The following is a 95455-nucleotide window of genomic DNA, read 5'->3' as shown; positions in this document are numbered from 1 at the left end:
TCTGAACACGAAACCTTCCCGATGGAGTCGGGATGCTCTATCCAATTGAGCTACAAGACCTTTTTTACTATTTTTTAGTTTTGAACTCTGAACATGAAACCTTCCCGATGGAGTCGGGATGCTCTATCCAATTGAGCTACAAGACCTTTTTTACTAATTTTAGTTTTGAACTCTGAACACGAAACCTTCCCGATGGAGTCGGGATGCTCTATCCAATTGAGCTACAAGACCTTTTTTACTATTTTTTAGTTTTGAACTCTGAACATGAAACCTTCCCGATGGAGTCGGGATGCTCTATTCAGTTGAGCTATAAGATCAATTCATAAAATAAACTGATCAAAATTAGTCGGGGTGGCAGGATTCGAACCTACGACCTCCACATCCCAAATGTGGCGCGATACCGGGCTACGCTACACCCCGAACTTTATACTAAACTTACAACATATCAACTCCTTGTAAATTGATACTATTTTGTGATCCCGCTGGGATTCGAACCCAGGACCCATACATTAAAAGTGTATTGCTCTACCAGCTGAGCTACGGAATCATTCTATTTAATTTTATTCAATTTTCAATTTAAGAACACTTGGCTTTGCTCTTCGTGCAAATTGAAACAAGTTTGGACAGCACCGTTATTTGATGCCGTAAAACTAGTACCTTTAATTTTATATTTCAAATTTATTCTCTCACTTTTGAAAGACTTTTTACAGTTTTTGATTTGTTTTTTGTTAAATCATTGCCGTAATTGGACTGCAAATTTAAGCGGACTATTTTAAAATGCAAAACTCAAAGGCAAACTTTCTTACAAAATTTTCAATAATTTTAGCGGTATTCATACAAAGCTTTAATTGTCAGGCCAATACATTTGACCTCCAAAGAGCAGATTCTTTGTTTAACACCAATAATTATCAAGAAGCAATGGTTTATTATGAAAACATGCTCGAAAATGATCAAGTTTTCTCTCCTGCCATGCTCTTAAAAATGGCTTTTATTTCCGAAGGAAAAGGGGATTTCTCAAAGGCAAGTTTTTATCTTGCTAAGTACTACGACATTAACCCAAACCCAAGGGTAATCACAAAAATCAAAACACTTACAGAACAACCTAACCTTGTAGGATACGAGATTTCTGATGGAGATAGGTTCTTTAAATTTCTTTCAGACCTACAACAAGAAATTACTGGAATCTTTGCTGCGCTACTTTTGATATCAATAATTACTCTTCTCTTTTTTAAGGAAAAAGCAAACAAACCAAAATATTACATCCCGACGTTAATGCTTATCTTTTTTGCATTTATTGCAAATAACTTCTTAAAAGAGCCCTCTACGGGGATTGTTACCGGTAGCCCTACTATTATCATGAACAAACCCACAGCAGGCGGGAAATTGATTAAAAACGTAGATCCTGGACACAGAGTAATCATTAAATCCTCTAAGGATATTTGGTATGAAATAGAATGGGGCAACCAAAAAGCTTTTGTCAAAAAAGAAAGTATTACAAAACTATGATTTAGAAATCCAAAGCATCCAAAGTTTTGAAGTGCCCATTCATTTGAATTTTGGTTTTGGCCTTTTCAACTTCCCTAAGAATAGGTATTACTTTAGTCAGATGATTGATTAGAAACTGGATTCTTTGGATTTCTTTTCTCATCACTATCAATTGATATTCTTCTTCAAGTGTCAATCCTATTTTATGAGTAAATGTAAATGAATTAACCAAAAGAGCCTGAACTTTGACAGGCTCCCCAATTAACCTAAAAAACTCCTTCAAATAAAATAGAAATTCTGCATAAACACTTTTTGGTAGAACATTATCATTTTCAAAAATGATGACTTCTCCTCCAGCATACAATTTGTCTTTATACGGGTTTTCAAACTTAACCAATTCATAAACCCTTAAGACCCTTGTTTTGATATCTAACCTTCCATCTTCATACACCTTCGACACTTCTTCCAACACCACCTCTGAGCCAAATGGCATTAATTTGTCTGTATAGACAGAAATCCCAAATCTTCCATCACCATTCTGTACATCTTTAAGCAACTGTTTGTATCTAGGTTCAAAAATATGCAAGTTCAGCTGCTCATCAGGAAATGCTACAAGTTTCAGTGGAAATATCGGTAAAATCTCATTTATCATAGCTATTCAACTTCTTTACTTACAAATAGGTTATGTTATTGTTCCAATAGCCCCAGTCAAAACACACTCAATAAAGCGTTCTCAACTTTCATCTTCCACTAGTTCTTCCTGTAAACTCAATATTTGGAGAGGAGACATATACAACTCTCTAATTTTATTTTTGTAAGAATCTTCAAAATTCACATTGTTGAGAATATAATTTTTGACCATCAAAATCTGATGTCCCATTCCACAAGATATTGCATAGGTATCAGCCGCCAATTCAGCTTCTGTGAGCCTCTTATTAGAAAGCATATACCTCATACCGAAATGCATCATATTAGCAGTGCTTCTGTTCTTATAATCCATAATATGACCTAATTCATGCCCTATCCACCCAACAAGTGCATCATGTGGAACATCTTCTATCAATACTTCGCCTTCTTCAAAATCAAATGACCTGGTGATTTTGATCCTATACTCTCTTTTCTCCTTTCCTTTTATAAACATAGTCAGAATTCTAGGCTGTGCTTGCATCACTGATCCTGAAATTTTCTCCTTAAACTCAAAGTCAATTGCAACTCCAGCTAATTCAGGGAAATAAGCTAATGCTTCGATCACAGCATCTTTGATCTCCCATGGAATTCTTTTGTTATCCACTTCCAAGTATTCACTTTTGGATGAATTATCAATTATAGTATCAGTGTGACTTTCTTCAATTTCTGGTGTAATTAAAAACAAACTTAATATTATAGCAATCATGTAGGTAGGTGTTTTTGATTATACCTCATACTAACAAAAAAAATGCTAAGATCAAAAATTCAGAGCTTTAAAAAGAAAATCCCAAAAAGTTTTCAAAATCTTGAATTATAAAATTCAGGACTTTGAAAACTTTTTGGGATCAAAATCGGCAATGCCGATTTTTATTTGCTTGAAATGTAAGCTAACAAATCTACAACTTTGTTGGAGTAACCCCACTCATTGTCATACCATGCTACTACTTTCACAAACTTATCACTCAATTGAATCCCAGCTCCCTTATCAAAAATTGAAGTTCTGCTGTCACCATTGAAATCTGTAGAAACTACTTGATCTTCAGTGTAACCCAAGACACCTTTCATGGTCGTTTCAGACACTTCTTTCATTTTGGCACAGATCTCTTCGTAAGAAGCTCCGTTTTTCAATCTTACTGTCAAGTCAACAACAGAAACATTTGGAGTAGGAACTCTAAATGCCATACCTGTCAACTTACCGTTCAATTCTGGAATGACTTTACCTACAGCCTTAGCAGCTCCAGTCGATGAAGGAATGATATTCTGAGAAGCTCCTCTTCCACCTCTCCAGTCTTTTGCAGATGGCCCATCAACAGTTTTTTGGGTTGCAGTTGTAGCATGAACAGTTGTCATCAAACCTTCTTCAATTCCCCAATTGTCATTCAAAACTTTAGCTATTGGAGCTAGACAGTTTGTAGTACAAGAAGCATTTGACACAAAAACCATATCAGAAGTGTAAGAGCTTTCATTCACTCCCATTACAAACATTGGTGTATCATCTTTTGAAGGCGCTGACATAATCACTTTTTTTGCACCTGCATCAATATGTCCTTGCGCAGTCTCTTTGGTAAGAAAAATACCAGTTGACTCAACAACATAATCAGCACCTACAGATCCCCAATTAAGGTTTGCTGGGCTTTTTTCTGCCGTCACTCTGATTTCGTTGCCATTCACAACCAATTTACCGTCTTTTACTTCAACAGAACCTTCGAATTTACCGTGTGTAGAGTCATACTTTAGCATATATGCCATATATTCTACATCGATTAGATCATTGATCGCCACCACTTGAATATCATCTCTTGATTGCGCTGCTCTGAATACTAATCTACCGATTCTACCGAACCCGTTGATTCCAACTTTAATTTTGCTCATAATTTTTATGTATTTATTGTTTATAGGTTTGATATCAAATATTTGTATCAAAAATCAAAATAATCTCGCTGTCAACTTAACACAGCTTTGAATGCTTAAATTTACCAATAATATCTTGCCTTCCCAAATATTGAAAGCTTTCAAAAGCATGCATTTTACAAAAATTAATATACAATCGATTTCGAAAAATACATTTTTTACATTAGCACAATATATTTTTCTGGTTAAAACAAATAAAGTAGCTGTCAAGCTACTTTATTTGAACTGAAAACAGATATGAACTAAGCTATTTTTGACAAAATCTCATTAAATGTACTACTTGGTCTCATTACCTTGTCTACTTTTGATTCATCAAGTCTGTAATATCCACCAATATCCACTTTCACACCTTGTGCATCATTCAACTCAGAAACAATCTTTGACTCTTTTTCTTTCAACTCATTGGCAATAGAAATAAATTTGTTTTTTAGTTCTGAATCGGAGTCCTGAGCTGCCAAAGCTTCAGCCCAATACATCGCCAAGTAGAAATGGCTACCTCTATTGTCAAGTTCTTTTGCTTTTCTGGAAGGAGATTTATCTTCATCCAAAAACTTGCCTGTTGCCTGATCCAAAGTTTTTGCCAAAACCTTTGCCTTATCGTTTGAGAAGGTTTCTCCCAAATGTTCCAAGGACACTGCCAATGCCAAAAACTCACCTAGCGAATCCCATCGTAAATGATTTTCTTCTACCAATTGCTCAACGTGCTTAGGTGCCGAACCACCTGCTCCAGTTTCAAACAGCCCACCACCATTCATCAACGGCACTATGGATAGCATTTTGGCACTTGTTCCTAATTCGAGAATAGGGAATAAGTCTGTCAAATAATCACGTAAAACATTTCCAGTTACTGATATCGTGTCTTTACCAGCTTTGATTCTTTCTAGTGAAAACTTGGTTGCAGCTACAGGAGACATGATTTCTATTTCTAATCCTTCAGTATCATGATCTTTTAGATATGTATTGACTTTCTTGATCAATTCTCTATCGTGCGATCTATTTTCATCAAGCCAGAATATCGCTGGATCAGATGTAGCACGGGCTCTGTTTACTGCCAATTTCACCCAATCTTGAATTGGAGCATCCTTTGTCTGACACATTCTCCAAATGTCGCCTTTCTGTACATCATGAGAAATCAAGACATCTCCATTCGACACTACCCTTACGACACCTTTATCTTCTATTTCAAATGTTTTGTCATGAGACCCATATTCTTCGGCTTTTTGAGCCATTAGACCGACATTAGGCACTGAGCCCATTGTGGAAGGATCAAAAGCACCATTTTCTCTACAAAAGTCGATGGTTTCTTGATAAACACCAGCATAAGATCTATCTGGAATAACTGCCTTGGTGTCTTGAGCTTTCCCGTCTTTGTTCCACATTTGCCCAGAAGTCCTAATCATTGCAGGCATAGAAGCATCTATAATGACATCAGAAGGGACATGCAAATTGGTAATTCCTTTGTCAGAATTAACCATTGCCAAATCAGGACCATTTGCCAAGCAAGATTCAATATCAGCCTCAATAGCAGCTCTCTGGTCTTCAGGAAGTGTTTTGATCTTAGAAACCAAATCTCCAAAACCATTTCTTACATCTACTCCAAGAGATTTCAATATAGTATCATGTTTTTCGAAAACTGTTGCAAAGAACACTTTCACAGCATGTCCAAAAATAATCGGATCGGATACTTTCATCATCGTAGCCTTCATGTGCAAAGAGAAAAGTACTCCTTCTGCTTTTGCTGCTTCTTTTTGTTTTTTCAAGAAAGCATTCAGCTCAGACACACTTAATACTGCGGCATCAATAACTTCTCCAGCCTTCAAAGACAAGCCTGTTTTCAAAGCCTTCACATCTCCAGATTCGTTTACATACTCAATATCTACTTTTGTCTCATCTGGAATGGTCAGTGATTTTTCGCTGCCATAAAAATCCCCACTTTCCATACTTGCAACATGGGATTTTGAGGTTTTACTCCAAGCACCCATGCTGTGTGGATTTTTCTTTGCGTAATTTTTCACAGCCAAAGGCGCTCTCCTATCGGAATTCCCTTCTCTCAAAACAGGATTTACAGCACTCCCTTTTACTCTGTCATATTTCGTTTTGATCTCTTTTTCTTCATCGCTCTTTGGGTCATGAGGATAATCTGGCAAAGCATAACCTTTATCTTGCAATTCCTTAATTGCAGCAGTCAATTGTGGAATTGAAGCACTGATATTTGGTAATTTCACAATATTGGCCTCAGCTGTCTTTGCTACATCCCCGAGTTCCGAAAGTGCATCTCCAATTTTTTGATCTTCATTTAAAAATTCGGGAAACAAAGCAATTATTCTTCCAGACAATGATATGTCTCTTGTTTCTACTACCACACCTGCAGAATCAGTAAAGGCTTTTACAATTGGCAAAAGTGAGTACGTCGCCAAAGCTGGCGCTTCATCTGTAAGGGTGTAGAGAATTTTTGGTGTTTTAGTGGTCATTTTATTTTTATTAACTACAAATTAATTTGATATATGTGAAGCATAATGGTAAAAACTCAAGCATATTGCTTCTTTTTACCTTTCTATTAAAATTCGGGCTAAATTAATCAAAAAATCGCAGTTTCAAAGATTGATCAACCGAATGGAATCTAATTTGAGTCATGCTTATTTTTTTGATTTGATGATTTGAAAATTATCTGAATCTTTCCATGCTGGAAATTTTTGCCTATATAAATTCAGTTCATCGAAATTCAATTCAACAATTAATGTCTTCCCTTCTTCTTTGGAAATCACGATCTGATCTCCTTTGAAGTTGTACACCGCAGAGTGCCCAGAATAAAGTACACCATTTCCATCCTCGCCTATCCTGTTTACCCCTACCGAGTATGCTAAGTTTTCCACTGCCCTCGCCTGCAAAAGAATATCCCAAGCACTGACTCTCGGTTTTGGCCAACTAGCTATGTAGATCAAGACATCATATTCCATTTCCCCATCATCTGAAGTGTTCCTAGACCAAACTGGGAACCTTAGATCGTAGCATATCTGAGGCAAGATATTCCAACCTTTTATTTGGAAAATCTTTCTTTCATGCCCCATTGAGAAATGTTCGTCTTCATTGGCCATTCTGAATAGGTGTCGCTTATCATAATGCATCAGCTCCCCATCTGGGCAAGCCCAAAGCATTCTATTAAAAAAATCATCCCCTTCTCTGACAATCACACTTCCTGTGACTACCGCCCCTGTCTGAGCTGACATTTGCTTAAGCCACTTACAGGCTGTAAAATTCATGGGTTCACCGTATTCTTTGACTTTCATGGTAAAACCAGTCGAAAACATTTCTGGCAGAATTATCAGATCAACGTTCCCTTCTATTTCCCAAATCTTTTCTTCGAGCATACTAAAGTTGGCAGTCTTATCATGCCAATAAAGATCGGTCTGAATTAATGCGATTTTTAGATTTGGTTTATTTTCCATCATATTTTGGTATTGAGAATGCGGCAAATTGATTTCTTGAAATAATAAGTTTATTGAAAGATGAAAATTCAAAAAAAAAACCAACAGATTTTTAAATTCCGTTGGCTAAGATTTATCTCAATGGGTAAATCATTCTATAATCTGTAGAAATTTTCCCTTTACTTACTTCTATCAACTTGCTTTGAACCATTCTTTTTTTCAAACCTTTCAGGTAATCTATAAAAAGAATTCCTTCCAAATGATCATACTCATGTTGGATCACACGTGCAGTCATTCCTGAGAACTCCTCTTCTTTCAAGTTCCAATTTTCATCGTAATACTCAATGGTAAGTTTCTCAGGCCTGATAATTTCGGCTCTCACTTCCGGGATACTAAGACATCCTTCTTCAAAGCCGTAGTTATCGCCGTATTCATCCAAAATGATAGGATTGATAAACGCTCTCCTGATTCCTTTTTCTTCCTCGTCTTCGTCAAGCATCAAAGAACTATCTATCACAAATAATCTAATTCCTTGATTGATTTGAGGTGCCGCCAATCCCACTCCACTTGCGTGGTCCATGGTACTATACATATCTTTGATCAATGTGGAGATATCATCACCTTCATGAATTTCCTCTGCTTCTTTTTTTAATATTGGATTTCCGTAAGCTACTATCGGATAAATCATAATTGCTGTAAATAGGTTTGTAATATAATTGCGGCACTTATTTTATCAAGATTGCCTGCTTTTTCTTTTCTGTCCTTTTTTTTGCTTCCCATGGTGATCATGCTTTGCATGGCCATCTTTGATGTGAACCTTTCATCCACAAGTACAATTTTCTTGTCTGCAAATATCTTTCCCAAACGATCCCTTAGACTGATTACTCTTGGAGTCATTTCATTATCAGATCCATCTAGGGATTTCGGATATCCCAAAACGATTGTCTCTACTTCTTCTTTTTGGAAATAATTCGTCAGAAAATCTACCAGCTTTGAAGTTTCGATCGTTTCCAAGGGATTTGCGGTAATTTTGAGTATATCAGTAACTGCAATACCCGTTCTTTTGGTTCCCAGATCAATTGCTATAATCCTGGCCATCAATTACTGCTAATTTGTTTTTTCACCTTTCTAACCACTTCTCTTTCCAACTCTACTGCTTTTGGGAAAAGCAATTCGTCTTCTATCTTTGCATGTATTATTAGCTCTTTTTCGAAATTCTGAAGTTCGCTATACAAGATCTTCATACTAAGCGGAGCATTTTCTGGCAATTCATACCCTTTTGTCAATTTTCTGATCCCCACCATTTCATCATCATGATCTTCGTGCGCATGCGCCATCGATTTAATCGGGCTTTCTTCCAAAATCGTCAATGCATCATTTAACCTAAATTCTCCTGATTCAATTTCTTGCAACAATTGAATTCTTTTGAATACCCGACTTTCTTCTTCATGTATATGATGGATGAAATCTTCTACAAACAATGGAAACATAATCCTTAAGTCTGATAATATTCCAGCATATTCATCTTCCCGACTGATCCCTGTCACCATATTTGATAAAAATGGCAACTCTTGTCTTACAAAGAAATAATGTTTCTTTTTGAGATAAGCTACAAGTACTTCTATGGGATGAAAATACAACTCTTCGGATTTGGGTTCTTTTCTGTTTGCCCACACCTCCAATTCTTCGATGAGGTGATTTGGATTCACCTTGAATTTCTTGCATACTTCTTGCAAAGAATTCTCTTCATATTGATAAAAATTGATCCCAAAGTAATGCAAAACAGCTGCGAACACATAATTGTCAGAGACAAGTTCTTTAATTCGTGACTTTTGTATATCTTTTGGATTCAACATATAGACAAAAGTAAGGAATTTAAGAGAATTTGCCCTAATTCTTTATCTAAATTGAATTTATTGCGTTTATAAAAACGAATTGCATAAGAATTCAGTTATGTATTATATTTGATGAATTTCCAATAAAGTAAATAAAAAATAACCAGAGGATATCGTGAGCGAAATTAAAAACACAAAAGCGCAAGTACGTCTTCCAATAATTATCGCTCTAGCCATAGCAGCGGGAGTTTGGATTGGAGCTACTTTTGCAGAACCAAAAACAGATAGAAACGACCTGAAAGCTGCTCTTTACAAACTTCAAGAGATAGTGACATACATCAACAGGGATTATGTTGATAGCGTCAATACAAACGAATTGGTAGAGTTTGGCATTGAAAAAATGCTGGAAAAACTAGATCCACACTCAAGTTATATCCCTGCAAAAGATGCTGCTTTGGCTAAATCCCAGCTCGAAGGAAACTTTGATGGTATTGGTGTTGAATTTGGTATCATTAGAGATACGATCTATGTGGTAGCTCCATTGGAAGGAGGCCCGTCCGAAAAACTTGGCATCCAATCAGGTGACCAAATCATAAAAGTAGATGGGGAAACTGTAGCTGGGACTGGGATTACAAACAATGATGTCTTTAGTCTACTTAGGGGACCAAGTGGAAGTATTGTGGAGGTTGACATAAAAAGAAAATCACAAAAAGAGCTCATCCGATTTGATATAGTCAGGGACAAAATACCACAATACTCTATCAATGCATCTTACATGATAGATGATGAAGTGGGATACATTAAAGTGACTCGATTTGCTGCAACAACCTACGAAGAGTTCAAGAAATCAGTATCTGAACTTAAAGAACAAGGAATGACTAAGCTTGTATTAGATCTTCAAAGCAATCCTGGAGGTTATATGGGGGCTGCTATCAATATTGCTGATGAAATCTTAGGAAGCAATGCAGTAATCGTTTCCCAAGAAGGCAAAACAAACAAGTTCAACCAAAAAGCATATGCCGTCAAACAAGGTGATTTTGAAGAGGGATCTGTTATAGTATTGATTAACGAAGGTAGCGCTTCGGCTTCAGAGATTGTAGCAGGTGCAATTCAAGATAATGACAGAGGATTGATTGTAGGTAGAAGATCATTTGGAAAAGGCTTAGTACAAATGCCTATTCCACTATCTGATGGTGCAGAATTGAGACTCACTATCGCAAGATATTTCACTCCGTCGGGAAGGTCTATCCAAAAACCCTATGGTGACGACGAAGAGGAATATAGTTTGGACTGGATCAAAAGATTTGAACACGGTGAGTTTTTCTCCGCTGATAGTGTGAAATTCAATGACAGCCTTAGATATGAAACCAAATCAGGAAGAGCTGTTTATGGAGGAGGTGGAATAATGCCAGATTTCTTTGTACCGTTGGATACTACCATGTCTAGTTCTTACGTCAACAGACTGTTCAATTCGGATTCTGCAAGAGAGTTTGTCCTTGAATATTTAGACAAAAATAAGAAGAAGTTTGACGGAATGAGCTTTGAAGATTACTACAGCAAGTACCAAGTGTCCGACGAAATGCTCCAAGCACTGATAAAAGTTGGGGAAAGAAATAAGGTGAAATTTGAAGAAAAAGATTTTAACAAATCCAAAGCTTACCTTAAAACACTTATCAAAGCAAACATGGGTAGAAATATTTATGATGACAATGCCTACTATAAGGTAATCAATGATATCAATGAGATTTACCTGCAAGCGATAAAGTTATTTGATGAAGCAGATAAAATAGCTCTTTCTTCAAATACGAATGAGTAATTAACCGAAATATAAATCAAAAGGGAGGTCAAAAATATGGCTTCCCTTTTTTTATCATATTTTTCATAGATGGGCATTTATTTTTTCAGGATAATATTTCTTTGAATAATGGGAAATTTACAACCTATATATTCACAACATTTATACAAAAATAATCTTGTTGATAAATGATTTTTAAAAACTTTCCAAAAAACGAATTTCTAAGCAAATAAGATCAATCAAACACTCAAAAAAACTCCCATAATTCTACCTTTATTTTAATTCTGTTAAATTAGTAACTCTTAAACCCAAAACTAGATGAAATCAATTATTCTAACATTAACACTAAGTTTTATACTAATGAGTGAAAATATTCAAGCACAAGTAAAAATAACCCATATTGCTGTTTATGTAAGTGACTTGCAGCGAAGTGCAGATTTTTACAGAGATGTATTAAATTTCAAAGAAATCGACGAACCTTTTAAGGACGGCCTACATGCTTGGTTTGATATTGGAAACAATGTCCAACTTCATATTATTGAAGAAGTTTGGCAACCTATCACCATCAACAAAATAAACCATCTTTGCTTTAGCATACTTAATATGGATGATTTTATCAAAAACCTAGAAAAACACCAGGTGGAATTTGAAGATTGGCCAGGAGAAAAAGGAAAAATAAACATCCGCCCAGATGGAATCCAACAAATTTACCTTAGAGATCCAGATGGCTATTGGATTGAAATAAATGATGAGTACTAAAAATTATTACAGGCGATGACAATTGTAGTTGAATTTGCCAGTAAAACCATACTGACAATTGTAATTAGTTATTAGTGAATCAATTGACTCAAAACACATCATTTTGGTTGGCTGCTGATAAGAAAGGTAACATATACTATACTAATAAATAAAAAAAGTGAAAGGACTCAGTCTTTCACTTTTTTTATTTATTACTCCTTACTAAAGAATTGATTGCTCAAAGATTCAATTTCTTCCTTTATTGCTTTTCGTAAAGAGCAGAAGGCCAGACATCATTTCCAGCGTTCACATCTGTGATTATTTTATCAGGATCAATCTCGACTTTAACAACCTTTTTATCAGCTTTCAGTAAGTGCTGCCATGTATTTCCTTTGAACCAAACCTCAACAGGCAAAGATCTTCTTTCCTTTTGCCCATCCTCATATGTCACTTCAAAATTGACAGGCATTGGCATGTCTCCTTTGTTTGAAAAAACAACAATGTAATTGGCCCCATAAGGATAGACACCGTCCACAGACAAGTCAATGTTTGCATTGCTATAAAACCAACCTTTCCAGAACCAGTCTAGATTTTCCCCAGACACATTCTCTACGTGATTGAAGAAATCGGTAGGCTGAGGATGCTTGTATGCCCAAGTTTTGATGTAGGAGCGAAATGCTTTATCAAACCTTTCGTGACCCAAAATATACTCTCTAAGCATAATGAAACCCAATGCAGGCTTCATATATGCCACCATACCTAAGTTATTGCTTTGAGTTCTATCTGCATGTGTTGCTATTGGCTCTCTGTTATCATTGGTCAACCAACCCAAATATTTTCTGGTCTGAATAAGATCGTTGGTGTACTCTCCCTCATTAAAAGCCAAATAGCTGTAGTAATTGATAAAAGTATTGAAACCTTCATCCATCCATGCATGTCTTCTTTCATTGGTACCAACAATCATTGGGAACCAATTGTGACCAAATTCATGATCAGTAACACCCCATAACGACTCCCCTTTGGACTTATAACTACAAAAATTCAATCCTGGGTATTCCATGCCACCTATATCAGCTGCCACATTTACCGCCACTGGATATGGGTATTCATACCACATTTCAGAATAATGCTCTATAGATGCTTTGCTGTATTCAGTAGATCTACCCCATGCTTCTTCGCCATCACTTTCTTTGGGATATACAGACTGGGCTATTATCCTTTTCCCGCTCGGGAGATTTGCACCAACTGCATCCCAAATAAATGCTTTAGATGAAGCAAAAGCAACATCTCTAGTATTGTTCATTTTGAAATGCCAAGTAAGCTTACCATCTTGCCTTGGCCTGATATTACCATTATCTCCTACTTCATCCGGATTGATGATATATACTCTTTCATCACTTTCAGCAGCATTTTTCATTCTATTTTGCTGCTCCTTAGTCAGGACTTGACTTGGATTCTGAAGTTCTCCAGATCCCACAACAATGTGATCGAAAGGAACTGTTACTTTGTAATCAAAGTCACCATATCCCAAATAAAACTCCCCTGCCCCCAAATACGGGTCTGTGTTCCAACCTGTCACATCATCAAGTACTGCAACCCTTGGATACCATTGTGCCATAGCATAGATAGTTCCATCCTTCACATCCAATCGCCCCATTCTATCCATTCCTTTGACTGGTATTTTGTATTCGAAATCCATAGAAACAGTCGCTACACCTCCATTTGCAGGTATAGGTTCTGCAAAAACAACTTGCATTCTAGTATCTGATATCAAATACTCATTACTAACCGCTTTGTTTCTTCCTGATAGGCTAGCCTTCACATTTTCTATAGTATAACCACCATTGACATCACCACTGTATCGATTTCCTTGAACAGGTGTGGTCAATGTTCCTCTTGATTCTTCAGTAAATCTATTTTGCTCTAAAAAAAGCCAAATGAAATCTAAAGCTTCAGGGCTGTTGTTTGTGTATGTAATCGTCCAAGAGCCTTTTACTGAATGATTCTCTTCATCCAACTCAACGTTAATGACATAATCAGATTTATTTTGCCAATAATTTGGACCTGGCTTGCCCGTGGCAGACCTGTAAGCTGTCCCTTGTCTGTAACCAAACTCGGTAAAAGCAGCATCTTTATTGTCTTTTACTTGCTGAGCTTCAAGGTTTATACCCCCTGTCAAAACTAGAAATAAAAGAAACACCCTTTTTACGATATGTGTCATATTATGAAATATAATTTTTAAATGATTTGGCTAAAATACAGAAACAAAAGATAACAAAAAATCAAATTTTGAAAGTAGGGTTTGCAGGCTGGAAATTTCTTCTAAAATGCAAAACATTTGCATTTAGAATTATTTAGAGGGTAATTTGCGCCGAGATTTTAAATCTATTTTATGAAAAAAATATTACTTATTCCTGTTTTGATCCTTCATTCTTATAGTGTCAAAGCTATTCAAGACAGTACAACAGTAGATCTTGGAGAAGTTATAATTCAAGAAAATAGGATTGAAATACCTTTCAATAAGGTGTCAAGAAATATATCAATCGTAAGTAGAAAAGAAATAGAGACTACACCTGCCAGAAGTTTGCAAGAAGTCCTTTCTTTTACTCCTGGGGTAGATGTAAGACAGAGAGGTGTTTCTGGTGTTCAAGGCGATATTGGGATCAGAGGAGGAGGTTTTGAACAAACCTTGATGCTCATAAATGGAATAAAAATGACTGACCCACAGACGGGACATCATATCATGAATATCCCCATTCCGCTTCAAGCAATACAACGTGTGGAAATAATGAAGGGCCCAGCCTCCAGAATCTATGGACAAAATGCTTACGCTGGTGCGGTCAATGTAGTCACTATGCTACCTGAATCGAAAGGATTGAACATTCAGGCTTATGGAGGTGATTTTGGAATGAAGGGGTTTAGCGTAGTTTCCGCTTTGCCAGTCACTTTACCTTTTGGTACTTACAAACAATCACTGTCTGTTTCCCACGACGCCTCAAATGGTCACTGGTACAACTCTGATTATAAAGTAAGTAATGTTTTCTATGAAGGTGGGATGGATTTGAATGAGAAAAACGAGATCCGAACTATGGTCGGGTATACCGACAGGTCATTTGGCGCAAATGGATTCTACACCAATAGCTTTCCGGATCAATGGGAGAGTATCCAGACTTTTATTGCTTCTCTTAGCCATACTTATAGCCATGAAAACGTTTACTTACAGACTAGGGCATATTGGAGAAGAAATTCGGATGAGTTTAGGTTAAGGAGAAATGAACCTGAATTTTTTACCAATAACCATGTCTCAGATGTTTTTGCCTTGGAACTGAATGGAAGATATCAATCTAAGCTAGGCACAACAGGCTTTGGGCTCGAAGGTAGGCAAGAGAAAATAGAAAGCAATAATTTGGGAGATAGAGAGAGGGCATTTCTTGGAGTTTTTGCTGAGCATCGGATTGAGTTTTGGGAAAACTTTGATTTCAGAGCTGGAGTATATTCCAATTACTACAATGAATATGGTTGGAAGCATTTCCCTGGTGCCGAATTGGGGTATCAGATCAATAATAGCTCAAGACTTTATACAAATTACGGTGCAAGTTATAGAATCCCATCCTTCACAGAACTTTACTACCAAGATCCGAGTAATTTGTCAAATCCAGACTTGACACCAGAAGAAGCCCAAAGTTTTGAGTTTGGTTACAAATATGGAAACAAAGGCTTAAGGCTTGAAGTAGTCTATTTCAACAGACACACAAAAAATCTAATCGACTGGAATAGAGAACCAAGTGATATTGAACCCAATCCAAACCGCTGGATGCCAAGAAATATCTCTGAAGTGACTTTCCAAGGTATCGAAATAGGACTGCAGCAAGCGTTAAAACTAGGGAGTAAAAATTTTAATCTTTCTGAAATATCATTGAGTTACAATTACATCGATGCAGACTTGAAACAATTACCAGGTACAGAATCAAGAAACACCCTGAACGCAATGCGACATCAGGTTATTGCCGGCGTAAGATCTGAAATTTTTACAAATTTGGAATTGAACATCAAGGCTAGATATATTGAAAGAATGGCTTTGGATCCATATTTCTTAATGGATATTAGAATGGATTACAATAGATTGAAGACCTTCGGTTTTTTTGCTGAAGCTTCCAATGTCACGAATACTGATTATATAGAAGCTGGCTTTGTTCAAATGCCAAGAAGATGGTTTAGGGCAGGTATATCGATCAATTTGCAGTAATAAAATTTATCTACACGATCAATCTGGTCTTCTAAAACTTCAAGTTTTGGGAGACCATTTTTTTTCGAGTATTTTAAAAATTGTACACAAACGACAATACATTATTGTCTACCCTCCCACCCTGCGCTTTCAATAAAAAACCTTTTATTTTATAAAAAAAGCTACAATTTAGAATACTGACCATTCATAATTTGATGACATTCCCAGATTTCATTAATGACAAATTTTCAAATAACATCATTAACATAAAACCATCAACGCTTGATTAATAGATGGAGAACAGCAAACTTTTACTTAATTTAATCGAAATAACATGTTTTTTTCTTTCATACAATTATTCAAAAACCAGCGGTTTGTAGGCACTTAATTTAAGGGAAAATGTTCTCAAAAAACTGAATACTTTAGATAATGTAAATCCTTAGAAAAATAAATTGTAATTTTTCGAATTCAATATCAACCAATTACAAAATCCCTGTAAAAATTAAAGTTCAATTTTTTGCTCAAAATCAAAATTAAGCTACCTTTGCAAACCAATCAGGAAAGAATAGGCGACTACCTCAAAAGATTCCGATTACCATCGGAAGAGTCCGAAGTTCGACCGATTGAAGTCTTGAAATAAATAATATTGGGAGTTTAGCTCAGTTGGTTCAGAGCATTCCGATTACCATCGGAAGAGTCGAAAGTTCGACCCATTGAAGTCTTGAAATAAAAAATATTGGGAGTTTAGCTCAGTTGGTTCAGAGCATTCCGATTACCATCGGAAGAGTCAGAAGTTCGACCCATTGAAGTCTTGAAATAAAAAATATTGGGAGTTTAGCTCAGTTGGTTCAGAGCATTCCGATTACCATCGGAAGAGTCGAAAGTTCGACCGATTGAAGTCTTGAAATAAAAAATATTGGGAGTTTAGCTCAGTTGGTTCAGAGCATTCCGATTACCATCGGAAGAGTCGGAAGTTCCACCCATTGAAGTCTTGAAATAAAAAATATTGGGAGTTTAGCTCAGTTGGTTCAGAGCATCTGCCTTACAAGCAGAGGGTCGGGGGTTCGAATCCCTCAACTCCCACAAAAAATTAATAAAGATTAATTTAAAATTTTTCGATTAATTTCGGTAAAGTCGAATTAAAAGGTTTGAAGTCTTGAAATAAAAAATATTGGGAGTTTAGCTCAGTTGGTTCAGAGCATCTGCCTTACAAGCAGAGGGTCGGGGGTTCGAATCCCTCAACTCCCACTAACAATTGAAATATACACTTTAGACCTCTTTGCTCAATTGACTCAGAGCATTCCGAATAACATCGGAAGGGTCGGGGGTGCGAATCCCTCAACTCCCTCTAACAATTGAAATATACACTTTAGACCTATTTGCTCAATTGACTTAGAGCATTCCGATTACCATCGGAAGGGTCGGGGGTGCGAATCCCTCAACTGCTACTCCAAGCTTCAAAAAGAGTTTTTTTTTTATGGCATGTTACTTTTACATTTTGCAATCAAAATCCAAAGACAAATATTACATCGGACATACTTGTGATGATTTAAGCGAAAGGCTCCGAAGACACAATTCTAACCACAAAGGTTTTACTGGTAAAAATGCCGATTGGGAAATAGTTTATTTCGAAAAGTTCAATTCCAAAGAAGAAGCTTATGAACGTGAACGGAAAGTAAAATCTTGGAAAAGTAAAGTTAAAATAAAAGAGCTCTTAAATTCTTAGCTCAATTGACTTAGAGCATTCCGATTACCATCGGAAGGGTCGGGGGTTCGAATCCCTCAACTCCCACTAACAATTGAAATATACACTTTAGACCTCTTTGCTCAATTGACTCAGAGCATTCCGATTACCATCGGAAGAGTCGGGGGCTCGAATCCCTCAACTCCCACTAACAATTGAAATATACACTTTAGACCTCTTTGCTCAATTGACTCAGAGCATTCCGATTACCATCGGAAGAGTCGGGGGTTCGAATCCCTCAACTCCCACTAACAATTGAAATATATACTTTAGACCTCTTTGCTCAATTGACTCAGAGCATTCCGAATAACATCGGAAGGGTCGGGGGTGCGAATCCCTCAACTCCCTCTAACAATTGAAATATACACTTTAGACCTATTTGCTCAATTGACTTAGAGCATTCCGATTACCATCGGAAGGGTCGGGGGTTCGAATCCCTCAACTGCTACTCCAAGCTTCAAAAAGAGTTTTTTTTTTATGGCATGTTACTTTTACATTTTGCAATCAAAATCCAAAGACAAATATTACATCGGACATACTTGTGATGATTTAAGCGAAAGGCTCCGAAGACACAATTCTAACCACAAAGGTTTTACTGGTAAAAATGCCGATTGGGAAATAGTTTATTTCGAAAAGTTCAATTCCAAAGAAGAAGCTTATGAACGTGAACGGAAAGTAAAATCTTGGAAAAGTAAAGTTAAAATAAAAGAGCTCTTAAATTCTTAGCTCAATTGACTTAGAGCATTCCGATTACCATCGGAAGGGTCGGGGGTTCGAATCCCTCAACTCCCACTAACAATTGAAATATACACTTTAGACCTCTTTGCTCAATTGACTCAGTGCATTCCGATTAACATCGGAAGGGTCAAGGGTTCGAATCACTCAACTCCCACTAACAATTGAAATATACACTTTAGACCTCTTTGCTCAATTGACTCAGAGCATTCCGATTACCATCGGAAGAGTCGGGGGTTCGAATCCCTCAACTCCCACTAACAATTGAAATATATACTTTAGACCTCTTTGCTCAATTGACTCAGAGCATTCCGATTACCATCGGAAGAGTCGGGGGTTCGAATCCCTCAACTCCCACTAACAATTGAAATATACACTTTAGACCTCTTTGCTCAATTGACTCAGAGCATTCCAATTACCATCGGAAGGGTCGGGGGTTCGAATCCCTCAACTGCTACTCCAAGCTTCAAAAAGAGTTTTTTTTTATGGCATGTTACTTTTACATTTTGCAATCAAAATCCAAAGACAAATATTACATCGGACATACTTGTGATGATTTAAGCGAAAGGCTCCGAAGACATAATTCTAACCACAAAGGTTTTACTGGTAAAAATGCCGATTGGGAAATAGTTTATTACGAAAAGTTCAATTCCAAAGAAGAGGCTTACGAACGTGAACGGAAAGTAAAATCTTGGAAAAGTAAAGTTAAAATAAAAGAGCTCTTAAATTCTTTGCTCAATTGACTCAGAGCATTCCGATTACCATCGGAAGAGTCGGGGGTTCGAATCCCTCAACTCCCACTAACAATTGAAATATATACTTTAGACCTCTTTGCTCAATTGACTCAGAGCATTCCGATTACCATCGGAAGGGTCGGGGGTGCGAATCCCTCAACTCCCTCTAACAATTGAAATATACACTTTAGACCTATTTGCTCAATTGACTTAGAGCATTCCGATTAACATCGGAAGGGTAAAGGGTTCGAATCACTCAACTGCTACTCCAAGCTTCAAAAAGAGTTTTTTTTTATGGCATGTTACTTTTACATTTTGCAATCAAAATCCAAAGACAAATATTACATCGGACATACTTGTAATGATTTAAGCGAAAGGCTCCAAAGACACAATTCTAACCACAAAGGTTTTACTGGTAAAAATGCCGATTGGGAAATAGTTTATTACGAAAAGTTCAATTCCAAAGAAGAGGCTTACGAACGTGAACGGAAAGTAAAATCTTGGAAAAGTAAAGTTAAAATAAAAGAGCTCTTAAATTCTTAGCTCAATTGACTCAGAGCATTCCGATTAACATCGGAAGGGTCAAGGGTTCGAATCCCTCAACTGCTACTCTAAGCTTCAAAAAGAGTTTTTTTTATGGCATGTTACTTTTACATTTTGCAATCAAAATCCAAAGACAAATATTACATCGGACATACTTGTGATGATTTAAGCGAAAGGCTCCGAAGACACAATTCTAACCACAAAGGTTTTACTGGTAAAAATGCCAATTGGGAAATAGTTTATTACGAAAAGTTCAATTCCAAAGAAGAGGCTTACGAACGTGAACGGAAAGTGAAACAGTCAATAAATCGAACTCTCTCAAATGAATTTAGAATAAGGGTTGGATCTATTTCATTTCAACCTTGAGTCACATTTTTCTAACAAAACTGTGTTTAAGGATGAATTAATGAACTAAAACTCATAAAAAAAGCGCCTGACAAAATCAGACGCTTTTTCCCATAAACGAACTCTAAAATTTGTTAACTCCCGCACATTTCGCATTCATCAGGATTATCCAATGAACAGGCGATAGCATCTTGTTTTTGTTGAGCTACAGACGTATCAATTGATACTTGGTGGTTTGGTGCATCAGTTTTCAATGCAGCTTTATCAACAGTGAATTGGATAGCACTTGTTGCAGCTTGTGAACGCAAGTAATACATACCGGTTTTCAAACCTTTCTTCCAGGCGTAAAAATGCATTGATGTCAATTTTCCAAAATTAGGATCTTGCAAGAACACATTCATACTCTGAGATTGGCAAATATATGCCCCTCTTTCAGCAGCCATATCAATGATTGTCTTCTGCGAAATCTCCCAAACTGTTTTATAAAGATCCTTGATGTTTTGCGGAACACCCGGGATATTCTGAACAGAACCATTGGCAGCAATGAGTCTGTTTTTCATATTGTCATTCCACATTCCAAGATTTATCAAATCTCTCATCAAATGCTTGTTGACAACGATAAACTCTCCTGAAAGTGTTCTTCTTGTATAGATATTGGAAGTATATGGTTCAAAACACTCGTTGTTTCCAAGGATCTGGGAAGTAGAAGCTGTAGGCATAGGTGCAATCAAAAGTGAATTTCTCACACCATATTTTTTTACTTTTTCCTTCAATTCATCCCAAGCCCATCTTCCTGACTTTGGTGCTACACCCCAATGATCAAATTGGAATTGCCCTTTGGAAACTGGTGAACCTTCGTAAGTTTCATATGTCCCTTCAACTTTGGCTAACTCCATGGAAGTTTCCATTGCCGCAAAGTACATCGTCTCTGCAATGTCCTCATTGAGCCTTCTCGCTTCATCTGAATCAAAAGGCATTCTCAACAAGATAAATGCATCTGCTAAACCTTGAACTCCCAAACCAATCGGTCTATGTCTGAAATTAGACCTCTTAGCTTCCTCAACAGGGTAGTAATTCACATCAATTACTTTATTCAAGTTTCTTGTTGCTACTTTGGTGATTTCGTACAACTTTTGGTGATCAAAAGTCTTCACTCCATCTCTACCTTCTACTACGAATTTTGGTAAAGCGATAGAAGCCAGGTTACAAACAGCGACCTCATCAGGAGAAGTGTATTCTATGATCTCAGTACACAAGTTTGAAGACTTGATAGTACCTAGATTTTGTTGATTAGATTTTTTATTTGCAGAATCTTTATACAACATATAAGGGGTACCTGTCTCAATCTGAGATTCAAGAATTTCAAACCAAAGATCTTGGGCTTTGATAGTTTCTCTAGCTCGGCCTTCTCTTTCATACTTTTCGTATAATTTATCAAACTCCTCACTATGACAATCTGCCAATCCAGGAGCTTCATTAGGACAGAACAAAGACCAGGATTCGTTTTGCTCTACTCTTCTCATGAACAAATCAGGAATCCACATTGCATAGAACAAATCTCTTGCACGCATTTCCTCTTTTCCATGATTTCTTTTCAGTTCCAAGAAATCCTTCACATCTGCATGCCAAGGTTCCAAGTAAATTGCAAAACTGCCCTTACGTTTCCCTCCTCCTTGATCAACATATCTTGCAGTCATGTCAAAGTTTCTCAACATAGGAACAATCCCATTGGAAACTCCATTCGTTCCTTTGATATAAGATCCTTTAGCTCTTACATTGTGAATTGATAGACCTATACCACCTGCAGATTGCGAAATCTTTGCAGTCTGCTTTAGGGTATCATAAATACCATCAATGCTATCATCCTTCATCGTCAAGAGGAAGCAAGATGAGAGTTGCGGTTTTGGTGTACCTGCGTTGAAAAGTGTTGGAGTCGCATGTGTAAACCATTTTTGGGATAGCAGATTATAAGTTTCAATAGCTGCATCAATATCTTCTTTGTGGATACCAATAGAAACCCTCATCAACATATGCTGTGGCCTTTCTACTACTTTCCCATCTAATCTGATCAGGTAACTTCTTTCCAAAGTTTTGAAACCAAAATAGTCGTATGCGAAATCCCTTTCATAGTCGATAGCTGCATCAAGTTTTGCCGCATATTTTTTCACAATACCATAAACATCAGAAGCAATCAATGCTGCATTTTCCTCTGTTTTGGGATTGATATATGTGTACAGCCTTTTCATGGTATTTGAAAAAGACTGACTCGTCGTTTTGTGAAGGTTAGACACAGCAATTCTTGCTGCCAAGGTTGCGTATTCAGGGTGTCTCACAGTTAGAGATGCACAGATCTCCGCTGCCAGATTATCCAGTTCGGTGGTGGTCACGCCATCATAAAGACCATCAATGACCTTTTTGGCAACTTCAATTGGCTGGATGTATCTATTATCCAATCCGTAGCAAAGATTTTCTATCCTTGCAGTGATTTTATCGAATCGTACAGATTCTCTTCTTCCGTCTCTTTTTATTACTAACATAAGGTCGCTTTATATGGGTATCTGAAAAATATATATTAAAAATCCTCTCCAATAGAGAATTTTGGAGATTCATTAATTTCGTTTGATTTCATCACGCCAGCTTTTTGGTAATCCCCTACTCTCTTTTCAAAGAAGTTTGTTTTACCCTGAAGTGAAATCATATCCATGAAATCGAATGGATTGGTGCTGTTCCAGACTTTCGCACAACCCAATTCAAGTAATAATCTATCTGCTACAAACTCTATGTATTGACACATCAAGTCAGAGTTCATACCAATCAACCTTACAGGCAATGCGTCTGTAACAAACTCCTTTTCTATCTCAACAGCATCTTTGATAATCATCGTCACTGTTTCTTTAGGCAATTGGTTATTAACGTGCTCAGTATATAAGTGGCAAGCAAAATCACAATGAAGACCCTCATCTCTTGAGATCAATTCATTAGAAAATGTCAATCCAGGCATCAAGCCTCTTTTTTTCAACCAGAAAATAGAACAAAAAGAACCCGAAAAGAAAATTCCTTCAACTGCAGCAAATGCAATCAAACGTTCTTGGAAAGAACCATTGTCAATCCATCTCAAAGCCCATTCAGCTTTTTTCTTCACACAATCTATATGCTCAATAGCATTCAGAAGCTTATCTCTTTCCTGATTATCCTTGATATAGGTATCTATCAACAAACTGTAAGTTTCGGAATGAATATTTTCCATTGCTATCTGAAAACCATAAAAGAACTTTGCTTCAGTATATTGAACTTCTGAAACAAAATGCTCTGCAAGGTTTTCATTCACAATACCATCACTTGCTGCAAAAAATGCCAATACGTGCGAGATAAAATGCCTCTCTCCATCATTGAGATTTTTCCAATCATTCAAATCCTGACTTAAGTCTATCTCTTCCGCAGTCCAAAAACTAGCCTCTGCCTTTTTGTAATATTGCCAAATGTCATCATGTTGTATAGGAAATAAAACAAAACGATTTTTGTTTTCTTGGAGAATTGGTTCGTACTGTTGCATTATTATAAAGAGTTAAGTTTATGAAAGTCCTTAATACAAAGACTTTAATAGATTTTTTACTTCGAAGACTAGGGCTATTGAGGCAAATAGTGATCAGAGCCTCTCAACAAATATGACCAACTATTTTTAAAAATAAAACCCCAAGGATGTCTATTTACTTAGTTTTTTGACTTTTGGTCACTATATTATAATTATCTATTTATAAGCATTTTATATTATTTTATTTAAATCTTTAATTAAATTAAATAAGCTATAAACCCAACAATCAATATTTCTGAAAAAAAATGAAAAATTTTTTCTGACTGAAATTTGTTCATTTTTTGACCATTGGTCAATTATAAATTAGTGAATTAAATAAACATACAAAAGCATTAAAACACCTAATAAACAATCATTTACACAGGAACTAGGATTTTTGATCTATTTGAAATTTTTGATAAAACCATGGTGCAAAACAACTTACAAAAATCCTTATTTTTTTTTATGAATTCCTGAAAAATATAATGCGCATTATATTGGAATCTAATCTTGGAAATTTGTTTCTTTATGATTCGAAATAGGTGAAAAACAACCATAGCTTTCTTAGATCACATCAGTACCAATCCTAAAATATTGACGATATTTATAAAGTTATTTTTTTGTATCAAAGGGAGTTGCTATATTTGTACCTCAATTTGATAAAAAGTATCCAACGAAAATCTATGTACGCAATAGTTAACATCGCAGGAAAGCAGTTCAAAGTAACAAAAGATCAGTACGTTTATGCACCTAAGTTGCAAGGCGAAGCTGGCGCTTCCGTGGAATTTGACCAGGTACTGTTGGCGGAAGACAACGGTTCAGTGTCAATTGGTGCTCCATTATTATCCGGAGCAAAGGTATCAGGTAAAATCCTTGATCATGTGAAAGGTGACAAAGTAATTGTCTTCAAAAAGAAAAGAAGAAAAGGTTACAAAAAGAAAAACGGTCACAGACAAGATTTCACTAAAGTATTGATTGAAAGTATTGTATTATAAGATATCCTATTAGGAATCATAAACATTAAATATCATGGCTCACAAGAAAGGTGTCGGTAGTTCCAGAAACGGTAGAGAATCACATAGCAAAAGACTAGGTGTGAAAAAATTCGGCGGTGAAGCTGTTATCGCTGGTAACATCATCGTAAGACAAAGAGGTACAAAACATCATCCAGGAGAAAATGTAGGTTTGGGTAAAGACCATACACTTTTCGCTACTGCTGATGGAAAAGTTGAATTCAAAAAGAAATTCGACGGTAGATCTTATGTACATGTAGTACCTGCTACTGCTTAAGATTCTATTCTTCAACAAACTCAAATAGGACTTTCTAACGAAAGTCCTATTTTTTTTGCTCTATATATTGATATCACCACCAATGTAATACCGTTTTGATTTTTCAGGCAAGGAATACATCTTGTTTCAGATTAAATTCCAATTAAAGAGTTGGAGATTTCAAATCTTCAATTTTAAACAGATCATTTACACCCAAATCTTCAATGAAAATAAGCTTTTTTCCTCAAACCTTTTTTCATTGAGATTTTCTCATTTCAAAACCCTTTATGAAACAAAAAAACTACATTCTATCTGTAATTCTGATTCTAACCATCGGAAGCTTGCAGGCTCAAAAGAAGCCGTTACAACTTGAGGACTATGGGAAATGGTCCAGAATCACCTCAACTACAGCTTCACCAAATGGCAATTGGTTCGCCTATGGACTCCGGCCAAATGGTGGTGACGATACACTTCATATAAAAGCCGTTCAATCAGGAGAAATCAAAAAAATCCCATATGGGTCTTCACCCTCATTTACTAAAAACAGCAATTTCATAGCTTACTTCACAAGTCCTAACAAAGAAGAGACAGAAAAATTAAAGAAAGCCAAAAAGCCTGTCTCTCAAACAGCTCATGTTATGAATTTGAATTCTGAAGAGAAGTTTGATGTAGAAAGAGCCAACAAAATGTCTTTTTCAAATGACGGAAAATATTGGACGGTTTTGAAAAATAAACCAGAGAATGCCAAATCAGAAGTTCGAGGTGCTGACCTCGTACTCTATGACCTAAGTAATAAAGTTGTAACTACTTTAGGAAATGTAGTGGAATATTCTTTCAACCAAAAGAGCTCGCATCTAGCTTATATTGTAGATGCCGAAGATCAAATTGGTAATGGTGTGTTTTTGTTAGACCTAAAAAATATGTCAACAAAAAACCTTGACAGCGACAAAGCAATGTACCAAAGCCTTACTTGGGATGACGGGCAATCAAAAAAATCTGAATGGGCGAGCAAAGGCAATCAATTGGCAGTTTTGAAAGGCAATAAAGTTGATACACTTTTGCAACAACCTAATTCTTTGTTGATTTTCTCAGAGCTCGATAATTCAATGAAAAAACAAGTTCTAAAGGACTCGAGTACTGGCTTTCCTTCTGAATTTATAATCAGCGATAAAGGCCGCTTGAGCTTTAGTAAAGATGGAAAAACAGTTAATCTGGCTATCAAAGAACAAGAGACTAAATTGAAGATGAGTAAAGATACGGTTGCCAATGTAGATGTATGGCATTGGAAAGATGACAACATACAATCTGTACAGATCGTCAGGGCAAACAGAGACAAAAACTTTACTTATAGCGCTTCTTACCATATCAAAGAAGATAAGTTTGTGAGATTATCTGACGAGTCAATTAAATACGTCAGCGAGTCAAAGCACCCTAAATACAGAATAGGAAGAGATGACAACCCATACTTAAGTGATGTTAATTGGGGTATTTCTCCAGCAGATTTGTACAGAGTAGATATCTCAACCGGAGAAAAAAAGAAAATTGAAGAATTGGTTACCCGGACTTTGGGAGACTCTCCTGATGGGAAGTATTATTTGTATCAAAAAGACACTGCATTGATTGTCTATGATGTAGATGCTGATAAACGAACCAATATTTCAAAAAATGCCTCTGTAATTTTTATGGATATGGAACACCCCTATCCACATGAAAATCCCCCTTTTGGATTAGCAGGATGGTCAAAAGATGGGAAAAGTGTAATTGTAAACCATAAATATGATTTATGGATGCTGGCTTTGGATGGCAGCAAAGCTGAAAATATCACCAAAATTGGAAATGATCAAGAAATTAGGTTTAGGCATGTTAATTTGGATCCTGAAGAAGATTGGATAGATACCAAAAAACCATTGTTGCTAACTGCATATGGAGAATGGACTAAAAAGGAAGGATTTTATTCATTGTCAATAGGCTCTCAACCTAAAGCGATTGTCTATGAAGATTTTAGCTATGGAAGGCCTATGAAGGCTGAAAGTGCCGATAAATTGTTTTTCACAAAACAGACTTTTGTTGATTTTCCAGATTATTATGTAACTAATACAGATTTTTCCAACCAAAAAAGAATAACAGATGCCAACCCACAACAAAGCGAATATGCTTGGGGTAAAAGAAAATTGGTGGATTTCACAGATGGAAGGGGAAATAAATTACAAGGTACAATGACGCTTCCTGCAGATTATGAAGAAGGTAAAGCTTATCCAACCATTATCTATTTTTATGAAACCATGTCAGAGCGTCATCATCAGTACTCAATGCCTGTGTATGATGATAGGCCCCATTTCTCCACCTATGCAAGCAATGGCTATGTGATATTCATGCCAGATATTGTATTCGAAGAAGGCAAGCCAGGGACAAGTTCTCTAGACGTAATCACATCTGCAGCCAAAGAATTGATCAAGCTCGGATATGCTGACAAGGACAATATAGGTCTTCAAGGTCATAGCTGGAGTGGATATCAAACATCATTTATCTTGACCCAAACAGACATGTTCAAATGCATCGTAACAGGTGCTCCGCCAACAAACCTAGAGAGTTTCTATAACAACATCTATGGAAGCTCAGGAACTGTGCATCATGGCATCATGGAAATTGGCCAAGTACGAATGGGCTATGGAGTTACTCCTTGGACGCATAGAGAGATCTATCAAAGGGAAAACCCAATGCATCACATACCAAATATCAAAACGCCTTTCTTGATTCTTCATGGTACCGCTGATGGTGCAGTAGATTGGTCGCAAGGCCTAGAACTTTACAATGCTGCAAGAAGAATGGGCAAAGAAGTAATATTCCTATCTTACCCAAATGAAGGGCATCATTTGGCAAATGAGGCAAACCAGAAAGATTTCCAAAGAAGGATGAAAGAGTATTTTGATTACCATCTTATGGCTAAGCCTGCACCTGAATGGATGGAAAAAGGAATTCCTCAACTCAAAAAGCTCTATAACAAAGCTGATTAGAGAAAAATCAAAAAAAGCCACTCAAATTGAGTGGCTTTTTTTTGACTTTTGATCTCTAGTATCCGTACAATAGGGTGTATTTTCAAAATAAATCTAAATTTTATAACCATGAACTACACAGAAAATTATAAGGGTGTCAAAATTGATGTTCAATCTCCAAATCTAGATGTGAGTCAAGAAGTCCAGGAGGAAATCAGAGCTAGTATCAATAAGCTCTCAAGATTCACCCAAGATATCAATGCTTTAGATGTCTATTTCAAATCCGAAGGACAAGGTGGCACGGCTACTACTACGATCGGAATGCGTGTAGGAATTCCAGGACCGGACGTTTTTGCAGAAGAAAAAGGGGAAAATTGGATAGGAATGTTAAAGTCTGTAACTGACAAAAATATCCGACAAATTCAAAAAGGCAAGTGATAAACCTGCTATTATTATCAAAAAAATCAAAAAGCTTCAGGTCAAAACAACCTGAAGCTTTTTATTTCATTTAGAAAATTGAGGGCACTGCTAGGGCTTATAATTAATATAAAAGCAATCCCAAACAATGCGCCGTACAAATGCGCATCGTGATTGATCCCATCATTCCCTTTTTTGGCTTGTACCACAGAATAGATCAAAAATAGCACACCAAGGGCAAAACCAGGCAAACAGATAATCCCAAATAGACAAATGTCAGAAAGGGGCATCAGAATAATACTTGCAAAAACCGTCGCCGCTACTCCCCCACTCGCTCCAAGAGCTCGGTAAAAACTATGATCCTGATGCTTAAGGAATGTAGGAATATCCGACACAATAATTCCCACAATATAGAATAGTACAAAAACCAAAGTCCCAGGGATAAATCCCAATCGGTAAAGTAAAAATTGCTCTACTGCTCCTCCAAAGAAAAAGAAGGTAAACATATTGAACAATAGATGCATGCTGTCTTTGTGAATAAATCCTGACAGGACAAAACGATCATACTGATTTCTATTTTTGATTAGGTATGGGGTAAACATCCATCTTTCCAAGATTTGTGGATTTCTGAACCCCCAGTAGGAAGTCAAAACGGTGATCACTATAATGACCACCGTCGTTGATAATTCTATCATGTTATTCTATTTATTTCTCTCTGTGAATAAGATCCTGGGTCAATTCCAAAAGCATGTTGAAACTTAGAAGGTTTGGGACACTAAGCGAGTTGTATTGATCAAATCCTTTCTTAAAATAATCTTGCATTTTTGACTCTGTAAGGGTTTTAATCCCTACTTTATCATAAATCTCAGTGACAGCGCTCACCTTTTCAACTTTATCAAAATCTTCTCTTGCAATCCATTTTTCCAATTCATTTTTTTCTTCACCTTCAGCAAGCTCTTTTGCTTTAATAAGTAGAAAAGTTTTTTTGTTGGAAATGATATCTCCTCCTACTTGCTTCCCAAACTTGGCTTGATCTGCATACACATCCAAAAGATCATCTTTCAGCTGAAAGCCTATACCAATATTGACACCGAAGTCATAGAGCTTTTGTGCTTCTTCTTTTGAAGCATCAGCTAATAAAGCTCCAAACTGCAAGGCAAAACCTAGCAAAACTGCTGTTTTTTGTCTGATCATATCAATGTAATCTTCTTCGGAAACCACATCAATTTTCTCAAAATTCATATCATGTTGTTGTCCTTCGCAAACTTCAGCGGCAGTCTGATTGAACAAACTCAAGATCTCTGGGAGTTTTTCCGGAGACACTTTCACCAACATCTCATAAGCTTTGACCAGCATTACATCACCAGAGAGGATTGCAGTGTTGGCATTCCACTTCTCATGAACCGTGGCTTTCCCTCTTCTCAGGGGCGCATCATCCATAATGTCATCATGCATCAAAGTGAAATTATGAAAAACCTCCACAGCAGATGCTGGTGTCAATATCGATTCATAGTCGTCTTTATAAAGAGAATATGCCATCAAAGTCAGTAATGGTCGGATTCTTTTTCCTCCAAGACTCATTATATAGCTTATCGGCTCGTATAACTCAGCTGGGGAATTTCCATATTGGAATCCCTGAATATGATTCTCTAAATCTTGTAAAAGCTTATTTACGCTTACGGGGTTTGTCGTTTGATTCATTATCTGCAAATTCCAAATCTATTGTTCTTTTATCTATGTCAGTAGCTACTACTCTGACATTCACTTTATCACCTAAAGTGATCATTTTTTTATTTTTCGAGCCAATGAGGCGCATATTTTTTTCATCAAATTCGTAATAATCATCATTCATATCCTGAACTCTGATCATACCCTCACATTTGGTTTCGGTAATTTCTACGAAAACACCCCACTCAGTCACCCCAACTACGATACCTTCATAATCTTTATCTTCAGCAAGTGCCATAAACTCGACCTGCTTGTAATTGATAGAAGCTCGCTCTGCATTGGAAGCTCTTTTCTCTCTATCAGAAGAATGGAGACATTTGTCTTCCCATACTTCTGCTTCAGGAGACTTCCCTTCATCAAGATAATGCTGAAGCAATCTGTGAACCATCATATCTGGATACCTCCTGATAGGGGAAGTAAAGTGAGTATAATGTTTAAATGCCAAACCAAAATGACCGCGTGGCTCTACTGTGTAGATCGCTTTGGCCATGCTTCTGATCGCAAGTTGTTCCAAAACATTTTGCTCTGGTTTCCCTTGGATCTCATCCATGAGTTGATTCAAAGCTTTGGAAATCCTGTTCCCTTCCCCAATTTTGATTTCATGACCAAATTTCTTTGCAAAGTTGGAAAACGTCTCCAATCGCTCCAAATCAGGATGATCATGGACTCTATATACAAAAGTATCAGCCCCTTTGTTTTTGTCAAAGATAAATTCTGCCACTGTCCTATTCGCCAAGAGCATGAATTCTTCAATCATCTTATGAATATCCTTGCGTTCTTTCACAAACAATCCAAGTGGCTTGCCTTTTTCATCCAATTGGAATTTCACCTCCACTGTTTCAAAATTCACAGCACCTTTGTCAAATCTCCTTTTTCGAAGTTTCTTTGCCATTTCATTCAAGAAAGTCAACTCTTCAAAGAAATCTCCTTCTTGATTGTCAATATTCTCTTGCGCTTGTTCATAAGCAAACCTTCTGTCGGAATGAATGACAGTTCTTCCTATCCAATGTTTGACAACATCAGCATTTTCGTCCATTTCAAAAACACATGAAAATGTAAGTTTATCTTCATTTGGACGAAGGGAACAGAGACCATTACTCAAGCGCTCTGGAAGCATCGGGATTGTTCTATCTACCAAATACACAGAAGTGGCTCTGTCGTAAGCTTCTTTTTCCAACCCTGTTTTTGGCTTTACATAATGCGTGACATCTGCGATATGCACACCAATTTCAAAATTGCCATTGTCCAATACTCTATAAGAAATAGCATCATCAAAATCCTTGGCATCTGCTGGATCTATGGTAAAGGTGGTAATCCCTCTAAAATCCTTTCTGCTGTTGATTTCTTTTTGAGAAATCTCCTCAGAGATTTCTTCCGCTTCTGCAGTGACATCTTCTGGGTACTCGAATGGCAGTCCAAATTCCGCCATGATCGAATGGATTTCCACTTCGTGTTCTCCTGCTTTCCCTAATACCCGAGTTACCTTTCCAGTAGGATTCTTATCTCCTTCTCTCCATTCTGTAAATTTGATCACAACTTTCTGATTGTGCTCTGCTCCTCCAAGGTCTCCTTTATGCACAAAAATATCATGGTGCATTTTCTTGAAATCAGGAACTACAAAGGCAAAGCGAGGAGAAATCTCAACTCTCCCAACAAACTCGTCTCGACTTCTTTCTAAAAGCTCGAGGACTTTACCTTCCATGCGTCCAGTATTTCCCTTTAGAGGATAAACCATGATTCTGACTCTGTCTCCGTCAAGTGCATTTTTCAAATCTGCCTCTTTGATCAGGATATCCTCTTCTACTTTATACTTGGCATCCGCCACAATATAAGCAAACCGAGGGTTTACAAAATCCACGACGCCCTCTATAAATTCAGGCTCTTTATTTGACGAAAAGTAATTTCTAGGTGATTTTGATATAGATCCTCCAGCAGCTAGCTTGTGTAGAATTGGTTCTACACCGCCTTTGACCACTGAATCTCTGATTTCTAACTTCTTTACAATTTGCTTGGAGTTGAATTCCTCTCCAAAATGATTATCCAAAAAGTTCAATACTTTTCTAGCTAACTGGGCGGCATCCATTACCTTTCCTCCTTTAGCTTTGCCTTTTCCGGCTCTATTATTTGATTTTCTTCCCATAAAAATGAGTTTTTAATATTTTTCTTAATTTGTTAATAATGATTTCTGGAATTCAGGACTTCCAGACTTTTTTGGTTGATTGATATGAAAATGGGGGTGCTTATAGCATTCGAGGCAGTGGATGATTCTGCCTTCTGAAAAATGGGGATTATCTATCTTAATTTCCTGCTTTATTCTCAAAACATCTCTTCTTCTTTCAATTCTATAAAGTTAATAAAAAAAAATGCTTGAAAATGGTTCATTTAGGATTATTTAAAATTTTAATAACATCGCTCACAAGGGATTTACCATTCAGGAAAATCCCTCCAAGAAACTAATTTCCCAGCAGAGCGATTTTGGCTGTCTTTACCTCCATATACCAATGATTTCTTGATCCTTTCTATTTTTGAAATCTCCTCAAACTTGTTTAAACCATCAAACATATCTGTGGTGATCGTTTTTGATGCCTTAAATTCAAAAACACTGAAATCCAATCCATCATCAACCAATAAATCAACTTCATTGCCCCCAGAATCTCTCCAAAACCAAATGTCTTCCAAATTATTGGAATGATGCATTTGCTTTACATATTCTGCAATCATCATATTTTCGAATAATGCTCCTTTGATAGGATGAATCAAAAGCTTCTCAACAGATGAAATCTTAAGCAAATGACATAACAATCCTGTATCATAGAAGTACAGCTTTGGAGTTTTCAATGTTCTTTTACTGAAATTCTTATAGTAAGGATACAACTGAAACGTAATGAAGCTTTGCTCTAAAGCCGAAAGCCATGCTTTAGCTGTAGGTTGTGTGATGCCACACTCATTAGCCAAGGCATTTAAGTTGAGTAACTGACCCGCCCTTGCTGCGCAAAGGGACAGGAAATTCTGAAACAAGCGCATTTCTCTTATCGCAATCAATTCACTCACATCCCGATTGATATAAGTCTGAATGTAATTGGAGTAAAATATCTTAGTCGGAATATCTCTATGATAGATAGCTGGATAATATCCTTTGACCAAATTATCCAAAAACTCATCTTGCAATAAACCTGCGGAACTTAGCTCAGAATGATCCAAGGGAAATAGTTTAAAAATAGCAACCCTCCCTGCAAGACTTTGGGTAATATTTTGCATTAAATGAAAATTCTGCGAACCCGAAAGCACATAAGAGCCCATCCTCTCTGGATGATCATCGACTTTTGTTTGGATGTATGAAAAAAGTGCTGGCACTCTTTGAACTTCATCAAAAATCACTTGATGATCATATTCTTCCAAAAAACCATTTGGATCTTTCTCAGCAAAATTTCTATAGTCAGGATTCTCAAGACTAATATACCGATACCCTTGAAACAAATCTTTCAACAAAGTAGTCTTGCCCGACTGCCTTGGACCAGTCAAATCGATGATGGGATACTTTGGTATCATTGCCTTTACTGCATCATATATCCTCCTATTAATCAGCATTATTTTTATTTCAAAATTAACATCAATTTTGAAATTACACAAGTTTAATTTTGAAATTACATGACTAAAATTTTGAAATTACACAAACTGAATTTTGAATTTACATGCTATTTATTTTGAATTAACACAGCTTAAATCTTGCGATTACAGAATAACAATTTTGAATTCACACCTCGTAAGGCACAAAATTGACTATCCACAATCTTAAAAAAATCCTAAGGAGAATTATCACATTAATAGACTCCAAACTTTGAGATTTAACAGATTAAATTTTGAAATAACATAGTGTCAATTTTGAAATAACACGGATTGAATTTTGAAATAACATGAATACAATTTTGAAATAACATGGATCTTATTAGTAGACAGAATGGTAAAAAATGAATATCAAATCACTCCTGCTCAATATCCAAATTGATAATTTCAAACTCAATTTCCGGTGGTAAACCTTGGAAAGCCAAATAAATCTGTGCTGTCACCAAGACATCTCTGAGACAATATTCACGAATAGCTTGGAGGTCATTTTGGTTGTAATAAGCATCATTCACTTGGGAACCATCAATCCCTTCTTTGGAAGTGGGAATGTCAAAAACAGCTGCCAAAAGTTCCAAACGTGTGTAATGCTTATAATCACCGAACTTCCACAATTCCAAAGTATCCAAATGACGAATTTCCCAAGGCTTTTTGCCGGCCATCTGAAGTGGTTCAGGCAATGGAATTCTATTTATCAAAATCCTTCTGGAGAGGTAGGGAAAATCAAATTCCTTTCCATTATGTGCGCAAAGAATCCATTGCTTTTTTCGCAACAAATCAGAAAATTCAAATAGAGCATCATATTCGGAGTCCGACGCAAAACTTTTTGTCCTGAAGCTCAGCCCTTCAGTTTCCTTATCAAATTTGAAATATCCTACACCTACGCAAATGACCTTGCCGAACTCAGCGTATATTCCAGCCTTCTCAAAAAATAGACTCCCAGATTCGATTTCTTCATCTGATTTTTTTATGATCTTTTCCTTTTTGATCCATTCTTCTTGAATTCTCTCAGGTAGTGCATCAAAAGAAGGTTCAGAAGAAGCTGTTTCTATATCCAAAAACAGGATATCACTCAAGTCACTCAAAAAATTATTCATGTTCATATCATCTATGCAATACACCTTCGAGACCAAGCTCAGGAATCATGCGGATATTCGAAGGATCCATGCTGCCTTCTGTAAATATAAACTTTTTGTCGAAAATCTGATCTAAAATATAATAACTAACCCAAAACTCATTGTTCAATGCAAACACAGCTGGATCGATAGGTTCTATTTTCGCTACTGACTCTGATCCTAGTTCTTGAATCATGTGACGCAAAGTCGAGGTTTTCTTTTTTTCTCCATCAATTATTCCGTAACCTTTGGAAGTGATCATGACAGTATTCAATTCTATCAAGTTCAAATTGATGATATAAACCGACCATTCAGTTTGGCCATTTACTTCTTCTTTTGCAATGGCTAATTTCACACCTGTGACTGGATGAAAATCAATATCCTTTTTCATTTTCTATAAAATAAATTACCAAACTAACCAATAAGCTTCATTTCAAACAGTGAAGCGATATGTCCTTTCAATTTTTCCTTGACTTCCTTTTCATCGACTTTCCTTCCGAGTTCCAAATGCATGGATGTAACTGCCTTATCAGCTATTCCACAAGGAACGATGTTTCGGAAATAATCCAAATCAGCATTTACATTGAATGCAAAACCATGCATGGTTACCCATCTACTGGACTTCACTCCAAGTGCACAAATTTTTCTCGGATTCTGCTGTTCTACATGGTCTAACCACACACCTGTCAAGCCATCAATTCGCCCTGCCTCAATCCCATATTCGGCCAAGGTAAGGATCACAGCCTCTTCAAGAAACCTCAAATACTTATGAATATCAGTAAAAAAATTATCCAAATCCAAAATCGGATATCCGACCAATTGTCCCGGCCCGTGGTAGGTTATATCTCCTCCACGATTGATTTTGTAGAATGTAGCTCCTTTTTCTATCAATCCCTTTTCATCTAGAAGAAGGTGTGATAGCTCACCGCTCTTTCCCAAAGTATAGACATGTGGATGCTCTACAAAAAAGAGGTGATTTTCTGTCATTTGCTGTCCAACATCACCCAATTTTCTGTTCTCAATTTTCAAAGCCACGGTTTTTGCAAAAATTTCTTCTTGAAAATCCCAAGTTTCTTTATAATCCTTTAGACCAAGGTCTAGAAATTTTACTTTTTTATTTATAATTTGATTCACGATTTACAGCTATTTCTTTGACAAACGCCATTTGTCTCTATTCAGTTCTGACAAACTAATGGCAGGTTCGGGAATTTTTAAAATGATTTTTCAAAATTAAACAAATATTATTATGGCAGAGCATAATGAAAAAGGAAAGCGGGCTGAAGAGCTTGTAAAAGATTGGTTATCTGGAAAAGGATATACTTTTAGAGAAGCAAATTACAGACATAGCCACGCAGAAATTGACTTGATTTTTGAACACAAAGGTTTGTTGGTTTTTGTCGAAGTGAAGTTCAGAAGTGGGACAGGTTTTGGCTATGCTGAAGAATTTGTTGATTATACCAAAAGAAGATTGATCATCAAAGCTGCTGACCATTACATCCACGAGAAAGATTGGCAAAAAGACATCCGATTTGATATCGTAGGTGTTTATCAGGACAGAAATGGAAACATCAATTTTAGGCAATTTGAGGATGCCTTTTACTGAGAGGAGGTTGAGGATTGGGGGATTTTAAGATTGGAAGATTGGGGGATTGGGGGGGTTGGGGGATTTTAAGATTGGAAGATTGGAAGATTGGAAGATTGGGGGATTGGGGGATTGAAAGGTTGGAAGGTCGGAAGGTTGGAAGGTTGGAAAGCTAGAATGTTGGTTGACGCACGAAAGTGGGTAGATAGCATTCTTTGTACATGGTACTTCGCACATTTTACTACTTTCAGTTGGTTATCAAATTGGAAAGCTAGAATGTTGGCTGACGCAAAAAAGCGGGTAGATAGTATTCTTTGTACATGGTACTTCATTCATTGTACTATGTACATACTTGAATTAAGAGAGATCTTCAAGAAAGGCCTTGAAGGAATTGTAGTTCTGTTCTTTTTTCTCCCCCTTTACCTTAATCAAAAATGGATTTTCTAAAATAGAAATCACTTGCAAATCTTCATCGAAGACTAAGGAGTTTTTTCTGATGATCAATTTCAACCAATTGGTCAATTTTACATCTCCTTGAATTATAGGATAATCATAGGGAGTTGAATCTTGAATTTTTCCCGTTATTGGATTGAATTTTAAGGTTCCACTCGGGAGTAGTAAGTTTATTTTTCCACTTACAATCAAATCCTCTGGAGCGGCACACTCCAAAGGCAAACCACATTGCATCAACCAAAACTCATCTGCTGTATCTATAGCAATCTCCAAATCATGAGTCACTACCAATACCGCCTTATTCTCTTCCTTTGCAATCTTTCTCAAGAGATGCATTATCTCAAATCTATTGATCAAGTCCAAATGTGCTGTAGGCTCGTCCAAAATCAATATCTCACCATCCTGCGCCAAAGCACGTGCAATCATGACTTTTTGAAGCTGCCCATCACTCAACTCGCTCAACACTTTGTCCTTCAAATAGCGAATATGGGTAACCTCTATCGCTTTCTCAACTTTCGTATGGTCCATACTTGACATGCTTCCCAGCCAAGTAGTATGCGGAATTCTCCCAAGTGAAACAAGTTGATATACTGTCACATTGCCCAAACTCACTTTATCTGTTAGGACAACGGCTATTCTTTTTGACAACTCTTTTTGGGAATAATCTCCAAGAGGACTATCGTCCAAAATCACAGATCCTTGCAGTGCAGGCAACTGTCCCATAATCGTCTTTATCAATGTTGATTTCCCTACACCATTTGGCCCAAGGAGACAAGTCAACGCTCCTTTTTTCAGCTCAAAATCTATATCTTCTGCAATGATTATGCTTTCACCCTGCTTCTTGTACCCAAGATTCAGACCGTTTGATTTCAATATGATTTTCCTATCTCCCAAAACCTTTCTATTAAAATTCTTTGCTGAAATTTCTTTTTAAAATCAACCAAATCACCATTGGTGCACCTACCAAAGATGTCACTGCGTTGATAGGAAGTGTCTGGGCAGAACCAGGGATTTGGCTGATTGCATCACAAATCAGCAAAACTATCGCTCCCATCAATGCCGATGCAGGAAAAAGAATGCGATGGTCTCCAGTTTTGAAAATCAATCGAGCCATATGCGGTACCGCGATCCCAATAAAGGCAATCGGTCCACAAAATGCTGTTGCCGAACCTGCCAATATCCCCGTACTGATGATCATCGCCCACCTTAAACGATGGATATTGACACCCATACTTTTTGCATAAGCTTCTCCGAGTAGCATGGCATTATATGATTTTATGAATACAAGGACGGGGATGATCCCCAGTACGCTTGCAAAGAAAAACAATTCCAATTGCCCTGAATGGGTACTTCCCAAACTCCCCATAGACCAGACAGTATATACTTTCAACTGATTGGCGTCGCTGAAATATGACAATACCGATACTATTGCGCCAGCCAAGCTCCCAAACATCAAGCCTACGATCAGCAATGTCATGCTATCCTTCACCCTCCAGGCTGTCAAGCTCATCAACAGAAGTACCAAAATAGCTCCAATTGAGGCCGCAAACACCACAGCCCATAACCCAAATCCTCCTGAGAAGAAGCTAAGTCCAAACGCCGACCCTGCCATCACCAATAAAGCAACCCCCAATCCTGCCCCAGAACTAATCCCCAACACAAATGGTCCAGCCAATGGATTTCTGAAAAAAGTCTGCATCTGCAGCCCACTCACGGATAAGGTGATACCCGCTAAAACTGCCGTAAATGCTTTTGGAATCCTGTAGCCAAACACGATTATTTCCCAAGATTTTCTGCTAAACTCATTTCCGAAAAAACTCAAACCGATCTCGGACACAGGAATCTTTACTGATCCAATGCTTAAATTGACCAAAAACACTACTATGCAGCTTATGATCCCCACACAAAACAGAAGGAAATAATTCGGCTTATTTTTCATTCAGTTTTGAGTAAAAATATAAAGAATACTCAGGCAAAACACTAGGATGAAGGATTTTGATCAAATCCTTCAGTATCAAATCAGGTCTCATATATCCTAATTCAAAATACTCTATTCCACCTGTCTCGCCTTTTTTGGAAGTATAAGAATAAACATTGCCATTCTGAAATGCAGCAAAATCCGAATATCTTCTATCAGCACCTTTCATTGCTTCCAGAGTAACGAAATCAGAAGCTCCTAGCCAGAAATCAGCTTCCTGAGCCTTATCCAAAACATATTCATAATTAAGCTGAGAACTGCCCGTGCCTGATTGCTCTTCGAAAAGGTACTTTCCTCCAGCGGCTTGGAGCAATTGTGCTCCCCAGGAATCATTTCCGGGAACATACCAAATATCTTTATACATCACCCCCGCCATTACTGATGGTTTTGTGTCCTCAGGTATTTTAGCTACCAAATCCAATGCCTTCAAATATTCATTTTCGATCTCTTCAAACACAGCTTTGGACTCCTCATATTTGCCCAACAAAACACCTGTAAACTTGATCCATTCTGCTCTTCCAAGTGGATGCTGTTCTACATATTCTCCATTGATCAAAGCAGGGATTTTCGCGGCTTTTAGCAAATCTATATTTTTAAGATCCTCTCCCAAGGTAGAAATCATCACCCAATCAGGGTCCAAATCTATCATCATTTCTACATTGGACTGTGCACCTGAACCAAGATCTTCTACAAATCCAGCACCAATTCTCTGCCTAGCTTTTTTTGAAGAAATTAAATTTAAATTGGGAAATCCTGCCAGTTTTTCTGTGCAACCCAAAAGATCCAGATGTGGAATTTGGGTTGTCGATGTCAAAATAACCTTTTCGATCGGCAAAGTAACTACTGCATCAAAATCCCCTTCTGGAATAGGGGCTTTTTCATTCTCCATTACCAAATACCTGAATGGTTCATGCTCCCCGGGAAATGCCTGTGTCACTTCCAAAACCCAAAAACCTTCTCCTTTAAGAACCTGAAAACCTGTAGCGTATGAATTTCCCAAAACTTCAACATCCACAATTCCATTACTATTTCTTTCTGTACAAGAAAAAAGAAAAAACAAAGAAATGAAGAGAATTAAATGTGATTTGAAAAGGGTGAAATGTCGCATTTTATTTTGAAGATTGAATGAAAATTCGCTCCAAAGATACAAATGGGATTCGTTTTTAAGCAATTTGAAATAAAAAGCTGATTTTTTAAATAGACCTTCATAATTCCGCGCCAATTTCCAGAATCAAATAAATATTCCAAAGAATATTTGAAATTCTAGGTTTGGATTGCTTATGTTTGCGCTCAGAATTGGTTCCCGATCCTTATTCAGGCTCTCGGGATTAAAAGGGAATTTGGTGAAATACCAAAGCTGTCCCCGCAACTGTAACCTCATCTCGGAATTTATCGAGATAGTAGCTTTCCACCTCCATTGCCATTGCCCCGAAGTTTCGGGACGAGAAGGCCGGAAAGCTCAAGGAAGCCAGGAGACCTGCCTCTTCAAATCAAATTCAAAGCTTTCGGGTGAAAGGCTGAGATGAAAAGAAAATGTCTTAGATTCTGGTTCCCTTTATTCGCTTGGTATGCAATCGAAGACTCCCAGAATCCAAAACATGATCCATTCTCTCAATTTTATTCCACGAATGACTTGAATTAAATAATCGGTTTTCATTATTTAATTTCAAAGGCATTGCTATTTCTTAGTCTCTTATGTGCTACTTCAATTTCGATTGGAGTAGAAACTTCTTTATTGTCCCCCCAAGACACTGTGGAGCTAAAGTTGGTGGAGGTTTATTCTGCCCCACTAGAGAAATACAGTTTTGGGCAAACACTACAATCCTTGAATTCAAGAGATTTAGAGGATTTTCAAGGACAAGCCTTGGCAGAATTGCTACAACAGCGAACAGGTTTGTTCCTCAGACAATACGGTCCGGGGATGCTGGCATCGCTGACAATGAGAGGCACTTCCGCTGGACACAATGCTGTTTTTTGGAATGGTCTTCCTATCAACAGCCCTTCCCTTGGGCAGGCAGATTTTTCGATCTTGCCAGTAGGTGGATTTGACGAAGCTACCATTCACTATGGTAGCAGTGGTGCACTGTATGGATCAGATGCCATCGGAGGAGCCATTCACCTCAACAACAAAAACACATTCAACAAAGGACACCAAACCAAAATCCTCAGTACGCTTGGGAGTTTTGGCAGATGGAATCAGCAAGTTGAATATGCGTATTCGAACAAAAACTTCTCAACCAGATCTCGGTTTTATAGGAATTTCTCAAAAAACAACTTCAAATTCAACAATCTCGCAAGAGCTGGAAGTCCGGAGGAGAGACAAAAAAATGCTGAAATTGAGCAAATCGGTGCTATGCAGGATTTGGCTTGGAATCTCAGCGAGCAACAGCAACTCAGTACATCTATTTGGTGGAATCATACTGACAGGCAAATCCAACCTGTCATGGGTTCCAATGACAAGGATCATCAGGTAGACAGAAATTTCAGAGCTGTAGTTGACTATAACAGATTCTCCTCTTCTACTGTCTGGAACATCAAAACAGGAGTCATACTAGATGAATTGAATTTCAATGGTGGAAGCAACAAAACCTCCCAATACCTGCTATCAACTGATGTGGATTGGAATATTTCCTCCAAAGTCAAATCAAAGTCTGGAATCAGATTCAATCATGTAAGAGGGAACCTAAGCAGCTACGAAGCGACTGAGGATAGAATTGAACTCTATCAATCCATCAATTATCTTCCAGCTTCCAATATTGCATTTTCTTTGAATTTGAGACAAATGATCTACGATGGTGATCTTGCTCCATTCACCCCAAGTATTGGTTCGGAATGGACATTTTTCAAAAATGATAATAACAGTTTGAGCACCCATGCATCTGCATCTAGAAGTTTCAAAATCCCAACCCTGAATGATAGGTTCTGGGTACCTGGAGGAAATCCAGACATCGAATCCGAAGAGAGTATCAGTGCCGAGCTGGGATTCAAACAAGAATATACAAGCAACGGATTCAGGTTAAGCAACCAAATTAACCTTTACAGTATGTGGGTGGATAATTGGATCATTTGGCTACCAAGAGGAGGTTTTTGGAGTCCTGAAAATATCAGGGAAGTGAGAAATCAAGGACTGGAATACTTCGCCACTGTGACGAAATCCTTTGATCAAATCCAAGCTGAATTCAATGGCAGTTACAATTATACCCTCGCCACGATCCTCAACACCTTATCTGAGAATGACAGGTCACAAGGAAACCAACTTCCCTATACACCCAAGCACAAAGCACAGGGAAATCTCCGCCTTAGCTATAAATCCAATTCCGCTTTTGTCAATGGACATTGGATCGGTGAAAGGTTTATCAACACCGACAATATGTCGGCTGTAGCGCCTTATGGGCTTTTGGATGTCGGATTTAGCAAAAAACTTGAATTCATTCCAAAAGTAAATGCAGTTATAGGCTTTCAAGTAAATAACATCACAAACAATGACTACCAGGTTCTCAGACTGAGAGCTATGCCCGGAAGAAATTATCTAATCAATATTAATTTAACACTATGAAAAATTTTAGACTATTAGGCTATTTGTTCGCCCTCTCATTGTTCATCTACTCTTGTGACAGCAGTAGGGACGAGCGTCCTTTGGGCGAGTATGAGAAGGGATTATTGATCATCAATGAAGGGAACTTCAGTTCCCGTGACGGAGATATCAGCCATTACAACTTCAACACAGGAGACGTTCAACAGAATATTTTTGAAAAAGTCAACAATAGACCTTTTGCGGGATTGGTACAGGATGTTGTTGAATTTGAAGATTATTATTATTTGGTTTCAAATACTGGGAAGGTTGAAATTGTCAATAAGAACACATTTCAAAGCCTAGGTTCTGTAGGTGGCAATACTGTAGATGACAATGACCCGGAATTAAACATTCCTAGGTCAGCTATTGTAGCTGATAACAAAATCTACATTGCAGATTGGGGCCCTTATGATGCTACTTTTGCAAATCCAAAATCTTATGTTGCCATTGTGAATAATCTTTCAGGAGGTGACGTGTTTAAAAAATCAAGGACATCGAGTCGCCCTGAAAATTTTCATAAAATCAATAATGATTTGCTGATTGTATGCTCTGCTGCTCGAAAAATAGATGTAATGAGAATAGGAATTGATACTGTCAACAGAAGTATTGACGTTGAAGGAACTCCGGTCAGATTCATAGAACATGATAACAAACTACTACTTTTCTCAAGGAGTTCAAGTGGTATATTTTTCCATGAAATCAACAAAACTGATTACAGTATTACAAATTCCACCGAGATAAATATTTCAAACACAACTTCAAAGTTAACTTTGGGAGAAAATGGGGAGGCATACATCATCACTTCTACTGGCTGGCCAGATTACAATGATGCTGTTTCAAAAATATCAATCACATCAGGCCAAGTCCTTGACGCCTCCTTTTATGAAGGAAATGGTTTTTATGGAATTGGTTTTGATAATTTTGACAAAAACATCTACCTCTCTGAGAACAATGGTTTCCAAGGATCTGGGACAGCCATAGTCATCAACCAAAGTGGGGCTGAAGTTAAAACTATCCCAACTGGGGTAGGGCCATCAGGTTTTATATTCAGAAGATAAATGAAAAAAACCAAGATTTCCATGAGTTGGTCAGGGGGCAAAGATAGTGCTTTTGCCCTCTGGAAACTGATGAATGACCCTCGATATGAAGTGGTCAGATTGCATACCACCTTCGGCGAAGAAAGCCGAAGGGTGGGCATGCATGGCATCCATGAATCCCTCGTAGAGAAACAAGCAGAATCTATCGGAATGATGCTTGATAAAATCTACTACCCTGCAAGTGGTGATAACAAGGAATATGAAACAGCCATCAATTCCTATCTCGACACCCTCAAAACAGAGGGAATAGAGACCATTGCCTATGGGGATATTTATCTGGAAGACCTGAAAGCTTATCGAGAACAACAACTTTCCAAAAGAGGCTTCAAAGCTATTTTCCCACTTTGGAAGAAAGATACTGCCCAAACTGCAAGGGATTTTATTGCAGCTGGCTTTCAAACGTTGATCTGTGCGGCAGATGCCGATTTGATAGAAGAAAAATGGGTTGGGAGTGTCTTTAATTTGGAATTTCTTAAAAACTTACCATACAAAATAGACCCTTGTGGTGAAAACGGTGAATTCCATACTTTTTGTTATGATGGTCCAATTTTTCAGCATCCAATTGCTGTCAGCAAAAAACAGACTATCAGCAAATCTTATCATTTCAAGACAGATGAAGGCAAGGAGATAGAGAAGAAATTTTGGTTTGCAGAATTGGGGTGATTTTTTTTCAATCCTTGTCATTATCCTAATCCTCCAGCTGAAGCAGGAGGGAATTCAGCCTTGATTTTTTTGTCTTTTTTTCATGGCTAGCTCAATTAATCCCATAATTATGAGTGTTGGAAAAATAAAATATCTGGCTAAAGTTTTGTCATAGAAAAAAAGGAATAAGCCTATAGAGCTTAGATTTAATCCATTAAAGTAAAAAATGTATATTTGTAACTCGAATGAATACAAATAAACACAAATGAACACATCTAAAAGAAAAACAACATCACTAAGGCTTAGTGACTCAGTCAGAGAAAAGCTTGAGTACCTTGCAAAAAAAGAAAATCGAAGCTTGAACAACCTAGTAGACACCTTGCTTGCGCAAGTTCTTGGATTGAGGGAGTCGGGTGAGGAGAATGGCCTACCTGAAGATTTTCATAGGGGTATCACAAAAAGTGAACTAATGAAAGGTATAGAGGAGGATTTGAAAAAAATCTATCATAAATGAAAGTGCTCTTCCTTCCTGAAATCAGGGCATACTTTGAAGAGTTGTCATTAATTCTTTATGAAAAGGAGTACTTCGGCTTTTTCGAAGATGCCTACCGTTATGCTGATGATCTTTTTGCCGAAATCGAAAAAGATTTACCGAATAAATCCAAAAAACTTGCGCCAGAGTATTTCGAAAAGTATGGAAAGGGAATGCATTATACTTCTTTCAAGAGAAATAAGAATACAACTTGGTATGTGTTCTTCAATAGTTATAGACAAGATCAAGAAATGTTCTACTTGGTCCGATTTTTAAGTAATAATCATCGAATAGGAAAGCATTTGTGACTTAAAGTTTGCTGTTTTCGTAATTGTTTTTTTTAAATACCCGATATTGTTAGAAGTCTAACACCTGTTGGTCAGTAACCACGGATGTTAATTTAGGAATAATCGAATTAAAATCATTCGGAGATTTCCCTTCCCAGGTTTGAAATCCAAGAAACTATCCTAAAAAGAATTTCTCAATGAAATTCAGTCTTAATTTTTTTGTCTTTTTTTCATGGCTAGCTCAATTAATCCCATAATTATGAGTGTTGGGAAAATAAAATATCTGGCTAAAGTTTTGTCATAGAAAAAAAGGAATAAGCCTATAGAGCATACGATTAACCTTGGTATGAATTTAATATAGCTGTTTTTATACATGATTATATGGATGAAATAAATAAAGTCAAAATTCAACTACATTTAAGATGGAAAATACTGGGTCAATAACCTTCAACTTATTTTCGACAACCATCAAGTGTTTTAAATCTTCTGTGTATAAAAAAACCTTTACAACCCAATTTATACAACGAATCAAATAGACCAAATGGAATAAGGAATGCCTAAAGACTAATTTTTAATTTTAAATACATTTCAAACCACATTAGTTTACCAGATAGAATCGAAGTTTGAAAAATTCAGAAATTGGCACAAAATCCCTATCCAAATGAAAAAGAACTGCATCGGAAGTCATGGCATACCAAGCAATCAAACAATCATTGCTCTTTCTTATGGTAACACCTTTTGACCTTAAAACAGAATATATCTGAGCTGCACCTTCAGCTGCCTGAATTGGATCTGCATGTAATTGTTTCAATGCACCAAACCTATCCTTCATATCCAAAAATTCCTTGGGATACTTGATTCCCTGCAAAATCTCTTGGTAAACAGGAGGACAAATCACCACTTTATCTCGATAGAGCAATTCCTGAACGGCACTGATAATCTTTTGGTCTTTTCCTCCAAAAAAATTAATCCACACACTAGTATCTATCAATACATTGTCCATTTCAATCAGTCCTCATGGCATCTAAATCTCCAGACCAATTGACTTTACCAGCCAGTTCAGACAGTTCTTTCAACTTGATCATTCGGAGAAATTCCTTTAATGCCAAATCGACTGCCTCACGTTTTGTTTTGATACTTGTTTTTTCAAGAATTTCATCAATGACTTTTTGGTCTATCTCTATATTGGTTCTCATCCTTAAACTTTTTTATACACAAAAATATAAAATTTTTTACACATAAGTATTCGGATTCTAATAAAATTGCCTTCAAGGAATTTGAGTTATGGTTAGAATATAGGAAATTAAATATAGAAATATATGACCTAATAATTTCAATCCTCAGATTTCTGTCTGCTATTATAAAAGTTAATAGCTAAGAAAATATAAGACAGCAAGGGAACAATTACCAAGAAAAAAACATACCTGTCATATTCAAACTCTATAATGTCTAGCCATAGAATCATCTGAAACATGAAAAAAACTAAACCAATCATTCTTAAAGGCTTCGCTATTTTAACAGTTTTCTCGAATTGATTGAATGGATTCATATAATATAGATTACTTTTTTCTGAAGGAAAAGCTTTGAGGTATTTGAATAATGAATAATTTATTCCAGTAGCCATAAAAACAACAGCTAGCATGGGCAGGATTTTTAATTCAGTTGGACTTAAAAAAATAAAAGCTATGATCCCTAGAGACCATAGCGGGATAAGAATTTTCAAATAATTTACGCTCACAAACTTGACAATACTAATTCAAAACAAAAAGAGCCCTTTAGATCAAAAGAAAGCTGAGTTTGCAATCAAAAGTGATCTTGCATGATGTATTCTTTCCATTAATATCATTGCCAGCAAGAGGTCATCCTCTATATTCTCCACTGAAATAATCACTTGACCTTTATCTATAATAGTTTGGGCAAATTTATCACCTTGGCTCCTACTTTTCCATAAAATCCCATTTTTTGGCATACTTTTCTTTTTGTAAATCACTTCGTCTTCCGAGAAGTCATTTATTTGGGACAAAGAAGGATTAAAGCTTAAAAAACGCTGATCTGAGCCTGTTTTTACTGTTAAATAGACCCCTTTGTTTTTACTGACCGAAATATCACCAATAATCAATCCTCCATCTTTTATTTCAACTGATTTGATTAGCCCTCCTGTTGAATTCATCAAATCAGCACTTCCATGCATATTCATCACTTCTTTAATATCGAATCTGATGGTATTTATATTCTCATGATCAGTTTTAATTGATTGACCATAGAACAAGCACAAGAAAATAATAAGTAGCATTTTCATAGCATTTTCCTAAAGAAAGAATTGATTGAACGAATCTCATACAATCAATTCTTTCATGTTTTTAACATTGCGTAACTATTGCACTGATACCACCACTGATTGCACCTCCAGCTGCACCTGCACCTACTCCAGTAGCAGCCAACACCGCTCCAGTACAAACAGCGACAATTCCCAAAACACATTTCCAAGAAATTTTACCCCCACTCACCATCTCCATTTTTTCAATACTTAACTCCCTCATAACAAATTTAATTTATTTGGTTGATAATTTATTTAACAATACAAGTATAATTTAGGACTGGTGAAATAATCTTTCACCCAATCATTTTTTTTTCAAAAAAAACATAAACTTTTTTTATCCTTACAATAACAGATATCCCGACCAAGCGACAACCGCAAATCATCTATAATCAGATAAACCATTCTCTTGGTTACTCCTATAGTCTTGGCTAAATCACCTGGCCCACCCGTCTTCTTTTTCTCGATCAACTCTATCAGGAGCTTCGTCCGTTCGTAATACTTCAATCCTGCCATCTTATCTCCAGTTTGGTTCCAATATATTTTGATAGGCTCTGCTTAGAAGATTATCCGCTTGCAGCAGTTCACTAGCTGTGCCATAAGCGGATATTTGGCCTTGCTCCAAGATCATTACCCTGTCCATACTCGCTGCCAAGGTTGGCTGATGGGTGATCAGCAAAAGGGATGCACCTGTGTTGTTCACATAATCCCTCACCAATACCTGAACCTTCCGCTCTGTCCCGTAATCCATCGCCGATGTAGCTTCGTCGAGGATTAGAATCTTTGGTTTTCTGACCATGGCCCTTGCCAGACCCACAAGTTGGCGCTGCCCGCCAGAGAGATTCCTGCCGTCTTCTCCACAGAGTGTCAATACTCCCTGTGGCAATCCTGCAAACATATCCCACCAACCCAATTCTTGTAGTACTCTTGCTGTAGCTTCCAGCTCCTCCTGGGTATTGCTCAAAGCTATATTATCCAAAACAGAGCTGTTGAATAGCTTCTCTTTTTGGTTTACTACCCCCAATTGATCCCGCCAATGTTTCAAGCTGATTTCTCCTATTCCCAAAAACGGCATTTGGACACCCCCTTGCTCTGGAAGATAAAAGCGCTGAATCAAATCCACCAGTGTACTCTTCCCTGTACCTACCGGGGCAAACAGAGCTGTGGTCTGACCTGCATGCAACTCAAAGCTTACCCCTTTCAGGATGGAACTTCTCCCTGGGTAACGGAACATCACCTGATCGACTGCCAAAAGGCATTCAGGATTGATAGTTTTAGAATTGCTCTCCGATATCGTTTGATCTTCTTCTTTCAATCCTGCAATCTCATGCATCCTGTCAAAAGCCACTTTGGCTTCCTGAAACTGTATATTGGCGACTACCAATCCCGCTACAGCTGGAATGATCGAACTGCCTACCTGTATCAATGCCATCAGCTCACCCAATTGCAGATTTTCTTCAAAAACCAAATAAACTCCTAAACCAAAAAGTAAACTCATGAACACAGCCACAATGACCTGTGTAAAAAAGGAAAAGTTATTGCCCAAAATAGCCAAATCATATCCCTTGGTCTGATAATGGGTATAAACCTGATCGATCCGTTGGCGAAACACATCCTCCCTGCCATATGACCTTAGTACCTGAATCCCTGTCAGACTATCGATGTATTGTGTCTCATTCAGCGCATGGGCTGCCATGACTTCCTTTTGTTTGGCAATGATAGGAAGGTGATATCGCCAACCCACAAATAAAAATGCCAAAGAACCTACTACACAAAGCCATCCTATAATGGCAGATTGATAAAATACAAAGGCCAAGGACACCACCACAACCAATAAATTAATAATCACCGTCCCAGTAATCAGGGAAACAGTATTTTTGATCCGAAGAGAATCGTTCATCCTTGCAATCAGGTCACCAGTACTGAAGCCCTTGAAGTACTTCATCGGCAGATGCAAAATCTTTTCAATAAAAGATGATACAATCCGGATATTCAGATCTCTACCCTGTCTTGCCATAAAGACACCTTGGAAATAACCAAGCAATGACCTGAATAGCAAAAGCAACCCCAAAGCAACCACACCCAAAATGGCTTTGTCATAAGTTTGGTTAGGAAGAAAATCATCAATCAGTTTTTGGGAAAAAATCGCAGTAGAAAGTCCTGTAATAGCCATCAAAGTCCCCAAAACAGTCGCAACCAATAGAATTGGAATATCTTCTGCAATCAGGGATTTGAACCAATCCATTTTGGAGTTGGATTGGATTTTCTGTGTCTGGAACTTTTCGGTAGGATTTACTTGAAGCAAAATACCGGACTTCCAGATATTCATCAGCTCCGTTTCATTCATAGAAACAATTCCCACTCCGGGATCACTCAGCCAAAACCTCTCCCCATCAAAGCCAAAACACACTATATAATGCTCTCTCACCTTGTCCATGACCACATGCAGAATCACTGGGGCTTCCTGTTCTTTAAGGTGCTTGACTTCTGCTTCAAAGCCCTTTGCCTCCAACCCAATCTCTGCGGCTGCTTGGATCAGACCAAGGAGTGTAGTTCCTGACATGGTTGTCCCACTTACATCACGAAGCTTTTCCTGTGTGACTTCTCCACCATGATATTTGGAAATGGTACTCAGGCAAGCCAAGCCACAGGCATATTCCCCCAATTGGGTTACATGAAACTTCTTTAATTTGAATGTTGCTAATTTCATTTCTCCACCTCCTTTCTGTCCAAAAGTTTATCCAGCAGGATGTCTAATTTCACAGGCCCTTGGTAGTTGGCAATTAGCTCCCCTTTAGAATCGTAGCAAAAAACACTTGGTACAGATTTGACCCCGAGGTAGCCCGAAAGCTTCATTTCGTCATCCAATGCCACTTTTATATTTGATTCGGAGACAAATGGATATTTATCCATAAATCCTTCCAACTCTTCCCTTTCTTGAGAACTTGCCAATAGTATATTGATTTGCCCAAATTCAGTAAATCGCTCATTGAGTGCATTAAGTTCAATCTTGCACATCTCACAGGTCGAATTGAAATAAATGATAAGCAATGGACTTCCTGAGGCAAAATCACTAATTGAGAATGTCTCTTCATCTAAAGATTTTAGCCAAAAATTGGGAACAACTTGAATCTGCTCTTTGATCTGGGCAATATTTTCTGATTTCTTCTGATATTTCCAAGCAAAAAGACCCAACATGCCCAACATCCCGACAACTATAAACAACAAAACTATTTTTCTCACCATGGATTAGGTAAAGTTTAAGGTTAAAAACAAGATCAAAATCAACCAAAAGCTCATAGAAAAAAGATATGAACCCAATACAACTTTGGAACTTTCAGTCTTCTTGATTTCAATTTCTTGACTAAAGAAATAAATCAATAAAAAGATGTATATGATTTCAAATACATTCAGCAACTGTAATGGATAATACCATAAAGGTTGAATTGCCTCTGGGTTTAGAAAACTCAAAACCGACAAAGGGTAAAAAAGCGAAAATTCCGTATAAGTAAAATCGGAAAATGCCCCAAACGCAACTTTTACCATCCCTGCCAAGACAATGATACTTTCTGCATACACTGCTACCTTGAACAAACTCCCCAACTTAACACCTTGGTGCCTATTGGCAAAGAAAAGTCCTGCATACAGCACTAAAGCCATCAGAAAACACTTAATCGTCAAAAGCGCCAAAGTGAGTAAGGCTGAAAATTTACTCCAATACCTCATTTCCTCCAGCATATCCAAAAGGACGTTTTCTGGGATCTCAATATCAATTTGACTGGCCAATTCTGCGGTCAGCATGGACTCTGTATCCAATATCAAGTAACCCATCACAAAAAGCCCTACCGCATAAAAAACAAGCAATGCAAAAACCTTCATAATTCACCAATTAAAATATCAATATACCTTTGATCAAAAACTAAATCCTAAAAACAAGGAATAAAATAATCCGATCATTCTTAGCGGTTTCGCAATTTTAACAGTTTTCTCGAATTGATTGAATGGATTCATATAATTTCGCTTACTTTTTTCTGAAGGAAAAGGCTTAAACAAATTATCGAAACTTGCATTATTAACAAGTTTCGATAATTATTCATTTCAACTATAACCCCTTCATAAACAACTAAGGCCAAATCAAGACCCTAGAATAGAAAAAGCCTTTAGAGCATGGTGCTATTCCATTAATTGGGTTAGTACATTTAGCCAGTTCTGATCACAAATATTAAAAACTCATTATTCTAAAGACTCAGACTTCTTTTGCTTAAAAATGATTATTGACATCAAGACAACTAAAATGAACAAAACAATAGCCCCAAAATAGGATTCGTATTTAAAACTAACCAAACCATAAGAGATTAACAACTGAATGGAAAATAACAAAAGTGCAATCACACTAAAAATTATTTTCAATTTCTTATTTCTTTCCAATTGCTTTGTCTTTTTCATTCCACTTCTATTTTCTGATAAATCATTTTTGTAGTTTGCATATATAGCATAATTAATTGCTAATGCCATAGAAACTACAGCTAGGACAGGTAAAAATTTAAACTCTTCCAAACTAAGACAAACAAGGACAACTATACCAATTGACCAAAACATATGAAATATAGCCAAATGCTTTTTTTTCATGATCATATTTAATTCATTAAGGACCTGAAAATTCAAATTACAGGTCTCTAAATTAATTGTTTAACAAGCTTCCATTATAGCCAGTGCAGCTGCGCCTGTGGTCGATGCAAGAATACCACTACCTGCACCATACAAAAATGCTGCACCAAAACCTACTGGATTTGAAAGCGCAAATCCTGCAATCGCAGCCATTGTAATTATTCCAGCTGCACAGCCAACCGCATTCTTTCCACCACTAACCATCTCCATTTTTTCAATACTTAATTCTCTCATAACAAATTTAATTTATTTGGTTGATAATTTATTTAACTATACAAGTATAATTTAGGTCTGGTGACATTTCCTGTCACCCAATCAATTATTTTTTAAAAAAATATAACTTTCTGAATCTTTTCAGTAAACAATCTCAATACTTGATGAAAGACGAAGATCATCAATAATTCTATAGACCGTTCGCTTGTGTACTTGAAGCCTCTTGGCCAATTTGGATGGACACCCCGTCTTCTTTTTCTCGATCAACTCTATCAGGAGTTTCGTCCGTTCGTAATACTTCAATCCTGCCATCTTATCTCCAGTTTGGTTCCAATATATTTTGATAGGCTCTGCTTAGAAGATTATCCGCTTGCAGCAGTTCACTAGCTGTGCCATAAGCGGATATTTGGCCTTGCTCCAAGATCATCACCTTGTCCATACTCGCTGCCAAGGTTGGCTGATGGGTGATCAGTAAGAGTGATGCAACTGTACTTTTCACATACTCACGCACCAGTGCCTGAACCTTCCGCTCTGTCCCATAATCCATCGCCGATGTGGCTTCGTCTAGGATTAGAATCTTTGGCTTCCTGAAATTGAATATTGGCAACGACCAATCCCGCCACTGCGGGAATGATGGAACTCCCAACCTGTATCAATGCCATCAGCTCACCCAATTGCAGGTTTTCCTGAAAAACCAAGTAAACTCCTAAACCAAAAAGTAAACTCATGAACACAGCCACAATGACCTGTGTAAAAAAGGAAAAGTTATTGCCCAAAATAACCAAATCATACCCTTTGCTTTGATAATGGGTATAAACCTGATCGATCCGTTGGCGAAACACCTCCTCCCTGCCATATGACCTTAGAACCTGAATCCCTGTGAGACTATCGATGTATTGGGTCTCATTCAGTGCATGGGCTGCCATGACTTCCTTTTGTTTGGCAATGATAGGACGGTGATACCTCCATCCTACAAAGAGAAATGCCAAAGAACCTACTACACAAAGCCATCCTATAATGGCAGATTGATAAAATACAAGTGAGAATAGTACTACTTCACACTTCTAAAAAAAATCAGGCTATTTTAATTGCCTACAACTAAAATAGCCTGAAACTGAAACCATTTACCTATTTAAATTGGCTAAACTTATTCATGAACCCTCTATGATTCTTCAATTACCTCAATATCATCCCTCCATTTTTGATCGAATGATATCTATAATCTGCCTTCTTTTATAAGTGAAGATTTTGATTTTCGAATAATTTTTATCTATAATAAATATTCGATTAGGGAAAATAAGTGAAAAACGTCTTTTCACAGAAATAATATCCTCATATTCCAATTCAAAAGCTCCTCTACCATTGGTGTTTTTTGGCACAAATTCGACCGTGCTTTCCCTAAGATACAAAGTACCTCGATTGGCATTCCATACCTCCAGTATATTTTCCATCCTATCTATTTTTTGAGAGTAAATTATAGGATTGGACTCATTATCTTGAGCCAAAGAAAACTCATACTTAAAAAGTAAAACAAATACCAAAACCCATGATTTTAACATTACTTTTTTCATAAGTTAAATTGTTATTCAAATAATTATCAAAAAATACAGTTACCTGTTTGACAAGACATTCTACCCGATGGCCAACAAAAGGCTGCATAACATTCGTTGTTTGCAATCATATAGACACCTGTCGCAAGACCTACTGAACCACCAATAATCGCACCAGTCAAGCCACCAAGAACGGCTCCTGTTGCTACTCCTACTGCTATATTTACTACTACCGTAGTAACCTGTCTCAGCAATCTCTTAAGCCATCTTCCATTGACGATACCGTTAGAAGAAATTTCTGACAATAGCAATGGTAAATTTACCTTGTATGCTTCTAAAGATTCCAAAAGTATGAATTTTTCATTTATTGGTATAAGATTACTCATGTTAACGAAAGACGTCATCTCATCCAGTTCATTTGTGATATTTACCATAACATCTTCCTCCACATAATCATCACTTGAATTATATAATAATTGATCAAAAGCTCCTGATAAATTAATTAGAAATTCTTCGGATTCAGTTGAAAGATTCAAACTTTTAATTTCTTCCTGTAAATCATTAGTCTCGGATAAACTAAAAGCAATATTATTTTTGAACTTAGGATTGGCTAACTTATATGATGCAATCATGTCATCATAGGTCGAAATTAAGTCCTTATCTGGATATTTCCTATCCAAAAATACAATCATATCCCTTTCCAAATTCTCATGAACTCCAAAATTATAGACTTTACTATTAGATTGTTTTTTAGTTGTATTTATATAAGCTTCCGTAAATATAGAATAGTCAATCCCTGAATTTTCGACAACCTCATTTTCAACAATATTGCTATCGTCTATTTCATTGTTACAGCTAAAGACCAAAAAACAAACAATCCCCAAAGTTAATACTATCCTTTTCATAATTAGTGAGTTTTAAAGTGTTGAAATTTATTTAAAAGATATTCAAACTTAAACCCAGGTCAGTGAAATAATCTTTCACCCAATCAACTTTTTTTATAAAAAACATAACTTTTTTCATCCTTACAATAGCAGATATCCCGACCAAGTGTCAACCGCAAATCATCTATAATCAGATAAACCATTCTTTTGGATACTCCTATGGTCTTAGCCAAGTCACCAGGTCCACCCGTCTTCTTTTTCTCAATCAACTCTATCAGGAGCTTTGTTCGTTCATAATACTTCATCCCTGCCATATTATCTCCAGTTTGGTTCCAACATATCCAGCAGCACATTTTCCGAGATTTCTATTTCGACCTGATTGGCCAATTCTGCCATCAACATGGACTCTGTACCCAATACCAGATAACCCACAACGAAAAGCCCTACAGCATAAAAAACAAGCAATGCAAAAACCTTCATAATTCACCAATTAAAATATCAATATACCTCTGATCAAAAACTAAAGACTAAAAACTATTGATTCCCAATTATAAAACACAAAAAATAAATATCAAAATCCTAGTCACAATCACTAGATAAAATATCGTTGATTTGTACTTTTATTAGTTTGAATTTTAGAATATAATTCTAAACCAAAATTACCCCCCCCTTAAAAGGAATATAATTTTGAAATACAACAAAAATCAGTATTTTATACTTAATTCAGTAATTTCAATTTTTTATGAGTACAATTTTCATAAGAGAATAAAAGAACAAAAAAATCAAGGTGATAATCAGATAAGATGATAAATTTCAGGGCAATACTTTAGGAAACTACCAAGGATAACTCAAGACTATTCATATCATTTGGTATATCTTCATCATTGGAAGCCATATCTTCAAGATATAATGAAATAGCTTCTGTCGCCATTAATTTTTCCTCTTCTATACTTTCTCCCCATGTTACACATCCAGGCAAAGAAGGTACTGTGACGGTAAAACCTCCATCAGCCTCTGGATTAAGAATTATCCTAAACATTCTTTTCATGTGCTTAAATTTGTTTTTCAGAGGTCACTTGGAATCTCGCATGGTTGAAAATCATCCCAGTGTGTGACGTTCTTCGTCATGCTTGATTTCATGTGCTTAAATTTGTTTTTAAATGTCAACAACAATTTTATTAACCGACTTTACATGTTTACAAATTTTTGTCAATATGTCTCCACCCTAAAAATATGATTTTCTAAGACAACATCAGAAGAGAAAAAAATAGAGACGAAATTTTGGATTGCAGAATTGAGGTGATTTCCTTCAACCTTTGTCATTGTCCTAATCCTCCAGCTGAAGCAGGAGGGAATTCAGCAAGAGGGAATCCTAGCGAAGGAATTCCTTTGAATTGGGATGGTGCTTAAGCCCATTCTTATAAATATTGATTCACGCCTATTGGCTTTAGCAGAATATTATTTCTAAGAAATTTAAGATATCAGGGCTACGCCCCTTTGGATTGGGTAAATCAGTCTGTAGTGATTAGAAATCCCTCTATTTGTTACTTACTATTTGTAAAATAGCCAAAATAAAGGTATGATATAAGTGATCTAAAAAGTGAATTTCTCAATGAAATTCAGTCTTAATTTTTTTGTCTTTTTTTCATGGCTAGCTCAATTAACCCCATAATTATGAGTGTTGGAAAAATAAAATATCTGGCTAAAGTTTTGTCATAGAAAAAAAGGAATAAGCCTATAGAGCATACGATTAACCTTGGTATGAATTTAATATAGCTGTTTTTATACATATTTTTTCATTTAATACCACTAAGGCATTAACTTGACCTTAATGGTATTTTTGGAGTAAATCACTTCTTTGCTGGCCCACTCAAACAACCCATGGCAGATAAACCACTAAGTACTAGCTCGCCTTTTGCTTGACCTGCAGTAGGTATAAAAGCAATAGCAATATCTACAAAAATTGCTCCTTCGCTATCTGTAGAGAGGTGTATTTTTACTCTTATGCAATTTATGTTTACTTAAAACCAAAGTGCACATATCAGATTAGGTTCATAAAATTGAATCTTCGATTGTATTAATATCGCTTTTGGACTCTATTGATTTAAACTAAAAACTGACAAAATCAAAAATTTTTTCAATTTACCGAGAAAAATAAAATTTATGTAATAGAAAAATCTATTTCCCTTTTTTTTTATAGTCTTTGTTTAGTTCATATACAGCACCTATTGAAAATAAAATAAACGATACAAAATAAATAGTTTTGTTATTTTGTATCGTACCATCAGTCAATACAAGTAAGATAAATAATAATGATATTAATACCAGTGCATAAATTTTTTTAATCATCAAATTTATTTTTTAGCTAAAATTTTAAATTTAATAAAGTACAGTTTATAGATTATGCGACACTGTTTAATGCATTGAGGGAAAGAAACTTCTTACCCTCAATTTAACCTACTTCATAAATGTATAGGCTAAGCAGCCTATTGTTGCTACTGCCATGGCTTGACCAACCCCAGGAGTTATCATTGCAGCAGCTCTACCAAAAGCAGCTAAACCCACCATTCCAGCTCTTTGAACTAACATTACCGTACAAAACCCATCTAAAAAACCTCCCCCACTCACCATTTCCATTTTTTCAATACTTAACTCTCTCATAACAAATTTAATTTATTTGGTTGATAATTTATTTATCTATACAAGTATAAAATAGGACTGGTGACAATTCTTGTCATCAAATCAATTACTTTCAAAAAAAATATAACTTTTTTCATCCTTACAATAACATATATCCCTACCAATTGTCAACCGCAAATCATCAATTATCATGTAAACCATTCTTTCTTTGAGGCCGAGGCTTAGGGGATCTAAATGGTACCCCCTTTGAATTGGGATGGTGCTTTAGCCCATCCATATAAATATTGATTCACGCCTATTGGCTTTAGCCGAATATTGTTTTTAAGGAATTTAAGATATGTGAGCTAAGCCCCGATAGGATTGGGTACATGTTCATTAAGTACGAAGATTACAGGGCTATCGCCCCTTTGAAGTACGTAGTACAAAGAATATTTCCGCAATCATCTTCTCGTGAATATTGTAAAATCCTTAGCTTCAATTTGGGTTAAATCCAACCAATTCACCCAACTGCTTATAGTTACCTGTTTTCACTAGAGACAAACCCTACTTCACCCCAGCCAACAAATACAAAACCGCCATCCTAATCGCTACCCCATTTTCAACTTGGTTGAGGATGATGGAGTGCTCACTGTCCGCTACATCAGAATTCAATTCTACTCCTCTATTGATTGGTCCTGGGTGCATGATGACGATTTCTTTATCCAATCGATCCAGCATCTTTTTATTGACTCCATAGTAAAGTGAGTATTCTCTCAAGGAAGGAAAATACTTGATCTGCTGTCTTTCCAACTGTATCCTAAGCACATTGGCCACATCACACCAAGCGAGGGCTTTTTGCACATCGTATTCTACTTTTACTCCCAGACTTGCAATATGCTTCGGGATCAAGGTAATCGGCCCACAAACCATCACTTCAGCACCGAGTTTTTGAAGACAAAAAATGTTTGAAATTGCTACCCTAGAGTGCAAGATATCTCCAATGATGGCGACTTTTTTCCCTGCTACATCCCCCAACTTTTCCCTGATGGAAAATGAATCCAAAAGTGCCTGTGTAGGATGTTCGTGTGTTCCGTCACCAGCATTGACGATATTGGCTTTGATGTTTTTTGATAGAAAATGCGGTGCTCCTGGACTGCTATGCCTCATGACCACCATATCTACTTTCATAGAAAGGATGTTGTTGACAGTATCGATCAAAGTCTCTCCTTTTTTCACCGAACTATTACTTGAAGAAAAATTCACAACATCGGCTGAAAGTCTTTTTTCTGCAAGCTCAAAGGAAAGTTTGGTCCTAGTGGAATTTTCAAAAAATATATTGGCGATCGTAATATCTCTTAGGGAAGGTACTTTTTTGATGGGACGATTGAGTACATCTTTAAAATTATCGGCGGTCTCAAAGATCAATTGGATATCTTCTGTGCTGATGTCTTTGATTCCCAAAAGATGTTTCGTGCTGAGTTGTGACATATCTTCTCTTAAGCTTTTTCAGTTATCCAAATTGCGTCTTTATCATATCCATTGTCTGCCCATTCCACCATTACATACTGGCTTTCAAGGGTATTGACTTTCAAACCGCAGTAATCCGGCATGATTGGATAATCTCTGGTGAATTTTCTATCGACCAAGACCATTAATTCAACTTTTGCTGGTCTTCCAAAAGCAATCATCGCATCCATGGCAGCACGGACAGACCTCCCTTTGTACAGCACATCATCGACCAAAATGACTTTCTTTCCTTCGATCAAAAAATTGATTTTGGTTTCATTAGCTTTCAATGGAAAGTCTCTTCTCCTAAAATCATCTCTGTGGAAAGTCGCATCCAAATAGCCGGAGGGAACTTTGATTCCAGAGATTTCTTCCAATAATTTCACTAGCTTATCCAATACGATCGGCCCACGTGGTTGCAAACCTAGAAGGACGGTATTCTCAAAAGTATCATGGTTTTCGATCAATTGGTGACAAAATCGCTTCAGAATAATTTCGATTTGCTGCTGATCAAGGACAAGTCTTTTTTGCATGGCTTTCGTTTGGGTGCAAATATAAAAAGAATTGGATTGGAATAAAGGAAAAGATCTCAAAGTTAGATCGTAGAATTTGTTGCTAATCACATTTTCAATTCTCCATACTAAGATTACCATCCATTTTCATTTCACAGTTTTTATCCTCTAAATTCTTCTAGATTTGATTTCGCTTCTTTACAAATCCAATTTCAAAAATTGAATCTTAATCGAATAAAACATTTCACAAAATTGATTGAACTGATTTACATGCAACATTGTTGCGTTTTGTAAATCAAAATGTATGGAAAAATTAAACCAAACTAGACGAGAATTTCTAGTCCAATGTAGTATTGCTGTTACTACGCTGTCAAGTTTTTCTCCGTATGTTTTTACAGAAAAATCAATTAAACCAAGTTATATGAAAAACGAAAAGTATTACGATGTAATCATCATTGGAGGAAGCTATGCCGGACTTTCTGCAGCGATGGCATTGGGTAGGGCATTGAGAAACGTATTGATTATCGACAGTGGCTTACCATGCAATAGGCAAACTCCACATTCACACAATTTTATCACACAGGACGGAGAAAAACCATCCGAAATAGCCAAAAAGGCTAAGGCCCAAGTCTTACAATATGACACTGTCAAATTCCACGAAGGACTTGCCATCAATGGTACCAAAACTAATTCTGGTTTTATTATTACCACAGAAACTGGAGAAAGCTTCAAGGCCAAAAAGCTACTTTTCGCAACAGGAGTCAAAGACCTTATGCCTGACATAGAAGGATTTTCGGAATGTTGGGGGAACTCGGTGATCCACTGCCCATACTGCCACGGTTACGAAGTGAGGAATGAGAAAACCGGAATCTTGGCCAATGGTGATTTTGCTTTCCATTATGCGCAATTGATCAACAATTGGACAAAAGACCTGACTATTTTCACAAATGGAAAAGCTACTTTGACACAGGAACAGACGGGTAGAATCAAAAAACACAATATCTCTATCGTTGAAAAGGAAATCGACTTCTTTAATCATGAACATGGAAAAGTCAGACAGCTTGTTTTCAAGGACAAATCCACCTTTGATCTGACAGTCATATATTCACGCCCAGCATTTGAACAGCACTGCAAGATCCCTGAAAACCTCGGCTGTGAAATCACCGAACAAGGCCACATCAAAGTAGATATGCTTCAAAAGACCAACATTGACAATGTCCTAGCTTGCGGAGACAGTACGAGCATGATGCGATCCGTTGCCAATGCCGTAGCTACTGGAAGCCTCGCTGGGGCGATGATAAACAATGATTTGACTGTGGAGGAATTTTCGTAATCAATCTATTGCTTATCCTAATAAGCAGTAAATTAAATTAATGCTTATTAAGATAAGCAATTTAAGATTTTATTGATTGATTTATTAAGCATTTATTTGGGTTTTTGTATTAATGAAAAACTAATTCTATCCCCAAGTTAAAAGCCAAAACACTGGACTTTTGGACATAGTTTCTATCATCTTGATTGATATTGATTCTATGTCCATTCAAAATGCCATAAGCGAATCCACCAATAAGATTACACTCCCCATAGTCACCCGATTTCATCAAAAAACAACTTACGTTAACTTGACCAAAAATCCTGTCATAATTTAAACGAAATTTTTGGGTATCATCTATATTTACAGCAACAAAGTTCCCATATCCGATCCGCGGTTCCACTGATATTTTTTCTGAAATTGGTATTATATGATAGACAAACAATCCGGTTTCTTGAAATCTTGAGTTTTCGAAAAAATCAGCTAGAAACTTCGAGTTGTTGATTCTAGTTATATTCCCAGACAAAACCCCACCTATTCCAGGCAAATTATTATATCTCGCTTTCAAAGTAAACTGAACTCCCGGAAAAACTGAATAATCATTTGCCAAAAAATTATTCCCTTGCAAAAAAGGCTGATAAAGACTGCCAGAAAGCCCCCATTCTATGCCTTCGTTTTTGTTTTTGATATTTTGGGAAAAACCCAGTAAGGGTAAAACAACACAAATGATTAGTAGTGCTTTTTTCATAATGGCTTGATGAAAACGTTTGATAAGTCTAGCACCTGTTGTTCATTTATGGAATACTCATTCAAAAACAAGTAGATTTCCTCCGTTATTTCATCATTTTTTTCAACTCCAAAAACAAAATCTGGTTCTATATACAAATAATAAAGAGGATCGAAATTATCTCTTGCGGATAATGCAAACTGAAAGTTTTTCTTGGGAACAACAAATTTGAACACCCCCCTTTCATTTGTCTTTCCTCTATAAATACCATTTGAAGCATCATTCCATGAAAAACCTTCCATTTCTACTAACAATATTTCATTAGCAAACACTACCTCTATATTTTGTGCAGGAGTTCCATCTTCAAAAATTAAAACCCCTTGAAAAGTGGTAAATTCATTGTCTTCATATAATTTACAGCTAGTAATTAATAAAAAACTAAATGCAAAAACTCCGATTAAATAAATTAATCTAAAATTGATTTTATCCATATTATAATTTTTAAAGCAAATTTTAAGGTCAATTTAATGAGTAAAGCTAAATGGAAGATTAAAATATAACACTATCATTTATATTGACGTATTCCTATTTATAAATGTCCTAAAATATAAAGACTATGAACAAATACTTTTTCTACTTCTGTATAACTATAATTTTATCTTCCTGTTCACCCGGAATAGTCGGTCTCATGAAATTGGAAGATGTACAGGCACTCAAAGGTGACACTTTGTATGTGTTCTTATCAGACAGAGAGTCAGACATCAACCTCCACAAAAAGTATAATCAAAACCGACGTGCAAATCGATTACAAAAAGAAACAGATTCATTCAACCTGAAATTAGAAAAAGCTTTTAAAGAAAATTACAGGTTTTCAGACCTCCAATTCGCAATGGATTCTGAACAAAAAGACGTTAGTTTCTATGCTACAATTGACATTACCGAAAATTATGGTGAACGAGGAAATCAATACCTCGTTCAGCTTAACATTAGAAATAAAAATGGTGAAATAGTAGAGAACACTTTTAAAGAATCCTCTACAGACACCAACTATAATCTCAACTACTTGGTAAAGCAGCTGAACAGGAAATTAGACAGAAAATATACCCAAGCAAAGAAAATGCAGGGACGATAGTTATAAGTTCCTAATTTTCCATTTAGCTTTCAAATAGCCCCAAAGCAATTTGGGGCTCATCCCTTTTTTCCTCTTGATGCCTCCATCATATCCCAAAGCTCTTGAGGTATTTGATCCAAATTATTGAATTCGCCTGCACCTTGAAGCCATTCGCCTCCATCAATGGTAATCACTTCACCATTTACATAAGCAGAAAAATCCGACATCAGGTATGCTGCCAAATTTGCCAATTCCTGATGCTCTCCTACTCTTCCTACGGGAACTTTTTTTGCAGGATCAAATTTCTTTACCAGATCTCCAGGCAATAATCTACTCCAAGCTCCTTCTGTAGGAAAAGGTCCCGGGGCAATTGCATTCGATCTAATGTTATATTTTGCCCATTCTACAGCCAGCGATCTTGTCATGGCCAATACTCCTGCTTTGGCTGCTGCACTTGGGACTACATAGCCAGAACCTGTCCATGCATAAGTTGTGACTATATTCAAAAATGTGCCTTTCTGTTTTTCTTTTATCCAATGCTTTCCTGCTGTAAGCGTAACTTGGGAAGTGCCTTTCAAAACAATATCAAGAACAGTATTAAATGCATTTGTAGAAAGTCGCTCAGTAGGACTGATAAAATTTCCAGCTGCATTATTCAATACTGCATGAATCTGACCAAAATGATCAACTGCATCTTTCCACATTTTCTCTACTTGGTCAATTTCCCTAACATCGCATGCAAGCGCCAAGACTTTTCCACCAGTTTCTTTCTCCATTTCTTGAGCAGTCTCTTGCAATACCTCTAGCTTTCTGCTTGTGATTACCAGATTGGCTCCCAACTTTAAAAAGTACAATCCCATAGATTTCCCCAGACCTGTTCCGCCACCTGTTACAAGTATATTTTTGCCTTTGAGGGCACCTTCTTTTAACATTCCTTCAGTATAACTCATTGTTTATTGGGTTTAAAGTTTTAAGATAAAGATTCTTTCAAGCATAAAAAAAGAATGCGCTTTAAGATTTGGCATCATTTTTTTTATAGGACAAAGGACTTAACTTTGACTCTACAATATATCACCATGAATCGAATATTTTTCACAATTCTTTGTCTAATCCTTATTTGGTCATGCACCAATGACATTGACAAAAATATTTCTACAAATCTTCAAGTTGAAGCTAATGAGATTTCAAGAACTTCATTAGCTTTGGAAGAATCGATAATATATGCTTTTTATTCTTTCCAAGATTATCAAAATGCCACAATTGATTCTTTGCCAGGTTGCCCCGACCTCACTATCTCAGATATTTCAAAAACTGTTACTTTGGATTTTTCAGCCAAGGAAACATGTGCTAGTCAAAGACTTACTCGAACTGGAAGAATCATTTTAGAATTTACCGAAGACAGCTTGCAAAATGAAAAAGTAAATCTTCAATATGAAAACTATAAGTTGAAAGACTCTGAAATACAAGGTGCAAGAAGCTTCACAAATACCCAAAGTAACACTTCCGTTCCTCGTTGGATTGAAGAGTTTGAAGATTTGATAATCATCGATGAATTCCAGTCTAGAACAAAAATCTCTGGCTCTTTTTCTTACAATTTAGAAAGCACCAATGGTGAATTCACTTCAATTAGTAGCATGGGGCAAATTGAAGGACGCAATATTACAGGAAGGCCACTAAAAATGGTATCTACTACTCAACGAAAATATTCTATCGCTTGTATCTTGGAAGGTTGGGTGTTGCCTAACAGTGGAATTGAAGTTTGGGAAATATTTAGGAATCCAAATAGATCATTGGCACATACCGTCACTTTTGTTTCGGAAGATACTTGCGAATCAAAAATCAGTATTTTGCTATCTGACGGAAGGACAATCATATTGGAGCAATAATTAAAAAAAAGTTTGATTTTTCATTTTTTTTTTGATTTGGACTTAACTAAATATCAAATACATATGAAAAAGAAAATTTTCTGTTTTACTATGACTCTAGTAATGACTTTAACAGTACCAAGTTTCTTGTCAATTTCTCAGGAGGAGGAAGAAGATGGTTGGGAGAATGGGGGTGTTAAGCAACAATGGTTCTGGCATGAATGCGAGTTAAGTCGACCAAATAAGGAATGTAGAATAGTTGAAAGCACATCAAAATGTGGTAAACCTGCAAAAAAAAGACCTTCGGGAACTTGTTAATTTAATCTTTCTTCAAGGGGAGTTTTAAACTCCCTATTTTAAACCAAAAAAGTATGAAATACTGCCTTTTAATATTTTTATTTTTCACCATTTGTTCATGCCAAAAAACAAATCAAATTACTGCTTCATTAATTTTTGAATCAGAACCGAGTAACTTTCCCACCCAAGACAAACTTGATGTTAATTATAAATCCTTCCAAGTATTAAATGACACACTAATAGTCTTTGACAAATTTAATCATGAAATAATATTTTTCGATTTAATTAGTCAGTCAATCAGTTCTAAATCGCAAGATTTAAATGGGCCAAATGGCTTTGACAGCCCTATCAATTTTACTTTTTTGGATAATAGTAATTATGTTTTAGCAGATGATTATTCAATTGCTGTTTTTGATAAAAATGGAATTAAAACAAAAGAATTTAATCTATTTGATGAATCTTTATACATTGACCGAGACAAACTTTATGGAAACCCTGCCTACCTTGGATATAGAAACAACTTAATATCTGGAATAAATGGAGAATCTATTTTTCTCTATTTTCAGAAAAAGGGAAAAGAAAAAAATAAAAATAATTTTGCTGAGCTAAATTTATATAATGGGAAAATTGAAGCAATTAGTATAGATTACCCTTCAAATTACGAAGAAATCGAATTTACAGGAAGATTATTTCAATTGACTTCAGCTCAATCTGATAAAGGTATTTATTTTTTATTTTCAGGTAGTCCAGAAATTAGCTTCTTCGATTTTAACACAAAAAAAACAATCAGTAAATCTATAATTAGTTTTGAAGGAAAATCAATAGCTGACCCTCCCATTTCATTCGATGCAAATGACTCTGAATATTATGAATATATTCGATCAAACCCTTTTTATACTCAGATTATATACGATGACTTACACAAATTAATCTATAGGATTTCAAGCCCAAGCATTGGTAATAGTCAAGCACTCGATAACAACATTTTCAATAAAAGAGAAATAATATTAACAGTTTTGGATGAAAACTTAAATGAGCTTGGTAATTTGAATTTAGGAACAAACAGATATGATGGAACATTCGCATTTTCGTATTCTAAGGGTATTTGGCTAGCACTTCATAGAGAACTCCAAAATGACGAAAATTATATCAAAGGAGATTTGATAAAAATAGAGGGAATACATTATTAAAAAAGCTGGACAAATTGTCCAGCTTTTTTAATAAATTCAAACACTTAATATCTATAATACTCAGGCTTATATGGGCCTTCTGGTGTCACACCGATATATTCAGCTTGATCAGTAGAAAGCGTATCCAACTCTACTCCCAACTTAGCTAAATGCAAGGCGGCTACTTTTTCATCCAAATGCTTAGGCAATACATACACTCCTGGCTCGTACTGATCTGTATTCGTCCAAAGCTCCAATTGTGCCAAAGTTTGGTTTGTAAATGAGTTAGACATTACGAAAGAAGGGTGACCCGTTGCACAACCTAGGTTAACTAATCTACCTTCAGCAAGAAGAATAATTTCTTTTCCATCGATGGTATAAAGATCCACTTGAGGCTTGATTACATCCTTAGTATTTCCATAGTTTTTGTTCAACCAAGCCATATCGATTTCATTATCAAAATGACCAATGTTACAAACAATGGCTTTGTCCTTCATCGCTCTGAAGTGTTGCTCAGAAATAATATCTTTATTTCCAGTTGCAGTCACTACGATATCAGCTTCTTTGACAGCGTCTACCATTTTCTTAACAGCAAATCCATCCATAGCAGCTTGTAGCGCACAGATTGGGTCAATCTCAGTGACAATTACCCTAGCTCCTGCACCTCTCAAGGAAGCGGCAGAACCTTTCCCTACATCACCATATCCTGCCACAACAGCTACTTTACCTGCCATCATTACGTCAGTAGCTCTTCTGATAGCATCCACCAAAGACTCTTTACAACCATATTTGTTGTCAAATTTGGACTTAGTCACAGAGTCGTTTACATTGATTGCAGGCATTGGAAGCGTACCTTTTTTCATTCTTTCGTACAATCTATGTACACCTGTAGTAGTTTCCTCTGACAAGCCTCTGATTCCTTCCACCAACTCTGGATAATGATCCAAAACCATATTTGTCAAATCTCCACCATCATCCAAGATCATGTTCAATGGCTGTCTATCTTCTCCAAAGAAAATAGTCTGCTCAATACACCAATCAAATTCCTCTTCTGTAAGACCCTTCCACGCATATACAGATATCCCAGCCGCTGCTATTGCTGCTGCTGCATGGTCTTGGGTAGAGAAAATATTACATGAAGACCAAGTCACCTCAGCTCCTAAAGCAACCAACGTCTCTATCAAAACTGCAGTTTGGATAGTCATGTGAAGACAGCCTGCTATTTTGGCACCCTTTAGAGGTTGTGCAGCACCGTACTCTTCTCTCAACGCCATCAATCCTGGCATTTCGGCTTCTGCCAACTTTATTTCTTTTCTTCCCCACTCTGCGAGAGAGATGTCTTTCACCTTGTACTTGATGAATTTGTCGGATTTAATTTCGGACATATTTGAAATTTTTTGTTTGATTTTTCACTATAGAAAAGGCAAATTTACAGCTTTTTAAGACAAATGGAAACTTGGCTCTTAGAGAAAACCAACTTCTTTGACAGCATAATAGTTCTGACTTCCATCTTCTTTTTGAATTATTAGCCTCCCATCATCTTGAACCCCGATTATCATTCCCACAAAATTTTCAGAATCAGAAAAACTAGCCCATTCTTGATACCTAAACAGATTGTTCAAATAGTATTGATACATTTTTTTGAGATTTCCTTTTTTTAATTCCAAGTAATTTATTTCAATTTTGTGAATAAGTAATTTGAAGATTTCCCATTTGTCAAAATCAAAACCTGACAGATTCGCCAAAGAGGTGGCAGATAAATTTTCAAAAAACCTTTGGTTAATATTCAACCCAATCCCTGCAATAGAAAACTCCAAACAACCCTGCCCAATAATATTTTCTATCAATATCCCTCCCACTTTCCCGTCAGTTTCGTGAACAATATCATTTGGCCATTTTATCTTCAATCCACTAACATATTCAGACAAAAGCTCGTGGATGGCGATGGAAATGGCTATATTCAAATCAAATTGCTGCATTGGCTGAAGAAACTTTGGAGAAAGCACTAAAGAAAAAGTCAAATTCTTTCCTTCCTGACTTTCCCACACATTTCCTCTTTGACCTTTACCCTTGGTTTGCTTTTCAGTGATCACGATAGTCCCTTCTGCTGCTTCTCTGGATTTGATTTTTTCCATCGCCACATCATTGGTAGAGTGACACTCTGGCAGAGAAATGATATCTTTACCGAGAAATAAGGTATTGGCAAGGATTTTATACATTTTAAATTAGTTAATTTGTACTTCTATATAGATATTTAAAATCTACGAGAAACAATAATAAAGATTCAGTAAAATTAATTTAAAAATATGACAGCAGAAGCGCTGAGTAAAGTAATTGTCAAAGGCATGGAAGACAAAAAAGCTTCCGACATCGTAATAATGGATTTGAGAGGGGTGAAAAATTCAATGACAGATTTTTTTGTGGTTTGTTCGGGCAATTCTGACACTCAAGTAGAGGCAATAGCAGATGCAATTGAGGATGAAGTAATAAAAACAAATAAAGAGAAACCTTGGAGAACTGAAGGGAAAAACAACAATCAATGGGTATTGATGGACTATTTTAATGTAGTTGTTCATATCTTTCTCAAAGACCAAAGAAACTTCTATGGACTTGAGGAACTTTGGGGTGATGCAAAATTCACATATATAGATCGATAAAGATTTGAACTTTCGGCACCCTATTTCGTTTTACAAAAGTTAAAATAGCAATAAATATCGAGCGATGAGCGAAAATAAAAAGAATAAAAAATTCATCCCAAAAACTCCTCAAAAACCAAACGTACAACTTTGGTTAATCATTACAGCGGTAATTGTATTGGTCGGAGTGACTTGGTTTCAGCAGAGAAGTTCTGTCATAAATATAACAAAAAGCAGATTTGAAGACATGTACCTAGCCAATGATGTGGCAAAGGTCATGATTATCAGAAACCAAAACAGGGTTGATGTCACGCTTAAAGAATCTTCCCTTGAAAACGAGCGTTATAAAACTGAGCTTGAAGGAAATGGTCCTTTTTACAATCCTGGAGGTCCTCATTATTCAATCGAAGTGGTAAGCGGAGAAAAATTTGCAGCTGATTTCAAAGAATTAGAAGCAAGTATGCCTGAAGGTCAAAGAATAGGTTATGATGTCAAAAACGAAGAAAGTTGGACAAATCTATTTTCAACATTTGGGTTCTTCATTATATTGTTTGTCTTATTTTGGATAATGATGAGAAGAATGGCTGGTCCAAGTGGGCCGGGTGGACAAATATTTAATGTTGGGAAATCGAAGGCGCAACTTTTTGATGCAGAAAATAAAGTCAAAATCACTTTTGACAATGTAGCTGGATTGGATGAAGCAAAAGAGGAAGTTCAGGAAATCGTAGAATTCCTCAAAACTCCGGCGAAATTCACAAAACTTGGTGGTAAAATACCTAAAGGCGCTTTGCTTGTAGGCCCTCCAGGAACAGGAAAAACTTTGTTAGCAAAAGCTGTAGCTGGTGAAGCTGGGGTTCCTTTCTTTACACTTTCTGGTTCTGACTTTGTAGAGATGTTCGTTGGAGTAGGAGCTGCAAGAGTAAGAGACCTCTTCAAGCAAGCAAAAGAAAAAGCTCCTTGTATAATCTTCATAGATGAAATAGATGCAATCGGTAGATCAAGAGGAAAAGGCCAAATGCCTGGATCAAATGACGAAAGGGAAAACACCCTTAATTCACTTCTTGTGGAAATGGATGGTTTTGGTACAGATACCGGAGTGATCGTTTTAGCCGCGACCAATAGACCGGACGTATTGGATAGTGCATTATTGAGAGCTGGAAGGTTTGATAGACAAATCAGCATTGACAAGCCAGACATTATTGGTAGAGAGGCTATCTTCAAAGTTCACCTTGCTCCAATCAAGACAGCAGATGACATTGATGCCAAAAAATTGGCCGCACAAACACCTGGATTTGCAGGAGCTGAAATCGCCAATGTGTGTAATGAAGCAGCTTTGATTGCTGCTAGAAGAAACAAAGCAGCGGTAGACATGCAGGATTTCCAAGATGCGGTAGATAGAGTTATCGGTGGTCTTGAGAAAAAGAATAAAATCATCTCTCCAGAAGAGAAAAAGATTGTAGCCTATCACGAAGCTGGACATGCTGTGGCTGGCTGGTTCCTAGAACATGCAGATCCTTTGGTGAAGGTGAGTATTGTACCAAGAGGTGTAGCTGCCTTAGGATACGCACAATACCTTCCTAAAGAGCAATTTTTGTATCAAACAGAACAGTTGATTGACGAGATGTGTATGACACTAGGAGGAAGAGCCGCAGAAGAGATTATCTTCGGGAAGATCTCAACTGGTGCATTGAGCGATTTGGAAAGAATTACAAAAATGGCATACTCAATAGTTTCAATATATGGTATGAACGAGAAAATTGGAAATGTTTCTTTTTATGACAGCAAAGCATCTGAATACAGAACTTCCAAGCCATATTCTGAGAAAACTTCAGAAACGATAGATGAAGAAGTAAGAAAATTGATCGGTTTTGCTTATGAAAGAACGAAAGATCTTTTGACTCAAAGAAGACCTGAGCTGGAGATTTTGGCAAAGGAACTTCTTGAAAAAGAAATCTTATTCCAGATGGATCTAGAAAGGCTTATTGGTAAAAGACCTTTCGAGAAGGAAACTACCTATGAAGCATTTACCAAAAAAGTAGATGCCAATGACAAAGCCGCTGCCGAGAAAAAGCTTATCGAAGAAGCTCAAGCTAAAAAAGATGGTGAATCCGGAGAAAGTGTAGAAATCACTTCTCAGATTGGCGAAAACAAAGATTAAAATTTATGATTATCCGCTTGTGTACAAGTTCGTATATTAAAACATATAAATCGTGCTGATAATCGTCAACAGACAACAGTTTACGGTCAACTGCTGATGTATTGAACTGAATACATTATTTTTAAGTGGCTACTTGTAAGTAGGAGGATATACATATTAAAATTTCATAAATTATAATAAACAAAGCCCTGATCAAGAAATTGGTCAGGGCTTTTTCTTTAAAACTAAAGCTTCAAAGATTCATTGAAGGCACCTTATACTAAGAGAAAAAAATATAATCAAACAAATAATACATACCAGACTACTCTAACCCTGACATAAAGAGAAGTGCCTCTTGCTAACGAAGATGTTTTATAGCAATAAAGATTGGGGTTTAGTACCAAAAGCATTTCTCCTCCACGATAACTTATCAGAATGACATAATTCAATCCTGAGCAAAAAACTAATCACTTCCGTGAATAAAAAAAGGATAAAGAACCAATGAAGTCCTTTATCCTTTTGCTTTTTTTCAGATCTATATTCCCAAATTATGAACCCCTGATTCAACTTAAACAAGCATTCTAAAAAAAAATGGGGTAGCCTTATTTATCTGTAATCTTACCTCTGGAGCTATCAGAACCACCTGAATCATCCCCTGCTATAGTAGATCTCATATCAGTATCAGACTTGATATTTTCCATTCTGTAGTAATCCATAATCCCAAGATTTCCAGATCTAAATGCTTCTGCTATTGCCTTTGGAATTTCAGCTTCAGCCTCGATTACTTTGGCTCTCATCTCTACAGATTTAGCTTTCATCTCTTGCTCCAATGCCACAGCCATTGCTCTTCTTTCTTCTGCTCTAGCTTCTGCTACTTTCAAGTCGGCAGATGCTTGATCTATTTGCAGTTTCGCACCAATGTTGGTCCCAACATCAATATCCGCAATATCTATTGAAAGAATCTCAAATGCAGTACCTGCATCAAGCCCTCTTTCCAAAACAAGCTTTGATATTTTATCTGGATTCTCTAATACGCTTTTATGATTTTGAGCAGAACCAATAGAAGTTACAATACCTTCACCAACTCTTGCTAGGATGGTTTCTTCACCAGCACCACCTACTAATTGAGCAATATTAGCTCTTACAGTAACCCTTGCTTTTGCAATTAGCTGAATACCATCTGCGGCAACGGCGGCCACATTTGGCGTATTGATTACTTTTGGATTTACTGATATCTGAACTGCCTCAAACACATCCCTACCTGCCAAATCAATCGCAGTCGCTTGCTTGAAACTCAAATTTATATTTGCTTTATCTGCTGAGATCAATGCCCTGATCACATTGGGTACATTCCCGCTTGCTAGGTAATGCGTCTCCAGATCATTTGTGGTCAAATCAAGCCCTGCCTTAGTAGCAGTAATCAAGGAATTGACAATAATGCTTGGTGGCACTTTTCTTATCCTCATCCCTATCAACTCCCCTATCCCTACCTTCACATTTGAGAAAATTGCAGTAATCCAAAGGTTTACTGGAACGAAATACAAAAAGACGAAAAGAAGTATCAGCGCGGCAAATGCTGCAAATAAAATGAATGCCGAATTAGTCATGTCCATAATTTAATTTTTTACGGTGATTCTATTATCCCCCAATTTAGTAATAAATACGATTGAACCGACAGAAATAAATCCAGAATCGGATTTTACTTCATATATTTTATCAAAAAACTCAGCTTTGCCTATTGGCTTGATGTCTGAAACGGCCTTGCCTTCCATTCCCAACTCCAACCCTAACAATCTTCCATCAAACGACCTGCTTTGTATAGAATCCTTCAATGCAAACTTGTTCCAAACCCCTGCCTTAAAGCCGTAAAAAAGTGCTACAAAATTAATAAACAATGTAATCCCCAAAACAACCCAAGCAGTGGAAGCATCGAATTTCAAAAATGAATAGTATACGCCTGCTGCTGACACAATTAATCCTACAACACCAATTATTGTCGTGCCAGGAACAAAGATTATTTCTGTAAGGATCAATATCAACCCAATAGAAAGAAGAGAAATAAGTATAAACCAAGTCATATTTGCAGAGGATTCATTTTTGTAAAAATAATTTTAATTTCTACAATGTACTAAATGCAGGGATAATATAAATAATATGAGTATCCGCAATGTTACTTATTGGCTAAGATGAGTTTTTTTGTGTTGCTGATTCTCGTTACCAGACAAAAGTCAACCGAACCTCAAATCATTCATCAAACATTCTATTGATTGACTACGTGCAAGAAAGCGGATACACATAATAAATAATATGCATATCCGCTTTTACACCAGTAGTAATTTATAGAATTGTTTGAAGTTCATTTCAATCAGCTGTGGATGGACTATTGAGCACTTTCGGCGATTTATAAGAAAAATGTTCACATACTGGTGCCATTCAGGATAATCATAAAAAATCCCAACCCCATCATCAATATAAAATCCAAAAGCTAATTCAAAAAAAAGCCCTTCGAAACATTTCAGTTTTAAAGGGCTTTTTTAATCTAGAGGAATCTATAATTAATATGCTCTCGCAAATAATACTCTTCCTGAAGAAGGATTTCCTGTTAAAATACAATTCCCCTGTTCTTCATTTTGATCCAAAGGAATACATCTTATTGTAGCTTTTGTAAGCTCTTTGATTTTTTCTTCTGTTTCGGATGTCCCGTCCCAATGTGCTGAAAGGAATCCTCCTTTTGACTCTATTTTATCCAAAAATTCATCCCAAGTATTCACTTCGGTTGTCATTTCCTTTCTGAAATCAAAGGCTTTTTGATAAATAGTCTCCTGAATCTTATCCAACATCTCAGTAACATAATCCTCAATTTGGATTTGTGCCAAATCCACAGTCTCTTTGGACAAGGTATCCCTTCTAGCTACTTCGATAGTATTATTTTCCAAATCTCTTGGCCCCATAGCTATTCTTAAAGGAACTCCTTTCAATTCATACTCCGCAAATTTCCATCCAGGCTTGTGTGTATCTCTTTTATCAAAATGAACTGAAACTCCTTTCGTCAATAGCTTCTTTGTGATTTCATTTGCCTTATTAGCTATTTTATCAAACTCTTCATCAGTCTTATAAATAGGCACAATAACAACTTGTATTGGAGCTAATTTAGGAGGTAAAACAAGTCCATTATCATCTGAGTGAGCCATAATCAATGCTCCCATCAACCTTGTACTTACACCCCAAGATGTTCCCCAAACATGCTCAAGCCCTCCTTCTTTCGTTGCAAATTTCACATCAAAAGCTTTTGCAAAATTCTGTCCCAAAAAGTGTGAAGTACCTGCTTGAAGCGCTTTACCATCCTGCATCATCGCTTCGATACAGTAAGTATCTTCAGCTCCAGCAAATCTTTCATTTGCACTTTTTACACCTTTCACAACTGGAAGTGCCATAAATGTTTCGGCAAATGTCGCATAGACATTAAGCATTTGGACGGTTTCATCAATTGCCTCTTGCCTTGTAGCATGTGCAGTATGGCCTTCTTGCCAAAGAAACTCCGTTGTCCTCAAAAATAACCTCGTTCTCATTTCCCAACGAACTACATTTGCCCATTGGTTGACAAGGAGTGGAAGGTCTCTGTAAGATTGGATCCAATTTTTGTAAGTACTCCAAATGACAGTTTCGGATGTTGGCCTTACAATCAACTCTTCCTCCAATTTTGCATCTGGATCTACAATGACACTTTTCCCATCATCGGAATTTTTCAATCTGTAATGTGTTACAACTGCACACTCTTTTGCAAAACCTTCTACGTGACTTGCCTCTTTAGAAAGAAAAGATTTTGGTATGAAAAGAGGGAAATATGCATTCGAATGACCTGTTTCTTTGAACATCTTGTCAAGTTGTGCTTGCATCTTTTCCCATATCGAATATCCATATGGTTTGATGACCATACATCCCCTTACTGCAGAGTTCTCAGCCAAGTCAGCTCTCTTTACTAATTCGTTGTACCACAAAGAGTAGTCTTCACTTCTTTTAGGCAATCCTTTGCTCATGATTTATTTGTTGATATCAAAATTCTATTTATATTCGTTTTTACTTTCGAGGGCAAATATAAATTAAATAATCATAACCCTCTTAGATATAACACGTATAATAGTGTTGGAGACTGTAAACAACAATTAAAATGAAACGATTAAACAATTTCTTAACTCTTGGAGCTGGCGTGGTTGTTCTTCTTTCGTCTTGTAGCACAAGCTATAATGCAATGCAAGGAGAAACTGACGACCTCTATTTCATGGCTTCGGATGCCAAAGTGGCAACAGAGTTTGCTGTAAACAACAACAACCCGAATAATTTTCAAGCATTAAATAATACAACTTCTGATCAATTCGAACAAGAGAATTTTTCAGCAAGGAATGTAAACCCTGAATACATCGCTAGATATCAATCTGAATCTTACGCAAATGACGAAGGTTCTGTTTATTTTGATGACAACGAGGTTGCTGAAAATAATCCAAACATAAATGTCTATAATAATTATACCAGTAATGCTGGCAATAATTTCAACTCTGGATTTGGAAGTCCATTCTTTAACCCTATGATGATGGGAGGATTCTCTCCTTGGGGCATGGGAATGGGTATGGGCGGATTCTATGATCCTTTTTGGGGTCCAGGATTTGGCATGATGCCAGGATTCGGATTTAGGCCAGGTTTCAATATGTCTATCGGTATGGGATTCGGATTCGGAAATTCATGGATGATGAGACGAGGATTTGGATGGGGAATGGGAGGATTTTATGATCCATTCTTTGATCCGTTCTTCCCAAGATTCGGAATGATGGGAATGGGCTGGGGCGGAGGCTTTGGCTACGGTGGATTTGGAAGACCAATCTATGTGATTCCTGGTGGTGAGTTCAACAATAGACAAATTGTAAGAGGCGCTAGACCTTCGAGAGGTTCTGCTTTGGCAAACTCTAGAACTAGAACTAACAACGTAGCAAATCCTAGTACGTCTAGAGCGGCTGCTAGAAGAGATGCCACAACTGGAAGCAGATCATTAACATCTACTCCTAATTCTAGAAATAGTAGAACAGACTTCAGATCATCGCAAAATGACTATTACAACAGTGCGAATAGCAGATCTGTGAATTCTTCAAGGTCAGCAGCACCTACTAGTAGAAATGTAAGCTCTCCTGCTACAGACAGAGGTGCAAGTAGAGTAGGTACAAGAAGTGCTGCTCCGTCTTATAGAAATACAGCTCCAAATAATAGAAACACAAGATCAAATGTAAATACTACACCTTCTAGAACATCTTCACCAAGTTATAATAGAAGCTCTAGTCCATCATATAATAACCGATCAACAACGCCTTCTAGAGGCTCTTACTCTACACCAAGTAGATCGAGTACACCTACTAGAAGCACACCATCTTATTCAGCCCCAAGCAGAAGCTCAGGTGGTAGTGTAGGTGGCGGTGGTGGCGGTGGTGCCAGTCGAAGTAGTGGCGGATCATCACGAGGAGGAAGGGGGAATTAATCCCCCTTTTTTTTTTACTTTTTTCTATCTTTTTATCAATTCACTCGTTATATAACATATTGAGCATACAATTTGTACAGAATGCTCAACATTCTAAATCAAATTTAATTCTATGATTTCAATCAAAAAGTTAATACTTGGCTTCTTGGCTTCTGGCCTGATCCTATCGGAATCTTATGCACAGACATCTTATTTTGAAGATGCTTTGAGATTTAGTCAATTTAGATCAACAGGATCTGCAAGGATCAATGCCATAGGCGGAGCGCAAATGTCTCTTGGAGGCGATATATCTAATATTCACGGTAATGCTGCTGGTCTGGGATTCTTCAGAAGATCTGAATTTTCAATCTCACCTTCATTTGGCACATGGAATTCCGAATCAAATTTCTTGGGACGATTTCAAGATGATCGTACTCCAAACTTTAGTATTCCTAATCTAGGAGTAGTAATCAGTAGACCAAAAGGAGAACTACAGCCTGGAAGCTTCAGAGGAGGTTCTTTTGGTATTAGTTTCAATAGAACTGCGAATTTCAATAGCCAATTCGGATACTTTTCAGGAAACGAGAGAGATATTCCTGGCCTTAATAATTCCTTATTAGATTTTTATATTAATCAGTATACTAATTTTGGAGAACCTCCAGTTGGCGCGACAGACGGTTTGGTTCTGGATATAGAATTGGTACAAGGCAATCCTGCTTCAGGATATATCAAAGATCCTGAATATGCACTTGGAAATCCTTTCAATAGAGATGAACTAATAATTACTGAAGGAGGTATCAATCAAACATCATTCTCTTACGGTGCAAATTTCAATAACAAAATCTTTATCGGAGCAGGCTTGGGTATTTCTTCAGTAAACTTTTTCCAAAACAGGATTTATGGAGAAGAGTTTAGAGATGAACAAGATGAAGAAGCATTATATTATTCTATTGAGGACAATACACAAATCAATGGATTTGGAGCAAATATAAACTTTGGGATTATTTATAAACCAATCGAATCGATCAACTTGGGATTCAATTTCAAAAGTCCAACTTGGTATAGGTTGAATAAAGAAACTGATGCAAATATCATCGGTGATTTTTTCACCACAACAGGCCAATTTGAATTCACGGAGCGATCAGACAGTGACCTATTCATCAACACAACCACACTAAGCACGCCTCTAACACTTAGCGCAGGAGCTACTTTCTTTGTTGGAAAGAATGGCTTTATATCAGCTGATGTTGACTACTTAGATTATAGTCAAAATAGAATCAGTTCAAGAGATTTTGATACTTCTTTTGAAAACTCTGATATCCGAAATGCACTTGGATCTACTTTCAACTACAGAGTCGGAGGAGAATATAGAATTAATATTTGGAGACTTCGTGGTGGATATGGCTTCTATGGCAACCCTCTCGTGGATGATTCCTTTGATAGAACAACACAACAAATCTCAGGGGGAGTTGGTGTGAAACTCAGAAAAATGTATGTAGATTTTGCATTAATCAATTCGCAATTCAACACATTGTATAATTCTTATGCAATCTTCAATAATAGTGGACAAAATGTAGGTCCATTTACAGAAACTAAAAACAATATGACTCAGGGAATGCTAACTGTAGGCTTTAATTTCTAAAATAAGTCAAAAGTTCAGACACCAAAAGCTCAGTAGAGATATCCTCTCCACTGAGCTTTATTTTTGCCATATCATAGTATTGACCTCTCACTGCCAAAAGGTCTTTGAGTTTTAAGGTGATCTCGCCACTTGAAAGACCAGAAAACATTGGCCTATCACCACCAGAGTCTTTTGAAAGCCTTTTGAAAATTTCATTGATAGGAACATCAAGATAGACTGAAATACTCTTCTGGTTTATGGCATCCATATTATCATTGAAACATGGAGTTCCCCCTCCTGTGGACAACACAAACCCTTCTACAAAATCAAGAGCCTTATTCAAGTATTTTGTTTCTATTTCCCTAAAAGTCCCTTCCCCTTCATTCAAGAAAATATCCTTAATCTCTCTCCCTTCTTCCTTTTCTATCAAATGATCTAGATCTACGAATACAAAATTCAACTCCTTTGCAAGCTTTCTTCCAAAAGTTGATTTGCCAGATCCAGGCATACCCACCAAAACTATTTTCAAAGGTTTTCTCATGATTCAATGCTAAAACAATCCTATTACGGTTTCAGCTTTTGGCGTATTTCTGAAATGATATTTTTTTAATACCACCCCATCCTTGAGCAACATTATCCCTGGATTTGACCTCATGATTGTCTTTACTACTGTAGCATCGGCTTGATAGCTATCCATTTCCCAACCTCTTTGGGCTAAGAATGTGCTTATCTCCTCCTCAGATGATGCTGCTACAAATACTGTTTCAAGATTTGAGTTTTTCAATCCTTTTACCAAATCGTCAATTTCCTCCAAGTGACTTGTACCAATTTTTGACAAATAGGTAACCAAAATGACTACCTTGTTTCCAGACAAAATTTCATCTGTAAAATCCCCTTCCTCATTCCAAACAGCAAAATCTGAGATCTTTGGAAGCGCATCTTCATTCTTGAGTTTCATATCCACAAACTCATAACTCTCATCTGAAGGATACTGATCGAAAACATGCTCTTCACCATCTTTAGACATGATATAACTATATTCAAGAGGTGCTGATGGTTGCATTGCCACAGGAATATTGACACCCTCTTTGTAAGCCCTAAAATCTATAAATGGTAAATTTCTTATTGCTGTAATTGCCAATACCAAAGAAAAAACCAATGACAGCCTCGCAGTCCATAGTGCCCAAGATTGCTGATTGCTGTTGAGTTGGTTTCTAAAGAAAAACAATACCGCAATCAGAAAGAGTAAGATGATATCTTTATAAAAAGACTCCCAAGGAGTTAATTTGATCGCATCTCCAAAGCATCCGCAATCTGTGACTTTATCAAAATATGCTGAATAAAATGTCAAGAATGTGAAAAACAAAATCATCAACCCCAATGCCCAGACGGTAAACCTTAACCTCACTCCCAAAATCAACATGACACCAAGCACTACTTCTGCCACCACCATGACCACACCAATTTCCAAAGCAAAAGCTTTGAAATATTCAAAAAACGAGGCTATGTCGTAAGAAAACACATCAAAGTACTCTTCCAATTTGATCGCAGTCCCTACGGGATCGTTGACTTTTATTAATCCTGAGAAAATAAATAATCCACCGACTATGAGCCTGATGATGTATAGAATTACATTTTTAAGCATGATGACCTAGTTTGATAAGACAGAAAACTGCATAATTGATCATGTCTTGGTAGTTAGCTTCAACGCCCTCTGACACGATGGTTTTACCTTGATTATCTTCAATTTGTTTGACACGGTATAATTTCATCAGAATAATATCGGTGATGGAAGACACCCTCATATCCCTCCAAGCTTCTCCATAGTCATGGTTTTTATTTTCCAAAAGACTTCTAGTCGCATTTGCCCAGTGGTCATATAAAGGCTCCAGTTCCTCTACTCCCAACTCCAACCTATCATCGTCTTGCAAAGAAATCTGAATAAGAGCCATAATGCAATAATTGATGATCCCTACAAATTCATCTGAAATAGGGTCATTTACTTTTTGGTTACCTTTTTCCTGAATCGATCTCACACGTTGTGCTTTGATAAAAATCTGGTCAGTAATAGAAGGCAATCTCAGAATCCTCCATGCTGTGCCATAGTCAATTGTTTTCTTCTTAAAAAGTTCTTTACAAAGGTGGATAACTTGATTATATTCGCTGACAGTTTGCGTTTTCAAAGCAATTTAGTTTAATGGACAATATTTTAAATGCTACTTCGGGGATCGAAGATAAATTATTTCCCTCAAAAATAACACTTCGAAGTAAAGGAAAGCTACTTTTAATAGAAAGACCTTGGGTAATGGGAATTTTGAACATTACACCTGATTCATTTTTTGAAGGAAGTAGGGTTGGTAAAGATGAGGATAAAATATTAAAAAATGCAGCGGCGATGATATCGGATGGAGCCAACATTCTAGATATCGGAGGATACAGCAGCAGACCCGGTGCTCAAGAAGTCTCTCTTGCGGAAGAAATGGACAGAGTGATTGGTGCCATAGAGACTATAAAAAAAGTATTTCCGGAAATTTTGATTTCAATAGATACATTTCGATCAGAAGTCGCAAAAAAATCCGTCCAAAGTGGTGCAGATTTCGTTAATGACATTTCAGCTGGCACCTTGGATCCTCAAATGATCCCCGCTGTCGGAAAGCTTGATGTGCCTTACATTGCCATGCACATGAGGGGAAATCCAAGCAATATGCAAGGTCAGACGAACTATGAAGACATCATTTTGGAACTTTTGAAATATTTTTCTGAAAAAATGAACGAATGTAAAGAAGCTGGCATTAAAGATGTAATAATTGATCCAGGATTTGGTTTTGCGAAAAGTCTTGAACAAAATTATTGGATTCTCAAAAATTTATCTTATTTTAAGACTATTCAAGCACCTCTTTTAGTAGGATTATCTAGAAAGTCCATGATTTATAAAAAGCTGGACACTACTGCTGAGAATGCGCTCAATGGAACTACCGCCTTAAACATGGCCGCATTGATCAATGGAGCAAATATATTACGTGTGCATGATGTCAAAGAAGCAATAGAAACAGTCAAATTATATAAACAACTATACCCTTGAATTTACTTTTCAAAATAGGATTTTTAGAAATCTCCATCGTCAATATCATTGATATTACGTTAGTGAGCCTATTATTATATCAAGTTTACAAACTTCTGAGAGGAAGCGTTGCTATCAAGATTTTCTTGGGCTTTCTTTCCATCTATTTGGTGTATTTGATGGTAAGTGCATTCAGAATGGAATTACTGTCTATAATATTGGGACAGTTTATGGGTGTAGGTGTTATTGCAGCCATCATAATTTTCGCACCAGAAATCAGAAAGTTTCTGCTTATCATCGGAAGGTCATCAATCTTATCAAATGAAAATGTTTGGCAAGAATTGCTTTTCTGGAGAAAAAGAGAAACACAAGCTTTCAACATCAATCCAATCCTCGAAGCCTCAAAATCACTTTCTGGAACAAATATGGGTGCATTGATGGTCATTTCAAGAAATTCCGAATTGAAATTTTATGCAGAAAGTGGCGACATCATCGATGCTATTATCTCCAAAAGGTTACTGATTTCAATTTTCAATAAGTATAGCCCATTGCACGACGGGGCTGTGATAATCTACAACGGAAAAGTAAAAGCGGCAAGATGTATTTTACCTGTGACTGAACGTGATGTTCCTGCGCAGTTTGGTCTGCGACATAGAGCTGCAATCGGAATGTCGGAAGCCACAGATACGCTGATTTTAATTGTATCAGAAGAAACTGGTCAAATTTCATTGGCAAAAAATGGAAAGATTCTCCACAACCTATCATTTCAGGAAGTTAGGGAGTTTATCAATGATTATCTTACAGGAGTGGATATTGATGAAAAATTTGAACCAATCACAATCTATGAAAGAAATAGGTACCGAGGCAGCAGATCAGCTTCCACATCTTGAAATAGTTGGGGTCTTTCAAGTTGAGAAAAAAATATTCAATCATTCTGTGAAAAATATAAACAGAAAGGTCAAGAGATTTATTTCTCTTGACCTTTCTGTTTGAAATTAAATCCCGAAATTACTTGACATATCTGTCATTTTACTAAAGAAATTTTAGCCTAAAAGGGTTGAATGAACCGTGATGGCTTAACCATTTAATTCACCCCGGATTGCATAAGGCTTAATCAAGGGTTTTACACTCTTTAGTGCGCGATGGAATTGTTTGACATACTTTTCAATTGATTTAAACATTTTCAAAAGTCTTTCAATTGCCTCCCGATAAGGATGCGGGACAGGCTTTTCAGGGCAAAATCAACCACTCTCTAGCCTTTAAATAGGGTTAGAAACCCTAAGTTTAAATCCAATGCCCTGTCAGGGCATGACACTTGTCTCTTCTGAAAATAGTTGACACTTTTTTCTATTGTCTCGATCATGAAAATAGTTAGCACTTTCTCTTTCAATTAGAGGAGTTCAACCCACTTCGGGGTTGTTAGATGTCGTCACCAACTTTGATCCCCGGGTAGCAACCCGGGGCTATTTAAAGTTTAAACCTGCCAGTAGCAGGCAGGCACTTCGTGATTTTTGTCTTCTTGCATCTTGCTCTACCCCGCTTCTCACTTCTCGTCTCTCTGACTCTTAGGTTTTAGCTCTTGTATCTTAATTCTTGTGTCTAAAGTCTATTTAATCACTCCAAGCTCTTTTCCTACTTCAATGAATGCATTGATAGCTGTATCTAAATGCGCTTTATCATGACCTGCTGAGATTTGAACACGGATTCTGGCTTGTCCTTTTGGAACTACAGGATAGTAGAATCCAATGACGTAAATTCCTTTTTCCAATAGCTTCTCTGCCATCTTTTGAGACAAAACTGCTTCATAAAGCATAATAGGCACGATAGGATGCTCACCGGGCTTGATGTCAAAACCAGCTACGGTCATTTTCTCCCTGAAGTATTTTGTATTTTCCTCCAACTTATCCCTCAATTCAGTAGTCTCCGATAATAGATCAAACACTGCAATTGAAGCTCCTGTAATTGATGGAGCCAAAGTATTAGAAAACAAATAAGGACGTGATCTTTGTCTTAAAATCTCTATAATTTCCTTTTTCCCTGAAGTAAATCCTCCTGATGCACCTCCCAGCGCTTTTCCCAAAGTACCGGTGATAATGTCCATCTTTCCCATCACTCCTTTCAACTCATGAACTCCCCTGCCTGTTTTGCCCATAAATCCTGTTGAGTGGCACTCATCTGACATTACAAGGGCATTGTATTTTTCAGCTAACTCTACGATTTTATCCAATTGGGCGATGGTACCATCCATTGAGAACACGCCATCTGTTACGATGATTTTGCTCTTTGCTCCTTTGGCATCGGCATCTTGCAATTGCTTTTCCAAATCCTGCATGTCATTGTGCTGATACCTGAAACGCATCGCTTTGCAAAGTCTCACTCCATCAATAATGGAAGCATGGTTCAATGCATCAGAAATAATCGCATCTTCGGGTCCCAGAATAGGCTCAAAAACACCACCATTGGCATCAAAAGCTGCTGCATATAAAATTGTATCCTCAGTACCGAGAAATTTGGATATCTTTTCCTCAAGTTCTTTATGTATATCCTGCGTTCCGCAAATAAAGCGTACAGATGAAAGTCCAAAACCATGGGTATCAATAGCTGCCTTAGCTGCTTCAATCACTCTTGGATGTGATGACAATCCCAAATAATTGTTGGCGCAAAAATTCAAAACTTTCTGTCCTCCTTGGATTGTGATTTCAGCTGATTGTGGTGAGGTGATTATCCTTTCCTTTTTGAACAATCCAGCTTCTTCTATATCTTTTAACTCTTTTTCCAACTTGGGTTTAAGGGAATCAAACATAATATTTTGTTTTAAACATGAAATGTATGTGACATCAAATGGAATAAAATAAGAATCCTAAAATGAATTCATTATTTTTGTCTCAATCAATACCCAAATATATCAAAACCATCAGGGTCTAAAAAACCAAAGAGATCGAAAGTTTAAAAATGGAGAGAATTCTTATCATTGGAGCCGCAGGACAACTCGGTTCTGAATTAACACTTGCCCTTACTTCTCAGTATGGAGGAGAAAACGTCATCGCTACGGATATCAATCCAAAAGCTTTGGAAAAATTTGATTACTGCAAAACTGCTGTCCTCGACATCATGGACCATGAGGCTACAAGACAACTTGTTAAAAATGAAAATGTGAAGCAGATCTATCACCTTGCTGCAGTTTTATCAGCCACAGGAGAGAAAAACCCACTTTTTGCTTGGGGCTTGAATATGGACAGTTTACTTTTTATACTTGAATTGGCGAAGCAAGAAAAACTTGACAAAATATATTGGCCCTCCTCTATTGCTGTATTTGGACCAAATACTCCTAAAGTAAATACACCTCAATATTGTGTGAAAGAACCAAATACTGTCTATGGGATTTCTAAACAAGCTGGTGAAAGATGGTGTGAATATTATTTTCAAAAATCCGGAGTGGATGTAAGGAGCTTGAGATATCCTGGCTTGATAGGATACAAATCTTTACCTGGTGGTGGCACCACAGATTATGCTGTGGATATTTACCACAAAGCAATAGCGGGAGAACACTTTGTTTCTTTCTTGGGGGAGGATAGCTTTCTTCCTATGATGTACATGCCCGATGCGATCAAAGCAACCTTGGATTTGATGCATGCACCCAAAGAGCAAGTCAAAATCAGATCAAGTTATAATTTGTCGGCAATAAGCTTTTCTCCAAAAGAGATTTATGAAAGCATCAAAATCCATCACCCAGATTTCAGGATCTCTTATGAACCTGATTTTAGACAAGCAATTGCTGATAGTTGGCCGGATAGCATAGATGATACAAGTGCAAGGGAAGATTGGGGATGGAAACATGAATATGATCTGAAAAAAATGACAGAAGATATTCTAAGCAATTTGCCAGCATATTTGGTGAATTTTTAAAAAAAGGGGAGTAAAGCTATGCTTTACTCCCCTTTTTTTAAAAATTTTGATGATTCAAATGAATTTACACAGAAACATTACAACTGCTCCTTAATCTGATCAGGTTCAAATCCCAACACTATTTTTCCATCAGGAAATTCCACAATGGGTCTCTTGATCATCGAGCTCTTTTGTACTAGAACTACTAATGCTGACTTCTCGGCTTCAAGTTTCTTTTTATCTTCATCTTCCAGCTTTCGATAAGTGGTCCCTCGCTTGTTGATCAAAGCTTCATATCCTACTTTATCTGCAAACCTGACCAAAAGTGCTCCGTCCGGAGCATGCTTCTTATAATCTACAAACTCATATTCAATCCCCTCTGACTCCAAGAAATCAAAGGTTTTTTTCATTGTATTACAGTTTTTGATACCATATACTCTTACTTGCATGATTTTGTTGTTTAGATGTTAAATGTTAAAATCGTTAAAGGGTAATTTGGGTAATGGTTGATTGGGTTCATTAATTTAATTTTGTGAGATGGAAAAGACCAACATAATAGGGATGTCTATGCCTTTGTCTCGTCCTGAAAATACTTGACACTTTTTTTATACTTAACCTCTCATTTTATAGGCAAGTCATTTCGACTAAAGGAGCCTGCCCCGTAGAATTACGGGGAGAAATCTCGTACTGAATTTCACACTCCAACTTCAATTTTAACTTTCCATTTTCAAATAGGGACGAGACCTCCCCGCAATTCTGCGGGACAAGCTTCTCCCGAATGCTTTCGGGATCGAGGTGACTTATGTCTTTTCTTACTTCTTGTCTCTCGCTTCTCGTCTCTTAGTAGTCTACTTACCCAATATCTCTTTCAAAGATTCCTCATTTGCAGTTATAATTTGAGAAATCAAATCATCTGTCAATGCTGTTGACAAAAACAAGCTCTCAAATTGGGAAGGTGCCAGGTAGATTCCTTTGTGAAGCATTGATTGGAAGTATTTTCCAAAAAGAGCAGTGTCAGAATGCTTTGCTGATTCAAAATCAAAGATTTCTTTATCAGTGAAGAAAAGACTGAACATACTTCCTATATGGTTGATAGTATAGTTCAACCCAAGTTTATCCAAAGAATTTCTATATCCTGTCACAATCTTGTCTCCAATTGAATCCAAAGTTGCATAAACTTCTGGAGTAGAATTAAGGTGATGAAGCATTGCCAAACCAGCCGCCATTGCAATTGGATTGCCGGACAAAGTACCTGCTTGATAGACAGGACCTGCTGGGGAAACGAACTCCATGATTTCTTTTTTTCCACCATAAGCTCCTACAGGCATACCTCCACCGATGATTTTACCCAATGTTGTCATATCTGGAGTTACTCCAAAGATTTCTTGAGCACCACCTTTAGCCAATCTAAAACCTGTCATTACTTCATCAAAAATCAATACAATCCCTTCACGATCGCAGATTTTCCTCAAGCCTTCCAAATATCCAGCCTTCGGCAAAACCAGACCCATATTTCCAGGAACTGGCTCAAGTATTAGGGCAGCAACTTCGTTTTTATTGGCTAGAACCAATTTTTCTATTGCCTCTAGATCATTGTATGGAGCAAGCAAAGTGTCTTTTGCTGTACCTTTGGTCACCCCAGGAGAATCAGGAGCTCCCATCGTAATAGCACCAGATCCTGCTGCTATCAAAAAGGAATCACCATGTCCATGGTAGTGTCCTTCCATTTTGATGAACTTATCTTTTCCGGTAAATCCTCTAGCTACCCTGATTGCTGACATGGTGGCTTCTGTTCCAGAATTTACCATTCTGACTTTTTCAATAGAAGGAACCATTCCTGTAATCAATTCTGCGATCTCAACTTCCCTAGCTGTAGGAGCACCGAATGAAGTACCATTTTCCATGGCTTTGATGATGGCTTCTTTGATCATTGGGTGATTGTGACCAAGTATCATTGGCCCCCAGCTATTGATCAGCTCAATGTAGCTGTTGCCATCTACATCTGTAATGTGTGCACCTGAAGCTTTTTCAATAAAAACGGGATCTCCTCCAACTGCCCTAAAGGCTCTTACAGGAGAGTTTACGCCACCAGGAATATAATTTTGTGCCTTTTCAAACAAGGCTTTGCTTTTACTAATTTGCATTGAAATTTGTTTTATTTTTCCTCTAACATCCCATTTTCCAATTTCAAAATTGGAACATAGGTATTATTTCTACTATTTCTAAAATCCAGCCCATAGGAAATTTTCCCTTCTACTCTTCCGGAATCATCTAAATTCTTCCTGAAATCAAATCCCTTAGAATGATTGATTGTCGTTGCAACCCAATTCATAAGCTCATAACCTAGGTGTGCATTAAGGGACGGAAATGATTGGTTGACTGAAAAGAAGTCTTCCCTAAACTCATCTAGTTCAGAACTTCCAAATTGTATGGTATTGTTTGAAATAAAATAAAAATTCTGATTTTGAAGCATTTCGAAATTCGCAAAATTGAAATACAGCCAAGTATCCATCACTACAACAGGAATGCTCCCCGCTATTGATTCGAGAAGTCCAAAAGTTGGAGAAGCCACATTAGGATCATCACTCAAAATGACAACTATATCTGCATTGGCAGTTCTACTACCACTTCTAAAATTTAAATCATCAAAAAATCTCCGCACACTTCTCTCGTTTACTTCCTGATTAGCAACTACTTGATAACCAAAAGAAGAAGCTTCATCTGCAATTTTTTTTGCTAGTTGTTCGTCACGGATCGAATTGGAATAACCAATCGCAATTCTCTTTCCGTCTAGGTACTTTCTGCTATATTCTAAAAATCCTCGTGAAATAGAAGTGATTGATGGCCTGAATAGGTACGCAAAATCATAAGTTTCCAATTTATCATCAACATTGGAAAGTGGGTTGATAAATGGTATTTGATTAGCTTCTGCAAAATTAGCGACAACGTCTGTTTCTTCTGGATAGAGAGGTCCAATTATCAAATCAACATTATTAAAAAAAGGATCTGCGAAGATGGTTTTGATTTTGGCAGAATTCCTTTCTGTATCAAAAGTCCTTACATTGAGCTTCACTCCTTTTCTTTTGGCTTCATTGATAGCAAAATTAATCCCTTGGTAAAGCTCAAAAATAAAATTACCCTCAGACAAATTGCTTACTCCTTTTCCTCCAGAGTAATTGAACGGTAATATAATAGCAATATCTAAAACGTCATCTTTTTTTGTATTTCGCTGCTTTGAATCCTTTTCTTTGTTCTCATTTAGATTGACGTTTTTTATCTGATTATATATGTTACGATCATTTGAAGACATTACAGTCTGCTTTTCGAGTTGATTTTTCAATGCAAGGACATAGCCATTATTATTCTCGTATTTTCTAATATTAGCGACGAGGTAACTTACCGATGCCTCTTTCAGAAAATTAAATGATGCATTTTCAGCATCAGATTTTACATCTTTGTCCTTTATAAGGAGAATTTCGGATAAAGCCTCAGAATTGTTCCCTTCTTCAAAATGTATCAAAGCCATCAAGTAATGAACATCATCAATTTTATCCCAAGTCCTTTCCGAAATTAAAGGTGTCAAAGTTGTTTTCGCGAGTGTTAGTTGCTTATTTGAATAGGCAGCTTGAGAAAAGTGATAAGTGGCATATTTTGACAACTCACCATACTCCTTTTCATCAAAGTATGGGCGAAGCAAATCCATAGCCTCTTTATAATTCCCATAACCTATCAATGTTTTTGCTCTGTTATAACTTGAAAGCTGATCTTGTGCGTATGATTCAAGAAAAAATATTGAAACAAACAGAATCAAAAGGTAAGTACTTTTCATAGTTCGATTTTTCAGGTAAAAAGGGCAAATTTCGTTCCCATTCTTTGGGGTTACGAATTTAATCCATTTTCATGTCATAGAAAAGAAAAAAGCGAATGCAGATATATGTATATAAACCAATGATGAATAGACCATTCAAAATACACTCAAAAAGCTATCTGAAAGCATACGAAGAATAATAAAAACCTAAAACAACCATTGATCAAGGTTTTTTATTAAGTCAAGCTTCAAAAACAGACTTTTACAAACTAGTGTTCTATAATTTGGAACATTTCGTACCTAAATAAAATTCTCTTCAATCTATTTTCATCTATGAACCCTACGTGGATGCACAGGTGACTGTCAAAAACTTGGCTGTCAAAAACAGTCTACAGCTCTTACCCTAGCTGATTGAAATAATCTTCAAACAATATTATAAATGGCTACTGGTGTAGACTCTAATATATACATATAAAAATATTTAGAGTGAACATCAATGCTCTTTTAACATTTCACGTACTGTTCATTGACTCTCTATTTTGATTGAATTAACTGTGAAAAACATAACGATTTGATATCAATAAGCATCAAATGATGTATTTGAGACTTTCATTGAAATACTTTTACAACCGTAATTCTGGCATAAATATGCTTTTGATTTCCCTTTAAATTTCGGGCTGTTTTGAGATAATAGAGAATACTGAATGTTTTTTCAATCATTTTTGCTCACTTTTTAGGATTAAACTTAATAAAAAGTGAGTTCTTCGTCAAGAGATTCGATCATAGAACATGTTGTAAATCAGTAATTTACAATCATTCTGGTGAGTCATTTTGATCAACAAAAAAGACTCACCGAATTACGCATCTTAAGATTAAAATATTTGCAAAATTTGACTAAAAGAAGCCTTAAAACGCAAAAAACTCACATCTTTTGAATGTGAGTTTTTTGCTATTAAATCTGTAAAATATTGGTCAAAAACCCTGTTTTTAGCCTGTTTAGGGCGTTTTTGAGTTTTTTTGGTGAGTACTTTTCAAAATCAATTTTTATAACTTGTTGAATTTGAAAGATTTAAACACCCTTTTCGCAGAGGAGGAGGGATTCGAACCCCCGGTACCTCACGGTACAACGGTTTTCAAGACCGCCGCGATCGACCACTCTGCCACTCCTCTGTTAAACTTTGACTTAAACACAAACTAAACCTACAACACTAATCTTAAAAATGGCTTGAAATTCACCTTTCTTAATTTGATTTCGTGACAAATTTGCTTGTCTTAAGGATTGCAAAGGTAGCTTGAATACTTAAATTTCCAAACTCTTACTTCTTAAAAATAAATTAAAACCCTTAATCACCTGATTGTCTGATAGAAAATTTTATTGAAAAAATCAATTCATTAAGTTATGACTACATGCCTGACATTTTCAGTTCAAAAAATCTGCTTCCTTTTCCTCATTTTCCTTAAGAGACATCCAATAAAGATAGATAAATCCGAGCTGAGGAATTAAGACTAACAATGCCTTTGACAACAACGAAGTGGAAGCATCCTTGAATTCAAGCCCATACATATTACCCAGTAATAAAAACACTACCACCGATATCAATGCAAAAACATTTGCAATAACCAATTTTGTTGTATTCTTCATGTTCTGAAAATTTAGTTAACTGAAATATAAGCTCTCTTTTCGATACTACTATGCTACACAAGTATCATCGCTCCTATCACGAATATGATATTAAATTTTGACTTTACAAATTCATAATTCGCTGAATTATAATGATAAAACCTAATTTAAACTAATTTTTTAAAAATAAAATACTTATATAAAAAACTAAATGAATATCGTGAATTGTTATTTGCATTTTAACCCACTTTCACCAATTCTATTAACAAGAAAAAAAAGTGTGTTATTATAAAAAAAATTTTTAAATCTAGTGAGTAGTTATCGTATTTGATGACAAATTATATGGTCACTATGAAAAAACTGCTTTTCTCGGTCATTGTACTTATTGTTATTTCGAGCTGATGCTCTACCAGCAAAATCAAATATAGTGGAGCTTAACCAGCTCTTCAGAAGTTACTTTTGGTAGTATTAGATTTTGGGAATCCTGAAATCTGATAGACTCGCTAAACAATCTTCGATCGCTGATTTATAGTTGGTCAATCCGGATTCAGATTTGCAAAGAAAAAGATAGGGTTCTATCAGCTCAAGCTCCATCAACAAAAACTCACCTCCCCTCCAAACTCCATCCACACGTGCATATAAAGTCCCCTTTGCGAAATCATTGACCAAACCTTGCAAATACTTCAGTTGAACTCCATCTGGTTGTACATTTGATATTTGACCTCCATAAAAATGCTGCACCCGAAAATCCCCACTTTTGGCACTTTTCAAAACAGCATGTGAAAAAACCCCATTAAAGAAAATATATGAATACTCCCCTACATTTACCACCTCATCTATGAATGGCTGTATTATAAAACTTTCAAATTTGAGCAAATCCTCAACCTTTGAAACAACCTCTGCACAATTTCTCTCGTTCACGGAAAAAGTGTTTTTTGCTCCCCCGCTTATTGTAGGTTTTATAATTAAACTATCTGTTTGGAATAAATCGAAAAATTCTTCAAACCCCATAAAAGAGCTCCCTTTTTCAAGAAAAAATGTCTGCACAATGGAATAACCTGCAGCCTCAATTTCTTTCAAATAATGCTTGTCCGTATTCCATAAAACAGTATCTATGCTATTGATCATCGGTATTTTTAGATTCGAAATTTTAGTACACCAGTCTTTGAACTCTTCGAACCTATCGAAATAATCCCACGGTGATTTTAACATAATAACCTTATACTTCGCCCAATCTACTGTCTGATCTGACCAGATCTCAAAAGCATGGTCTAAATTGAGTTCATCTAAGATGTTTTTAAGCAATTCATCTTCATCTGCTATACCATCAGCTACATAAGATCCTTTTGCTTCATAAGTAATAACTGCGATTTTGGGTTTCATAACAAGCCTATTTATCAAACTAAAATCCGAAATTATATCATTTTATCAGTATTTCGTTAATTAAACGATCAATTAATCTTATTTTTGAAACTTGTATTTATGAAAAAAGGAAAGCTAGTAATCATCCCTACTTACAACGAACAGGAAAACATCCTGGATATGGTTCATGCAGTGATGAACCTAGAGGGTGATTTTGAACTTTTGGTCATTGACGACAATTCACCAGATGGCACTGCATTGATAGTTACAAAACTGCAGAATGCTTTTCCCGAACGCCTACATTTATTACAAAGAAAAGGAAAGCTTGGATTGGGCACAGCATATATTGCTGGTTTCAAATATTCCATCGAAAAGGGATATCAATATGTATTTGAGATGGATGCAGATTTTTCCCACAATCCATCAGACTTGGTAAAACTCCACAAGGCTTGTGCTGAAGATGGTTTTGATATGGCCATTGGATCTCGTTACATTACAGGTGTAAATGTGGTAAACTGGCCAATGGGAAGGGTTTTGATGTCATTTTTTGCGAGTAAATATGTCCAATTTATTACAGGGCTGCCAATCAAAGACACCACTGCGGGATTCAAGTGTTATTCAATTAATGTATTGAAGGCTATGAATTTGGACAAAATCAAATTTATTGGCTATGCATTCCAGATTGAGATGAAATTCACTGCCTGGAAATTGGGGTTCAAAATAATCGAAGTACCTATAATTTTCACAGATCGAACGAAAGGAACTTCAAAAATGAGTAGAGGTATTTTCAAAGAAGCGATTTTGGGCGTCCTTTACATGAAAATCAGAAGCTTTTTCAAAACCTACAAACCTGTCAATCAAACTTGATTGATTTGATCGGTTTGATATTGCTGATCAGCATTGCCGGTATGAAAAGTACAAGGGTCGTAACCAATAAAACAACCAAATTCAAAATTATAAAAACTGGCCAGTTCCAGTGGATCGGAACAAAGCTCATGTAATAATTTTCAGGATCTAATGGGATGATCCTAAACTGCTCTTGGAGCCACCCAAAGCCTAATCCAATCGCATTTCCCAACAGCAACCCTCTTCCGATTATCCTCACACCATTCCATACAAAAATGCTTCTAATTTGCGCATTTTTAGCACCGACAGCTTTTAATACCCCAATCATCTGTGTTCTTTCCATGATCAAGATAAACAATATTGAAACCATGTTGAATGCTGCCACAAATAGAATTAGAGTAAGGAACACATATACATTGTTATTCAACAAAAGTAACCAATCAAAAATCTCCATGTATTTCTCTGTGACTTTGATAAGCTTCAAGTCAAAATCCAAAAAATCATACAACGGCTCCGAATACAGATCCATTTTCTTCGGATCATCTACAAATATCTCATAACCACCCACTTGATCATCACTCCAGCCATTGAGATTCCTGATAGTTTGGATATCACCAAGTAGAATTTTATCATCAAAATTTTCCAAAAAAGTCTCATAAATCCCAACTATCGTCAACCTCCTAAACCTCGGTGGCTCCTGGACAAAATACATTGTAACTTGATCGCCAAGATTCAGCAGCAACTTGTTGGCTATCTTTTTGCTCAATACAATTTCATTACTGGCAGAAGAGTCAGAAAATTGGATAAAGCGTCCCTGAATGATGGAGGTCTTGAAACTTAATGAATCAAAATCAGGCCCCACCCCTTTCATCAAGACACCTTCTACTTCTTCGTCTCCTTTCAGTAAACCAGGTTTATGGGCAAATACTTGAACATGATTGATGAAGCCAAGGTCTTTATGATTTTTGAAAAAATCAGAATTGGTAGAGATGGGCGATTCTTCAAAAGCATTTCCGGAAACAAATTTTAACCCTTGAAAATGACCCGTAAAAGAAAAAACTTTATTGGATATCTCATTTTGAAATCCACCAAGAATCATAAATGATATCATCGTGATTGCCAATCCTATTGCGACACTGGCAACGGCAATTCGATGAATTGTCCCGGTAAAACCTCCGGTCCTCTTAAAACTGATTCTCTGGGCGATGAAATAGGATATGTTCAACGAAATTTATTATTTTGATGGAAATCTAGCGCAAATTAACATGAAGCAATTGAAAATCTTAGTCCTTATCTCATTTTTACTTCAAAGCTTTGCCTTTTGCAAAAGCCCCGAGAAGAAAAACAATAATTTTTCAGAAGAAAAAACCATAGACAAGCCTCGAACAATAATTCCTGGTGCGGATCGTCCTGAGGAATACCTATCCTTGCTTGAAGGTAAAAAAATAGGCTTAGTTGTAAACCAGACGAGTATTCTTACCACAAAAGACAATATTCACTTGGTAGACTTCCTCATGATGGAGGGGATCGATGTAGTCAAAGTATTTGTGCCAGAGCATGGGTTTAGGGGCGATGCAGATGCAGGCGAAGCCGTAAACAATGAAGTGGACATAAGGACTGGTTTACCATTGGAGTCTTTGTATGGAAATAACAAAAAACCTTCCGCAGCTGCTTTGAAAGATATCGACTTGATAATCTATGACCTCCAAGATGTAGGATTGAGATTTTACACTTATATCAGTACAATGCATTATGTCATGGAAAGTGCTGCCGAAAATCAAGTACCAATGTTGATTTTGGACAGACCAAACCCAAATGGTGAATACACGGACGGCCCAGTTTTGAAGAAAGGCTTTGAAAGTTTCGTTGGCGTGCATCAAATCCCCGTAGTCCATGGTCTCACTGTAGCCGAGCTTGCCCAAATGATAAACGGTGAAGGCTGGCTAAAAAACAAAGTGACAGCAGATGTCAGTATTATAAAAGTGGAGAATTGGACAAAAGAAATGCCCTATAATCTTCCTGTAAAACCTTCCCCAAACTTACCCAATGATCTATCAATCCGACTCTACCCATCACTTTGTTTTTTCGAAGGAACGGATATTTCGGTAGGACGAGGAACGTATTTTCCTTTTCAAGTCTATGGATATCCAGATAAAAAATATGGGGATTTTTCATTTGAACCACTGAGTATTGAAGGGATGTCCAAAACTCCTCCGCATCAGAACAAAGTATGCTATGGAAAGGACCTTAGAAACGAACCACTTACGCACCAATTCACATTGGAGTACTTGATAGATGCTTACCAAATCTCTGGTAAAAAAGAAAAATTCTTCAATAATTTCTTCGACAAACTAGCCGGAACCGACCAACTCAGAAAGGACATCCTTGCTGGAAAATCCGCTGAAGAAATCAAAGCCTCTTGGCAATCAGATCTTCAAAAATTCAAGGAACAAAGTAAACCTTATTTGCTGTACTAAAACCTTTGACAAATAAATCTTCGAGTGCGCGACGACGCACTCGAAGGTTTATCGAATATCTCCTCTTTGACAAATCTTATTTTTTCTTTCAAATAAAAAAATCATCTCCTTCATGGTTGATTGCAACTCCTTCGTTGTCTTCTCTCTCGTTTCTTAATCTTCAATTTTCAATAATTCAATGTTCGACCCTTTCAGGGTCGTTTGACCACATACTTGTTTTTTCATCCCCCCCCGGTTTCACCGAGGGCTATTGAAATGTTAAAGCCCTTCAGGCTTGTATCTTCTTATTTGTATCTCGTACCCTTAATCTTTACTAGTGTATCACAATCTACTTTCTCGTTTCTCGCTACTTAATATTCAATTATCAACAATTCATTGTTCGACCCTTCAGGGTCGTGTGACACAACACTTGTTTTTTCATCCCCCCGGTTTCACCGAGGGCTATTGAAATGTTAAAGCCCTTCAGGCTTGCATCTTCTTATTTGTATCTCGTACACTTAATCTTTACTAGTGTATCTCACTCTACCTTCTCGTCTCTCGCTACTTAATATTAAATTATCAATAATTCATTGTTCGACCCTTCAGGGTCGTGTGACACAACACTTGTTTTTTCATCCCCCCGGTTTCACCTAGGGCTATTGAAATGTTAAAGCCCTTCAGGCTTGCATCTTCTTATTTGTATCTCGTACA

95 protein-coding genes, 8 tRNA genes and 1 riboswitch are annotated in these 95455 nt (G+C 36.7%); of the genes, 39 read left to right on the top strand and 64 right to left on the bottom strand.

Annotated features, from left to right (window positions below):
* Window positions 1-346: 346 nt before the first annotated feature.
* Window positions 347-420, bottom strand: a tRNA-Pro gene (locus MM236_RS16540).
* A gap of 54 nt (window positions 421-474) precedes the next feature.
* Window positions 475-547 (bottom strand) — tRNA-Lys (locus MM236_RS16535).
* A gap of 230 nt (window positions 548-777) precedes the next feature.
* Between MM236_RS16535 and MM236_RS16530 the strand changes: the two genes are divergently transcribed.
* Window positions 778-1506 (top strand): tetratricopeptide repeat protein, encoded by a 729-nt coding sequence (locus MM236_RS16530; RefSeq protein WP_241276098.1) that lies wholly within the window; start codon window positions 778-780, stop codon window positions 1504-1506.
* A 1-nt stretch (window position 1507) separates the two neighbouring features.
* On the opposite strand, the gene MM236_RS16525 is transcribed toward MM236_RS16530, so the two are convergent.
* The 8 genes from MM236_RS16525 to MM236_RS16490 all read right to left on the bottom strand — a co-directional run bounded on the left by MM236_RS16525 (window position 1508) and on the right by MM236_RS16490 (window position 9364).
* A complete protein-coding gene (locus MM236_RS16525) occupies window positions 1508-2137 on the bottom strand; it encodes an LON peptidase substrate-binding domain-containing protein (protein ID WP_241276097.1) in 630 nt (209 codons plus the stop codon).
* A gap of 81 nt (window positions 2138-2218) precedes the next feature.
* Window positions 2219-2878: a hypothetical protein gene (locus MM236_RS16520; RefSeq protein WP_241276096.1), complete on the bottom strand. Its 660-nt coding sequence runs from the start codon at window positions 2876-2878 to the stop codon at window positions 2219-2221.
* A gap of 161 nt (window positions 2879-3039) precedes the next feature.
* Window positions 3040-4044, bottom strand: coding sequence for a type I glyceraldehyde-3-phosphate dehydrogenase (gene gap / locus MM236_RS16515; protein ID WP_241276095.1), 1005 nt, complete (start codon window positions 4042-4044; stop codon window positions 3040-3042).
* Between the two features lie 281 nt (window positions 4045-4325).
* Window positions 4326-6554, bottom strand: coding sequence for an NADP-dependent isocitrate dehydrogenase (locus tag MM236_RS16510; protein WP_241276094.1), 2229 nt, complete (start codon window positions 6552-6554; stop codon window positions 4326-4328).
* A 165-nt stretch (window positions 6555-6719) separates the two neighbouring features.
* Entirely contained in the window at window positions 6720-7529 is an 810-nt protein-coding gene (locus MM236_RS16505) for an amidohydrolase (protein WP_241276103.1), read from the bottom strand.
* 112 nt (window positions 7530-7641) lie between these two features.
* Window positions 7642-8196 (bottom strand): peptide deformylase, encoded by a 555-nt coding sequence (gene def, locus MM236_RS16500; protein ID WP_241276093.1) that lies wholly within the window; start codon window positions 8194-8196, stop codon window positions 7642-7644.
* Window positions 8193-8606 carry a Holliday junction resolvase RuvX gene (gene ruvX, locus MM236_RS16495; RefSeq protein WP_241276092.1) on the bottom strand — a complete coding sequence of 138 codons (414 nt, stop codon included), beginning with the start codon at window positions 8604-8606 and terminating at the stop codon, window positions 8193-8195. The genes def and ruvX overlap by 4 nt, the downstream gene beginning before the upstream one ends.
* A complete protein-coding gene (locus MM236_RS16490; protein ID WP_241276091.1) occupies window positions 8606-9364 on the bottom strand; it encodes a hemerythrin domain-containing protein in 759 nt (252 codons plus the stop codon). The genes ruvX and MM236_RS16490 overlap by 1 nt, the downstream gene beginning before the upstream one ends.
* Before the next feature lie 154 nt (window positions 9365-9518).
* On the opposite strand from MM236_RS16490, the gene MM236_RS16485 reads away from it, so the two are divergent.
* Both MM236_RS16485 and MM236_RS16480 read left to right on the top strand, forming a co-directional pair.
* Window positions 9519-11159 carry a S41 family peptidase gene (locus MM236_RS16485; RefSeq protein ID WP_241276090.1) on the top strand — a complete coding sequence of 547 codons (1641 nt, stop codon included), beginning with the start codon at window positions 9519-9521 and terminating at the stop codon, window positions 11157-11159.
* Window positions 11160-11498: 339 nt separating this feature from the next.
* Window positions 11499-11897, top strand: coding sequence for a VOC family protein (locus MM236_RS16480; RefSeq protein ID WP_241276089.1), 399 nt, complete (start codon window positions 11499-11501; stop codon window positions 11895-11897).
* 238 nt (window positions 11898-12135) lie between these two features.
* Here MM236_RS16480 and MM236_RS16475 read toward each other — a convergent pair whose 3' ends face one another.
* Complete coding sequence (locus tag MM236_RS16475) at window positions 12136-14097, bottom strand: M1 family metallopeptidase (RefSeq protein ID WP_241276088.1); 1962 nt, start codon at window positions 14095-14097, stop codon at window positions 12136-12138.
* Between the two features lie 171 nt (window positions 14098-14268).
* On the opposite strand from MM236_RS16475, the gene MM236_RS16470 reads away from it, so the two are divergent.
* The 11 genes from MM236_RS16470 to MM236_RS16420 all read left to right on the top strand — a co-directional run bounded on the left by MM236_RS16470 (window position 14269) and on the right by MM236_RS16420 (window position 20223).
* Window positions 14269-16122: a TonB-dependent receptor plug domain-containing protein gene (locus tag MM236_RS16470; RefSeq protein WP_241276087.1), complete on the top strand. Its 1854-nt coding sequence runs from the start codon at window positions 14269-14271 to the stop codon at window positions 16120-16122.
* A 987-nt stretch (window positions 16123-17109) separates the two neighbouring features.
* Window positions 17110-17184: transfer RNA gene (locus tag MM236_RS16465), tRNA-Val, on the top strand.
* Window positions 17185-17274: 90 nt separating this feature from the next.
* Window positions 17275-17349: transfer RNA gene (locus MM236_RS16460), tRNA-Val, on the top strand.
* Window positions 17350-17479: 130 nt separating this feature from the next.
* Window positions 17480-17554 (top strand) — tRNA-Val (locus tag MM236_RS16455).
* Between the two features lie 24 nt (window positions 17555-17578).
* The gene (locus tag MM236_RS16450) at window positions 17579-17827 is read left to right on the top strand and encodes a GIY-YIG nuclease family protein (RefSeq protein ID WP_241276086.1); all 249 of its coding nucleotides are present in this window, start codon (window positions 17579-17581) and stop codon (window positions 17825-17827) included.
* Window positions 17828-18223: 396 nt separating this feature from the next.
* Window positions 18224-18298 (top strand) — tRNA-Val (locus MM236_RS16445).
* Window positions 18299-18322: 24 nt separating this feature from the next.
* Window positions 18323-18571: a GIY-YIG nuclease family protein gene (locus MM236_RS16440; RefSeq protein WP_241276086.1), complete on the top strand. Its 249-nt coding sequence runs from the start codon at window positions 18323-18325 to the stop codon at window positions 18569-18571.
* 396 nt (window positions 18572-18967) lie between these two features.
* Window positions 18968-19042 (top strand) — tRNA-OTHER (locus tag MM236_RS16435).
* A 23-nt stretch (window positions 19043-19065) separates the two neighbouring features.
* Complete coding sequence (locus MM236_RS16430; protein WP_241276085.1) at window positions 19066-19323, top strand: GIY-YIG nuclease family protein; 258 nt, start codon at window positions 19066-19068, stop codon at window positions 19321-19323.
* 285 nt (window positions 19324-19608) lie between these two features.
* On the top strand, window positions 19609-19857 hold the full coding sequence (locus tag MM236_RS16425; RefSeq protein WP_241276084.1) for a GIY-YIG nuclease family protein: 249 nt from the start codon (window positions 19609-19611) through the stop codon (window positions 19855-19857).
* A 93-nt stretch (window positions 19858-19950) separates the two neighbouring features.
* Window positions 19951-20223, top strand: a complete 273-nt coding sequence (locus MM236_RS16420; protein WP_241276083.1) for a GIY-YIG nuclease family protein — start codon at window positions 19951-19953, stop codon at window positions 20221-20223.
* 113 nt (window positions 20224-20336) lie between these two features.
* Here the strand turns inward: MM236_RS16420 and MM236_RS16415 are convergent, their stop codons facing one another.
* Entirely contained in the window at window positions 20337-22739 is a 2403-nt protein-coding gene (locus MM236_RS16415; RefSeq protein ID WP_241276082.1) for a ribonucleoside-diphosphate reductase subunit alpha, read from the bottom strand.
* A gap of 35 nt (window positions 22740-22774) precedes the next feature.
* The gene (locus tag MM236_RS16410) at window positions 22775-23755 is read right to left on the bottom strand and encodes a ribonucleoside-diphosphate reductase small subunit (RefSeq protein ID WP_241276081.1); all 981 of its coding nucleotides are present in this window, start codon (window positions 23753-23755) and stop codon (window positions 22775-22777) included.
* 701 nt (window positions 23756-24456) lie between these two features.
* Between MM236_RS16410 and rplU the strand changes: the two genes are divergently transcribed.
* The 4 genes from rplU (at window position 24457) to MM236_RS16390 (ending at window position 28473) form a co-directional block, all read left to right on the top strand.
* Window positions 24457-24768, top strand: a complete 312-nt coding sequence (gene rplU / locus MM236_RS16405; protein WP_241276080.1) for a 50S ribosomal protein L21 — start codon at window positions 24457-24459, stop codon at window positions 24766-24768.
* Window positions 24769-24802: 34 nt separating this feature from the next.
* Window positions 24803-25063 (top strand): 50S ribosomal protein L27, encoded by a 261-nt coding sequence (rpmA, locus tag MM236_RS16400; RefSeq protein WP_241276079.1) that lies wholly within the window; start codon window positions 24803-24805, stop codon window positions 25061-25063.
* Between the two features lie 266 nt (window positions 25064-25329).
* Window positions 25330-28056 carry a S9 family peptidase gene (locus MM236_RS16395; protein ID WP_241276078.1) on the top strand — a complete coding sequence of 909 codons (2727 nt, stop codon included), beginning with the start codon at window positions 25330-25332 and terminating at the stop codon, window positions 28054-28056.
* Between the two features lie 108 nt (window positions 28057-28164).
* Window positions 28165-28473, top strand: coding sequence for an HPF/RaiA family ribosome-associated protein (locus MM236_RS16390; protein ID WP_241276077.1), 309 nt, complete (start codon window positions 28165-28167; stop codon window positions 28471-28473).
* Between the two features lie 41 nt (window positions 28474-28514).
* On the opposite strand, the gene MM236_RS16385 is transcribed toward MM236_RS16390, so the two are convergent.
* From MM236_RS16385 to lipB, 7 genes are all read right to left on the bottom strand, one after another.
* Window positions 28515-29144, bottom strand: a complete 630-nt coding sequence (locus tag MM236_RS16385; protein WP_241276102.1) for a rhomboid family intramembrane serine protease — start codon at window positions 29142-29144, stop codon at window positions 28515-28517.
* A 13-nt stretch (window positions 29145-29157) separates the two neighbouring features.
* A complete protein-coding gene (locus tag MM236_RS16380; protein WP_241276076.1) occupies window positions 29158-30153 on the bottom strand; it encodes a polyprenyl synthetase family protein in 996 nt (331 codons plus the stop codon).
* Window positions 30119-32320, bottom strand: a complete 2202-nt coding sequence (gene rnr, locus MM236_RS16375; RefSeq protein ID WP_241276075.1) for a ribonuclease R — start codon at window positions 32318-32320, stop codon at window positions 30119-30121. The genes MM236_RS16380 and rnr overlap by 35 nt, the downstream gene beginning before the upstream one ends.
* A 284-nt stretch (window positions 32321-32604) precedes the next feature.
* Window positions 32605-33768: an ATP-binding protein gene (locus MM236_RS16370; protein WP_241276074.1), complete on the bottom strand. Its 1164-nt coding sequence runs from the start codon at window positions 33766-33768 to the stop codon at window positions 32605-32607.
* Window positions 33769-34160: 392 nt separating this feature from the next.
* The gene (locus MM236_RS16365) at window positions 34161-34898 is read right to left on the bottom strand and encodes a 3'-5' exonuclease (protein ID WP_241276073.1); all 738 of its coding nucleotides are present in this window, start codon (window positions 34896-34898) and stop codon (window positions 34161-34163) included.
* A 7-nt stretch (window positions 34899-34905) separates the two neighbouring features.
* Entirely contained in the window at window positions 34906-35307 is a 402-nt protein-coding gene (locus MM236_RS16360; RefSeq protein ID WP_241276072.1) for a hypothetical protein, read from the bottom strand.
* A gap of 23 nt (window positions 35308-35330) precedes the next feature.
* Window positions 35331-36050, bottom strand: coding sequence for a lipoyl(octanoyl) transferase LipB (gene lipB, locus MM236_RS16355; RefSeq protein ID WP_241276071.1), 720 nt, complete (start codon window positions 36048-36050; stop codon window positions 35331-35333).
* 112 nt (window positions 36051-36162) lie between these two features.
* Here lipB and MM236_RS16350 point away from each other — a divergent pair, with 112 nt between their 5' ends.
* Entirely contained in the window at window positions 36163-36519 is a 357-nt protein-coding gene (locus MM236_RS16350) for a YraN family protein (protein ID WP_241276070.1), read from the top strand.
* A 336-nt stretch (window positions 36520-36855) separates the two neighbouring features.
* Here MM236_RS16350 and MM236_RS16345 read toward each other — a convergent pair whose 3' ends face one another.
* Genes MM236_RS16345 through MM236_RS16335 form a run of 3 tightly spaced genes read right to left on the bottom strand, consistent with a single transcriptional unit; the run spans window position 36856 to window position 40037 of the window.
* A complete protein-coding gene (locus MM236_RS16345) occupies window positions 36856-37845 on the bottom strand; it encodes an ABC transporter ATP-binding protein (RefSeq protein ID WP_241276069.1) in 990 nt (329 codons plus the stop codon).
* Window positions 37846-37855: 10 nt separating this feature from the next.
* Window positions 37856-38890: an iron chelate uptake ABC transporter family permease subunit gene (locus MM236_RS16340; RefSeq protein WP_241276068.1), complete on the bottom strand. Its 1035-nt coding sequence runs from the start codon at window positions 38888-38890 to the stop codon at window positions 37856-37858.
* Entirely contained in the window at window positions 38880-40037 is a 1158-nt protein-coding gene (locus tag MM236_RS16335) for an ABC transporter substrate-binding protein (RefSeq protein ID WP_241276067.1), read from the bottom strand. The genes MM236_RS16340 and MM236_RS16335 overlap by 11 nt, the downstream gene beginning before the upstream one ends.
* A 172-nt stretch (window positions 40038-40209) precedes the next feature.
* Window positions 40210-40428: riboswitch (cobalamin riboswitch) on the top strand.
* 176 nt (window positions 40429-40604) lie between these two features.
* Between MM236_RS16335 and MM236_RS16330 the strand changes: the two genes are divergently transcribed.
* The 5 genes from MM236_RS16330 to MM236_RS16310 all read left to right on the top strand — a co-directional run bounded on the left by MM236_RS16330 (window position 40605) and on the right by MM236_RS16310 (window position 45082).
* Window positions 40605-42485, top strand: coding sequence for a TonB-dependent receptor (locus MM236_RS16330; protein ID WP_241276066.1), 1881 nt, complete (start codon window positions 40605-40607; stop codon window positions 42483-42485).
* Window positions 42482-43561 carry a YncE family protein gene (locus tag MM236_RS16325; protein ID WP_241276065.1) on the top strand — a complete coding sequence of 360 codons (1080 nt, stop codon included), beginning with the start codon at window positions 42482-42484 and terminating at the stop codon, window positions 43559-43561. The genes MM236_RS16330 and MM236_RS16325 overlap by 4 nt, the downstream gene beginning before the upstream one ends.
* Window positions 43562-43582: 21 nt before the next feature.
* Window positions 43583-44263, top strand: coding sequence for a Dph6-related ATP pyrophosphatase (locus MM236_RS16320; protein ID WP_241276064.1), 681 nt, complete (start codon window positions 43583-43585; stop codon window positions 44261-44263).
* A gap of 244 nt (window positions 44264-44507) precedes the next feature.
* Window positions 44508-44756, top strand: a complete 249-nt coding sequence (locus tag MM236_RS16315; protein WP_241276063.1) for a hypothetical protein — start codon at window positions 44508-44510, stop codon at window positions 44754-44756.
* Entirely contained in the window at window positions 44753-45082 is a 330-nt protein-coding gene (locus tag MM236_RS16310) for a hypothetical protein (RefSeq protein WP_241276062.1), read from the top strand. The genes MM236_RS16315 and MM236_RS16310 overlap by 4 nt, the downstream gene beginning before the upstream one ends.
* 577 nt (window positions 45083-45659) lie before the next feature.
* On the opposite strand, the gene vapC is transcribed toward MM236_RS16310, so the two are convergent.
* The 19 genes from vapC to MM236_RS16215 all read right to left on the bottom strand — a co-directional run bounded on the left by vapC (window position 45660) and on the right by MM236_RS16215 (window position 55741).
* Window positions 45660-46064, bottom strand: coding sequence for a type II toxin-antitoxin system VapC family toxin (vapC, locus tag MM236_RS16305; protein WP_241276061.1), 405 nt, complete (start codon window positions 46062-46064; stop codon window positions 45660-45662).
* A 1-nt stretch (window position 46065) separates the two neighbouring features.
* The gene (locus tag MM236_RS16300) at window positions 46066-46257 is read right to left on the bottom strand and encodes a type II toxin-antitoxin system VapB family antitoxin (RefSeq protein ID WP_241276060.1); all 192 of its coding nucleotides are present in this window, start codon (window positions 46255-46257) and stop codon (window positions 46066-46068) included.
* A 137-nt stretch (window positions 46258-46394) separates the two neighbouring features.
* Complete coding sequence (locus MM236_RS16295) at window positions 46395-46703, bottom strand: hypothetical protein (RefSeq protein ID WP_241276059.1); 309 nt, start codon at window positions 46701-46703, stop codon at window positions 46395-46397.
* 138 nt (window positions 46704-46841) lie between these two features.
* Window positions 46842-47354, bottom strand: a complete 513-nt coding sequence (locus tag MM236_RS16290; protein ID WP_241276058.1) for a hypothetical protein — start codon at window positions 47352-47354, stop codon at window positions 46842-46844.
* Window positions 47355-47421: 67 nt separating this feature from the next.
* Window positions 47422-47601 (bottom strand): hypothetical protein, encoded by a 180-nt coding sequence (locus MM236_RS16285; RefSeq protein ID WP_241276057.1) that lies wholly within the window; start codon window positions 47599-47601, stop codon window positions 47422-47424.
* 92 nt (window positions 47602-47693) lie between these two features.
* Window positions 47694-47894, bottom strand: a complete 201-nt coding sequence (locus MM236_RS16280; protein WP_241276056.1) for a hypothetical protein — start codon at window positions 47892-47894, stop codon at window positions 47694-47696.
* A 1-nt stretch (window position 47895) separates the two neighbouring features.
* Entirely contained in the window at window positions 47896-50088 is a 2193-nt protein-coding gene (locus tag MM236_RS16275; protein WP_241276055.1) for a peptidase domain-containing ABC transporter, read from the bottom strand.
* The gene (locus MM236_RS16270) at window positions 50085-50624 is read right to left on the bottom strand and encodes a peroxiredoxin family protein (protein WP_241276054.1); all 540 of its coding nucleotides are present in this window, start codon (window positions 50622-50624) and stop codon (window positions 50085-50087) included. Before MM236_RS16270 ends, MM236_RS16275 begins: the two co-directional genes overlap by 4 nt.
* 3 nt (window positions 50625-50627) lie before the next feature.
* Window positions 50628-51257 carry a hypothetical protein gene (locus tag MM236_RS16265; RefSeq protein ID WP_241276053.1) on the bottom strand — a complete coding sequence of 210 codons (630 nt, stop codon included), beginning with the start codon at window positions 51255-51257 and terminating at the stop codon, window positions 50628-50630.
* A 354-nt stretch (window positions 51258-51611) separates the two neighbouring features.
* On the bottom strand, window positions 51612-52007 hold the full coding sequence (locus MM236_RS16260; protein ID WP_241276052.1) for a hypothetical protein: 396 nt from the start codon (window positions 52005-52007) through the stop codon (window positions 51612-51614).
* Window positions 52008-52067: 60 nt separating this feature from the next.
* Window positions 52068-52280, bottom strand: a complete 213-nt coding sequence (locus MM236_RS16255) for a hypothetical protein (protein ID WP_241276051.1) — start codon at window positions 52278-52280, stop codon at window positions 52068-52070.
* A gap of 120 nt (window positions 52281-52400) precedes the next feature.
* Window positions 52401-52571 carry an HTH domain-containing protein gene (locus MM236_RS16250; protein WP_241276050.1) on the bottom strand — a complete coding sequence of 57 codons (171 nt, stop codon included), beginning with the start codon at window positions 52569-52571 and terminating at the stop codon, window positions 52401-52403.
* A gap of 1 nt (window position 52572) precedes the next feature.
* Window positions 52573-52758 (bottom strand): hypothetical protein, encoded by a 186-nt coding sequence (locus tag MM236_RS16245; protein WP_241276049.1) that lies wholly within the window; start codon window positions 52756-52758, stop codon window positions 52573-52575.
* A 4-nt stretch (window positions 52759-52762) separates the two neighbouring features.
* Window positions 52763-53275 (bottom strand): ABC transporter transmembrane domain-containing protein, encoded by a 513-nt coding sequence (locus tag MM236_RS16240; protein ID WP_241276101.1) that lies wholly within the window; start codon window positions 53273-53275, stop codon window positions 52763-52765.
* A 171-nt stretch (window positions 53276-53446) separates the two neighbouring features.
* Window positions 53447-53830: a hypothetical protein gene (locus tag MM236_RS16235; RefSeq protein WP_241276048.1), complete on the bottom strand. Its 384-nt coding sequence runs from the start codon at window positions 53828-53830 to the stop codon at window positions 53447-53449.
* A 26-nt stretch (window positions 53831-53856) separates the two neighbouring features.
* Window positions 53857-54714 carry a glycine zipper family protein gene (locus MM236_RS16230; protein ID WP_241276047.1) on the bottom strand — a complete coding sequence of 286 codons (858 nt, stop codon included), beginning with the start codon at window positions 54712-54714 and terminating at the stop codon, window positions 53857-53859.
* A gap of 83 nt (window positions 54715-54797) precedes the next feature.
* A complete protein-coding gene (locus MM236_RS16225) occupies window positions 54798-55007 on the bottom strand; it encodes a hypothetical protein (RefSeq protein ID WP_241276046.1) in 210 nt (69 codons plus the stop codon).
* Window position 55008: 1 nt separating this feature from the next.
* The gene (locus MM236_RS16220) at window positions 55009-55173 is read right to left on the bottom strand and encodes a hypothetical protein (protein ID WP_241276045.1); all 165 of its coding nucleotides are present in this window, start codon (window positions 55171-55173) and stop codon (window positions 55009-55011) included.
* 346 nt (window positions 55174-55519) lie between these two features.
* Window positions 55520-55741, bottom strand: coding sequence for a type II toxin-antitoxin system HicB family antitoxin (locus MM236_RS16215; protein WP_241276044.1), 222 nt, complete (start codon window positions 55739-55741; stop codon window positions 55520-55522).
* Between the two features lie 233 nt (window positions 55742-55974).
* Between MM236_RS16215 and MM236_RS19710 the strand changes: the two genes are divergently transcribed.
* Window positions 55975-56103, top strand: a complete 129-nt coding sequence (locus MM236_RS19710; RefSeq protein WP_255742830.1) for a hypothetical protein — start codon at window positions 55975-55977, stop codon at window positions 56101-56103.
* A gap of 1047 nt (window positions 56104-57150) precedes the next feature.
* Here the strand turns inward: MM236_RS19710 and MM236_RS16210 are convergent.
* From MM236_RS16210 to pyrR, 3 genes are all read right to left on the bottom strand, one after another.
* Window positions 57151-57354 (bottom strand): hypothetical protein, encoded by a 204-nt coding sequence (locus MM236_RS16210; RefSeq protein ID WP_241276043.1) that lies wholly within the window; start codon window positions 57352-57354, stop codon window positions 57151-57153.
* A gap of 522 nt (window positions 57355-57876) precedes the next feature.
* Window positions 57877-58800, bottom strand: a complete 924-nt coding sequence (locus tag MM236_RS16205; RefSeq protein ID WP_241276042.1) for an aspartate carbamoyltransferase catalytic subunit — start codon at window positions 58798-58800, stop codon at window positions 57877-57879.
* Between the two features lie 8 nt (window positions 58801-58808).
* The gene (gene pyrR / locus MM236_RS16200; protein WP_241276041.1) at window positions 58809-59351 is read right to left on the bottom strand and encodes a bifunctional pyr operon transcriptional regulator/uracil phosphoribosyltransferase PyrR; all 543 of its coding nucleotides are present in this window, start codon (window positions 59349-59351) and stop codon (window positions 58809-58811) included.
* A gap of 400 nt (window positions 59352-59751) precedes the next feature.
* On the opposite strand from pyrR, the gene MM236_RS16195 reads away from it, so the two are divergent.
* Window positions 59752-60663, top strand: a complete 912-nt coding sequence (locus tag MM236_RS16195; RefSeq protein ID WP_241276040.1) for an NAD(P)/FAD-dependent oxidoreductase — start codon at window positions 59752-59754, stop codon at window positions 60661-60663.
* Between the two features lie 109 nt (window positions 60664-60772).
* On the opposite strand, the gene MM236_RS16190 is transcribed toward MM236_RS16195, so the two are convergent.
* Together MM236_RS16190 and MM236_RS16185 are read right to left on the bottom strand one after the other, a co-directional pair.
* Window positions 60773-61390 carry a hypothetical protein gene (locus MM236_RS16190; protein WP_241276039.1) on the bottom strand — a complete coding sequence of 206 codons (618 nt, stop codon included), beginning with the start codon at window positions 61388-61390 and terminating at the stop codon, window positions 60773-60775.
* On the bottom strand, window positions 61387-61860 hold the full coding sequence (locus MM236_RS16185) for a DUF4198 domain-containing protein (RefSeq protein WP_241276038.1): 474 nt from the start codon (window positions 61858-61860) through the stop codon (window positions 61387-61389). Before MM236_RS16185 ends, MM236_RS16190 begins: the two co-directional genes overlap by 4 nt.
* Before the next feature lie 125 nt (window positions 61861-61985).
* On the opposite strand from MM236_RS16185, the gene MM236_RS16180 reads away from it, so the two are divergent.
* The gene (locus tag MM236_RS16180; protein WP_241276037.1) at window positions 61986-62501 is read left to right on the top strand and encodes a lipoprotein; all 516 of its coding nucleotides are present in this window, start codon (window positions 61986-61988) and stop codon (window positions 62499-62501) included.
* 56 nt (window positions 62502-62557) lie between these two features.
* On the opposite strand, the gene MM236_RS16175 is transcribed toward MM236_RS16180, so the two are convergent.
* Entirely contained in the window at window positions 62558-63430 is an 873-nt protein-coding gene (locus MM236_RS16175) for an SDR family oxidoreductase (protein WP_241276036.1), read from the bottom strand.
* Between the two features lie 126 nt (window positions 63431-63556).
* Here MM236_RS16175 and MM236_RS16170 point away from each other — a divergent pair, with 126 nt between their 5' ends.
* The 3 genes from MM236_RS16170 (at window position 63557) to MM236_RS16160 (ending at window position 65832) form a co-directional block, all read left to right on the top strand.
* Window positions 63557-64366, top strand: coding sequence for a hypothetical protein (locus MM236_RS16170; RefSeq protein ID WP_241276035.1), 810 nt, complete (start codon window positions 63557-63559; stop codon window positions 64364-64366).
* Window positions 64367-64429: 63 nt separating this feature from the next.
* Window positions 64430-64663 (top strand): hypothetical protein, encoded by a 234-nt coding sequence (locus tag MM236_RS16165; protein ID WP_241276034.1) that lies wholly within the window; start codon window positions 64430-64432, stop codon window positions 64661-64663.
* A gap of 53 nt (window positions 64664-64716) precedes the next feature.
* Complete coding sequence (locus MM236_RS16160; RefSeq protein WP_241276033.1) at window positions 64717-65832, top strand: DUF4221 domain-containing protein; 1116 nt, start codon at window positions 64717-64719, stop codon at window positions 65830-65832.
* Between the two features lie 44 nt (window positions 65833-65876).
* Here MM236_RS16160 and ahcY read toward each other — a convergent pair whose 3' ends face one another.
* Both ahcY and MM236_RS16150 read right to left on the bottom strand, forming a co-directional pair.
* Complete coding sequence (ahcY, locus tag MM236_RS16155) at window positions 65877-67196, bottom strand: adenosylhomocysteinase (RefSeq protein ID WP_241276032.1); 1320 nt, start codon at window positions 67194-67196, stop codon at window positions 65877-65879.
* A 78-nt stretch (window positions 67197-67274) separates the two neighbouring features.
* Window positions 67275-68030 (bottom strand): biotin--[acetyl-CoA-carboxylase] ligase, encoded by a 756-nt coding sequence (locus MM236_RS16150; RefSeq protein ID WP_241276031.1) that lies wholly within the window; start codon window positions 68028-68030, stop codon window positions 67275-67277.
* 87 nt (window positions 68031-68117) lie between these two features.
* Between MM236_RS16150 and rsfS the strand changes: the two genes are divergently transcribed.
* Both rsfS and ftsH read left to right on the top strand, forming a co-directional pair.
* A complete protein-coding gene (gene rsfS / locus MM236_RS16145) occupies window positions 68118-68468 on the top strand; it encodes a ribosome silencing factor (protein WP_241276030.1) in 351 nt (116 codons plus the stop codon).
* A 64-nt stretch (window positions 68469-68532) separates the two neighbouring features.
* On the top strand, window positions 68533-70605 hold the full coding sequence (gene ftsH / locus MM236_RS16140; protein WP_241276029.1) for an ATP-dependent zinc metalloprotease FtsH: 2073 nt from the start codon (window positions 68533-68535) through the stop codon (window positions 70603-70605).
* A 581-nt stretch (window positions 70606-71186) separates the two neighbouring features.
* On the opposite strand, the gene floA is transcribed toward ftsH, so the two are convergent.
* From floA to proS, 3 genes are all read right to left on the bottom strand, one after another.
* Entirely contained in the window at window positions 71187-72197 is a 1011-nt protein-coding gene (gene floA, locus MM236_RS16135; protein WP_305037101.1) for a flotillin-like protein FloA, read from the bottom strand.
* 3 nt (window positions 72198-72200) lie between these two features.
* Window positions 72201-72662 carry an NfeD family protein gene (locus MM236_RS16130; RefSeq protein WP_241276028.1) on the bottom strand — a complete coding sequence of 154 codons (462 nt, stop codon included), beginning with the start codon at window positions 72660-72662 and terminating at the stop codon, window positions 72201-72203.
* A gap of 477 nt (window positions 72663-73139) precedes the next feature.
* Window positions 73140-74621 carry a proline--tRNA ligase gene (proS, locus tag MM236_RS16125; RefSeq protein WP_241276027.1) on the bottom strand — a complete coding sequence of 494 codons (1482 nt, stop codon included), beginning with the start codon at window positions 74619-74621 and terminating at the stop codon, window positions 73140-73142.
* A gap of 131 nt (window positions 74622-74752) precedes the next feature.
* Here proS and MM236_RS16120 point away from each other — a divergent pair, with 131 nt between their 5' ends.
* Entirely contained in the window at window positions 74753-76105 is a 1353-nt protein-coding gene (locus MM236_RS16120; protein WP_241276026.1) for a hypothetical protein, read from the top strand.
* Between the two features lie 112 nt (window positions 76106-76217).
* Entirely contained in the window at window positions 76218-77726 is a 1509-nt protein-coding gene (locus MM236_RS16115) for an OmpP1/FadL family transporter (RefSeq protein ID WP_241276025.1), read from the top strand.
* Here MM236_RS16115 and MM236_RS16110 read toward each other — a convergent pair.
* Genes MM236_RS16110 through MM236_RS16100 form a run of 3 tightly spaced genes read right to left on the bottom strand, consistent with a single transcriptional unit; the run spans window position 77716 to window position 79888 of the window.
* Window positions 77716-78246, bottom strand: a complete 531-nt coding sequence (locus MM236_RS16110; protein WP_241276024.1) for a shikimate kinase — start codon at window positions 78244-78246, stop codon at window positions 77716-77718. The genes MM236_RS16115 and MM236_RS16110 overlap by 11 nt on opposite strands.
* A gap of 9 nt (window positions 78247-78255) precedes the next feature.
* On the bottom strand, window positions 78256-79350 hold the full coding sequence (locus MM236_RS16105) for a BT_3928 family protein (RefSeq protein ID WP_241276023.1): 1095 nt from the start codon (window positions 79348-79350) through the stop codon (window positions 78256-78258).
* Window positions 79343-79888 carry a DUF1599 domain-containing protein gene (locus MM236_RS16100; RefSeq protein WP_241276022.1) on the bottom strand — a complete coding sequence of 182 codons (546 nt, stop codon included), beginning with the start codon at window positions 79886-79888 and terminating at the stop codon, window positions 79343-79345. The genes MM236_RS16105 and MM236_RS16100 overlap by 8 nt, the downstream gene beginning before the upstream one ends.
* Window positions 79889-79902: 14 nt before the next feature.
* Here MM236_RS16100 and folP point away from each other — a divergent pair, with 14 nt between their 5' ends.
* Both folP and cdaA read left to right on the top strand, forming a co-directional pair.
* Window positions 79903-80787, top strand: a complete 885-nt coding sequence (gene folP / locus MM236_RS16095; RefSeq protein ID WP_241276021.1) for a dihydropteroate synthase — start codon at window positions 79903-79905, stop codon at window positions 80785-80787.
* Window positions 80784-81656, top strand: a complete 873-nt coding sequence (cdaA, locus tag MM236_RS16090; protein WP_241276020.1) for a diadenylate cyclase CdaA — start codon at window positions 80784-80786, stop codon at window positions 81654-81656. Before folP ends, cdaA begins: the two co-directional genes overlap by 4 nt.
* A gap of 716 nt (window positions 81657-82372) precedes the next feature.
* Here cdaA and kbl read toward each other — a convergent pair.
* Complete coding sequence (kbl, locus tag MM236_RS16085) at window positions 82373-83569, bottom strand: glycine C-acetyltransferase (RefSeq protein WP_241276019.1); 1197 nt, start codon at window positions 83567-83569, stop codon at window positions 82373-82375.
* Window positions 83570-83718: 149 nt separating this feature from the next.
* Between kbl and MM236_RS16080 the strand changes: the two genes are divergently transcribed.
* Entirely contained in the window at window positions 83719-84672 is a 954-nt protein-coding gene (locus MM236_RS16080) for an NAD-dependent epimerase/dehydratase family protein (protein WP_241276018.1), read from the top strand.
* 77 nt (window positions 84673-84749) lie between these two features.
* Here MM236_RS16080 and MM236_RS16075 read toward each other — a convergent pair whose 3' ends face one another.
* The 6 genes from MM236_RS16075 to MM236_RS16050 form a co-directional block, all read right to left on the bottom strand.
* Window positions 84750-85100: a Spx/MgsR family RNA polymerase-binding regulatory protein gene (locus tag MM236_RS16075; RefSeq protein ID WP_255742827.1), complete on the bottom strand. Its 351-nt coding sequence runs from the start codon at window positions 85098-85100 to the stop codon at window positions 84750-84752.
* A 399-nt stretch (window positions 85101-85499) separates the two neighbouring features.
* A complete protein-coding gene (hemL, locus tag MM236_RS16070) occupies window positions 85500-86795 on the bottom strand; it encodes a glutamate-1-semialdehyde 2,1-aminomutase (RefSeq protein WP_241276016.1) in 1296 nt (431 codons plus the stop codon).
* Between the two features lie 11 nt (window positions 86796-86806).
* Window positions 86807-88480 (bottom strand): ABC transporter substrate-binding protein, encoded by a 1674-nt coding sequence (locus MM236_RS16065; protein ID WP_241276015.1) that lies wholly within the window; start codon window positions 88478-88480, stop codon window positions 86807-86809.
* 1064 nt (window positions 88481-89544) lie between these two features.
* A tRNA-Ser gene (locus MM236_RS16060) sits at window positions 89545-89629 on the bottom strand.
* 250 nt (window positions 89630-89879) lie between these two features.
* Entirely contained in the window at window positions 89880-90101 is a 222-nt protein-coding gene (locus MM236_RS16055) for a hypothetical protein (protein WP_241276014.1), read from the bottom strand.
* A gap of 447 nt (window positions 90102-90548) precedes the next feature.
* Window positions 90549-91463 carry an ATP-grasp domain-containing protein gene (locus tag MM236_RS16050; RefSeq protein ID WP_241276013.1) on the bottom strand — a complete coding sequence of 305 codons (915 nt, stop codon included), beginning with the start codon at window positions 91461-91463 and terminating at the stop codon, window positions 90549-90551.
* Between the two features lie 99 nt (window positions 91464-91562).
* Between MM236_RS16050 and MM236_RS16045 the strand changes: the two genes are divergently transcribed.
* On the top strand, window positions 91563-92309 hold the full coding sequence (locus MM236_RS16045) for a polyprenol monophosphomannose synthase (RefSeq protein ID WP_241276012.1): 747 nt from the start codon (window positions 91563-91565) through the stop codon (window positions 92307-92309).
* Here the strand turns inward: MM236_RS16045 and MM236_RS16040 are convergent.
* Window positions 92296-93513 (bottom strand): ABC transporter permease, encoded by a 1218-nt coding sequence (locus MM236_RS16040; RefSeq protein ID WP_241276011.1) that lies wholly within the window; start codon window positions 93511-93513, stop codon window positions 92296-92298. The two genes, MM236_RS16045 and MM236_RS16040, sit on opposite strands and share 14 nt — an antisense overlap.
* A gap of 40 nt (window positions 93514-93553) precedes the next feature.
* On the opposite strand from MM236_RS16040, the gene MM236_RS16035 reads away from it, so the two are divergent.
* Window positions 93554-94765, top strand: a complete 1212-nt coding sequence (locus MM236_RS16035; RefSeq protein ID WP_241276099.1) for an exo-beta-N-acetylmuramidase NamZ family protein — start codon at window positions 93554-93556, stop codon at window positions 94763-94765.
* Window positions 94766-95455 lie beyond the last annotated feature (690 nt).

It is taken from the genome of Belliella calami (assembly GCF_022549695.1).
Classification (GTDB): Bacteria; Bacteroidota; Bacteroidia; order Cytophagales; family Cyclobacteriaceae; genus Belliella; species Belliella calami.
Note: the sequence above shows the minus strand (reverse complement) of the source record. Positions and strands in the feature narration are given on the sequence as shown.

What these genes read in the sequence shown, in the direction of transcription:
- MM236_RS16350 (WP_241276070.1), top strand. Translation starts at nt 36,163, where the DNA reads ATGGCAGAGCATAATGAAAAAGGAAAGCGGGCTGAAGAGCTTGTAAAA.
- MM236_RS16295 (WP_241276059.1), bottom strand. Translation starts at nt 46,703, where the DNA reads ATGCTAGCTGTTGTTTTTATGGCTACTGGAATAAATTATTCATTATTC.
- ruvX (WP_241276092.1), bottom strand. Translation starts at nt 8,606, where the DNA reads ATGGCCAGGATTATAGCAATTGATCTGGGAACCAAAAGAACGGGTATT.
- MM236_RS16520 (WP_241276096.1), bottom strand. Translation starts at nt 2,878, where the DNA reads ATGATTGCTATAATATTAAGTTTGTTTTTAATTACACCAGAAATTGAA.
- vapC (WP_241276061.1), bottom strand. Translation starts at nt 46,064, where the DNA reads ATGGACAATGTATTGATAGATACTAGTGTGTGGATTAATTTTTTTGGA.
- MM236_RS16530 (WP_241276098.1), top strand. Translation starts at nt 778, where the DNA reads ATGCAAAACTCAAAGGCAAACTTTCTTACAAAATTTTCAATAATTTTA.
- rsfS (WP_241276030.1), top strand. Translation starts at nt 68,118, where the DNA reads ATGACAGCAGAAGCGCTGAGTAAAGTAATTGTCAAAGGCATGGAAGAC.
- gap (WP_241276095.1), bottom strand. Translation starts at nt 4,044, where the DNA reads ATGAGCAAAATTAAAGTTGGAATCAACGGGTTCGGTAGAATCGGTAGA.
- MM236_RS16415 (WP_241276082.1), bottom strand. Translation starts at nt 22,739, where the DNA reads ATGTTAGTAATAAAAAGAGACGGAAGAAGAGAATCTGTACGATTCGAT.
- def (WP_241276093.1), bottom strand. Translation starts at nt 8,196, where the DNA reads ATGATTTATCCGATAGTAGCTTACGGAAATCCAATATTAAAAAAAGAA.
- MM236_RS16420 (WP_241276083.1), top strand. Translation starts at nt 19,951, where the DNA reads ATGGCATGTTACTTTTACATTTTGCAATCAAAATCCAAAGACAAATAT.
- MM236_RS16225 (WP_241276046.1), bottom strand. Translation starts at nt 55,007, where the DNA reads ATGGCAGGGATGAAGTATTATGAACGAACAAAGCTCCTGATAGAGTTG.
- MM236_RS16365 (WP_241276073.1), bottom strand. Translation starts at nt 34,898, where the DNA reads ATGAATAATTTTTTGAGTGACTTGAGTGATATCCTGTTTTTGGATATA.
- MM236_RS16505 (WP_241276103.1), bottom strand. Translation starts at nt 7,529, where the DNA reads ATGGAAAATAAACCAAATCTAAAAATCGCATTAATTCAGACCGATCTT.
- MM236_RS16325 (WP_241276065.1), top strand. Translation starts at nt 42,482, where the DNA reads ATGAAAAATTTTAGACTATTAGGCTATTTGTTCGCCCTCTCATTGTTC.
- MM236_RS16080 (WP_241276018.1), top strand. Translation starts at nt 83,719, where the DNA reads ATGGAGAGAATTCTTATCATTGGAGCCGCAGGACAACTCGGTTCTGAA.
- MM236_RS16380 (WP_241276076.1), bottom strand. Translation starts at nt 30,153, where the DNA reads ATGAATCAAACGACAAACCCCGTAAGCGTAAATAAGCTTTTACAAGAT.
- MM236_RS16175 (WP_241276036.1), bottom strand. Translation starts at nt 63,430, where the DNA reads ATGAGTTATACTGAAGGAATGTTAAAAGAAGGTGCCCTCAAAGGCAAA.
- MM236_RS16290 (WP_241276058.1), bottom strand. Translation starts at nt 47,354, where the DNA reads ATGCTACTTATTATTTTCTTGTGCTTGTTCTATGGTCAATCAATTAAA.
- pyrR (WP_241276041.1), bottom strand. Translation starts at nt 59,351, where the DNA reads ATGCAAAAAAGACTTGTCCTTGATCAGCAGCAAATCGAAATTATTCTG.
- MM236_RS16470 (WP_241276087.1), top strand. Translation starts at nt 14,269, where the DNA reads ATGAAAAAAATATTACTTATTCCTGTTTTGATCCTTCATTCTTATAGT.
- MM236_RS16195 (WP_241276040.1), top strand. Translation starts at nt 59,752, where the DNA reads ATGAAAAACGAAAAGTATTACGATGTAATCATCATTGGAGGAAGCTAT.
- MM236_RS16130 (WP_241276028.1), bottom strand. Translation starts at nt 72,662, where the DNA reads ATGACTTGGTTTATACTTATTTCTCTTCTTTCTATTGGGTTGATATTG.
- MM236_RS16215 (WP_241276044.1), bottom strand. Translation starts at nt 55,741, where the DNA reads ATGAAAAGAATGTTTAGGATAATTCTTAATCCAGAGGCTGATGGAGGT.
- MM236_RS16390 (WP_241276077.1), top strand. Translation starts at nt 28,165, where the DNA reads ATGAACTACACAGAAAATTATAAGGGTGTCAAAATTGATGTTCAATCT.
- MM236_RS16525 (WP_241276097.1), bottom strand. Translation starts at nt 2,137, where the DNA reads ATGATAAATGAGATTTTACCGATATTTCCACTGAAACTTGTAGCATTT.
- MM236_RS16300 (WP_241276060.1), bottom strand. Translation starts at nt 46,257, where the DNA reads ATGAGAACCAATATAGAGATAGACCAAAAAGTCATTGATGAAATTCTT.
- MM236_RS16310 (WP_241276062.1), top strand. Translation starts at nt 44,753, where the DNA reads ATGAAAGTGCTCTTCCTTCCTGAAATCAGGGCATACTTTGAAGAGTTG.
- MM236_RS16110 (WP_241276024.1), bottom strand. Translation starts at nt 78,246, where the DNA reads ATGAGAAAACCTTTGAAAATAGTTTTGGTGGGTATGCCTGGATCTGGC.
- hemL (WP_241276016.1), bottom strand. Translation starts at nt 86,795, where the DNA reads ATGCAAATTAGTAAAAGCAAAGCCTTGTTTGAAAAGGCACAAAATTAT.
- MM236_RS16275 (WP_241276055.1), bottom strand. Translation starts at nt 50,088, where the DNA reads ATGAAATTAGCAACATTCAAATTAAAGAAGTTTCATGTAACCCAATTG.
- MM236_RS16180 (WP_241276037.1), top strand. Translation starts at nt 61,986, where the DNA reads ATGAACAAATACTTTTTCTACTTCTGTATAACTATAATTTTATCTTCC.
- MM236_RS16045 (WP_241276012.1), top strand. Translation starts at nt 91,563, where the DNA reads ATGAAAAAAGGAAAGCTAGTAATCATCCCTACTTACAACGAACAGGAA.
- MM236_RS16050 (WP_241276013.1), bottom strand. Translation starts at nt 91,463, where the DNA reads ATGAAACCCAAAATCGCAGTTATTACTTATGAAGCAAAAGGATCTTAT.
- MM236_RS16450 (WP_241276086.1), top strand. Translation starts at nt 17,579, where the DNA reads ATGGCATGTTACTTTTACATTTTGCAATCAAAATCCAAAGACAAATAT.
- MM236_RS16170 (WP_241276035.1), top strand. Translation starts at nt 63,557, where the DNA reads ATGAATCGAATATTTTTCACAATTCTTTGTCTAATCCTTATTTGGTCA.
- MM236_RS16425 (WP_241276084.1), top strand. Translation starts at nt 19,609, where the DNA reads ATGGCATGTTACTTTTACATTTTGCAATCAAAATCCAAAGACAAATAT.
- floA (WP_305037101.1), bottom strand. Translation starts at nt 72,197, where the DNA reads ATGGACATGACTAATTCGGCATTCATTTTATTTGCAGCATTTGCCGCG.
- MM236_RS16115 (WP_241276025.1), top strand. Translation starts at nt 76,218, where the DNA reads ATGATTTCAATCAAAAAGTTAATACTTGGCTTCTTGGCTTCTGGCCTG.
- MM236_RS16190 (WP_241276039.1), bottom strand. Translation starts at nt 61,390, where the DNA reads ATGAAAAAAGCACTACTAATCATTTGTGTTGTTTTACCCTTACTGGGT.
- MM236_RS16270 (WP_241276054.1), bottom strand. Translation starts at nt 50,624, where the DNA reads ATGGTGAGAAAAATAGTTTTGTTGTTTATAGTTGTCGGGATGTTGGGC.
- MM236_RS16285 (WP_241276057.1), bottom strand. Translation starts at nt 47,601, where the DNA reads ATGAGGGAGTTAAGTATTGAAAAAATGGAGATGGTGAGTGGGGGTAAA.
- MM236_RS16475 (WP_241276088.1), bottom strand. Translation starts at nt 14,097, where the DNA reads ATGACACATATCGTAAAAAGGGTGTTTCTTTTATTTCTAGTTTTGACA.
- MM236_RS16490 (WP_241276091.1), bottom strand. Translation starts at nt 9,364, where the DNA reads ATGTTGAATCCAAAAGATATACAAAAGTCACGAATTAAAGAACTTGTC.
- MM236_RS16510 (WP_241276094.1), bottom strand. Translation starts at nt 6,554, where the DNA reads ATGACCACTAAAACACCAAAAATTCTCTACACCCTTACAGATGAAGCG.
- folP (WP_241276021.1), top strand. Translation starts at nt 79,903, where the DNA reads ATGGACAATATTTTAAATGCTACTTCGGGGATCGAAGATAAATTATTT.
- MM236_RS16280 (WP_241276056.1), bottom strand. Translation starts at nt 47,894, where the DNA reads ATGGCAGGATTGAAGTATTACGAACGGACGAAGCTCCTGATAGAGTTG.
- MM236_RS16165 (WP_241276034.1), top strand. Translation starts at nt 64,430, where the DNA reads ATGAAAAAGAAAATTTTCTGTTTTACTATGACTCTAGTAATGACTTTA.
- kbl (WP_241276019.1), bottom strand. Translation starts at nt 83,569, where the DNA reads ATGTTTGATTCCCTTAAACCCAAGTTGGAAAAAGAGTTAAAAGATATA.
- MM236_RS16055 (WP_241276014.1), bottom strand. Translation starts at nt 90,101, where the DNA reads ATGAAGAATACAACAAAATTGGTTATTGCAAATGTTTTTGCATTGATA.
- MM236_RS16250 (WP_241276050.1), bottom strand. Translation starts at nt 52,571, where the DNA reads ATGGCAGGATTGAAGTATTACGAACGGACGAAACTCCTGATAGAGTTG.
- MM236_RS16035 (WP_241276099.1), top strand. Translation starts at nt 93,554, where the DNA reads ATGAAGCAATTGAAAATCTTAGTCCTTATCTCATTTTTACTTCAAAGC.
- MM236_RS16320 (WP_241276064.1), top strand. Translation starts at nt 43,583, where the DNA reads ATGAGTTGGTCAGGGGGCAAAGATAGTGCTTTTGCCCTCTGGAAACTG.
- MM236_RS16120 (WP_241276026.1), top strand. Translation starts at nt 74,753, where the DNA reads ATGAAACGATTAAACAATTTCTTAACTCTTGGAGCTGGCGTGGTTGTT.
- MM236_RS16210 (WP_241276043.1), bottom strand. Translation starts at nt 57,354, where the DNA reads ATGAGAGAGTTAAGTATTGAAAAAATGGAAATGGTGAGTGGGGGAGGT.
- rnr (WP_241276075.1), bottom strand. Translation starts at nt 32,320, where the DNA reads ATGGGAAGAAAATCAAATAATAGAGCCGGAAAAGGCAAAGCTAAAGGA.
- MM236_RS16370 (WP_241276074.1), bottom strand. Translation starts at nt 33,768, where the DNA reads ATGCTGATTAATAGGAGGATATATGATGCAGTAAAGGCAATGATACCA.
- MM236_RS16105 (WP_241276023.1), bottom strand. Translation starts at nt 79,350, where the DNA reads ATGCTTAAAAATGTAATTCTATACATCATCAGGCTCATAGTCGGTGGA.
- MM236_RS16185 (WP_241276038.1), bottom strand. Translation starts at nt 61,860, where the DNA reads ATGGATAAAATCAATTTTAGATTAATTTATTTAATCGGAGTTTTTGCA.
- MM236_RS16430 (WP_241276085.1), top strand. Translation starts at nt 19,066, where the DNA reads ATGGCATGTTACTTTTACATTTTGCAATCAAAATCCAAAGACAAATAT.
- MM236_RS16065 (WP_241276015.1), bottom strand. Translation starts at nt 88,480, where the DNA reads ATGAAAAGTACTTACCTTTTGATTCTGTTTGTTTCAATATTTTTTCTT.
- MM236_RS16440 (WP_241276086.1), top strand. Translation starts at nt 18,323, where the DNA reads ATGGCATGTTACTTTTACATTTTGCAATCAAAATCCAAAGACAAATAT.
- MM236_RS16410 (WP_241276081.1), bottom strand. Translation starts at nt 23,755, where the DNA reads ATGCAACAGTACGAACCAATTCTCCAAGAAAACAAAAATCGTTTTGTT.
- rpmA (WP_241276079.1), top strand. Translation starts at nt 24,803, where the DNA reads ATGGCTCACAAGAAAGGTGTCGGTAGTTCCAGAAACGGTAGAGAATCA.
- MM236_RS16315 (WP_241276063.1), top strand. Translation starts at nt 44,508, where the DNA reads ATGAACACATCTAAAAGAAAAACAACATCACTAAGGCTTAGTGACTCA.
- MM236_RS16255 (WP_241276051.1), bottom strand. Translation starts at nt 52,280, where the DNA reads ATGAGAGAATTAAGTATTGAAAAAATGGAGATGGTTAGTGGTGGAAAG.
- MM236_RS16335 (WP_241276067.1), bottom strand. Translation starts at nt 40,037, where the DNA reads ATGCGACATTTCACCCTTTTCAAATCACATTTAATTCTCTTCATTTCT.
- MM236_RS16205 (WP_241276042.1), bottom strand. Translation starts at nt 58,800, where the DNA reads ATGTCACAACTCAGCACGAAACATCTTTTGGGAATCAAAGACATCAGC.
- MM236_RS16265 (WP_241276053.1), bottom strand. Translation starts at nt 51,257, where the DNA reads ATGAAGGTTTTTGCATTGCTTGTTTTTTATGCGGTAGGGCTTTTTGTG.
- rplU (WP_241276080.1), top strand. Translation starts at nt 24,457, where the DNA reads ATGTACGCAATAGTTAACATCGCAGGAAAGCAGTTCAAAGTAACAAAA.
- MM236_RS16235 (WP_241276048.1), bottom strand. Translation starts at nt 53,830, where the DNA reads ATGAAAAAAGTAATGTTAAAATCATGGGTTTTGGTATTTGTTTTACTT.
- MM236_RS16360 (WP_241276072.1), bottom strand. Translation starts at nt 35,307, where the DNA reads ATGAAAAAGGATATTGATTTTCATCCAGTCACAGGTGTGAAATTAGCC.
- MM236_RS16260 (WP_241276052.1), bottom strand. Translation starts at nt 52,007, where the DNA reads ATGAAAAAAAAGCATTTGGCTATATTTCATATGTTTTGGTCAATTGGT.
- MM236_RS16075 (WP_255742827.1), bottom strand. Translation starts at nt 85,100, where the DNA reads ATGCAAGTAAGAGTATATGGTATCAAAAACTGTAATACAATGAAAAAA.
- proS (WP_241276027.1), bottom strand. Translation starts at nt 74,621, where the DNA reads ATGAGCAAAGGATTGCCTAAAAGAAGTGAAGACTACTCTTTGTGGTAC.
- MM236_RS16160 (WP_241276033.1), top strand. Translation starts at nt 64,717, where the DNA reads ATGAAATACTGCCTTTTAATATTTTTATTTTTCACCATTTGTTCATGC.
- MM236_RS16230 (WP_241276047.1), bottom strand. Translation starts at nt 54,714, where the DNA reads ATGAAAAGGATAGTATTAACTTTGGGGATTGTTTGTTTTTTGGTCTTT.
- MM236_RS16340 (WP_241276068.1), bottom strand. Translation starts at nt 38,890, where the DNA reads ATGAAAAATAAGCCGAATTATTTCCTTCTGTTTTGTGTGGGGATCATA.
- ftsH (WP_241276029.1), top strand. Translation starts at nt 68,533, where the DNA reads ATGAGCGAAAATAAAAAGAATAAAAAATTCATCCCAAAAACTCCTCAA.
- MM236_RS16150 (WP_241276031.1), bottom strand. Translation starts at nt 68,030, where the DNA reads ATGTATAAAATCCTTGCCAATACCTTATTTCTCGGTAAAGATATCATT.
- MM236_RS16220 (WP_241276045.1), bottom strand. Translation starts at nt 55,173, where the DNA reads ATGAAGGTTTTTGCATTGCTTGTTTTTTATGCTGTAGGGCTTTTCGTT.
- MM236_RS16395 (WP_241276078.1), top strand. Translation starts at nt 25,330, where the DNA reads ATGAAACAAAAAAACTACATTCTATCTGTAATTCTGATTCTAACCATC.
- ahcY (WP_241276032.1), bottom strand. Translation starts at nt 67,196, where the DNA reads ATGTCCGAAATTAAATCCGACAAATTCATCAAGTACAAGGTGAAAGAC.
- MM236_RS16480 (WP_241276089.1), top strand. Translation starts at nt 11,499, where the DNA reads ATGAGTGAAAATATTCAAGCACAAGTAAAAATAACCCATATTGCTGTT.